Below are 111,293 nucleotides of genomic sequence, written 5' to 3'. Positions count from 1 at the left end.
CGCTGACGTCGAGGGCCGAGACGGGCTCGTCGCAGATCAGCAGCTTCGGCCGCATGACGAGGGCGCGGGCGATGCCGATGCGCTGGCACTGGCCGCCCGAGAATTCGTGCGGGTAGCGGTTCACGAGATTGGGCAGCAGGCCCACGCGCTCCATGATCTCGCCGACCCGGCGCTTGACCTCGGCGCGCTCGACCTCGGGATGGTGGGTGACCAGCGGCTCGGCCACGATGTCGCCTACGGTCATGCGGGGGTTGAGCGCGGCGAGCGGATCCTGGAAGACCATCTGCACGTCCTTGCGGTGACGGCGGCGCGCGCTCTCGGACATGGCGCCGATCTCCTTGCCGTCGAAGACGATGCGCCCGCCGGAATGGGGCACGGTGCCGATGATGGCGCGGGCGACGGTGGACTTGCCCGACCCGCTCTCGCCGACGAGGCCCAGGGTCTCCCCGGGCTCGATGTCGAAGGACAGCCCGCCCACCGCCTGCAGCTTCAGCGGCGGGGTCCAGGGCCAGGCGCCGGGGGGGCGGACGTCGAAGGTGACGGAAAGATCGGTGACGGAGAGAATCGGGGACATCAGGCGGCGACCTCCGGGACGGGGGCGTGGCAGCTGCGCCAGCGGCCGGGTTCGGCCTCGACAAGGCCCGGCTTGATCTGGCTGCAATGATCGCGGACGAAGCCGCAGCGCGGGCTGAACGGGCAGCCGGGCGGCAGGCGCGACATGTCGGGCGGCTCTCCGGCGATGGTCCGGAGAACGTCGTCGTCGCGGTCGAGGCGGGGCACGGCCTCGAGGAGGCCCTTGGTGTAGGGATGGGTGGGCCGGGCGAAGAGCGCCTCGGTCGAGGCCTGCTCCATGATCTGCCCGCCGTACATCACCAGCGTCCGCTCGCAGGCATCCGCGACGATGCCGAGGTCGTGGGTGATCAGGATGATCGCGGTGCCGAACTCGGCCCGGATCTCCGCCAGGAGCGCCATGATCTGCGCCTGGACGGTCACGTCGAGCGCGGTCGTGGGCTCGTCCGCGATCAGGAGGCGCGGGCGGCACAGGAGCGCCATGGCGATCATGATGCGCTGGCGCATGCCGCCCGAGAATTCGTGGGGATACATGGTGATGCGCGCCCGTGCGTCGGGGATGCGCACGGCGTCGAGCATTCGCGCGGCCTCGGCCACCGCCTCCCGGCGGCTCATGCCCCGGTGCAGCTCCAGCACCTCGGCCATCTGTTCGCTGACCCGCATGTAGGGATTGAGCGAGGTCATCGGGTCCTGGAAGATCATCGCGATCTGGTTCGACCGCACGCGGTTCAGCTCCCGCTCGGAGAGCTTCAGCAGGTCCGTGCCCTCGAAGCGCACGGCGCCCGAGGCGCGGCCGTTGCGCGCGAGAAGGCCCATGATGGCGAAGGCGGTCTGGGACTTGCCCGAGCCGCTTTCGCCGACGATGGCGAGCGTGTCGCGTTCTGCGAGGGTGAAGGAGACGTCGTTGACGGCGTTCACCTCGCCGTCGCCGGTGGTGAAGCTCACCGACAGGTCGTCGACTTCGAGAAGGGTCATCAGCGGTCCTTGGGATCGAGCGCGTCGCGCAGGCCGTCTCCGACGAAGAAGAAGGCGAAGAGCGTTATGAGAAAGAAGAAGAGCGGAAAGCCCATCATCCAGAGCGTGCCGTTGTTCATCTGGCTGGCCCCCTGGTTGATGAGCGCGCCGAGCGAGGTCATGGGTTCCTGCACCCCGAGGCCGAGATAGGAGATGAAGCTCTCGAAGATGATCATCTGCGGCACCAGGAGCGTGGAGTAGACGATCACGATGCCCGCAAGGTTCGGCACGACATGGCGCAGGATGATGGTGAAGGGCCTTACGCCGGTGGCGACGGCGGCCTCGACGAATTCCTTGTTCTTGATCGAGAGCGTCTGGCCGCGGGCGATCCGGCTCATGTCGAGCCAGGAGATGAGGCCGATCCCGAGAAACAGCATGAAGATCGACCGGCCGAAGATGACCAGCATCAGGATCAGCACGAACATGAAGGGAATCGACATCAGGATGTCCACGGTGCGCATCATCACCTGGTCGGTGCGCCCGCCGACATAGCCTGCCACCGCCCCGTAGAGCGTGCCGACGACCACCGCCACCAGCGCGCCCACGATGCCCACGAGGAGCGAGATGCGCGTGCCCTGCACCGTGCGCGCGAAGAGATCGCGCCCGTCGCTGTCGACGCCGAAATAGTGCCCGGTCTCGAGGCTCGGCACCCCGCGCCAGGCATTGGCCCCCATCAGCGAGAAATCGACGTGCTGCGGCTCGTATTGCGCGAGGACCTGGCCGAAGAAGGCGAAGAGCGCGACGAGGACCAGCACGACGAGGCCCGCCACCGCGGCCTTGTTGCGGATGAAGCGACCGCGGGCGTCGGCCCAGAGCGACCGGCCGCGGATCTCGGCCAGTCCCATGGTCTCCTCGAGCAGGACGGCGTCTCTTTGGGCGAGTTTCATGGCCCTGTCCCCTCAGTACCGGATCTTCGGGTCGATCCAGGCGTAGAGGATGTCGACCAGAAGGTTGAAGCCGATGGTCAGCATTCCCACGAGGATCGTGATGCCCATGATCACCGAATAGTCCCGGTTGAACGCCGAGTTGACGAAGAACTGCCCGATCCCGCCCGTGGAGAAGGCGATGTCCACCACGACCGAGCCGGTGATCATGCCCACGAAGGCCGGGCCGAGGTAGGAGATCACGGGCAGCAGCGTCGGCTTCAGCGCATGGCGCCAGATCACCCGGCGCATGGGCAGGCCCTTGGCGCGGGCGGTGCGGATGAAATTCGAGTTCATCACCTCGAGCATCGAGGACCGGGTGATCCGGGCGATGGATGCCATGTAGGAGGTGGAGAGCGCGATCACCGGCATGATGACGTAATCGAGCCGGATCGCCCCGCCGAAGGCGCTCCAGCAGAGCGAATCGCGCGGATCGCAGGCGTTCACGACGATGCCCCCGGCCCAGCCGCCGCCCGGCAGCCAGCCCAGCCAGAGCGTGAAGAGGAGCACGAGGATCGGCGCCATGACGAAGTTCGGGAGCGCCTGCGCGCCGATGGTCACGCCCACGGCGAGGTAGTCGAGCCAGGAATTGTGGCGCAAGGCCGCGGCGATGCCGAGGGAGACGCCGACGATCACCGCGACGACGGCGGACCAGAACCCGTAGGTCAGCGTCACGGGGAAACCCTGGGCGATGACGTCGTTCACCGTCCGGTCGGTGTACTGGAAGGACGGGCCGAAATCGAACCGGGTGACCACGCCCCAGACGTAATCTGCCATCTGCACCATCACCGGCCGGTCGAGCCCGTACTTCGCCTCGATATTGGCCATGACCTGCGCGGGCAACGGGCGCTCGGAATTGAAGGGACCGCCGGGGGCGGAATACATCAGCGCGAAGCTGAAGATCACCAGAAGCAGGATGGTGGGTATGGCGACCGCGAGGCGGCGCAGGATGTAGACATACATCGGGGTCTCCCGGCGGGCACTCTGAAAAGACGTGCCCGCGCCCCCCGGATCGCAGGGGGCGCGGGCGAGCGGGCGAAAGGGCCGTTATTCGCCTTCGGCGACGAAATAGAGGTCCTTCGAGTACCAGTTCTGCTGCACGTTCTCCACCGGCCAGGACGGGATCAGCTGATCGTCCATCATGTAGTTCCCGGCGTAGAAGTAGATCGGGATCACCGGCATGTCCTCGGCGATGATCTCCTCGATCCGCGTGTAGAGCGGATTCGGGTCCTCGGCGGTCTTGGCCTGCTGGAGCAGGTCGTCGACCTCGGGGTTGGAGTATTTCGCGTCGTTGTAGCCCGAGCCCGTGTCGAGAAGGTCGAGGAAGGTGGAGGCCTCGTTGTAGTCGCCGCACCAAGCGCCGCGCGCCAGCTCGAAATCGCCGCTGTTGCGGGCGTCGAGGAAGGTCTGCCACTCCTGGTTCGCCAGCGTCGCCTCGACGCCCAGCGTCTGGGCCCACATCTGGCTCATCGCCACGGCGATGGAGCGGTGCGCGTCGGAGGTGTTGTAGACCATCTCGAACTGCAGCGGGTTGTCGGGGCCGTAACCGGCCTCTGCCATCAGCTCCTGCGCGCGGGCGTTGCGCTCTTCCTGGGTCATCGAGGCCATCTCGACCTCGGGGACCTCGAAATTCGCGGTCGCGGCGGGGGTGAAGGTATAGGCTTCGGGCTGGCCGCCCGCGAGCACGTTCTCGGTGATCACCTGGCGGTCGACGGCGAGAGCGAGGGCCTGGCGGACGCGGACGTCCTTGAAGGCCTCGGGACCGTCCTCGCGCAGGTTGAACGTGTAGTAGTAGTTGCAGAGCCGCGGGAAGCTGATCGTCTGCTCGGGGTATTCCTCGGAAAGGCGCGGGAACTGGCCTGCCGGCACCTCGGTCCGGTCCAGCTCGCCGGCGAGGAACCGGGTCAGCGCCTGGTTCTCGTCGTTGATGACGAGGGCGGTGACGCGCTCGACGATGGTGTTTTCGGCATCCCAGTACATGTCGTTCTTCACGCGCACGCTGCGCTCCTGCGGGATATGCTCCTCGAGGATGTAGGCGCCGTTCGAGACGATGTTCCCGGGCCGGGTCCAGGCGTCGCCGTGCTCCTCGACCACCGCCTGGGGCACCGGGAAGGTGGTGGCGTGGGTCAGCATCTGCGGGAAGTAGGGCAGCGGCTCGGTCAGGCGCACCTCGAGAGTGCGGTCGTCGACGGCGGTCACGCCGAGCGCGTCGAGCGGCATGTCGCCCGCGATCACCTCGGCCACGTTCTCGAGCGCCATCAGCTCCATGTACCAGGCGTAGGGCGAGGCGAGTTCGGGCGAGGCGGCGCGGCGCCAGGCGAAGACGAAATCGCCGGCGGTGACCGGCGTGCCGTCGGACCACATGGCGTCCTCGCGCAGGGTGAAGGTGTAGACGAGGCCGTCGTCGGAAACGGTGTGGCTGAGCGCGACGCCCGGCTCCAGCGTCTCGCCGGTCTTCGAATCGTTGTAGAGGCCCTCGAAGAGGTCGCGCACGATCTCGGAGCCCGAGACGTCTTCCACGATTCCCGGATCGACCGAGGAATGCTCGTCGAGGACGCGGTAGACGAAGACCTGTTCCTCGGCCAGCGCCTCTCCGTTCGGGCCGGTCATCGCGTCCTGCGCGAGGGCGGCGCCGCCGGCGGTGACGAGGAGCGCGGCCGTGGAGGCCTTGAGCAGCGTCGTCATCTTCATGATGTGTTCTCCCTGTATCGGTGGCCGCGCCCGGCGGGGCGGCCCGGCAAGCCGGGGACGCTGGCGCGGGGCGCGCGCCGTGAATGCGCGAAAGTGTCTGGAAGGCGTCTGCAAAGTGCAAGCCCGACGATGCCGTGACCCGGCGACACTGCGTCAGGAGGCCGATTCGCGACTGTTTGCTGCGCGCACGGCAGGGTCCGCGCAAGGAGATGTCGCACGCGCAGAACCTGCGCGGGCGCGCGCCGAAGCCCTGCACCGGCGCGCTGGCGAAGGGCCGCGCGGCAGGCTAGATGCGCGGCATGGCGACATTCGACACCCTTCCGGCCGACTGGCCTCTCGAGACCCGCGACGGCCTGCCCGAACCCTTGCGCGTGCTCCTCGCGGACTACCCGCGCGAGGGCTGGGCGGCGCACGCCAACTTCCAGGGCATGGTGCAGTTCTGGCTCGAGCGGCACATGATGTTCCGCAAGCTTACCGAGATGCTGCGCGAGGATGCCGAGGCGCTGATCGACGGCAGGATGGCGCCCCAGGCCTGGGGCCAGCGGCTGGGCCGGTTCGGCGGCATGTTCGTGAACGAGCTGCACGGCCATCACACCATCGAGGACACGCATTATTTTCCGGTCCTGCAGCGGCAGGACTCCCGTGTGGCGCGGGGCTTCGACATTCTGGACCTCGACCACCACGCGATCGACGGGCATCTCAACGCCTTCGTGGAGGATGCCAACGGCGCGCTGAAGGCGCTCGCTGCGGGCAAGCCCGTGCGCGACGCGGCGGGGGCGTTCCATGGTCGGGTCGGCCGGCTCTCGGGCTTTCTCGAGCGGCACCTGACCGACGAGGAGGAGCTCGTGGTGCCGGTCATCCTGAAGTACGGCGCGGATGCCCTGCCCCATTGAGGGCGCGCGACCAGTCGCGGAGATTCGGGCACCCGATGGCCGACGACATTCCCCTGACCGACCGGATCGCGGCCTGCCGGCTCTGCGCGGACCGCTTTGCGGCGACCGCAACGCGCCATGCGCCGCGCCCGGTGCCTTGGTTCCGTCCCGGCGCGCGGGTGCTGATCGCTGGCCAGGCGCCGGGCCTGCGGGTGCACCGTTCGGGCCGGCCCTTCGACGACGCCTCGGGCGCGCGCCTGCGGGACTGGCTGGGGATGGACGAGGCGACCTTCTGGGACACGGGCCGGGTGGCCGTGGTGCCCATGGCCTTCTGTTTCCCGGGCTATGACGCCAGAGGCTCCGACCTGCCGCCGCCGCGGATCTGCGCCGAGACCTGGCATGGCGCGGTCATGGCGGCGCTGTCCTCCGTGCGCCTGAAGGTGCTGGTGGGCGGGCATGCCCACCGCTGGCACCTGGCGACCCGGGCGGGGGTCACGCAGACCGTGGCCGGCTGGCGCGACCATGCGCCCGGGGTCTTTCCCTTGCCCCATCCCTCGTGGCGCAATACCGCCTGGCTCAGACGCAATCCCTGGTTCGAGGCGGAGCTGGTGCCCGCGCTCCGGACGAGGGTCCGGGAGGTTCTGGAATGACCGCGCTCGACGAGGCCCACGCCGCCATGGAGGCCACCCCCGGGGACGATGCCGCGCGCCTGCGCTTCTACGAGCGGGTGGCCGATGCCGAACTGACCGTGCTGCTCGAACGCGAGGCGGAGGGGGATCGCGTGGCGCCCCGCGTCTTCGAGGTGGAGGGGGCGGGCTATGTGCTCGCCTTCGACCTGCCCGAACGGCTGACGGATTTCACCGGGGAGATCAGCGCCTCTGCCACGCTTTCGGGCCGGGCGCTGGCGGGTCTGCTGGCGGGCGAGGGGCTGGGCCTCGGGCTCAACCTCGAGGTCGCGCCCTCGTCCATGCTGCTGCCGCCCGAGGCCGTGGCCTGGCTCGCCGCGACCCTGGGCGAGGGTCCCGCCGAGGCCGAGGCGCGGATCGGGGAGGTGCGCCCGCCCGGGCCGCTGCCGCCCGCGCTCCTCGAGGGGCTCGACGCCAAGCTGCGCGGCGCGGCGGGTCTTGCCCGGACCGCCTGGCTGGTGACCGCGCATTATGCGGACGGCAGCCGTGGCTCGCTTCTCGCCTTCGTCGATGCCCGGCCGGGGGCCGAGGCGGCGCTGGCCGGGGCGGTGCGGGAGGCGCTCGTGTTCTCGGGGATCGAGGCAGGTGCCCTCGACGTGGCCTTCTTCGCGGCGGCCTCGCCGGTGGCCGCCGCCCTCGCCCGCCACGGGCTCCGGATCGACCTGCCCGAGCGCGAGGAGGGGCTGATCCCGCTCGCCCCCGGCAGCGACCCCGACCGTCCGCCGCGCCTGCGCTGAACGCGGAGGGGGCGCTGCCCCCGCCGGCCTGCGGCCGGCCCCCCGGGATATTTCAGGCCAGAAAATGCGGGGGCGGGGCCTGCGGGGAGAGGGTCGGTCTTGCCTTTCGGACGGCCTGAGACTTCCATGGCGTGATGGTGAAACTCGTTCTTCTGCACAAGACGGACTCGATCTACGAGGACGAACCTGATGTGGTCTACGACTTTCCCCGCACCTACCTGAAGGCCATCGAGGAAGGGATCGGGGACTGGATCGTCTACTACGAGCCGGTCAAGGCCGGTCCACGCGGTTACTTCGCCGTGGCGCGGATCGCTGAGGTCACGCCCAAGCCCGGTGTCGAGGGACGCTACCTTGCCAGGATCGCACACGGCAGCTTCCTGCGCTTCGATCGCGATGTCCCTCGGCTCATCGACGGCAGACCGCTCGAGACCGCCTTGGCCGGGGCGGACGGGTCCCCGAGGTCGGGCGGCGCTGTCCAACTCGCCGTGCGCCGGCTGCCGGAGGCGGATTTTGCGCGCATAGTGAACCTCGGCCTGCCGGCGGACCTAGAGGCCCAGGAGGCCAGCCGCTATGATCGCGCAGCGCCCGATCTCTCTGAGCGGGTCGAAGTCTTCGACCGGCCTGTCCTCGAGCGTCTGACCCGCAGAGCGTACCGGGACGTCGCATTCCGGAGGCGGGTCCGTGAGGCCTATGGCTACCGCTGCGCCATGTCCGGCCTGCAGTTGCGGAACGGCGGAGGTCGCCCGGAGGTGCAGGCCGCGCATATAAGACCTGTGGCACATGGCGGCAGCGACTCGGTCCGGAATGGCCTCGCGCTCTCCGGTACCCTGCACTGGATGTTCGACCGCGGCCTTGTCTCGATCGCGGAGGACCATCAAACGATTCTTGTTTCGCGCAACAAGGTCCTTGGCGATGTCGTGGACCGGCTCCTTCCGCCGGACGGCAGGCTCCTGATGCCAAGGGACGCCCGGGACAGACCCCATCCGGACAACCTCAGATGGCACCGAGAGAATGTCTTCGGTCAGGACCTGCCGGGCGGCGCCGCTCCCTGGGGCTGAAGCCCGGGCGCGGTCTCAGTACCCCCGCTCGGGGTCCACGAGGTGGAGGAGCGGCTGGCCGGCCTCGGCGCGGGCGATGTTCTCGGCGATGGCGCGGGAGGCGGTGGCGGGGCGGGTCTCCGAGGCGATGTGCGGCGTCACGGTGACCTTCGGATGGGACCAGAAGGGATGCTCCCGCGGCAGGGGTTCCGTCCGGAAGGTGTCGAGGGTGGCGTGGCCGAGCGCTCCGCTGTCGAGCGCCGCGAGCAGGGCGGTGTCGTCCACGAGGGGTCCGCGGCCCGGGTTCAGGAGCACCGCGCCGGGGGCGAGCCGGGCCAGACGGCGCGCGTCCATCACGTTCTCCGTTCCGGGTGTCAGCGGCAGCAGCAGCACGGCGATGCGGGCGCCGCCAAGGGCCGCCTCCAGCCCCTCGGGACCGTGGTGGCAGGCCACGCCCGGCACGTCGCGCAGGGTGCGGCTCCAGCCCCGGACGGGAAAGCCGAGCGAGACCAGCGCCGTGGCGCAGGCCGCGCCCAGCGCGCCGAGGCCCAGCACCGCCACCGGGCGCTCGGAGGCGAGCGGCGGCGCGCGGTTGGCCCAGTGGTGCTCGGGATTCACGATATGGGCGTCCATCCCGAGGTGGTGGCGCAGGACGTGGCCGGTGACGTATTCCACCATGCCCGCGGTCAGGCCCGGATCGACCATGCGCGTCAGCGGCACGGTGAGGCTCGGGTTCGCGACGATGGTCTCCACGCCGGCCCAGAGGCTGAGCACCGCGCGAAGGCGCGGGAAGACCGAGAAATCGCTCGCGGCGGGGTCTCCGGCCGGGCCGTAGACGATGTAGTCCACCGCGTCCGGCGCGAGGTCGGGGGAGACCTCGGCCGCGACGCCGGCCTCCTCGAGGGCGCGGGGCAGGACGGTCGCGTAGTCGGGCCAGCGGTGGCCCGCCATGAAGAGGATGCGGGGCATGGGCTTACCTCGGGCGGTGGACATGGGCGGACTGCACCAGCCCGAAGGCCATGAGCAGAACGAGCATCGCGGAGCCGCCGTAGCTCACGAGCGGCAGCGGCACGCCGACGACGGGCGCAAGGCCCATCACCATCGCCATGTTGATGGCGAAGTAGAGGAAGAAGGTCATCGCCACGCCGAGGATCATCAGCTGCGCGAAGCGCGCCGATTGCCGCAGCGCCGTGACGATGCAGAAGAAGATGATGAGCCCGTAGAGGATCAGCAGGGTGATGCCGCCAAGAAAGCCGAATTCCTCGGCGAGCGTGTTGAAGATGAAATCGGTGTGCTTTTCCGGCAGGAAGTTCAGCCGCGACTGGGTGCCCTGCATGAAGCCCTTGCCGGTCACCCCGCCCGAGCCCAGGGCGATCTTGGCCTGGGTGATGTGATAGCCCGCGCCGAGCGGATCGTTCTCGGGGTTCAGGAAGGTGTCGATGCGGCGGTACTGGTAGTCCTGCAGCAGCTGCCAGGGCGTGCCGCGGCTCTCGAAGACGGCGACGACCGCGGCCACGCCGCCGCCGATCAGCGTGGCGAAATAGGCCCAGTGCACGCCGGCGAGGAACATCATCGCGCCGCCGCCCGTCAGCAGCAGCAGCGCGGTGCCGAGGTCGGGCTGGCGCAGCACCAGCGCCACCGGCACGAGGATCAGCACCAGCGGCGGGATGAGCCAGAGCGGGCGCGAGGTCCGGTCGAGCGGCAACCAGTCGTAATAGGCGGCGAGCACCATCACGATGGCGATCTTCATCAGCTCGGAGGGTTGCAGCTGCATGAAGCCGATGTCGATCCAGCGCACCGCGCCCTTGCCCGCGACGCCGAAGAACTCGACGAGGATCAGCAGGACCAGCGCGACGGCATAGGCGACGCCGGCCATGTTGCGCCAGAACCAGAGCGGGATCATCGCCGCGGCGATCATCAGCGTGAAGCCGAGGCCGAAGCGGACCATCTGCGGCTCCGCCCAGCGGGACATGTCGCCGCCGGCCACGGAGGTCAGCATCAGCACGCCGATGGCGGCCACCGCCGTCACGAGGAGGATCAGCGGCCAGTGCAGGTAGAGCACCTTGCGCAGGCCCGAGGGGACGTACTTGACCTGATACTCGAGATAGGACATCAGGCGCGGTCCCGCATGCTGGCGGCCCTTGCGGCGGCGCGCTGCTCCATCTCCTGCTGCTGGGTCTGGATGCGGCCCCGGTGGGCCGAGGGGTAGGCGTCGAGCGGCGGGGTGCCGCCGTAGAGCGCCTGCAGCAGGATGTCGCGCGCGATCGGCGCGGCCGCGGCCGATCCTCCGCCGCCGTGCTGGACGACCACCGAGATCGCGTAGCGCGGGTTGTCGTAGGGGGCATAGCCCACGAAGAGCGCGTGATCGCGCCGTTCCCAGGGCAGGTCCTCGTTGCTGACGACGCCGGCGCGGCGCTCCTCGGGGGTGATCCGGCGCACCTGGGAGGTACCGGTCTTGCCGGACATGCGCATTTCGGGGGCGTCGATGCGGCTGCCGTAGGCCGTGCCGCGGCTGTGGTTGGACACGGCGAACATCGAGTCGCGGATGCGTCGCAGGTGGTTCTCGTTGAGCCCGAGGCTCTCGCCGCGGCCCGAGGGCTGCGGGATCCCGTCGATGGAGCGCACGAGCCGGGGCTTGATCTCGAGCCCGGTGGCGATCCGTGCCGTCATCACCGCCAGCTGCAGCGGCGAGGCGAGGACATAGCCCTGCCCGATGGAGGCATTGACCGTGTCGCCGATGCGCCAGTCCTCGCCCCGGGTCCGACGCTTCCATTCGCGGTCGGGCGCGATGCCGTCGGACACGGCCGAGAGCGGCACGTCATGCTGCACGCCGAGGCCCAGCCTGCGCGCCATGGCGCCGATCGCATCGATGCCGACGCGCTGGCCGATGTCGTAATAGTAGATGTCGCAGGACTGAGTCATGCTGTCGTGCAGGTTCATGTTGCCGTGCCCGCCCCGGCGCCAGCAGTGGAACCGCAGGTCCGCAACGTCGAGATGGCCCGGGCAGTAGACCGTCTCCTCGCTGTCGATCTCGCCCGCCTCGAGCGCGGCGAGCGCGGTGATCATCTTGAAGGTCGATCCCGGCGGATAGGCGTCCTGAACCGCCTTCGAGGCGAGCGGGCGGTACTTGTCGTCGGCCAGCATCCGCCAGTCCGCCACCGAGATGCCGCGCACGAAGAGGTTGGGATCGAAGCTCGGCGCCGAGCCGATGGCCCGGATGTCGCCGTCCTCGAGGTCCATCACCACGCAGCTGGCGCTTTCGCCCTCGAGGCGGATCTGGAGGTAGCGCTGCAGGTCGCTGTCGACGGTCAGCTGCAGGTCGCGGCCCGGCACGCCCTCGTCCCGGCCCAGCTCGCGCATGACGCGCCCGGCGGCGTTGATCTCGATGCGGGCGGTGCCGGCCGAGCCGCGGAGCGTGTGCTCGAGCCGGGCCTCGACGCCGGTCTTGCCGACCTGGAACCGGGGGATCTCGCGCAGGAGCGGATCGTCATCCTCGGCGAGATAGCCGCGGGTCATGTCGAAATCCGACACCGGGCCGACATAGCCCACCACATGGGCCATGTCCTGACCGCGCGGATAGAGCCGGGAAAGCCCCACCTCGGCATGGATGCCGGGCAGCGACGGCGTGTTCACGGTGACCCGCGCCACATGCTCCCACGGCACCCGCTCCATGATCGGCACCGGGGCAAAGGCCGAGCGGCGCGCCATCTCCTCCTTGGCGCGCTCGATCGCCGCGGGATCGACGGGGATCAGCCGGGCGAGGGCGGCCAGGGTCTCGTCCACGTCGCCCGCGTCCTCGCGGATGATGACGATGCGGTAGTTCTGCGCGTTCTCGGCGAGCTTCACGCCGTTGCGGTCGAAGATCAGGCCGCGGTCGGGCGGCAGCAGCCGCAGGTTGATGCGGTTCTCTTCCGCGAGCAGTCGGAATTCCTCCGCCTGGCCCACCTGCATCGACTGCATCCGCCAGCCCAGTACGCCGACGAGGCCCAGCTGCAGCCCACCCATCACCAGCCCGCGGCGGGTGACGATGCGGCTGGCGCGCTCGAGTTCCTTCTCGGGACGCCTCATAGCCGGTGCCCCAGGCTGTCGACCTCGCCCGGTGCGGGGCGGCGGACGCCGAAGACGATCCAGGACACGAAGGCGGCGACGGGATAGACGAGCACGGTCAGCACCATTTCGATCATCGACAGGGACAGGGGTGGCGCCGGCACGAAGGCCACCGCGAGCATGGCCCGGTAGCCAAGGCAGATCGCCACGATTGCGAGCGCCGCGGTGGCCCATTCCACGCTGAACGGCACCGCGCGCAGGTCGCCGGAGCGACGACGCAGGATCTCGGTCACCACCACGACAATCCCGGCCCAGAGCCCCGGCGGGCGCTGGTAGAGAAGGTCCAGCATCAGGAAGACCGCCGCGATCAGCGCCACGGGCACGAAATCCGGCCGCCGTGCCACCCAGGCGAGGGTGAAGGCGAGGATCAGGTCCGGCGGCGCCCAGCCGCGCGGCTGGCTGCCCAGCGGCAGGAGCGAGACAAACACCGTCAGCGCCACGGCCGCGACGAAGACCGCCCGCCCGATCAGGATTTCCGCGGCGGGAGAGCGCTCAGCCATCGGCGCCCTCCGTCCGGGCCAGCTCCTCCGGCCGGGTCAGGGGGGCGGGGCGCAGGGTGTCTGGGTCGACGTAGACCGGCGGCTCGACCGGCGCGATCAGCGCGCCCGGATCGGTGATCCGCTCGGCGGGCTGGCTGCGCATCACGCGCAGGAACTCCAGCCGCTCGTAATCCGCGGCAAGCCGCACCCGCAGGCGCCGGTCGGTCCCCAGCGCCACCTGCCCGACCAGCAGATCGGCGGGAAAGACGCCGCCGTCCCCCGAGGAGACGACGCGGTCGCCGGGCCGCACGAGGTCGTCGTTCTCCAGGAACAGGATCGGCGGGTTCATCGAATTGTCCCCCGCGAGGATGGCGCGCTGGCCCGAGGGCTGAATCGTCACGGGGATGCGGCTCGACGTGTCGGTGAGGAGGATCACCCGGCTCGATTCGCGTCCCACGCCCGAGATGCGCCCCACAAGGCCGATCCCGTCCATCACCGGCCAGCCGTCGAGCACCCCGTCGCTCGCGCCCACGTTCAGCAGCACCGACTGCCGGAAGGGCGATCCCGAGTCGGCCAGCACCACGCCGGTGACCCAGGTCAGCTGAGGGTCCACCCGCAGGTTGTTGAGATCGCGCAGCTTGGCGTTCTCCTGCTCGAGCTGGAGAGCGGCCTCGCGCCAGGCCTTCATGGTCTGCAGTTCGCGGCGCAGGTCGTCGTTCTGCTCGGCCAGCCGCTGGTAGGAGCGGAAATCCTTGGCGAGGTTCACGAGCCCCGTCACCGGCGCCATCGCCCAGTCCATGGGCGGCACCACGGTGTCGATCACCGCCGCGCGGAACCTCTCGACCCGCGGGCTGTCGATCCGCCAGACGAGGAACACGGCGAAGAGCGCAAGGACCAGAACCGCCACCAGCAGCCGGCGGAGCGGGCCCGCGTAGTCGGTCTGTTGTCGGTCCCTGGCCAAGGCGCCATCTCCACCGGTTGAGGCCCTCTATAGCGCGGGCGGGCGGAAAGATCAGCTGTCGTAGTCGATCACGTGCCGGAGCTGACGCTCGAATTCCAGCGCCTTGCCGGTGCCCAGCGCCACACAATTCAGTGACTCGTCGGCCACCGAGATCGCGAGGCCGGTCTGTTCCCGAAGCGCGAGATCGAGCTCGCCCAGAAGCGCGCCGCCGCCCGTGAGCATCACGCCCCGGTCGACGATGTCGGCGGCGAGATCGGGCGGCGTCGCCTCGAGCGCGGTCATCACCGCCTCGCAGATCTGCTGGACCGGCTCGGCCAGGGCCTCGGCGACCTGCGCCTGGGAGATTTCCGTCTCCTTCGGCACGCCGTTCAGAAGGTCGCGCCCGCGGATGTGCATGGACTGCCCGCGCCCGTCGTCTGGCATCCGGGCGGTGCCGATGGAGGTCTTGATCCGCTCTGCGGTCGACTCGCCGATCAGCAGGTTGTGCTGGCGTCTGAGGTAGCTGACGATCGCCTCGTCCATCCGGTCGCCGCCGACCCGGACCGAGCGGGCATAGACGATGTCGCCCAGGGACAGCACCGCCACCTCGGTGGTGCCGCCGCCGATGTCGACGACCATGTTGCCCGTGGGATCGGTGATCGGCATGCCCGCGCCGATGGCCGCGGCGATCGGCTCCGCGATCAGCCCCGCGCGGCGCGCGCCCGCGCTCAGCACCGAGGTCCGGATCGCCCGCTTCTCCACGGGGGTGGCGCCATGGGGCACGCAGACGATGATCTTCGGCTTCGAGAAGGTGGAGCGCTTGTGCACCTTGCGGATGAAGTGCTTGATCATTTCCTCGGCGACGTCGAAATCGGCGATCACGCCCTCGCGCATGGGCCGGATCGCCTCGATGCTGCCCGGCGTGCGGCCCAGCATCAGCTTGGCGTCCTCGCCCACGGCCAGAACCTTCTTCTGGCCGTCCTTGATGTGATAGGCCACGACCGAGGGTTCGGACAGGACGATGCCCTTGCCCTTGACGTAGACGAGCGTGTTGGCCGTGCCGAGGTCGATCGCCATGTCCGAGGAGAAGAGCCCCGACAGAAAACCCCACATGTGCATCCGCTCCATTGCCCGGGTGCCGCCGCAAGGCGCGGCACCAATGCCCCCGCGCCGCGATTCTGCCCGGAGGGCAGGCGGCCCGGTGGCTTATAGGGAAGGGGCGGTGCGGGTGAAAGGGGGCCACGGCAAAGGCTCAGCGCATATCCGCCGCCGGCGTCCGGCGGCGCCGCGGATTGCATCGGCGCGGGCCGTCCCTATGTTCGGGGCGCGAAAGGTAAGGGGCAGGCAGTTGGTCATCACGGCGATCGCGGACGGCATCACCCGCGGGGTGGAACGCGCCGCAAGCCTTGCGTCGGCGCCCTTTTCCGACCCGGTGATCCGGCTCGGCGTCACCGGTCTCAGCCGGGCGGGCAAGACCGTGTTCATCACCTCGCTGGTGGCGAACCTGATGGACCGGGGGCGGATGCCGCAGTTCCGCGCGGCGGCCCAGGGCGCGATCCGCACCGCCTATCTGCAGCCCCAGCCCGACGACACCATCCCGCGCTTCGACTACGAGGACCATATCGCGCGGCTGACCGCCCCCGAGCCCAGCTGGCCGGAGGGCACGCGCCACATCTCCGAACTGCGCCTGTCGCTCCGGGTGCAGCCCACGGGCCTTCTCGCCGGCCTCACCGGGCCGCGGACGGTGCATCTCGATATCGTCGACTACCCGGGCGAATGGCTTCTCGACCTCGCCCTGCTGGACAAGGACTATGCCACCTGGTCGGCCGACACGCTCGGCCGGATCGAGGCCCGGGGCGCGGCGGACCGGGTGGCGCAGCTCGCCGCCGCCGACGGCACCGCCGATCTCGACGAGGTGGAGGCAAAGGCGCTGGCGCAGACCTATACCGCCTATCTGGCCGAGGCCCGCGCGGAAGGCTGGTCCGACTGCACGCCCGGCCGGTTCCTGTTGCCCGGCGATCTGGCGGGCTCGCCCGTGCTGACCTTCGCGCCCCTGACGAAGCCCGCAAATCCCGGCCGCCGGTCCCTCTGGCGCGAGTTCGAGCGCCGCTACGAGAGTTACAAGCGCAACGTGGTGCGGCCCTTCTTCCGCTCCCATTTCGCGCGGATCGACCGGCAGGTGGTGCTGGTCGACGTGCTCGGCGCGATCCACGGCGGGCCGCGCGCGGTCGAGGACATGCGCCAGGCGCTCGCCGATATCCTCGGCGCCTTCCAGCCGGGACGGAATTCCTTTCTCAACCGCGTCTTCGGCGGCCGCAGGGTGGAGCGCATCCTCTTCGCCGCCACCAAGGCCGACCACCTGCACCATTCCCAGCACGGCGAACTCACGGCCATCGCCGAGGCGCTCCTGCGCGACGCCCGCGACCGTGCGGATTTCGCGGGCGCGAAGACGAAGGCCATGTCCATCGCCTCCCTCCGCACCACGACCGAGACGGAGATGCAGCACGAGGGCCGCACCCTGGGCGTGGTCCGCGGCCGCCTCCTTGCGACCGGGCGCGAGGCCGCCTTCCATCCCGGGGACCTGCCCGGCGACCCGTCCCACCTGCTTTCGCCCGCCCGTCAGGGGGCGGAGCGCTGGCTCGACGCCGATTACGGCGCCATGATCTTCGCCCCCGCGCGCCTGACGCTGCAGCCCGGCGAGGGACCGCCGCACATCCGCCTCGACCGCGCTGCGGACTTCCTGATCGGGGACCGGCTGTGACCGCCGCCCGTGCCCTGCGCGCCGCCATCCCCGCCGACGCCCCCGCCATCGCGGCGATCCTCTCGGACTGGATCGACGGGACACCCTGGATGCCGCGCCTCCATACCCGCGAGGAGGACCTCGGCTTCATCGGCGGCGAGGTCGCGACGGGCGGCGCCACCGTCGCGCTTCTGAACGCCACCGTCGCGGGATTCTCCATCCTGCGCGACCGGTGGCTCTCCTGCCTCTACGTCGCCGCCCCCGCGCGCGGCTGCGGACTGGGCTCTTCGCTGCTTCAGCAGGCTCAGGCCCGGGGGCCGCTCTCGCTCTGGTGCTTTCAGGCCAACGAGCCTGCACTGGCCTTCTACCGCCGCCACGGCCTCACCGAGACCGCGCGCACCGATGGCGCGGACAACGCGGAACGGCTTCCCGACATCCGCCTCGAAAGCCCGGGCCTCCCCGGACCCGGCCACGCGTCCCCGAAGGTGCCCGGTCCGCTCATCGCCCCACCCCCCCATTTTTCTGGCCGGAGATATTCCGGGGGGTCCGGGGGGCAGCGCCCCCCGGCGGGGGGGGCCGCCGGGGGGGGGGGCGCCCCGCGGGGCCCCCCCCGGGGGCCCCCCCCCCACCCCCCGTGGCTGCGGGGGGCCTGGGGGGCGCCGCGGGCCCCGCCCCGCCCCCCCGCCGGGGGACGTCCCGTCCCCCGGACCCCCTGGGGGATATTTCAGGCCAGAAAAGTGGGGGGCGAGGCGCGACCGGTCAGCCGAGAAGCGCAAGACCGAGGGCGATGAACCCGGCGAGAAAGAGCGTTTCCGCCAGAAGCATTCCCATGGCCGCCGGGCCGATCCGCAGGACGTCGCGCAGGCTCGTCGTGGCCCCCACCGCCGCGATCGCCATGAGCAGGCAGCCGCGGGACAGCGCGCCGGCGAGATCGGAGACCCGGGCCGGCACCAGACCCGAGGAGTTGAGCGCCGCGAGCGCAACGAAGGCCAGGACGAAGCCCGGCAGGATCGGCGGGCGTTCGGCCCCCGTCGCCGCCATGCGGCGGGTCATGGAAGCGACCGCCAGCACCACCGGCGCCAGCATCGCCACCCGGATCAGCTTCACCAGCGTCGCCGTCTCTCCCGCCTCGGGCGAGACGGAGAACCCGGCGCCCACCACCTGCGCCACGTCATGGATGGTGGCCCCGAGATAGACCCCCGCCGTGTGATCGTCGAAGGCCAGTGCCTGCGCCAGCACCGGATAGAGCACCATCGCCACGGTCGACAGCAGCGTGACCCCCACCACGGTGAAGGCAAGCTCCTGCCGGTGCCGGCCCTCCTGCGGCAGCGCCGCGGCGATGGCCATGGCCGCCGAGGCCCCGCAGATCGCCACCGCCCCCGCCGAGAGCACCGCGAACCGCTGACGCATCCCGGTGATCCGCGCGAGAAGCATCCCGAATCCGAGGGTCGCCAGAACGCCACCCACCACCAGCACCAGGGTCCCCGCGCCCAGGGCAGCCACCATGTCCGTCGTGATCCGGAGGCCCAGTAGGGCCACGCCCAGCCGCAGCACATGACGTCCCGCGAAGGCCAGACCCGGCGCCGTCCGCGACCTCCCCTCGCCGAGGAAGTTCAGGGCCAGCCCGAACAGCAGTGCCAGAAGCATGGCCGGCGCGCCGTAATGCGCCGCGACGAACCAGGCGGCCAAGGCGATAAGGCCCGCCAGCAGGACCCCGGACCCGAGCGGCGTCATGCGCGCGAAGAGAGGTGGCAGGGACATCCGCTCCGACTATCCCGGGCCTCCGCCCAAGGCGAGAGCCGCCGCGGGGTCAGGACCTCGGTGTCGTCTGCAGGATCTGGTTCATCGACAGCGACGGCTGGGTGCAGCCCGCCTCGCCCACGATCTTCGCGGGAACCCCCGCCACGGTCTTGCAGGGGGGCACGTCCGACAGCACGACCGAGCCCGCGGCGATGCGGCTGCAGGCGCCGACCCTGATGTTGCCTAGCACCTTCGCCCCCGCGCCGATCAGGACGTGATCGCCGATCTTGGGATGGCGGTCGTCGTCCTCCTTGCCGGTGCCGCCCAGCGTCACCGAATGCAGCATGGAGACGTTGTCGCCCACCACCGCCGTCTCGCCGATCACGATGGAATGGGCGTGGTCGATCATGATGCCCCGCCCGATCCGCGCGCCGGGGTGGATGTCCACGCCGAAGATCTCGCTCACCCGCATCTGGACGAAATAGGCCAGGTCCGTGCGCCCCTCGGTATAGAGCCAGTGGCCGAGGCGATAGGCCTGCACCGCCTGAAAGCCCTTGAAATAGAGAAGCGGCTGCATGAACCGGTGGCAGGCGGGATCGCGTTCGTAGACCGCGACGAGGTCGGCGCGCGCCGCCGCCGTCAGATCGGGCTTGGCGTCATAGGCCTCGTCCGCGATCTCGCGCAGGATCTGCTCGGACATCTCGGGGCTGGCGAGCTTCATCGCCAGCCGGTACGCGAGGGCGCAGTCGAAACTGCCGTGGTGCAGGATCGTCGCATGGATCAGCCCGCCCATCAGCGGTTCGTCCGCGACGGCGCGGGTGGCTTCCTCGGTGATCCGGTCCCAGACCGGGTCGAGCGGGCTGACTTTCGGTTTGGGGTCGAACATCGCGGGGCCCTCCTTCAGCGCTCCTTACCGAAGCTAGGCGCGCCTTGGGAAGAAAAAAGGGCCCTGGAGGGTCATCCGACCGTGACGGCCCGCGCCGGCCCCGGGCCATAGACGACAGAGACCTGTGCCACCCGAAGCGTCACCGGGCCTGTTGCGCCTCCGTCCGCCGACCTCTGGGCCGCGGTATAGAGACAGGACGGCCCGTCCAGATCGAGCGTCCGCAGCAGCGTGCCGCCCTGTGACAGCTCGATGCGGTAAAGCTCGCGCTCCTCGCCGAGCGGCACCTCCGGTCCGTCCCAGCCGTCGCCGCCGATCCGCGTGCGCCGCGTCCAGCGCGCGGCAAGATCGCCGCCCTCGACCGAGGCCCGGAGGTGGGCGACCGCCCAGGGCCGCAACCCGTTTCCGCGGAACGCGTGGACCGCACCGCGGTAGCTGCGGTGATCATGGGCCCGTTCCGCAGGCCCCCAGCGCAGGTGCCGCGCCAGACCCCGCGCGGCGGCGGGCAGGGCCATCTGCCCGATCCGCCCGTCGAGCCGGATGAAGATCGACCCCGCGGGCCAGACCGGGGGCATCCCCCCGTCGCTGCCCGCCTGGCCCCGAAGCCGCAGGCTCAGGTCATAGATTCCGGGCGCGACCAGTTCGGCGCGGGCGAACTGGATCACTTCCCATCCGTCGGGCGTGCCATCCCCGACCGCCGCGAGGTTCGCCCCCGCCAGCAGGTCCGCCTCCGTCACCGAAGCCAGGACGCCGCCAAGCATCCGCACCCTGAGCGGCCGTCCCCTGTCCCAGCGCCCCGGCGGGGCGGCGACGAGCGGCGTCTCGGTGAGCCCCGCCACTGCCCCCCTCGCCTGCACGAGGTTCAGCGCGAACCCGTGATCGGCCGTCGACTCGTAGAGCGCCACCGGCCCGCCCCAGGGCTTCGCCACCGCGGCGAACCACGGCGCGTGAGGCACCTCATCGCCGGTCAGGACCGGCAGGTCGAGGAACAGCCCCTCCGTCGGCAACCCGCCCGATCCGGCGGAAGCGCGCACGTCCAGCCTGCCGTCATCGAACGCGACCGCGCGCGCCGCACCATCCACCCGCGTCGCCTCCACATGGCGCTCGAGCCCGGTCTCCGCCCGGTCGATCCGGTAGAGCCCCCGCCCCTCGCCATCGTCGAGCGCCACGACGTCTCCGGCCCCCAGCCCGCTCGCCGATGGCGGCAGTGCGAAAGAAACGCTGTCCCGCGCCGCACGCGACTCGGAAAGCCAGCGCCGCGCGATGGCCTCCGCCTCTCCGCGGGTCAGCGCCATGGGCAGGTCGCTTCGACTGACGGCGCGGCTGGCATCTCCCGGATGGCCCACCTCCACCGAGGCGGCCTCAAAGTCGCCCCCCTCCGACACGAAGCCCAGCCGGACCCGTCCCGCGACCTCCGCCTCCGCGGCGCGGGTGCGGCGGACATCCTCCTCCTGCCGGTCCGACAGCGCCAGCGCGTCAGGACCCACCTCTCCCGCGACAGTCCCGTTGCGGCTCCGGAACACCAGACGCCCGTCCCGCTCGATCGCATCGACGCCATGGGCCAGCATCAGCGGCTGCAGCGCCGCCCGTCCCGTCGTCACATCGGGCAAGGCATAGCCACGCACCAGCCCATGGGCGTCCGCGGTGTCGAGCGGCCCGACAAGCCCGCTCCGCCGCGCCACCTCCCGCAGCACGTCCGACAGCGGCCGAAGGCCCGTGCGCCCGGTGATCCAGTGCCCCCGCTCCCAATTGGCGCCATCGGACCAGACATCCGCCCGTCCCGGAAAGGCCGGCCAGGGCCGCGCGTCCCAGGCCCAGTAATGGGCCCGTCCCATGTCGAGCATCCTGAGACCGGAGAAGGGCGAGACCGGGTTGTTCGCCGGGTTCTCCCAGTAGGACATCATCGCGCGGACATATTGCAGCTGGATCAGCTCGTCCCGGCGACCGTCGGAGAAATGGGGAATGGTCGATTCCGACGACTTCGGATCGAGAAACTTGTTGGGCTGGTTGGTGCCCTTGTCGATGGCGGCGCAGCCGAACTCGGTGAACCAGATCGGCTTCATGCCCGGCGTCCAGGCCGTGGGCACCGCCGCCCTCTGCCCGTTCACCCGGTCGTGGTGGTAATGGCTCCACCAGCCCGGCAGGTCCTTGTAGCGCCAAAGCCAGGGCTCGCCCAGGTGATCGGAAATCGGTGTGCGCAGCTGCGCCGCCCGGTCGGCGTCCGAGGCATAATACCAGTCGTAGCCCTCGCCCCCCGCCACGTTGGCGCGCAGGTAGGCAAGGTTGTGGATCGAGCCCCAGACCGCATCCGCATGGTCCTCGCCATCGCGCCAGTCCGACAGCGGCATGTAGTTGTCGATGCCGATGAAATCGATCGCCGGATCGGCCCAGAGCGGATCGAGGTGGAAATGCTTGTCGCCCGTCCCCTCGGGCTGGTGGCCGTGATATTCCGACCAGTCCGCGGCATAGCCGATCTTCGCGCCGGTCAGGATCGCCCGCACCTCGGCGGCGAGCTGGCGCAGCGCCGCCACGGCAGGATAGCCGCCGCCCTGCCCCCGGATCGTGGTGAGCTCCCGCATCTCCGAGCCGATGCAGAAGGCATCGACGCCCCCCGCCACCGCGCAGAGATGGGCGTAATGCAGGATGAACCGCCGGTAGGACCATTCCTCCGGCCCGGCATAGCCCACGGTCCCCTCGCCCTGCACGAAATGCCCGGGCGCGCAGGTCCCCATGAAGGCCGCTACCTCCGCATCCGCCGCCGCGGTCTCCTGGGGCGAGCCTGCCCGCCCCCAGGCCAACGAGGTCGTGATCCGCCCGCGCCAGGGCAGATGCGGCTGGCCCGCCTGCCCGGTATAGGGATCGGGCAGCGTGTTGCCCGGCATCTGGTCCATCAGGATGAACGGGTAGAAGGTTACATGCTGCCCCCGCGCCTTCAGCTCGCGCAGCATCTGCACCACCGACTGGTCCGTGGGCGTGCCCCCGTAGACCGGCCCGCCCTCCGCGTGCGGCACGGGCGCGGCATCGCCCCGGCTGAGCCCCGAACAGGTCCAGGCCAGATCCCCGTCCGCATCGTGATGCTCCACCTTGGGGCGCAGCGTGCAGACATCGGCCCTCAGATCGTCCCCGAACCACGACACGATGAGCGAGACCGCCTCACTCCGCGGCAGCTCCGCCCGAAGCTGGTCGAGCGCCACCATCGCATCCGCCCGCCCGTCCGGCGTGTTGACGTTGATCAGCCGCGTCTCGCCCCAGCCCGCCTCCTGCGTGACGGGCTCTGTCGCAAGCGCGTATTCCCCCGATCCCGGCATCAGCGCGACCGCCCGCACGGCCCGGGCCACGTCGGGCCGGGTATAGCCGTCCGCGCCCAGTGCCAGCGGCGCTCCGGGGCGGATCACCTCGAAGGAGAACGACGGCACCCGGTTGCCGAACGGCGCGAGCGCCAGGTCCTCGAAGAGCACATAGGCCACCCCGCGATAGGCCGGGGCCAGCCCTGCGCCCTCCACCGCCTCGATCTTCGGATCGGGCAGCTGATGCTCGGAACCGGGGTAAAGCCGCATGTTCAGCGTATGGGCCGGAACCTCCCGCCCGTCCGCCCAGATGCGGCCCACCGCCGTCACCTCGCCCTCACAGAGCGCCACCGCAAGGCTCACCGAATAGCTGAACTCGACCACCTCGGGGCTTGCGGGCCGCGCCGCGCGCCCCTTGCCGCCGCCCCCGCCCGAGCGCGTCTCCTCCTCGCGAAAGGCCGAGGCCCAGATCACCTGTCCCGGCACGCGCATCCGCCCGTGGACGCGCCCCACCGGCGCGCCCTCCGAGGCGCCCGTCAGGCGAAAGCGGTCCACTCGCCCGGTCTCCACGGGCTCGGAGCCCTGCCCCATCAGCCGCGCGTCGATCACCCGCCCCAGAGTGGCCCCCGCCGCCCGGCCGATGACACTCGCATGCAGGCCGAGAAAGCTGCCGCCCACCGCATTGCCCAGCGCCATGCCGGCGGCTCCCAGAACGATCGTCGCCATGGCTCAGCTCCCGGTAAGGTCGGCAGGCGCCCGGAACGCGAAGCGCGCCACGATCCGGCGCGCCCAGGGTTCGGACAGGGTGCTCTCGACGACGCCATGGCCGTCATAGGCATGGATGAAGCGGGGCACCGGCGCGACCTCGGATTGCAGGCCGAGGTGCTTGGCGACCGCGCCCTCCCGCATCCGGAACAGGATCACGTCGCCCGCCGCCGCCACCTCGAGCGGTCGCGGCTCCAGATGCCGGAGCGCCGCGCGCCACAGCACCTCGTCCCGCGCGGGCTCCGCCCAGTCGGCGCTGTAGGCCGGCACGGCCTCCGCCTCCGCGCCGTAAAGCGCGCGCCACACGCCCCGGATCAGCCCGAGGCAATCGCAGCCCGCGCCCCGGACGCTGCCCTGGTGCCGGTAGGGCGTCCCCAGCCACTCCCGCGCGATCGCGACCGGATCAGCCATCGCGGCGCCCCCCGTCGTTCACCTCGCCCGAGCGCGGCACGGCGGCCAGCCAGTCCTCCCCCGGAACATGCGGAAATCCCCGGAAGTTTAGGAAATTGCCGAACTTCCCCCGGCAGGTCGCGGCCTGCCCGTCGCATCCCGCGGTCAGCCGCACGCGGTCGCCCGGCTTCAGGTCGGCCCGCAGCGCCTGCCACAGCGTCAGATGTCGCAGCCCGCCCCGCGCACCATCCTCGCGCACCATCTCCGACAGCCCCGCCGCGGCTCCGCCCAGAACCTCGAGCCGCCCGTGGCGAAAGAAGCCCCGCACCCGGTCCATGTCGGGCACGCTCACGACCGCGCCCTCGACCTTGGCCACATCCGCCTCCAGCCGGAACCCCGGCGCGGTCAGGTCGAACCGGCAGGCCGCGTCCCCCAGCACCGCATCGCAGACCGGCTGATAGGCCCGCCCCACCGGCTGGTTCAGCGCCTCGGCCAGACCCCGCAGCTCCGCATGAAAGGCCCCACCGCCGCGCACGATCTCGCCCAGCGTGCCGCGAAAGCGCAGCTCCCGCTCCCCGGGCCGCGCCCAGTTCACCAGCCAGGACCGAACCTCGGCCCCGTCATAGCGCCCCGCGGCGATATCGGCCTCGGTCACCGCAGCATCCGACAGGATGCCCAGCGCCTCGGTATTGTCGACCGAAAGCCCGGTGGACTGGCTCAGACTCCGCGCGGTCATGCCGGTATCCGCGCGAAACACCACGTCCTCGAAGATCAGATCCCGGTCATGATCGGTGAACCCCAGCCGCACCCCGTCCGCGCGGTCGATCCGCCAGCACCGACAGACCGTGGTCGCACCCGTCGCCAGATGAACCGCCAGAGGCCCGCTCATATCCGCACCTCGATGACCGGTAGATCGGGTGCCTCCCCGGCGCGGAAACTCTCCACCGAGGTTGCGATCCGGTCGGTATCGAACCGCACCGGCACGTCGAACTCGAACCCCGCCGTGACCCTGACCCCCGCATCCGGCGGATGCACGAAACTCACCTCTCCCGTGGTCTCGTCGAGGCTGTAATGCTCCCCCGGCAGGCGCAGCAGCCCGTCTAGCGCCACGATCAGCGTCCCCGCCACGGGCTTCGCGATGGGCCGGTCATAGGCCCCCGCGCCCTGACCGTAGCGCTTCACCAGCTGGAACACCCGCCGCTCCTCGTCCCCCTCGCCCAGGAACTGGTCCAAGACCGTCAGCTCCCCCGACGGGCGACAGGACTTGTAGTCCCCCCAGTCCTTCCAGCGAAACCCATGGAGCTGCCCCCGCCGCGCCTCGAAGAAGGCCACCACCTCCTCCAGATCGTCGAGCGAGCGCAGCCCGAGCCCCGCATCATAGCGCCTGCGGGAATGGGCCCAAGGGCTGTTCCGCTCCTCGGCGCCGTTGGCCAGCGTGACGATCTCCGTCCGCCGCTCCGGACCGCCAAGGGCGCCAAAGGACAGTGCCGCCGGAAAGCGGACCTCGTGAAACGACATCGCTTGCTCCTCTCAGCGGTTGCGCTGGCCCCGGGCGATGGCCCGTCCGAGCTGCGCCGCGATCTGCCCGCGGCTCTTCTCGAACCCCCGCGCGTCGGGGGTCGTCACATGCATGGTCACCTGCACCGGCTGCCCGCCGCCGCCCGCGGCCACGCCCAGCCGCCCGTCCGCGCCGCGCCGGAGCGGCAGGATCGCCTCCGGTCCCGCCTCGCCCATGAGCCCGGTGCCGCCCCGCATCGGAAAGGCAGTGGCCCGGCTCACGACGCCCCCCTGCGCGAACGGCATGACGCGCCCCCCGGCAAAGCCGCCCCCCCTCGCAAAGGGCATCAGCGAGGACACCACCGACTGCATTCCCTGAGTCAGCAGCCCGCCCAGATGATCCGTCACCGGGGTGAGCGCCGCCGAATAGGCGGTATCCGCCATGCTCCGCCCGAGACCCCTCAGCGCGTCCTTCAACGTCACCCCGTCGAAGACGAGATCGTCGAACGCGCGCCTCAGCCCGCCGGAAAAGCCGCGCTCCACCCGGCCCAGGTCCCGCGCGACGCCCTGAAGGGAGCCCTGCGCGCGCCCCAGTTCCTGGGTAAAGGCCTCCGTCAGCCGCCCTGTCGCGCCCATCGCGCGGCCCAGCGCCTCCATGTCGTCCTCGAACGCCTCGATCTCGCTCATCTTTGTGGCTCCCCCGGCTTGTCCGGATAGCGCGCCGCCAGCTCCTCCAGCCGCGCCCGCATCATCGGCGCAGGCGCTCCCGCCTCCGCCCCCAGCATCAGCGCGAGCTCGACCGGCGTCAGCGCCCAGAACTCGGCCGGCCGCAGGCCGAGCCCCCGGAGCCCCGCGCGCATCAGCCCCGCCCAGTCGAGCCGCGCCACCCCTCAGCCCTCCGGCAGGGCGAAGGCCCGGGCCAGCGCCTGACCCGCCGCCTGCGCCGCAGCCACCGGCCCGCCCGCGATCTCGGCCGCCAGCAGATCGGCCGCCGTCACCCGCCAGCCGCCGCCCCGCAGACCGGCCACGATCAGCGCCATGACGTCGCGCGTGGAAAAGCGCCCCGCCTCGAACCGCTCCACCAGTTCCACCAGCGTCTCCGCCTTCAACGCCGCCTCGAGCTCGGCCAGCGCGCCCAGCGTCAGCTTCAGCACCCTAGCCTCGCCGTCGACGACCAGCGTCACCTCGCCCGCCCAGGGGTTCACGGCTGATCCGGCGAGAAGCTCAGCACCCCCGCCGAGGCGAGCGCCATCTCGAAGGTCGCCTCGCCGTCATGGGTGCCCGCATATTCGATCGAGGTGATCAGGAACGGGCCTTCGACGATGCCGAAATCCGGGATCACCACCTGGAATGCCGGCGTCTCCCCGTCCCAGAAGATCTGCCGCACCCGCTCGTCGGTGGCCGCGTCCTTGAAAACGCCCGAGCCCGAGATGCTCGCCGATTTCACCCCCGCCCCGGTCAGCAGCTCGCGCCAGCCCCCCGACTCGAGCGAGGTCACGTCCAGCGTCTCCGCGTTGAAGGCGAGGCGACTGGCACGCAGCCCCGCCGCGGTCTCGAAATTGCCGGTGCCGGTCATGTCGACCTTCACCAGGAGGTCCTTGCCGTTCTGGGCCACCATGGCGTCGTCTCCCGAAAGGAATGTCAGTCGTCCTCGATCCGCGCGGCAAAGCGCAGGTCGATCCGGCGCAAGGCAGCGCCATCGGTGCGCCGCGCGCGCACCCGTTCCAGCCGCAGCGCCACGAGATGCCCGCGCGAGAGGGTCAGATCCGCCCCGTCGAGCGCATCGGACACCGCCGCCGCCGCCCGCTTCGCGCCCGCGAATCCGGGCTGGCCGGAGATCACCGAGACGGTGAACCGGTGGAGCGCGCCGCGCCCTGTTGCGTCGCCGCGGCCCTCCGCCTCCTCGGGTCCCAGCGCCACATAGAGATCGGGCGCGGGTCCCGGGGGCACGGCGTCATGCACCGCTCCGCCCACCTCCGCCGCCAGCGCCGCATCGCCCGCCAGCGCCGCGAAGACCGCCTCCTGCAGGGCGGCCGCACAGCCATAGCTCATCGCACCCGCTCCTCTTCGGCATGGAGGTCGAGATAAAGCGCGCCCGCATGGCTCTCGCCCACGGCATGAACGGCAAAGACCCGCCCGCCGTCGCGCAGCCGCTGCCCCGGAACGGGCCGCGCCGGAGACCCCTCCGCAGCCGCTCGCACCGTGATCCTCAGCCCCAGCCGGGCCTGCGCCCCCGCGGGCCCCGCCACGCCACGGCCAGAGCGCGCGTCCACCGCCGCCCAGAGCGTGCCCAGCGGAACCCACGCTTCGACATAGCCGCCCGCCCCGTCCGGCACGCGCTGCCGGTCCTCGAGCGTCAGCCACCGCGTCAGGCGCGGCGCGCTCATGCCGCCCCCCCGAAGCCTGCGCGCACGATCCGGTGCCGCTCCACCAGGGCGTTCACGCTGTAGGGCAAGGCGCCCCCGGCCAGCCCCGCCTCATGGCGGTACTCGTAGTAATGCGCGGCCAGCAGCATCACTGCATGGGCAAGATCGGCGGGCAGATCGTTCCACTCCGGGCCGAAGCCCGCCAGAAACGTCACCTGCGCCAGCCCCCCCGCCGGGATCCCCGGCAGGGACCGCCCCCCGCCGCCGGTCAGCCGCGGTCGCTGGGCATCGGGATGGAGCTGCACGTCGCCCACACCTCCGCTCCGATCGGTGCCGTCGCGATCCATGAGCGCGAAATCCTCGACCGCGCTCACCGGCGCCACCGGAAGATCCTGTCCGGAGGTATCGCGCCAGTAGGTCACGCTCCACGAGAAACTGCGTTCCAGCAGGATCTTGCCCGTGCGCGCCTCGATCGCCGCCATCGCCGCGCGCAGGTAGCTTTCCAGCACCGTGTCCTGCAACCCGTCCTCGCCGAAGCACGTGCCCAGCCGCAGGTGGTCCCGGAACTCCGCGACCGGAAGCGCCTCGCGCGGCACGGTGGTCTCTTCGATCAGCATCATGACAGCGTCCTCGTCATCCTGTCCCGGTCCTCCGTCCGCCCGTCCGGACGCACCTCCCCCTGCCGCCCGGACGGGGCGGAACGCGGCGTGCCGCAAGGGGTCGAACGGTGCGCCCGGCCGGACCCGCCCCCGCCGTCAGGCAGAAGGGCCGGACCCCTGCACGGCCCGTCAGGCCGAGAAGTCGAGCAGCTTGATCGCCTGGAAATCCGACACGCCGCCGCCCACGCGCTTCGTCGCGTAGAAGAGGACATGCGGCTTCGCCGAGAACGGATCGCGCAGGATGCGCAGGTCCGGCCTCTCCGCGATGGTGTAGCCTTGGGCGAAATCGCCGAAGGCCACCGCGGTCGCACCCGGCGCGATGTCGGGCATGTCCTCGGCGATCAGCACCGCATGACCCAGCAGCCGCGAGGGCTCGCCCTCGGCATAGCTGTCCGACCACAGGAATCGGCCTTCGCCGTCCTTGATCTTGCGGATGGCGCTCGCCGTGCGCGAATTCATCACGAAATGCGCATTGGCCCGGTATTCCGCCGGCAGCGCGTAGACGAGGTCGATCAGTGCCGACGCCGGCGCCGAGGGGTGGAATCCCCCGTCGGAACCGGTCCTCACTGTGCCCAGCGCGTCCCAGGCCCAGGCGGCATTGTCGACAGTCGGATAGTCGAGGATACCCCGAGGCTTGTCGCTGCCGTCCCCGTTGATGAAGGCCTCCGCCTCCGCCCGGGCGAACTTCGCGGCGATCCGCCCCGCGAGCCAGCCCTCGATGTCGAAGGCGCTGTCGTCGAGCAGCCGCTGGCTGGCCTTCGGCATGGCGCTCAGTTCGAAGAGCGGAATCGAGATGCGGTCGATCAGAGGCGTGCCGCTCTCGGTGACGGCGCCCGTCTCCGTGGCCCAGGCCGCGCCCGCCTCGGAATGGTCGATCAGCACGTCATAGGCCGTGGCATTGACCTGCACCACCTGAGCGATCTTCCGCAGGCTCGCCGTGGCAAGAAGCGTGGAGCGCACTGCAGCCGCCGTCTCCGGATCGACGAGATAGCCGCCGTCGGAATTGACCTGCATCGACAGCGCCTTACCCTCGAGCGCGAGACCGCGCAGGCCGTCGTCGTCGCCCGACCGCACATATGCCTCGAAGGCCTTCTGGTGCGGCGTCTCGGTCTCGGCGGCCGCCGCCAGGGCGGGACGCTGGATCATCTTCGCGGAAAGCTTGCTCATGCGCGTGTCCTGCTCTTGAAGCTTCGTGTGAATATCGGTCGAAAACGTCCTGAAATCCTGAGCGAACCCCGCCAGCGCGGCCTTCAGCTCCTCGCCCGGAGAGCGACCCGTGCCCGCCCCGGTCCCGGTCATGTCCTGCATCCCGTGTCCTTTCGCTTGAGGCTCACGCCCCGGTCAGTGCCCCGCGGGCACCCTCGAAGGCCGCGGCCAGGTCGCGCATCAGCGCGTCCCCGTCCGTGTCCCGCTCGGCCTTCCGGCCCACCCGGGCCTCGGGCAGCATCGGAAAGGTGACCAGCGACACCTCCCAGAGCTCCAGTTCCGACAGCAGCCGCCCGCCCTTGCCGCCTTGCGCCTTCTTCGTGCGGTAGCCGATCGACAGCCCGTCGATGGCCCCCGCCCCGATCAGCGCCGCGGCCTCCCGCGCCCGCGCCACCTCCGGCAGAAGCCGCCCCTTGACCCAGAGGCCCCGCCCGTCCTCGCGCACCTCGTCCCAGACGCCGATGGGCTGGGCGGGGTCATGCTGCCAGAGCATCTTGACCTTGCCGCCCTTCGCCGAGAGCGCCCTCAGAGAGGCGCCGTAGGCCCCCGCCAGCACCGTGTCCCCGCCTTGGTCCGGCAGGCCGAAGAGCGAGGCATAACCCTCGATCACATGACCCTCGCGCAGCGCGACTTCCCCGCCGATCCGGACGAACTTGTGCTCGAGCTCCATCACCTGCCCCCCGATCCCCACCCGATCAGCGCCGCCAGCGCCACGAGCGCCAGCAGTGTCCCCGCGCCGTAGCCCGCCAGCCACAGCGTCTTCTCCAGCCGCGCCACCATGGTCTCGATGCGCGTCAGCCTCAGATCGACCTGCGCGAACCAGAAATCATGCCCCGGTCCCCGTGCGCGCCGTTCTCCCAGTTCCACCACCCGATCGCTCATGAGTCCCCCTCCACCGGCAGGCCCAGAAGGCGCCGCTTCTCGTCGTCCGACAGGAAATCCGCCTGCCCGATGCGACGCCATTGCGCCTCGCGCTCGGCCGACAGCGCCGGGATCTGGTCGAGGTCCGGAGACAGCCGCACCGACGCGCCGGAGTGATCCGCCAGCCAGGCCCCCAGCGCGGCCGTCACCTTCTGCAGCACCGGCAGCACCGTAAGACGATAGAAGGCGCGGTTCGCCTCCTGATAATTCGCGTAGGTCGCATCGCCCGGGATCCCCAGCAGCATCGGCGGAATGCCGAAGGCCATGGCGATCTCCCGCGCCGCGGCATCCTTGGTCTTCTGGAACTCCATGTCCGACGGCGAGAAGCCCATGGGTTTCCAGTCGAGCCCGCCCTCGAGCAGCATCGGCCGTCCCGCGTTGCGCGCGCCCTGGTGCTGGCTCTCCATCTCGTCGCGCAGCCGTTCGAACTGCTCGGGCGCCAGATGCCCGTAGCCGTCCGCGCCCTTGTAGACGATGGCACCCGAAGGCCGCGCCGCATTGTCGAGCAGCGCCTTCGACCAGCGCGACGCGGCGTTGTGCACATCGAGCGCCGTCGCTGCCGCCTGCAGCGCCGAAAGACCGTAATGGTCGTCCTGCGGATGAAAGCTCTTGATATGGCACACCGGGCTCGCGCCCTCGCCCATCGCAAAGCGATGCGTCCGCCCGCCGACCGTGTAGTCATAGGCCACCGGCCAGCCGTCGCCCCCCGGCACGAGGCTCATCCGGTCCGAGCGCAGCACATGAAGCTCCGCCGGCAAACCCTCGCCCGCGCCCGCCGCCTCCACATAGCCGTTCCCGGTCAGCAGCAACTGACCGATCAGCGCCTCGAGGAACTCCGCCCGGCCCTGCCCGCCATTCGGCCGCTCGATCAGCGCCAGCAGCGGATGCTCGGCATAGCGCGCGCCCGCATCCTGCACGACGACGGGCACCGCCGCCGCGGCTTCGGCGATCATCCGCACCGAACGGAACCCCACCGGGTTCCCTGCGAAACCCGATTTCGTCAGCGAAGCGGTGTCGCGCGGCGACCAGGCCACCCGGCCCGAGGTCGTCATCGCGATGACCGGACCCGTGGCAGACGCCTTGGCCTCGGGGGCCTCGCCCTGCGCCCGCTTCAGAAAGTCGAACATGCTTCACTCCTCGGTCGTGGGCCTTGCCGCGTCGTGGAGAGCGTTATGGCGCCCAAGCCTTAAGGCCTCGCGCACCCACCGCGCGCGCCCCGTTGCGCGGGTCCGCCAGGGCGCAGGTCCGATGCGAAACGGCCCCGCCCTGGGGGGGCGAGGCCGTCAGAAATGACGAATCGAGATGAATTCAGAGCATCCTCGCCCGCGGCGGCCCCGACCCCGGCCCCAGCATCAGCTCCGTCAGCGCCCAGACAAGCGCGTCGACCCGGTCCGGCGATCCGCGCCCGCGAAAGCCCGTGGCGCTCATCTCCGCCATCTGGTCCTCCAGCTTCGGAAATCCGCCCACGTGGAACACCCGTCCCTGCTCGTAGAGCACGGCCACGGGCTCGGCCCTCACGCTCTTGTCCCTCACCGCATGGAGCGGCTTGAACGCCACCCCCGGATCGATCTGCGCCAGAACCTCCCGCACCAGCTCGCCGCCCTGGTTCACCTCCGCCACGAGCCGGTTCGCGCCGTGGCGCCGGTAGGCGTCCACCGCCCGCTCCATCCACACCGCCGGGCTGCATCCCGAGACCGTGGCATCCTCGATCACCCAGCCGCGCCAGTCCTGCCGCGGCCCCCTCGCCTCGACCCCCGCCACGATGATCCCGACCTCGTCCGCGCCCCGGCCCGCCGAAACCGACGGGTCCACCGCCACCACCACCCGGTCGAGCGGCGGCGCCGCCCCCCTCAGGCAGTCCGCCAGCACCCCCTGCGGCCAGAGCGCTCCCTCGATATCGTCGAGGAAAAGCCCATCGAGCTCCTGCCGCGCCAGCCGTCCCCGCCCGTGCCGCGCACGCATCTCCGCGATGAACCCGGGCGCGAGGTTCGCGGCATTGGCCTCGGTCGGCGCATGGGTGCAGACCGTACTCTCCCGCTCGAGCAGCTCCTGCAGCACGCGCGAGGCCCTCGGCGTCGTGGTCACGCAGACCTTGGGATCGCGCCCCAGCCGCAGGGCAAAGCCCAGCATGTCCCAGGTCTCCGCCGCCTTCGGCCATTTCGCCAGCTCGTCCGCCCAGGCCGCATCGAACTGCGGCCCCCTCAGGGTCTCGGGCGAGTGGGCTGAAAAGAGCTGCGCCTCCGCACCGTTCGACCAACGCACGACGTTCCGCCCTGCGATCCAGTCGGGCTTGCGGTCGGGCGGACAGCAGGCCAGCAGGCCGCTGTCTCCCATCACCATGACTTCCCGCGCCTGGTCGATGGTCTCGCCCACCAGCGCGATCCGCCGCGCCCGCCCGGGATCGAGGGTGCGCGAGCCCTCCGCCATGCTGCGCACCCATTCCGCGCCGGCCCGCGTCTTGCCCGCGCCCCTGCCCCCAAGGACCACCCATGCCCGCCAGTCCCCCGGCGGCGGGCGCTGGTGCTCCATCGCCCAGAACTCCCACAGCCAGGGGAGCGCGCAGGTGTCGTGAACGCTCAGATCCTCAAGCAGCAGGTCCTGAATCAACGAGGGCTCGGAGCTGATCCAGGCGGCGTCGGATTTCGGCAAGGGCCGCGTCGAAGTCGTAATCCCCGGCCTGAAGGGTCTTCCGCCGATGGGCGATCCATGCATGGTACTTCTCCTCGATCTCCACCGCGCGGCGCAGGGCGATCGCCAGCTCCGCCGCCTGCGCCGGCAGTTTCGCCGCCTGCTTCCCGCGATCCTTCGTCGTCTCGTCGACAAGATCGGTGAGAACATTCGTCAGCGCATGCAAAGACACCTCGGCCTTGCGCACGTCGCTTGCATAGTCCTTCCAGGGAGTGTCCGAATCCGGGTCATCTGTCTGAGCCATGCGATCCAAGCCAATGCCAGTTGGTTCATCCGATGATGGATCGGCCGTCACGGCGCAGGCGTCACGCGCGCTCGCCGAGAGAGCTGTCCAGCAAGATGGACACCATAGCCCAGAGCAGCTGAAAAATACATGATTTCAGATTATTGGCGTTGCATCTTCATGTGGATTTGGGCCGGTCCCACGGACAAGCCCCTGAAATACCGGCCAGTCCCGGACCCGGGCGAAAACCGCTCCGTCGCTCCCGAAGCGAGGCAACGACTGTCCTTTGGGACAGGTCCCGAATGCTTCGCCGGGCTCAGCCGCCGTTTGCGGCCTCCTGCTGCGCCTCGATCTCGCGCCAGCGCGCGACGTTGCGGTTGTGCTCCTCGAGCGTCTGCGAGAACGCATGGCCGCCCGTCCCGTCCGCCACGAAGAAGAAGTACTCCGTGGTGTCCGGATTGAGCGCCGCCCGGATCGCGGCCCGGCCCGGATTGGCGATGGGCGTGGGCGGCAGCCCGTCGATCCGGTAGGTGTTCCACGGCGTCTCTGCGTCAAGCTCGCTCTGCCGCAGCCCGCGCCCCAGCACACCCCGCCCCTCTGTCACCCCATAGATGACCGTCGGGTCGGTCTGCAGCCGCCAGCCCTGCCGCAGCCGGTTGACGAAAACGCTCGCCACCTGCGGCCGCTCCTCCGCCTCGCCGGTTTCCTTCTCCACGATGGAGGCCATGATCAGCGCCTCCTCCGGGGTCTCGTAGGGCAGGTCGTCCGCACGCGCGGCCCATTCCTCGGCGAGGATGCGCTCCTGCCGTGCGCGCATCTGCCCCAGCATCCCCGCGACCGAATCCCCCGGCGCAAAGGCATAGCTGTCGGGGGCAAGCCACCCCTCCTCGGGGATCTCCTCCACCGCGCCCTCCAGCGTGTCGATCGCGTTCAGAGCCTGAACGATGGACCAGCTCGTGACCCCTTCGGCCAGCGCCACGCGATACTGCGTATCCGCTTCCTGCTTGACCGCGATATAGGCGTCGGGCGCGGCCTCCTCCACCGGATCGAACCGGACAAGCTCGACATATTCCCCCGTCGCCGGATCGAGTTCCCGCACCTCCACCCGGGCCGAATTGACGCCCACGCGGTAGATCACCTCCGTGCCGCAGGTCGACACCCCGTCGCCCGTCACCAGCGCCGCGATCTGGGCCATCGAGGCCCGCTCCGGGATCAGGAAGCTCCCTGCCTTCAGGTCGTCTCCGAGGTCGGCATACTGCACCCCCATCCGGAACAGCGTCGGCGACACCACGGCCCCCTTCTGGCCGAGGTTCTCGCTCACGCTCCACATCGAGGCGCCGCGCGGCACCTGCAGGCAGACGGCCTGCTCCAGAGGTCCCTCCGCCTCGTAGCTCTCCGTCCCCCAGATCACGACGCCCGCAAGCAGGAACAGCCCGACAACGAAGACCGTCAGCGCATTGGAGGCGATGGAGCGCCACATCGGCTCAAACCCTCCCGAAGAGCACGCTCGCGTTGGTCCCGCCGAACCCGAAGCTGTTCGAGAGCGCGAATTCGATCTCCCGCTCGCGCTTGCCGTTCGCCGCAAGGTCCACCGACGTTTCGACAGCCGGGTTGTCGAGGTTGATCGTGGGCGGCGCCACCTGGTCGCGGACGGCGAGGATAGAGAAGATCGCCTCGATCGCGCCTGCGGCCCCCAGCAGATGCCCCGTCATCGACTTGGTCGACGACATGGTGACCTTGCCCGCATGGTCGCCCATCAGTCGCTCCACGGCCGCCAGTTCGATCACGTCCGCCATGGTCGAGGTGCCATGCGCGTTGATGTAGTCGATATCCTCGGGCTGCAACCCGGCTTCCTCCAGCGCCATCCGCATGGACCGCTCGCCGCCCTCGCCGTCCTCGCTGGGCGCGGTGATGTGATAGGCGTCGCCCGAAAGGCCATAGCCCTTCACCTCGGCGTAGATCTTCGCGCCGCGGGCCTTGGCGTGCTCGTAGTCCTCGAGCACGACCATGCCCGCACCCTCACCCATGACGAACCCGTCGCGGTCGACATCATAGGGCCGGCTCGCGGTCTCAGGCGCATTGGCACGCTTCGTGGAGAGCGCCTTGCAGGCGTTGAAACCGGCGATTCCGATTTCGCAGATCGCGGCCTCGGCGCCGCCCGCGATCATCACGTCGGCCTTGCCGAGCTTGATCAGCTGCGCCGCGTCCCCGATGGCATGGGCGCCGGTGGAACAGGCGGTCACGACCGCGTGGTTCGGCCCCCTGAAGCCATAGCGGATCGCGATCTGCCCGGAGATCAGGTTGATCAGCGCCCCCGGCACGAAGAACGGAGAGACGCGCCGCGGCCCCTTCTCCTTCATCATCAGGGCCGTCTCCGCGATCGACTGCAGCCCGCCGATGCCCGACCCCGTGAGCACGCCCGTGCGCAACCGCCCCCTGTCGTCCTCTGGCAACCAGCCCGCATCCTGAACCGCCTGCTGCGCCGCGGCCATGGCGAAGACGATGAAGGTATCCACCTTCCGCCGCTCCTTCGGCTCCATGTAGGCATCGGGGTCGAACGTCCCGTTCGTTCCGTCGCCATAGGGCACTTCGCAGGCATAGGTGGTGACGACGCCCGACGTGTCGAACCGCGTGATCGGCCCGGCACCCGATTTGCCCTCGAGGATCGCCGCCCAGGACGGCTCCACGCCATCGGCCAGCGGGGTCACCAGACCCAGACCCGTCACGACCACTCGCCTCATGCTCCGCCCCCGCATATCCGCCGGTTGTTCAGGTCCTGATAGCCTCACCACCGAAGCGGGGGCAAGAGCGGGGCTCCGGGAGCGGCAAGCGACCGCCTTAACCGGATCTTGAGAGCGGCCCCGATAGGCCGGACCGAGACTTCCTGCCAAGGGGGCGCCCATGCGACAGCTGATTCCCTCGAGCCTCCTGGTCCTCGTCCTCTCGGCGCCGGCCCCCGCCGCCGCGCCGGCCTGCGATCTGGCGGAGGGTCTGACCCGCCTCGCCCGCGCGCAGACCGCGGTGATCGAGGCAGGCGCCGCCGGCGACCTGCGCCCCCGCGGGGTCGAAATGGCTGTGCTGCGCAACGAACGGGCGGCACTGGCGCGCATGGATCTGCCGCGGATGCTCGCCGGCACGCACCTCGAGGGACGCCAGGACCTCGTGCGCGACCATCTTGAGGCTGCGGCCCGGCTCGACCGGGTGGTCTCCGACGGGTCCGCCGACCAGCTGCGCGACCTGCTCCGGGATCCCGCCACCGCTACGCTGCCCGCCGACCTCGCCCGGCTGATGGAGGGTTTCGACTGCGCCACCGGGCGGCTTGACGACGGCCTCCTCAGGGGCGGCCCCGCGCCCGTCATGGCCGACGGCGCGCGCGGCGCAGTCTGGGCGGTCGGTGCCGTGCTCTCGGTCGCCTCCCTGCTCTGGACGCTTCAGGCCCTGCGCACACGCCACGACGAGGACCGCCGCCGTTACATCGTCGCGCTCGACGCGCGTCTCTGGGCGGCGGACGGTACGGCCTGCGCCGTCCGCGTCACCAACCTCAGCCGCCTCGGTGCCCAGGTCAGCCTGACGGAGACCTCCGCCGCGGCCGGCGACACCGTGACCCTCGCTCTCGGCGCAGCGTCCCGCCCGGCCCGCATCGTCTGGCGCAAGGCCGATACCGCGGGCCTCGTCTTCGACCGGCGCCTCCCGCCCGGGGACGTCGTCGCCCTCACCCGTCGCGCGACCGGCCCGCGACCCGACGGCAGACGGGCAAGCGCCTGAGGGAAAACGACAACGGCGCCCAACGGGCGCCGTCCGTGGCCTGACCGGCCCTATGCCCGCGGGGCGTTACTGTGCGTCCTTGATGAACTTCACCGCGTCGCCGAAGGTCTGGATCGTCTCCGCCGCATCATCGGGGATCTCGATGCCGAACTCTTCCTCGAAGGCCATCACGAGCTCGACCGTATCGAGCGAATCCGCCCCAAGATCGTCGATGAAGGAGGCGTTGTCCGTCACCTTCTCCTCGTCCACACCAAGGTGCTCCACAACGATCTTGCGCACGCGATCAGCGACGTCGCTCATGTCTATCCCTCACTTCTTCGCGGGCGATGGGGCCCGTTTTCATCTCTGCCCTTTGCGGGCAAAAAGGGACGACTGGCATCGTCCCCCGGCTCGATTGGGCCGCCTATAGCAGAGATTCCGGGGCAGGCAAACGCTTTCACAAGCACGCGATCCGGCACCCTGCGGCAGCCCTAGAGCATCGCCATCCCGCCGTTCACATGCAGCACCGTCCCGGTCACATAGCCCGCTTCCGGGGAGGCCAGATAGACCGCCGCGGCCCCGATTTCCTTCGGATCGCCCATGCGGCCCACGGGGATCTGCCCCAGCATCCCCTGCTTCTGGTCGTCGGTCAGCTTCTCCGTCATCGCCGTGCCGATGTAGCCCGGCGCGATGACGTTCACCGTGATCCCGCGGCTCGCCACCTCGTAGGCAAGCGCCTTCGACATGCCGACGAGGCCGGCCTTGGCGGCCGCGTAATTCGCCTGCCCCGGGTTGCCCGTGGACCCCACGATCGAGCCGATGCTGACGATCCGCCCCCAGCGGGCCTTCATCATGCCGCGCATCGCACCCCGGCTCAGCCGCATCGCCGCGGTCAGGTTCACGCGCAGAACGTCGTCCCAGTCGGCATCCGACATGCGCATGAAAAGCCCGTCGCGCGTGATGCCCGCATTGTTCACGAGGATGTCGAGAGACCCCATCGCTTCCGCCGCACGCTTTGGCAGAGCGTCCACCGCCTCCGCGTCGCCCAGATCGCAGGGCAGCACATGGGCCCGGTCTCCGAGTTCCGCCGCCAGCGCCTCGAGCGGCGCCTCCCGCGTGCCCGAAAGGCCCACGACCGCCCCCGCGCCATGAAGCGCCCGCGCGATCTCGCCACCGATGCCGCCCGACGCGCCCGTGACCAGCGCCGCCTTCCCCGTCAGATCGAACATCGCCCTCTCCTTCAGCCTCGCGCGGCCTCGGCCGCCGCCTTCACCTCGTCGGCAGAGCCGAGGGCGCGGCACGCCGCGTCCCGGTCGATCCGCCGCACCATGCCCGACAGCGCCTTGCCCGCGCCGATCTCCCAGAAGTCCGTGACACCCTCGGCTCTCATGAACAGGACGCTCTCGCGCCAGCGCACCGAGCCCGTGACCTGCTCCACCAGCCGCGCGCGGATCTCGTCGGGGTCGGTCACCGCGCCCGCCGTCACGTTGGCCACCAGCGGCACCTTCGGCGTCCGCACGTCGGCCTCCGCCAGCGCCGTGCGCATGGCCTCCGCCGCGGGCGCCATCAGCGCCGAATGGAACGGCGCGGAGACCGGCAGCATCACCGCCCGCTTCGCGCCTCTCGCCTTGGCGATCTCCACCGCCCGCGCCACGGCCCCGGCATGGCCCGAGACCACCACCTGGCCCGGATCGTTGTCGTTCGCAGCCTGGCAGACCTCGCCCTCGGCCGCCTCAGCGGCCACTTCGGCGACGGTCGCGAAATCGAGTCCCAGCAGCGCGGCCATCGCCCCTTCGCCCACCGGAACCGCCTCCTGCATCGCACGGCCACGGATACGCAGCAGCCGCGCCGTGTCGGTCAGCGTCAGCGCGCCCGCCGCACAGAGCGCGGAATACTCGCCCAGCGAATGCCCGGCCACGAAGCCGGCCGCCGTCACCTCGACACCCTCCGCCTCCAGCGCCGCCATCGCCGCCATGGACGTGGCCATCAGCGCGGGCTGGGCATTGGCGGTCAGCGTCAGCGTCTCTGTGTCGCCCTCCCAGATCAACGCGGAGAGTTTCTCACCCAGCGCCGCGTCGACCTCCTCGAACACCGCTCTCGCAGCCGGATAGGCCTCCGCGAGATCCCGCCCCATGCCGATGGTCTGGGCCCCCTGGCCCGGAAAGACGAATGCGCGCATCCTGCCCCCTCTGCCTTCTTGCGCGCCGGTCTAGCGCGCCCCGTGGCCGGGCACAACAAAGCGGCTCAGACGTTGCCCTGCAGCAGGTCCCGCCCGATCCTGTCGCGCAACGCCGCCAGCACGGTTTCGGACCCTGCGGCGACGGTCATCTTCCGGCCGGTATTGCGCCAGCGCAGCACCAGCCGTCCCTGTCCCGCGGGCTGACCGAAGCGATCGATGTGCACGCCGCCGATATCGGCGAAAGCCGTGCGTCCCACGAGCCGCGTCCGCCCGTCGATGTCGCGCAGCACCTCGCGCACCTCCTTCAGCCGCAGGTCGACATGGGTCTCGGGCGCGAAGCCCCGCCCCGCAAGCCAGAGGGCCAGACCGGCAAAGCCCGTCAGAAGGCCCGTCGCCCCCACCTTTCCGAGCGGCGAGCCCGCGCCCGGCAGGAGCCACATGTAGCCGATCAGAACCACCGCCGCCGACGCCACCAGGAACGCCAGCCGCCGCGCAAGCCAGGCCGCGCCCGCATGCCGCGCCTCCGCGCGCACGACATAGCCCCACAGCGTCTCGTCGATGGTCACCCGGTCTCCCCGCACCGCCGGAGCGGCCCGCACCAGGCCGCTGGGGCCGTCGAGAAATGCCATCGTCATGGGTCGGTCGCCTTTGTGTGAAAGGTCCATCCAATTCCTGTCGAATGGGATGATTCCCGTCCAAGAGGGCGAAAGCGGGGCGCATGCGGGGCCATCCACGGGCCATGCCCGGGCCATGATCGGGCGGCTCCCGGCCCTTGCACGGCCCGCCGCTCTCTGTATAAGGCCCCATTCCTTCCGCGGTCACGTTCATCCGCGCAGTCTCTCGTGGGCAGGTGCGGAAGGTTCATCGCCTGTCCTATGAAATGCGCGCCGTACAACAAGGACGAGCCATGCCGCTCTACGAGCATGTCTTCATCGCGCGTCAGGACCTGTCCAACGCGCAGGCCGAGGGCCTCATCGAACATTTCTCCCAGGTGCTGACCGACAACGGCGGCAAGGTGGTCGACACCGAATACTGGGGCGTCAAGACGATGGCCTACAAGATCAACAAGAACCGCAAGGGCCACTACGCCTTCCTGCGCACCGACGCCCCCTCCGAGGCGGTGCAGGAGATGGAGCGCCTGATGCGCCTGCATGACGACGTCATGCGGACCCTGACCATCAAGGTCGACGCGCACGAGGAAGGCCCGTCCATCCAGATGCAGAAGCGCGACGAGCGCCCCGACCGCCGCCGCGAACGCGCCTGATCGAAAGGGAGTAAGGACACATGGCCGCAAAACCGTTTTTCCGCCGCCGCAAGAGCGATCCCTTCGACGGCGACGGCGCCCCGAAGATCGACTACAAGGACACCCGCACCCTGCAGCGCTACATCTCCGAGCGCGGCAAGATCGTTCCCAGCCGCATCACCGCGGTCGGCGCCAAGAACCAGCGCAAGCTCGCCCAGGCGATCAAGCGCGCCCGGTTCCTCGCGCTGCTGCCCTATGCGGTGAAGTGAGGGCCTGACAGATGGACGTCATTCTACTGGAACGCGTGGCCAAGCTCGGCCAGATGGGCGAGATCGTCAGCGTGAAGCCGGGCTACGCCCGCAACTACCTTCTGCCGCTCGGCAAGGCGCTGCGCGCCACCGAGGCCAACAAGGCGAAGTTCGAGGATCAGAAGGCCCAGCTCGAGGCCCAGAACCTCGAGACCCGCAAGGAGGCCGAGGCCTTTGCCGCGAAGCTCGACGGCCAGACCTTCGTCGTGATTCGCTCCGCCTCCGACGGCGGTGCGCTCTACGGCTCGGTCTCCACCCGTGACGCGGCCGAAGCCGCGACCGCTGGCGGCTTCACGGTGGACCGCAAGCAGGTCGCCCTCGCCGCACCGATCAAGGAACTGGGGATGCACGAGGTCATCGTGAACCTGCATCCCGAGGTCGATGCCCGCATCACCCTCAACGTCGCCCGCTCCCCCGAGGAGGCGGAGCTTCAGGCCCAGGGCCGGACGATCCAGGACCTCGCCGCCGAAGAGGAAGCCGCGGCCGAGTTCGAGATCCAGGAACTCTTCGACGACATCGGCAGCGCCGGGTACGACGACGAGGATCCCCGCGGCCCCGCACCCTCCCGCGACGACGACAGCAACCCGATCACCGACGAGCGCTGAGGCGCTCCCGGTTCTCCGGACACGAACGGGGCCGCGCTTCGCAAGCGCGGCCCTTTTTTCTGGCGCGGCCCCACCGGACCCGCCTCGCGCACGGCCTCAGCGGGGGAAGGTCTCCATCCGCAGCTGCGCGTCGCAATACTGCCCGTCGAAGGTCCCGACCCAGATATCCATGCGCCCGTCGGAGGGGCGTGTCAGGCTGATCCGCGGGTCGAGGTTCCCGTTGTCGTCATCGTCAAAGTACCAGTTGACCGCACCTGTGTTGATCAGCAGTGCGGCGTCGCACTGGCTGACGACCGACACCACGAGCCGCACGTTCCCCATTCCCGAAAGATAGAAGCTGAAATCGGGCTGGGTGGTAAAGTAGCTCTGACCATAATCCAGCTGGTCAGAGCCAAGGTTGTTGTAGATCTGCGGGCAGCGGCCGAGGTTGTTCTCGCCCCCCGCGACCACATTGAAAACGGACGGGCTGCGCAGCCCCGCCCCTGTGGCCTGATACTGCGCCACGCCGGGATTGGCGAAGCTCGGACAGGCATGGGCAGCACCTGCTGCCAGACCCAGCACAACGGCAAACCCTGCAAGAATACGTTTCATTCGGTCGTCCTCTCGTTTCCGTGAGGACAGATTACTGCCGCGAATTCTCCTTCGATAGGAGAAAACTGCGCGTTCGATAGGCGATTTTCTTTCGCTCACGCGCAAACGAGAACGGCCGCGCTCCGGTTGGAAGCGCGGCCGCGACAGGCCCTTCGAAACCGTCCGCGATCAGGTGGCGGGCGCCTCGTCTTCGTCCAGCTTCTCGACCTCGGCCTGGAGTTCCTCCTTCGTGACCTCGGTCTCGGTCACGTCGGCCTTGTCGAAGATCATGTCCACGACCTTGTCCTCGAAAATCGGCGCCTGCAGTTGCTGGCGCATCCCGGCGTTCTGCTGGACAAACTCGAAGAACTGCCGCTCCTGCCCCGGATACTGCCGGGCCTGCTGCATCACCGCCTGGGTCATCTCCGCATCGGTCACCTGCACCTCGGCGCGGGTGCCCACCTCGGCAAGGAACAGGCCCAGCTTCACGCGCCGCTCTGCCAGTTTCACATGTTCCTCGGTGGGCTCGATCGTCGGGTGGTCATGGCCCTTCACGTCGGGGTTTTCCTCGTGCCACAGCTGGTGCGCAATCTGCCGCGCCTCGGCATCGACCAGCCCCTGCGGCAACTCGAAGGACACCGTCTCGTCCAGCACGTCGAGGAGCCGCCGCTTGGCCACCGCCCGGGCCGCGCCCTTGTACTCCTGCGCCAGCCGGTCGCGGATCTGGCCCTTGAGGGCCTCGAGGTCCTCGGCGCCGAACTGCTTGGCCAGGTCATCGTCGATCTCGGCCTCGGCCGGCGCCTTCACCTCCTTCACGGTCACATCGAACGTGACCTCCGCCCCCGCGAGGTGCTGCGCACCGTAATCCTCGGGGAAAGTGATGGTCAGGACCTTCTCGTCACCCGCGGCGACACCCTTCAACTGATCCTCGAAGCCCGGGATGAACGAGTTCGACCCCAGCACCAGCGGGTAATCGTCGGCGGCGCCGCCTTCGAAGGGCTCGCCGTCCTTCTTGCCGACGAAATCGATCACGACCTGGTCACCCTCCTCGGCCGCGCCCTCCTTGTTCTCGAACCGCTGGGCGGAGGAGGCGAGGTTCTTCAGCGCCTCGTCGACCGATGCCTCGTCGGGCGTCACGGTGAGCCGCGTCAGCTTCAGCTCCGAGAAATCGAGCTCGGGCACATCGGGCAGCGCCTCGTACTCCACCTCCACGGTGACGTCGTCGCCCTCCTTCCAGTCCTCGTTCGCCATCTTCATCGACGGCTGCTGGGCAGGCCGATGCCCGCTCTCCTTGAGATGGGCCGACATCGCGCCGTCGATCTCTTCCTGCATGGCCTCGCCGAGCAGCCGCTGGCCATACTGCTTCTTCAGGAGCGGCAGCGGCACCTTGCCCTTTCGGAAGCCCTTCATCGCGATGTCCGGCTGCGCTTCCTTGAGCTTCTCGGTGACCTTGGCATCGAGCTCGCTTGCGGTCACCGTGATCTGGTAGCCGCGCTTGAGACCGTCATTGATCGTTTCGGTGACCTGCATTCTCGTCCTCGCATGGGAAAGGGGCCGCGGCGCGAGCCAGTCGGCGCGGAATTCGCGGCGTTCTAGAAGCGCGGCGTAGGCGGCGCAACCCCCCAGCCGGCCTCCAGGCCTCTCGGACGGGTCCGTGCCGCCAAGATCCTGCCACAAAACCGCCCGAAGACGGCCATGCATACCCTGTCAGATGATGGTGCGGGTGAAGGGACTCGAACCCCCACGCCTCGCGGCGCCAGAACCTAAATCTGGTGCGTCTACCAGTTCCGCCACACCCGCACGCCGCCGACCTTTCACCCGAAGATGCCATCCACGCAAGAGGGCCTTGATCCAACCCAAGTCTCCAGATGCCAAACTTGGTGACACACGGCACGCTTTGACCTACGATCAAGGCAAGACCGGCACCAGTCGGCGACCAGACAGGCACCACATCATGACCAGCACGCTTCACCTGGGCGGCCTCCGTGCCGATACGATTATCGCTTCCGACGATCCCTCCGGCCTTTCGGCAGACACCCCTGTCCTGACCCTCGCAGGCCTCTGTGCGGCAGGCGACCTCGCCCCGGGCGCCCGCGTCGTGACGCGCGAACATGGCGCGGTGCGCCTTTCCGGAATGCGGATGGAAACGGTGCTCTGCCGTCCGGTCCGGCTCTCCCCCGGCGCCCTCGGCCATGACCAGCCCGACGCGCCCCTCCTTCTCGGACCCGGCACTCTGGTGCGGCTGACGGGCTGGCGCGCCGAGACCTTGTACGGCGCGGCATCGGCCTTCGTTCCCGCGGCGCGGCTCGCGGGCTGCGACAACCTCGCGCGCGATCTGCCGCGCCGGATCACGCTCCACATTCCCGTGTTCGAGGCGCCCTCCACGATCTACGCGGGCAACCTGATGCTCCGCATCCCGTCCTGACCCAAGATTACAGGGCATCCGCACGCAGGACGCACGGCAGGGCCTCGGGCAGGTCCTCGGCGATCAACCCCGGTCCGAAACGCCGCGCCGCCTCCACATGGAGCCAGGCCGCCGTCTCCGCCGCCAGATGCGCGGCAAGCCGCCCCGAGGCCATGAGCCCGCCGATCATCCCCGCCAGCACGTCTCCCGCCCCCGCCGTACCAAGCCAGGGCGCCGCGCGCTCGTAGAGGGCGGCGTTCAGCGACACCGCCCCTGAGGGGCTCGCGATCACCGTATCGGGACCCTTGAGCAGAATCACCGCCCCGGACCGTGCCGCCGCCTCCGCCGCCGCATCGACTTTCGACCCATCGCGCGCCGCCGCGCCGAGATCGGGAAACAGCCGCGCGAACTCTCCCTCGTGGGGTGTCAGCACGCAGCGCCCATGCAGCGCCGCGAAAAGGGCCCCGGGCTCCTCCGCGAAACTCGTCAGCGCATCCGCATCCAGCACCGTGCCCCGCTCCGCCGCCAGCGCCGCCCGCACCAGCGCCCGCGTCCCCGCTCCGACGCCCAGACCCGGCCCCAGGACCAGCGCCGAAAGCCGCTCGTCCTGCAGCATCTCCGACAGCGCCGCCCCGTCGCGCAGCGGGCGCAGCATGATCGCGTCCAGACGCGCCGCATTCTCCTGGAGCGCCGCAGGCGGCACCGCCACCGTCACCAGCCCCGCCCCGATCCGCAGCGCGCTCCGGGCCGCCAGACGCGCCGCGCCGCCCTTCCCCGGCCCACCGCCGAGGACCAGCACATGCCCACGGTCGTACTTGTGGCGGCCGGGCGCGATGGGCAGCCGCGCGGCCAGCCAGCCCGGCCTCCCGTCAGGCCCGACCAGCCGCAGCAGTCCGGGCTCCGGCAGCGCCGCGCCCTCCCCCGCCGTCCGCCCGAGCCCGATGTCCACCACCCGCACCGCCCGCGTCACGGGCGCGCCGAGGTAATGCCCTCTCTTGGCGGCATGGAAGGTGACCGTCAGATCGGCCTCGATGTCCTCCCGCGCGACCCCCTCGGGCAGCAGGAGCCGCCCGCTGTCGCAATCGAGTCCCGACACGCAATCGAGCGCCAGCACCCGCAGCGCTCCGGCGCCGGTCCGCGCCCTCACGGCCGCCGAGGCCTCCGCCGCGGGCCGGGGGATCGCCCGTGTCAGCCCCGTGCCGAAGAGCGCGTCCACGAGAAGATCGGGCCGCTCCCCCTGCCCCGCCGCTTCGAGCCCGCCGACCGGCCCGCCCCACAGCTCCCGCAACCGCCGCGCATCGGCCGAGGCCGCGGCAGGATCGCCCGTGCCGAAGACCTCGACCCGCCAGCCCCGGTCCCTGAGCCTCCGCGCCACGACATACCCGTCGCCGCCGTTGTTGCCCGGTCCGCACAACACCACAGCGTGCCGCGTTCCGTCCGCCAGATCGGGCCATTCCCCGAACATGACCGCCACGGCTCCCCGCCCCGCGCGCTCCATCAGCTGCAACCCGGTCACAGCGCCCGCCGCCATCGCGGAGGCCTCGAGCGCCCGCATCTGCCCGGCCGTCAGCAGGTCCGTCATGTCACCACGCTCCCCATCTTTTCAAACTGCACATCCCGACGCCGATCTGCACAAAAAGCAGGCGACTGCCGTCGAAAGCCCCACGTCACCCCCTACCGTGCAGGTCGGTCAATTGTGGCCCCCCGCCGGTCATGGTCTCACCGGCACCAACGCCGGGACAAGGGAGAGTCGGGGCCGATGAAAAAGATCGAGGCGATCATCAAGCCGTTCAAACTCGACGAGGTGAAGGAAGCCCTGCAGGACGCCGGCATCCAGGGCCTCTCCGTGATCGAGGTAAAGGGCTTCGGTCGTCAGAAGGGCCATACCGAACTCTACCGCGGCGCCGAGTATGTCGTCGACTTCTTGCCCAAGATAAAGATCGAGCTCGTTCTCCCGGACGAGCAGGCCGACACGGCCGTGGAGACCATCCTCGCCGCCGCCCGCACCGACAAGATCGGCGACGGCAAGATCTTCGTGTCCGACGTCGCCCAGGCGATCCGGATCCGCACCGGCGAGACCGGCGACGACGCGCTCTGATCCGCGGGCGCGTCCGACGAGAACCACAAGACACCACAAAGCCAAGGGGACCCCATAGCGATGAGCAAGGCTGACGTTCTGAAACTGATCAAGGACGAGGAGTGCGAATACGTCGACATTCGCTTCACCGATCCTCGCGGGAAACTGCAGCATGTGACCGTGATGGCCGATCAGGTCGACGAGGACTTCCTCGACGAGGGCTTCATGTTCGACGGGTCCTCCATCGCGGGCTGGAAATCGATCGACCAGTCCGACATGAAACTCATGCCCGACGTGACCTCGGCCTACATCGACCCGTTCTATGCCGAGAAGACCGCCTGCATCCACTGCACCGTCGTCGAGCCCGACACCGGCGAGCCCTACGACCGCGACCCGCGCGGGACCGCCGAGAAGGCCGAAGCCTATCTGAAATCCACCGGGATCGGCGACAGCGCCTATTTCGGCCCGGAGGCGGAATTCTTCCTCTTCGACGACGTGCGGTTCTCGGTCGCCATGAACAAGGTGGCCTACGAGGTCGACGCCCTCGACGCCGCCTGGAACACCGACACCCAGTACGAGGTCGGCAACACCGGTCACCGTCCGGGCATCAAGGGCGGCTACTTCCCCGTCCCGCCCGTGGACGACGGCCAGGACATCCGCTCCGAGATGCTCTCGACGATGAAGCGGATGGGCATGTCGGTGGACAAGCACCACCACGAGGTGGCGTCCTGCCAGCACGAACTCGGCCTCATCTTCGGCACGCTCACCAAGCAGGCCGACGAGCTGCAGAAGTACAAGTACGTCATCCACAACGTGGCGCAGGCCTACGGCAAGACGGCGACCTTCATGCCGAAGCCGATCGCCGGCGACAACGGCACCGGCATGCACGTCAACATGTCGATCTGGAAGGACGGCAAGCCGCTCTTCGCGGGCGACAAGTACGCCGATCTCTCGGACGAGGCGCTCTTCTTCATCGGCGGCATCCTGAAGCACGCCAAGACGCTGAACGCCTTCACCAACCCGTCGACGAACTCCTACAAGCGTCTGATTCCGGGCTTCGAGGCCCCGGTTCTGCGCGCCTATTCCGCGCGCAACCGCTCGGGCTGCGTCCGGATCCCGTGGGCGGAAAGCCCGAAGGCCAAGCGCGTCGAGGCCCGCTTCCCCGACCCGTCCGCGAACCCCTACCTCGCCTTCGCGGCGCTGCTGATGGCAGGCATCGACGGGATCAGGAACAAGATCAATCCCGGCGACGCGATGGACAAGGACCTCTACGATCTGCCCCCCGAAGAGCTCGAGGGCATCCCCACCGTCTGCGCCTCCCTGCGCGAAGCGATGGAGAGCCTCGCCGCCGACCACGAGTTCCTGCTCGCCGGCGACGTCTTCACCAAGGACCAGATCCAGGGCTACATGGATCTCAAGTGGGAAGAGATCTACGCCTACGAGCACACGCCCCACCCGATCGAGTTCAAGCTTTACTACAGCTGCTGATCCCGAGCGGCAGTTGCACCGGGAAAGGGCGCCTCAGGGCGCCCTTTTTCGCGCCCGGTCCCACCCCCTTTCTGTTTCCGCCAGGTCATACGCCGCAGGGATTACGCAAGGACAATCCCCGGACCCGCGCCCTACCGTTTCGTCATCCGGGGCAAAACTGTGGTAAACCGTTTCCAAAAAGGCCCCAGTCCGACCCTTCGAGCGCCGAACTTGCCTGTCACACCGACAACATCGGAAATCGGTTGCTGCCATGGGACCCTCGAAATGCAGATGACGACCCGGACCACGCTCATCACCCTCGCTCTCGACCGGGACGCGCGCCCGGTCTTCCCGCAGATCTGCTCCGACCTCGAGGAGACGCTCTCGCAATCCAGCGCGGGTAGCTTCCGCCGGAGCCGCGTGTTCGACGATTTCGTCCGCTTCAGCCTGGACCGGCTCACCGTCTCGGTGGGTTTCTGCGACATGGAGCGGCCGGGCTGGCCCGCGCCGGGCCATCCTGACGGCGCGGTCGCCCTGATCCTCGCCCTGACCACGACCCATCCGCTCGACCTCGATCAGGAGGCGACCCGCAACCGGCAGAAGCTCGGCCAGTTCCTCGTTCGGCGCATCGAGGAAGGGCAGACCTGTCTCGACGTGCAGCGGACCGAGCGCTCCGGCGGGTTCGACGAGGACATCTACGATGCCGTACTCGATTCCCTCCACCCGCCCCACACCGACTTCGGGGACGATTTCGCGCGGCAGGGTCTCCTGGCCGCCAATTCGGCGCCGGCGTTCCTGCAAGCCATGGGGGCCGGCTCCGAGAACGCCATCATCCTCGACGCAGAGGTGCTCCCCGCCGCGGAGGCCGTTCCGCTGCCCCGCCGCCCCCGGATCACGTCGGGCGCCCCGCCCCGCAAACCCCGGATCGAGCTGACCCGCAGCCGCGGCACGAAGCGCGCGCGGCCCGCCGCCGCTCAGCCCGTCACGCCGCTCCGTCCGAAGCTGAACGACACCCAGGGCCGCCGCTACGGCGTCGCCGCCAATTCCATCTTCGAGGCGCCCGAGACGCTGGCCGACCGCCTCTGCGCTCCGGACGGACAGTTCATCCGGCAGCGCCCACCCGATCCCGAGGCCCAGCTCCGCGCCGGGATCCGCGAGGCCCTCGCCATGCCCGAGACTCCCTCGATCCCGATTCGCCTCGCGGCCCAGACCCTCAACGGCGCGGCCATGGTCCTGATGCCCCCGATCGGCGGCGCGATGATCGTCTACGCCAGCCTCGGGCGCGCCAACCTGATCCACTCGGCCCGGGCGCTCGCCCTGTCGGGGACGGCGGTCGGTCTCGGTCACGCCCTGATGAAGGCCGGTCCCCTGCTGAGCCTGATCTGATCTGGCCCGCCGTCACGCCCGCACCACGGTGGTGTGGATCGCGAAGAGAACCGCCTGCGCCGTCAGCCGCAGGACCGTCTGCCGCTCCGCCCGAAGGAACCGGGGCGCCTGCCTGAGCTTGTGCTTCGGCTCCTCCTCCCGCCTCGGCAGGAACAGGTCGGCACGGTCGTAGCCATGCAGATTCGCACGCCAGATCGGTCTCTCCGACCGCACGGCGTCAAACAAGCGTTGCACCCGCCGCCCGACCTCCGTGTCATAGGGTGGCACCGGCCGGTGAATCCGCATCAGCGGTCGCCCGATCTTCTCCGCCAGGGTCCAGCCCGCCGGAAAGCACAGGCCCGCGGCGATCAGGACATGCTCCTCCCCCCGCCGTTCCAGCACGCAGAGGTCCTCGGCCATGATCGCGCCCAGGCTCTCCAGCACCCGCGCCGGATCGAGAACGACCTGCCGACCGTCCGGGCAGGTCACCGCGTCCCCCTCCACCGCAAAGACCGGATGCGCGGCAAGCCCCGCTCGCGCCGCCTCCAGCAGCGCCGCCAGTGCCTCCTCCGCGCCGGGCTCCACCGCCAGGACCTGCTCGGGCCGCTCCGCCATCAGCCTCCGCCGCTCCGCCACCTGCGCGGCCCAGGCGTCGTCCACGGTCACCCACGGGCCCTCCACCGGCGCCATCTTCGGCAGGGGCCGGGCCGCCGCGGCGATCAGCTCCTCGGGCATGTGCGACTGCAGGATTTCCATGCCCTCAGCTTGCCGTCTCTCTCTCCCGGCCACCAGCCATCCATGTGACAACGCGTCACGATCCGCGGCGCAGCGCCCTCCGCCCTTGCCCGGCGCCGCCACGCCGCACCACATCCGAAGGGCCACCCGACGCCAGCAACGGACGGACCGCGCCATGCACACAGACCGCTTCACCTTCCCCGGCCATGCCGGTCATCTTCTCGCCGCCCGGCTCGACCTGCCCGAGGGCCCGCATCTGGCGACCGCACTCTTCGCGCACTGCTTCACCTGCGGCAAGGACATCCCCGCCGCCCGCCGAATCTCCGCCCGCCTCGCCGCCATGGGCATCGCGGTGCTGCGCTTCGATTTCACCGGTCTCGGCCATTCCGGCGGCGAGTTCGAGAACACCACGCTCAGCTCCAACGTGGCGGACCTGCGCGCCGCCTGCGCGGCCCTCGCGGAGCGCGGCATGGCGCCGAGCCTGCTCATCGGCCATTCCCTCGGTGGCGCGGCCGTGCTCGAGGCCGCGGCCGACATGCGCCAAGTCCGCGCCGTGGTCACCCTGGGCGCTCCCTACGATCCCGCCCATGTCACCCACCATTTTTCCGGCGAGATCGACCGCATCCTCGCAACCGGCGCCGCCGAGGTCAGCCTCGCCGGCCGGCCCTTCACCATCGGCCGCGAGTTCGTCGAGGACATCCGCCGCGGCGGCGTGGCGAGGGCGGTGCCCCGCCTGAAGGCCGCGCTTCTGGTGATGCACGCCCCCCGCGACGACACGGTGGGGATCGAGAACGCCTCCGACATCTTCCTCGCCGCGAAGCACCCCAAGAGCTTCGTGACCCTCGACGACGCCGACCACCTGATCTCGCGGCCCGAGGATGCGGAATATGCCGCCGGCATCATCGCCGCCTGGGCCGCGCGCTACCTCGACCTCGCCGCCCCCGCCCCGCCGCCCGGCGTGCCCGAGGGCGTCCTGCGCGTCTCCGAGGCCGACCCGGACGGCTTTCTCCAGGACATCCAGTCCGGCACCCACCACATCCTCGCCGACGAGCCCGAAAGCTACGGCGGCACTGACCGCGGCCTCACGCCCTACGGCCTCGTCTCGGCGGGACTCGGTGCCTGCACCTCCATGACGATTCGCATGTATGCCCGCCGCAAGGGCTGGTCGCTGGCCCATGTCTCGGTCGACGTCACCCATTCCAAGGTCCACGGCCAGGACGCGGGCGACGGGGCGACGGCAAGGATCGACAGCTTCCGGCGCACGATCCGCCTCGAGGGCGACCTCGACGCAGCCCAGCGCGCCCGCCTTCTCGAGATCGCCGACAAGTGCCCCGTCCACCGCACGCTGGAGGCCGAGGCCGAGATCGTCACAACCCTCGCCGACTGACCCGCGCGCCAGGGCGCTCCGCGCTTCAGAGGCCCCGCGCCCCCTCCTCATCTGGCCAGAAATACTCGAAAGGAACCTCCGGCCCACGCCGGACGGCCGCACCGAACGAGAAAGGGCGCCCGGTCTCCCGCGCGCCCGCTTCAGCCCTCGGAGACCATTCAGTCCCGGGCGGCTCCCATGAGGCGCCACAGCCCCGGCACCAGCAGCGCCGCCAGCACCAGCTTCAGCGCATCGCCGGGCAGGAAGTTGACCATGCCCCACTGCATCACCCAGTCCCAGCCGCGCTCAGCGGCGAAGAGCCAGGCCATCCAGGGCAGGCCGAAGGCATAGATCACCGCGTTGCCGATCAGCAGCGCGCCCACCATGCCCATGACCGACCGGTCCCAGCCGCGGCGCGCCAGCGCGCCCACGACACCCGCGGCGACGGCGAAGCCCACGAGATAGCCGCCCGTCGGCCCGACCATGTAGGCCAGACCCGCCGTCTCCCCGGTGAACACCTGCAGCCCCAGCGCGCCCAGCACGAGGTAACCCAGAAGCGTCACGACGCCCAGCCGCGCGCCGTAGACCGCACCGATGGTCAGGACGGCGAAGGTCTGCATCGTCACCGGAACCGGCCACATCGGCACGCGGATATTCGCCGCCACGACCATCGCCGCGATGCCCAGCGCGACGAGCGCCGCGTCCTTGGCCAGCCTGCCCGTGCCCTCGGTCGGGCCGAAGGCCTCGCTCAGAACCCTGTCCGTCATTCGCCTGTCCCTCTTTCGGTCACCGGAATTCGCTCCGTTCTCGCTCAAGCGATGAGACGACACAAGACCGGCAGCGCTAACCGCGACCATAGCGGCTGATCATGACGTAATCCTTGAACGGCCCTGTGACCCGCCAGACCGCCTCCCAGTCCGCCTCTCCAAAGCGGTAGCGCACCGCATAGCGGTCCGCACCGCACAGATGCACCGCGTCCGCCTCCCCGCCCGGCTCGAAGTCGTGAAACGGCCGCCCGTCGCCGAACAGGACCGCGATCCGCCCGTCCCCCCCGTCCCGCCACAGCGACCGCCGCGTCCCAGCCATGCCGTCCTGCGCGCCGCCGATCCAGCGCCCGCTCTCCTCGCAGCACAGCCCCGCCCCGTCCCGCAGGAACCGGGCCGTGCCCTCGAAACGCAGCACCGCGCCGGCGCGCGCGTCATCCACGCGCCGCGCCAGACGCCATTCTCCCGCCAGGAACCCGAGATCGACCATGCCCCCCGCCTACCACGCCCGCAGGGAGGGTTTCCAACCCGCCCGGCCGTCGTCCCGTCCTGCCGCGCCCGTCGCCCCTTGCCGCACCGTTCCCCGCCTTCTACTGACCGCCCGACACGAAAGGAGCGCCCATGATCCCCCGCTATTCCCGCCCCGAGATGACCGCGATCTGGTCGCCCGAATCGAAGTTCCGCATCTGGTTCGAGATCGAGGCCCACGCGGGCGACGCCATGGCCGATCTCGGCCTGATCCCGCGCGAGAACGCAGAGGCCGTCTGGCGCGCGAAGGATGCCGAGTTCGACATCGCCCGCATCGACGAGATCGAGCGCGAGACGAAGCACGACGTCATCGCCTTCCTGACCCACCTCGCAGAGATCGTCGGCAGCGCCGAGGCCCGCTTCGTCCATCAGGGTCTCACCTCCTCGGACGTGCTCGACACCACGCTCAACGTCCAGCTCACCCGCGCCGCCGACATCCTGATCGCCGACATGGACGCATTGCTCGCGGCCCTGAAACGCCGCGCACTCGAGCACAAGGACACGCTCCGCATCGGCCGCAGCCACGGCATCCATGCCGAGCCCACGACCCTCGGCCTCACCTTCGCGCGATTCTACGCCGAGATGGACCGCAACCGGAACCGTCTGGAAAAGGCCCGCTGGGAGGTGGCCACCGGCGCCGTCTCGGGCGCCGTGGGCACCTTCGCCAATGTGGACCCCCGGGTGGAAGAGCATGTCTGCGAAAAGCTGGGCCTGCGCCCCGAACCCATCTCCACCCAGGTGATTCCCCGCGACCGCCACGCCATGTTCTTCGCCACGCTCGGCGTCGTCGCCTCCTCGATCGAGAACGTCGCGACCGAGATCCGCCACATGCAGCGCACCGAGGTGCTCGAGGCCGAGGAATTCTTCTCCGCGGGCCAGAAGGGCTCCAGCGCCATGCCGCACAAGCGCAACCCGGTGCTGACCGAGAACCTCACCGGCCTCGCCCGGCTGATCCGCTCCGCAGTCACGCCCGCGCTCGAGAACGTGGCGCTCTGGCACGAGCGCGACATCTCGCACAGTTCGGTGGAGCGCGGCATCGCGCCCGATGCCACCATCCACCTCGATTTCGCCCTCGCCCGGCTGACGAACGTGATCGACCGCCTCGTGGTCTATCCCGACCGGATGCTTGAGAACATGAACCGCTACCGCGGCCTCGTGATGTCCCAGCGCGTGCTTCTGGCCCTGACCCAGAAGGGCGTCAGCCGCGAGGACGCCTACCGCCTCGTCCAGCGCAACGCGATGAAGGTCTGGGAGGAAGGCCGCGACTTCCAGACCGAGCTTCTGGCCGATGCGGACGTGCGCGCCGCCCTGTCGGAGGAGGAGATCGCCGAGAAGTTCGACACCGCCTATCACACCGCCCATGTCGACACGATCTTCGCCCGGGTCTTCGATGCGCCCGAGGCGAACTGACCGCCCCCCGGGGGCGGCCCTCGCCGCCCCCGGACCGGCCGCGCCCGGCGCCCCGGGCCGCTACCTCGCCGGAGCGTGCAGCACCGTCGGCTGCATCTGCCGAGACGGCCCCGCGGTGCCGGCCATTCGCCGGACGGTCGCCATGGACTGATCCACATACATGGCCGACATCTTCATCACCGCGTATTTGTGCCCGTCGTCGCAATTGACATAGGGATCGCACATCAGCTCGGCGTCATAGCCCAGCGACTTCAGCGCCCGCAGGAGCCACAGGTTCGACAGCGACATCAGTTCCGTCGCCCCGTCGTCCATCGCGAGATCCACAAGTCCGCGGCAGATCAGCCCCAGACAGGCGACCCGCGCCTGCATCCCCCTCAATTCCGGCGAGATGACGAGTCGCGTGCACTCGTACATCGTGTCGGGCAGGACGCGCTCGCCCAGCAGGTCCGACGGAATGCCGCCGATCCGGCCGTCCTGGGCATCGCGCAGCATGTAGGAGAAGTCGCCCCAGCGCGCGCTGGTCGGCAGGGCCCTCGCCCCGGCGAGGACCTGCCCCTCGTCCCCGATGACGAGCGCATAGCGCGCCTTGGGATTGTCGTACTGGTCCATCTCGACCCACTCGTCGTGCGGGATCGACCAGCCGAGCGTATCGACGAAAAAGCGTTTCCGCAGGGCGAGATAGTCATAATACTCCGCCGCGTGATCATGGAGGGTGCGAAAGCCGAAAGTGACATAGTGCATCTTGATCCCCTCACCGGCGGGTGGCTGGGCCGCCGGCCTGTCTGACTGTTTCCGGTTGTTTTGCAATCGCCCCAGCAACCTGCGATTGTCTACGCCACGCTGCGGGCAAACCCCTAATTTTGGGTTAACGCGCGCCGCCTCGCGCGATTTTCCTTCGCTATCGGGCAGCGGGCCGGAAACGTCAGATCAGGCCGAACTCCGTCGCAAGCGTCACGGCCTGCGGCCCTGTCTGGGCCCCGAGCTTGCGCTTGGCATTGCGCAGGCGCTGCTTCACCGCCCCTTCCGAGACGCCCAGGGAATGGGCGATCTGCTTGAGCCGCATCCCGTCCTTGACCATCCGCAGCGCCTCGAGCTCCGCGTCGGTGATATTGCGCGGCGGCGCCTTCTCGATGTGCCGGCGGGAGACCCAGGCCGTCAGCACCGCCGCCTCGTCATCGCTGAACTCACGGTCCCCCCGCACGAAGGTGCCGAAGGACCGCTGTCCCTCGGGATTGTTGTCGAACACGCTCACCGCGAGCCCGTAACGCAGCCCAAAGGTGCGCGCCTGCGCCAGGATCCGCTTGGGATCGTCCAGCTGGATGTCCGACCACCGGATCGCGCCGGTATTGGCGTAGATCCAGCGGATGACCGGGTCGTTCAGCATGTAGCGCTGCGTCGTGTAGTGCTCGACCCAGTCCTGCGGGAGATGATTGATCTCCTCCATGGGAAAGGCGAAACCCAGCCGGAGCGCAACATAATGTCCTCCGGGCGACAGCATCCGCAGATCGTCGGGGGTAAGCTGGCGCGCCAAGGACACCTCTTTAGGACAGGCAGGGGCGGCTGCAAGCTACCCCTCACGGTTGAACGCCGATACGCTATGGCAACTGTTGGCCGATTTCCTAGTGTGTCCTTTGCGAGTATGGCAACCGGATAGAACGGCAGGGGGCGAAAAATGAGCTCTAGATCGGAAATCGACCGATATCTCACCCAGCTCGGCGCGCTCAGCCCCTCCGGTTTCGCGATGGCCTTCCATATCCGCTACACGACGCCCGCATTCCTGTTCCAGACCTACGACCGACGCTGGCTCGATCTCTACTCGCAGAAGGGGCTCGTGATGCAGGACCCGATCGTCAGCTTCGGCTTCACGCAAACCGGCTGGCGGCGATGGTCCGACCTCGACGACCCTGCCGGTGTCCTCGCGCAGAGCGCCGACTTCGGCCTCGCCTACGGGCTCGCCGTGGCCATCGACGAGGGCGGGAGCCGCTCGGTCGCAGGCCTCGCCCGCCCCGACCGTGAGTTCGATGATCGCGAGATCGCCGAGCTCGTGCGCACGGTGACCGATCTTCACCTGATCACTTTGCAGGCAGGACAGCTCTCTGCCGAGGCACATGACGAGCTCAAGCGCATGTCCGTGGCTCTGACCCATCCCGCGGCACGTCCGACTTGACGAAAGGGCCTCCGGCCTTACCGTCAAATCACGTCAACACCGGAGGAGACGACCATAAAGACCGCGCTTTCCGTCCTCGCTCTCGTGCTCTTGCCCGGCCTCGCCGCGGCCCAGTGCTGGGGCGACCACGGTCAACAGCAGGCAATGTCCTGCGCCGATGGCAGCATCTACGACACCGAAGCCGGCACCTGCGTGCCTGTGACGACCTCCTGATCCGACCCGAGCTTCGGACGTCCGCGGCGCGACACCTCTCGGGGTCGCGCCGCGGGTCCGTCCGGCGTCGTGCCGGACCATCTCCTTCGTGCCGCCCGCGCGGTCGGCCCTAACCTCATATTCACGATGTCGCCGCTAGACCTTCCCCCGACATTCGGGGGCATTCGGCTATGGTGACAGGACTGGTCCAGGGCGGCGGGCCGGCCGGATCGCGGCGGCGAAAGGCGGCGATGGTGGTGCAGCTCGCGCTGTCGGGCGGTCGGCCCCTGCCGCTCGACCGCCTGTCCGAAGAGGCGCAGATCGCACTCGCACGCGAACTCGCCACGCTGAACCTCGTCGATCAGGCAACCCTCGATGACGTCGCCGCGGAATTCGCCGCCGAACTCGCCGGTGTCGCCCTCTCCGCCCCCTCCTCCCTCGACGCCGCCCTGAAACTGCTCGAAGGGCATATCAGCCCCGCCGCCGCCGCCGCGCTGCGCGACGAACACGACCGCGCCACCGGCGCCGATCCCTGGCCTCGCGTCCTCGCGCTGGACCCGGAGGACCTGCGCCCGATCATGGACAGCGAAAGCGTCGAGGTCTGCGCCGTCGTCCTCTCGAAACTCCCCGTCGCCAAGGCCGCCCAGCTTCTGGGCCTTCTCCCCGGCGAACGCGCACGCCGGATCACATATGCCATCTCCCGCACGCAGGCGGTCTCTCCCGCTGCCGTGCACCGCATCGGCGCGGCCCTCGCCGAAACCTACGGTCGCGCGCCGGCGCCCGCTTTCGCGGACAAGGCGGGCCGCCGCCTCGGCGCCATCCTCAATTCCAGCCCCGCCGCCACGCGGGAAGAGCTGCTCGCCTACCTCCGGGACGAGGACCCCGCCTTCGCCGAGGAGGTGCGCCGCGCCATCTTCACCTTCCGCGATCTGCCCCAGCGTGTCGCCGTGCAGGACATCGCCAAGGTCATCCGCCTCGTCGATCCCGCCGATCTCGCCACCGCCCTCGGTGCCGCGATCGCCTCCGGAGGCGCGCTCGAGGCCGCTGCCGAGTTCATCCTCGCCGGCATCTCGCAACGCATGGCCACCGCCCTGCGCGAAGAGATGGCGGAGCGGGGGACCGTCCCCGCCGAGGCCGCGGAAACCGCGCAAGGCCGCGTGATCGCCGCGATCCGCGCCGCCGCCGACGCCGGAGAGATCGAGCTCCGCACCGCTCCCGAGACCCCGCCTTGACGCCGGGGTCCGCACCGGCTCGGCGGCCGCCTCCCGCCGAGACCCGCGCCTTGGTCCGCCCCCCACTGGCCAAGGCCGCCCTCCCCGGCTAGGGATCGGCCATGCCAGCCAAGCCCCGCTCCCGCTCCGGCCGCCTCGCCGCCGCGCTCACCTACGGGCTCTTCCGCGCCACGCTGGCGGTCTTCTCCCTCTTGCCCTTCCGCCGCCGCGTCGCGGCCTTCGGCTGGCTCATGGCCCATGGCCTCGGACGCCTCGCCGGATACCGCGCCCGGATCATGGCGAATCTCGCCCTCGTCCACCCGGACATGCCCTTGGCGGACCGCCGAGCCCTCGCGACACAAGCCCTCGACACCATGGGCCGCATGGTCATGGAAAACTTCTGCCCCGCCGAGTTCGGCCGCAGCCTCGAGGGCACTCCGCTCGAGGGTCCCGGCCTCGCCGACCTCGCGGAGGCCAGCGCGCAAGGCCGCCCCGTCCTCTTCGTCTCCGCCCATTTCGGCAATCACGAGGCGCCGCGGCATCTGCTGTCGCAACGGGGCCACCGTATAGGCGGCATCTACCGCCCCTTCACCAACCCGCGCTTCGACGCCGACTACCGCCGCACCATCGCCAGCCTCGGCGGCGCGGTCTTCCCCCAGGGCCGAGAGGGCACCGTGGGCTTTTCCCGCTACCTGCGCGAGGGCGGGCTCGGCATCCTCTTCTACGACGTCCGCGACCCCCGGGGCGAGGACATCCCCTTCATGGGCCGCCCGGCGCTGACCGCAACCTCCGCGGCGAAACTGGCGCTGAAATACGACGCCGCCCTGATCCCCTGGTTCGGCATCCGCAAGCCCGACGGCCACGGCTTCCGCTGCGTGCTCGAGGCAGAGATCCCCCACACCGACCCGACCACGATGACGAGGGACCTCCACCGCCGCCTCGAAGCCCGCATCGCCGAGACGCCGGAACAATGGTTCTGGGTCCACCGCCGCTGGAAACCCCGCAAGGCGCAGGCTCGCCAACTCCGGTAATTCCCTGACCGGACTGCCCGAAATGCCCGCCCGCACCAAGGCCGGAGACCCCCGGCCTCGACACCGCTCATCCCCCGACCGGAGACCTGGCCAAGAACCTCTCTGCGGCTTGATTCAAGACCAACCGGGCCCCGGCCTCAGCGCAGCGCGGCGGCTCCCAGCACCGGGCCGTGCCCCTGCCGCTGCACGATGACCGCAAGCGCATGCTCGCCGCGCGGCACCTCGGCCTCGAACGTGCCCGTCCCGTCCCAGTCGCCCACGACCTGCCAGTCCCGCACGATGTTCGAATAGGTCAGCGTGTGGCCCGCATTCTCGCCCCGCTCGATGGCAACGGTCTGCTCGGGCAGGTAGCGCACCACCTGCACCACGCATGGATCTACCGTCCCGTCGCCGCGCGCCGTGATCCGCAGCCGGTCGCCCTCGACGGTCAGGTCGATCCGGACGGGCTGCGGCGTCTCCGAATGGGTGTCGATGAGCTCCGCAAGCTCCATCGCCCGGGCGCCCACCACATGATCCCTGCCCCCCACGATCATCTGCGGCGTGTAGACCATCCGCTCCCCCGCGGCGCGGGCATAGGCCTTCTGTCGCTCGGTGAAGGCAGGTTCGGCAAAGACGTCGGACCAGCCGATGTAATCCCAGTAATCCACATGCAGCGCGAGCGCGATGACGTCGTCACGGTCGCTCAGCTGCCGCAGGATCTCGTCGGCCGGCGGACAGGACGAACAGCCCTGGGAGGTGAAGAGCTCGACCACGACGGGCGACTCCTGGGCGACGGTTCCGCCAGCGGCGAACGCGGTCGTGGTGACCACCAGTGCGGCTTGCAGCATCCGTCCCATCGTCATCACCTCGTCTGTGTCCCGCCCGGATCAGCCCGCCGCGGCGCCCGATGCAGGTAATACGCCCCGACAGCCGTCGCCAATCAACCCTGCGGGAGACTCTGTGACAGCGACCGATCCGCCACGCTCCGACCCGCCCCACGCGGCACTTCGCCGCTTCTGTGCACAATCGTATACAATAGACTTGAACGACTCTCCCGCCTTTGGCACATGGGCCTCAATCACCCATGATCCGCGCATCCGGAGGACGCCCCCATGCCCATCAAAGTCGGCCATGACAGCGCAGGCACGCGCAAGACCCTCACCGCGGGCGGCGCATCCGTCGCCTACTACTCGATCCCCGCCGCCGAGGCCGCGGGGCTCGGCACCTTCTCCCGCCTCCCCGCCGCGCTCAAGGTGGTGCTCGAGAACATGCTGCGCTTCGAGGACGGCAAGACCGTCACCACGGACGACATCCGCGCCTTCTCCGACTGGGCCGACCAGGGCGGCCAGAACCCGCGCGAGATCGCCTACCGCCCCGCCCGCGTCCTGATGCAGGATTTCACCGGCGTGCCCGCCGTGGTGGACCTCGCCGCCATGCGCGACGGCATCGTGGCCTTGGGCGGCAATGCCCAGCAGATCAACCCGCTGAACCCCGTGGACCTCGTGATCGACCACTCGGTGATGATCGACGAGTTCGGCAATCCCCGCGCCTTCCAGATGAACGTCGACCGCGAGTACGAGCGCAACATGGAGCGCTACACCTTCCTCAAGTGGGGCCAGAAGGCGTTCGACAACTTCCGCGTCGTGCCCCCGGGCACCGGCATCTGCCATCAGGTGAACCTCGAGTATCTCGCCCAGACCGTCTGGACCGACACCGACCAGACCGGCGAGACGGTGGCCTATCCCGACACCCTCGTCGGCACCGACAGCCACACCACCATGGTCAACGGTCTCGCCGTCCTCGGCTGGGGCGTGGGCGGGATCGAGGCCGAGGCCGCCATGCTGGGCCAGCCCGTCTCCATGCTGATCCCCGAGGTGATCGGCTTCAAGCTCACCGGCGCCATGCGCGAGGGCACCACCGCCACCGATCTGGTGCTGAAGGTCGTGCAGATGCTCCGCCAGAAGGGCGTCGTGGGCAAGTTCGTCGAGTTCTACGGCCCCGGCCTCGACACGGTCCCGCTCGCCGACCGTGCCACCATCGGCAACATGGCCCCCGAATACGGCGCCACCTGCGGCTTCTTCCCCATCGACGACGAGACCTTGCGCTACCTGCGCCTGACGGGCCGCGACGAGGACCGCATCGCGCTCGTGGAGGCCTATGCCAAGGAAAACGGCATGTGGCGCGGCCCGGACTACGATCCGGTCTACACCGACACGCTGGAGCTCGACATGGGCGACGTGGTGCCCGCCATCTCCGGCCCGAAGCGGCCCCAGGACCACATCGCGCTCGACCGCGCGGCGGCCAATTTCGCCGAGTACGTCAGGGGCCAGCGCGAGGGCAAGGATGCCGGTCCCACCGCAGAGATCCGCTGGGAAGGCGAAGGCGGATCGCCGGAGCCGCGCGACATCCCCGGCGACGAGGGCCACCACAAGCGCGCCTTCGTCGATGACGGCAAGGGCGGCTACCAGCTCCACGACGGCTCCGTGGTGATCGCCTCGATCACTTCCTGCACCAACACCTCGAACCCCTACGTCATGATCGGCGCTGGTCTCGTGGCCCGCAAGGCGCGCGAACTCGGCCTCGACCGCAAGCCCTGGGTCAAGACCTCCCTCGCCCCCGGAAGCCAGGTCGTCTCCGCCTATCTCGAGGCGGCAGGCCTCCAGGAGGATCTCGACGCCATCGGCTTCAACCTCGTGGGCTACGGCTGCACCACCTGCATCGGCAACTCGGGGCCGCTCGACCCCGCGATCTCGAAGACGATCAACGAGGCGGATCTGATCGCCACCTCGGTCCTGTCGGGCAACCGCAACTTCGAGGGCCGCATTCATGCCGACGTGCGCGCCAACTACCTGGCCTCGCCGCCCCTCGTGGTGATCTACGCCCTCGCCGGCGACATGAACATCGACGTGACCAAAGACCCGATCGCGCAGACGCCGGACGGCAAGGATGTCTTCCTCGCCGACCTCTGGCCCAGCCAGGCCGAGATCGCCGACCTCGTGGAGCGCACCGTGACCCGCGAGAGCTTCCAGTCGAAATACGCCGACGTCTTCAAGGGCGACGAGAAATGGCAGCAGGTCGAGACGACCGACAGCGAGACCTATGACTGGCCGCCCTCGTCCACCTACGTCCAGAACCCGCCCTATTTCCGGGACATGGGCGCCGAGCCGGGCGAGATCACCAACATCGAGGGCGCGCGCATCCTCGCGATCCTGGGCGACATGGTCACCACCGACCACATCTCCCCCGCGGGATCCTTCAAGGAGACGACGCCCGCCGGCCGCTACCTCGTCGACCGCCAGGTCCCGGTGCGGGAGTTCAACTCCTACGGCTCCCGCCGCGGCAACCACGAGGTGATGATGCGCGGCACCTTCGCCAACATCCGCATCCGCAACGAGATGCTCGACGGGGTGGAGGGCGGCTACACCCTCGGCCCGGACGGCGCGCAGACCTCGATCTTCGACGCGGCCATGGCCTACCAGGCCGAGGGCACGCCGCTCGTGATCTTCGGCGGCGAGCAGTATGGCGCGGGGAGTTCCCGCGACTGGGCGGCCAAGGGCACCAATCTTCTGGGCGTGAAGGCCGTGATTGCCGAGAACTTCGAGCGCATCCACCGCTCGAACCTCGTGGGCATGGGCGTGATCCCCTTCGAGTTCACCGGCGGCGACACCCGCAAGTCGCTGGGCCTCAAGGGCGACGAGACCGTCAGCATCGCGGGCCTCGACAGCGTGACGCCCCAGGCCGAGGTGCCCTGCACCATCGCCTTCGCCGACGGCTCGACGAAGACGATCACCCTGCGCTGCCGGATCGATACCGCCATCGAGAAGGAATACATCGAGCACGGCGGCGTCCTGCACTACGTGCTGCGCGACCTCGCCTCCCGCTCCGCCATCGCGGCGGAGTGACACCGCCCTCCTCCGCAGGCCGGGCTTCAGCCCGGCCTGCCCCATACCACGTTCCCCACAGCCGCTGGCCGGGGTTCAGCCCGGCACCGCGCAGGCCTGCAACGCCGCCCCCTACATCGGATCCGGCAACGCCGGCAGGCTCCGCAGGTAGGCCACGATCGCCGCGAGGTCCCCTGACGTCGCCCGCGCGTAATACCCGTACCCCATGGGCGGCAACATCGGCGCCCCCCCGGGCCGCACGCCCTGGGTGATCATCTGCACCAGCTCCGCGTCCGTCCACGACACGATGCCGTCCTCCGGATGCGGCGTCAGGTTCGCCGAGACCGAGACACCCCATGGCCCGTGAAACTCCCAGCCCCCCGCGCCCAGGTGGGTGTCGAGCATCGCCCCCATGGGCCCCGGCGTCGAATGGCACTCCATGCAATGAGCCACCGGCCCGGCAAGGTATTCGCCATAGGCCACGGGATCGCTTTCGTCGGGCTGCGCCACGCTCTCCACCGGCGGGCCCCAGGCGGGCGGCAGCGGAATGCGGTACTCGCTCTCCCCGGGATCGTTCGCCACTGCCGGCACGGTGCGCAGGTACATCACGATGGACGCCAGATCCTCGTCCGACAGCCCCCGGTAGAACCTGCTCGGCATCGGCGGCCCGATGACCGAGCCGTCCGGCCGGATGCCCTCCCGGATGGCCCGCGCCAGCTCGGCGTCGGACCAGCCCGCGACCCGTCCGCCCGGCGTGATGTTCGGCGCCACCGCCCGGAACGGCTCGATGTCCTCCACGAGTCGTCCCGCGAGGTTCATCTCCATGACCGGCCCCTCGGGTCCGATCGGCGTATGGCAATTGCCGCAGCCCGCAAGCCCCTCGGCGAGGTATTCCCCCCTCTCGACGCTCGGCTCGCAAAAGGCCGCCGTCGCCGTGACCAGACCGGCCACGACCGTTGCAGATGATCGTCTCATGATGTCTCTCCCACCCGGGGCGACTCCCCTCGCCCCCGCAGGATCATCTCACGAATCCGTGATCCGCGCTACGCCTGTCGCCTCAGCTTCCCCCGGCCGGCTGCGGAACCGGCCCGCCCAGCGCCGCCTCCAGCTCCGGCAGGAACCGCTGCTCGTAATCCGACCCGACGAGCGGCCCGGCGAAGCGGAACAGCACCGTCCCGTCGCCGTCGACAATGAAGGTCTCCGGCGGCGCCGAGACTCCCCAGTCCACCGCCGACCGGCCCCTCGGATCGAAAGGGACGGCGACGAACGGGTTGCCGTCATCGGTCAGGTAGGTGATCGCATTGTCCGCCTGGTCGCGGAAATTGACCCCCACGATGTCGATCCCCGCCTCGTTCAGCGCATGCAGCGTCGGATGCTCCGCCCGGCACGGCGGACACCAGGAGGCCCAGAAGTTGACCAGCGTCACCTCGCCGTTCGTGAAGAGCGCAGGGTCGAGCGCCGCATGGCCCGGCAGGGCCTCCGGCGTCACCTCCGGCGCCTGCCGCCCGATGAAGGCCGAGCGCAGCTCGTCGGGATTGTCCCGGAACATGCCCGCCGCGAACAGTCCCGCCAGCGCCGCGAACAGCACCGGGGGCAGGATCATCAGGGGAGATACCCTAGCCATCGCGCCGTTCCACTTCCTCGAGCTGCCGCTTCACCTTCCGCCACCGCGCCAGCGACAGCGCCACGAGCCCGCCCAGCAGCAGGAGCGAGACCGCATAGGCCGACACGACCTCCACAGCATAGGCGCCCAGGTCCGGCATCATGCCCGGGCCTCGCCCGCGCCCGCGCGCCGCGCCCGCGCCAGAAGCGCCTTCATCCGCCGCGCCCGGATCTCCGTCTGCGTGCGCACCAGCACCAGCGCGACGAAGAGCCCCACGAAGCCCGCCATGGAGATCACCGCAGGCCACCAGAAGACCGGGTCGATGTTGGTCTCGGCATCGAGCGAGAACGTCGCCCCCTGGTGCAGCCCCTGGTTCCAGAAGAGCACCGCGTAGCGCGACAGGACGGCAAAGACCGATCCCACGATGCACAGGACGCTCGTCAGGTCCGCCGCCGTGTCCGGGTCCTCGATCGCCTCCCAGAGCGCGACATAGCCGAGATAGAACAGGAACAGGATCAGGAACGAGGTCAGCCGCGGATCCCAGACCCACCAGGTCCCCCACATGGGCTGCCCCCAGACCGCCCCGGTGAAGAGCGCGATCAGCGTCATGACGATCCCCACCGGCGCGGCCGCCCGCGCCGCGAGCGCCGAGACGTGATGCCGCCGCACGAGCCAGATCAGCGAGGCCACCAGCATCATGATCCAGGCATTGATCGCCATCATCGCCGACGGAACGTGCAGGTAGATGATCTTGACGGTGGAGCCCTGCCGGAAATCGTCCGGGGTGAAGAAGAACCCCCAGACGAGCGCCGTGCCGATCAACGCGAGGGAAAGCCCCAGCACCCAGGGGATCAGGGGCGAGGTAGTCGCGATGAACCGCTTGGGGTTGGCATATTCCCAGATCGACATGGCTCGCACTTAGCCTCCCCTTGCGCCCCGCTCAATGGGCCTCACCGCAGATTGACGCGCAAGGCCGCAGCCGCGGCGAAAGGCAGCAGGGCGAGCGCGCCGAAGGTGATCCCCGCCATCAGCATCAGCGGCACCCCGGCCTCCAGCCCCTCGGCGCCCCGCCGCACCGCCTCCGCCCCGAAGATCAGCGTCGGCACGTAGAGCGGCAGCACCAGAAGCGACAGCAGGAGCCCGCCCCGCTTCAGCCCCACGGTCAGCGCGGCGCCGAAGGTGCCGATCATGCTCAGCGCGGGCGTGCCCAGTGCCAGCGAGGCCAGAAGCCAGCCATAGGCCCCGGGCTCGAGGTTCAGCAGAAAGCCCAGAGCGGGCGCGGCCAGCGTCAGCGGCAGCCCCGTGGTGATCCAGTGCGCGACGGCCTTGACCAGCGCGAGCGCCTCCAGCGGCAGGGGCGAGGTCGCCAGCAGCGGCAGCGCCCCGTCCTCCCAGTCGAGCGCGAAGATCCGGTCGAGCGACAGGAGCGCCGCCAGGAGCGCCGCGACCCACAGGATCCCCGGCGCGATCCGCGTCAGCACCGCCGCCTCGGGGCCCACCCCGAAGGGCACCAGCACCACCACGATCAGGAAGAACGCCAGGCCCAGACCGAAACCGCCCCCCGCCCTCACCGCCAGCCGGATGTCCCTCAGCAGAAGCGCCTTCACAGAAAGGCCTCGTCCGAGCCGCCACCCGCATCCGCCGCGGCGGCGAAGGGCGCCAGATCGAGCTCCGGGGCATCGAGGCCCAGATCGATATGCGTGGCGATCACCGCCGCCCCGCCCCGCGCCAGATGCCGGTCCCTCAGGAAGGCGGCGAAAAGCCCCACCGACACCCGGTCGAGCGACACGGTCGGTTCGTCGAGCAGCAGGAGCGCCTTGCCGGTGACCGCGAGCCGCGCCAGCCCGGTGCGCCGCTTCTGTCCCGCCGAGAGCGTCCCCGCCGGCCGGTCCCGCAGGTCCTCGAGGTCGAAGGCCGCGAACACCTCCTCGCCTCGCGCCTGCCCGTGCACCTCCGCCCAGAAGGCCAGGTTTTCCGCCACGGTCAGCTGCGCCTTGATCCCGTCGGCATGGCTGGCATAGGCGGCGATGCCCTCGGCCATCTCGATCCGGCCCGACACCGCCGGCTGCAGCCCCGCGATACAGCGCAGAAGCGTGGTCTTCCCGATCCCGTTCGGCCCGCGCAGAACCAGCGCCTCCCCCGCCGCCACCTCGAACGATACGCGCTCGAGCACGGGAACTCCGCCCCGGGCCACCGCCAGATCCCTGACCCTCAGCACCCGCGTGCCCTCCACTGGGCGCACAGCCTCGCCCCCCGCGCCCCGCCCCGGCATTTCTGGCCGGAAATATCCCGGGGGAGCTCGGCACCGCCGAGCGGGGGCGGAGCCCCCTCCGACGCCGCCCCCCGCACGCGCGGCCCGCTCACACGGGCAACAGCGCCACCGCCACCCGGCGCCCCTCGGCCAGAAGGATGTTGAAACTCCGCGCGGCCTGGGCGCTGGCCATGGTCTCGACGCCGACGCCCGCCGCCTCGAGCCGGTCGCGCAGACCGGCCGGCAGACGGGCAATCTCGGGACCGGTGCCCACGAGCAGCACGTCGATGCCCTCCGCCAGCGCCAGCAGGGCCTCCCCGTCGTCATAACCGCCCCAGGCCTCCACGCCCCGGTGCGAGACGATCAGCGGCGCGTCGACGGCCTCCCCGCCGATGCGGAAGAAGCCCGCGCCGTAACCGTCGATGGGCAGGGCGTCGGTGAACCGGATCTCGTTGAGACGCATCGCAATTTCCTTTGTCAGGCCCCGATTGTTCTGGAACAATCGGGGCGCGCCACGATCTTCTAGAAGATCGTGGCGCCCGGCGCCACCGGGCGGTCCCGCCGCCGCTCAGCTCCCGCCGGTGGAGAACTGCGTCCCCGACGGCCCGCCCGCATCGTCCTCGGGCTTCGACCAGTCGCGCTTCACGCCCAGCACCAGCAGCGTCGCCGAGGCCACGAAGATCGAGGAATAGGTGCCGACGATCACGCCCCAGATCATCGCGAAGACGAAGCCCCGGATCACGTCGCCCCCCAGCACGAAGAGGGCGATCAGCGCCAGCAGCGTGGTGAAGGAGGTCATGAAGGTCCGGCTCAGCGTCTCGTTGATCGACAGGTTCAGCACGTCCCGCAGCGGCCGGCTCTTGTAGCGCCGCAGGTTCTCGCGGACCCGGTCGAAGACCACCACCGTGTCGTTCAGCGAATAGCCCACGATCGTCAGGAGGGCGGCGATGATCGCCAGGTCGAACCGGATGCCGAACTCGGAGAAGATCCCGAGCGTCAGCACCACGTCATGCACCAGCGCCACCACGGCCCCCACGGCGAACTGCCATTCGAACCGGAGCCAGATGTAGATCAGCACCGCGCCGATGGCGAGCATCACCGCGATGATCGCGGTCACGATCAGCTCGCCCGAGACGGTCGGCCCGACCGATTCGACGGACGGAAAGGTGATGTCCGGCGCCACGCCGCGCAGGGCCTCCTGCACCGCGACGATGGTCTCGCCCGAGACCGATTCCTGCCCGTCCTGCACCTGGATCGCCACCATGGCCACGTTCCGGTCCGGTCCGAAGGTGGGGTCGAACACCTCGGTGATCGTGACATCCCCCAGATCGAGCGGTGCGATGGCCGCGCGATAGGCGCCCACGTCCACCGGCTGGGCGCTCTCGGTGCGGATCGTGGTGCCGCCCGCGAAATCGATGCCGTAGTTGAGCCCCCGCGTCCCGAACGACAGCAGCGCCACCACGATCAGCAGGGCGGAGATGCCCAGCCACAGCTTCGGGCGGCTGAAGAAGTCCCAGTTCGTGGTCTGGGGAACGAGTTTCAGGCGCATCTCAGACCTCGATCGTTTTCGGGCGGCGGGCGTCGAACCAGGTCGCGATCATCACGCGCGTGACGAAGAGCGCGGTAAAGACCGAGGTCAGGATGCCGATCCCCAGCGTGATGGCGAAGCCGCGCACCGGCCCCGATCCCATGGCAAAGAGGATCACCGCCGTCATGAAGGTGGTGATGTTGGCGTCGACGATGGCCGACAGGGCCTTCTCGTAGCCGAGGCTGATGGCGCGGGCCGGGCCCTTGGCGGTCTTCAGCTCCTCGCGGATCCGCTCGAAGACCAGCACGTTGGCATCCACCGCCATGCCGATGGTGAGCACGATTCCCGCGATGCCCGGCAGCGTCAGCGTGCCGCCGATCAGGCTCAGAAGGCCGAAGAGCAGCGCCACGTTGATCATCAGCGCGATGTCGGCGAACACCCCGAAGATACCGTAGCTCAGGACCATGAACACCATGACCGCGGCGAAGGCCACGATGCAGGCGATGGTGCCCGCGTCGATGCTGTCCTGCCCCAGCTCCGGCCCGATCGTGCGCTCCTCGAGGAAGGTCAGCTCCGCCGGCAGGGCGCCCGCGCGCAGAAGAACCGCGAGCTCGGTCGACTCCTCCACCGTGAAGTCGCCCGTGATGATGCCCGAGCCGCCCCGGATCGCCTCGTTGATCCTGGGCGCGCTGATCACCTCGTCGTCAAGCACGATGGCGAAGGGCGCGCCCACGTTGGCCGCCGTGTAATCGCCGAACTTCCGCGCCCCCGAGGGGTTGAACCGGAAGGTCACCGCGGGCCGGTTGTTCTGGTCGAAGCCGGGCTGGGCGTCCACAAGCTCCTCGCCCGTCACCACCGGCGCCCGCTCCACGAGGGCAAAGGCCCCCTCGCCCTGGCTCGGGAACGGCAGCAGCTCCTCGTCGGAGCCGGCCACGGTGTCGGCATCGGCAAAGGGCTGGATCACCGGCCGGAAGGTGAGCTGCGCCGTGGTGCCGATGATGTCCTTGAGCTCCTGCGCCGAGCCCACGCCCGGCACCTGGATCAGGATGCGATCCGCCCCCTGCCGCTGGATCGCGGGCTCCCGCGTGCCCACCTCGTCGATCCGGCGGCGGATGATCTCGAGGGCCTGCTGCACCGTGCGGTCGTCCGTGGCCTCCCGCTCGGCCTCGCTGAGCTGGATCACCAGCTCGGGTCCCTCGGCGGCCACCACGATGTCGCTCGCGCCCGCGCCGGTCAGCGTCACCACCGGTCGCGCGAGGTCGCGCACGATCTCGAGCGCCCGCGGCATTGCCTCGGCGTTGGAGATCCGCACCCGCAGCACGTCGGGCGCGCTGTCTTCCCGGGTGACGAAGCCCACCGTCTCCCGCTCGGCGGCCAGCGCGTCCCGCACCTCGGGCCAGAACGAGGTCATCCGGCTTTCGTAGACATCCTCCACCTGCACTTCCGCAAGGAGATGCGCGCCGCCCCGGAGGTCGAGCCCGAGGTTCACCAGCCCGTCGGGCAGGAAGGACGGCCAGAGCGCCGCCTCCGCCTCGACCTCCGGGCCGCCGATCCCCTGCTCCAGCAGTGCCTCGGCGTCGTTCGACCGCTCCACCCGGTCGTAGAACAGGTTCGGCATCGCCAGCAGCAGCCCCGCGGCCACCACCAGCCAGATCATGACCCGCCGCCCGAGCGAGATGTTCAGCATGTCCCGTCCCCTAGTTCTCGGTCGCGCCGGGCGCCGTGCAGCCCGTCCGCTCCACCGTCTCGATCACCAGCGGCCCGGGCAGCGGCGCCGCCATCATCACCGCCATCCGCTCCAGCTCCGCGCCGGTGAAGCCGCCCGAGATGACCAGCTCGCCCCCGGTGATCGGCTCCAGCACCCGCGGCGCCACCACCACCTCGCCGTCGAGCGCCATCGCCACCGTGCCGCCCAGCAGGTCCGCCGTGACCCGCGCGAGCCGTTCCGACGCCGCCTCGTCGAGCGCGAGATAGAGCTCCGTGCCCCCGGCGCCCGACCGCACCTCCGCGGCGCGCACGCCCGCGTCGCGGATCAGCGCGCCCTCAGGGTCGATCTCCCCGTTCCGCCCGATCATGGCGTGAAACGACAGATGTCCCGGCCGCGTCAGCAGCTCCGCTCCGGCGTCCCGCACCACGCCGTCCGGCACCACCGCGACCAGCCCCTCGGCATGGCCGCCCAGCGCCTCGGCCCGCGCCGCCAGCGCCGGAGCGGCGGCCTCGGCCCCGGCCAGCGCCACCCTCAGGCAGCCCTCCTCCGCCACGGCCCCGAGCGGGGCCAGCATCAGGACGACCGCGAGGCCTCTCACTTCGCGGGCTCGGTCTTCGAGACCACCTGCGCCACGGTGTTGCGCACCACGCGGACCACGACGCCCTGCGCCAGCTCCACCTCGATCTCGTCGTCGTCCTTGACCTTGGAGACCTTGCCGATCAGCCCGCCCTGGGTGATCACCTGGTCGCCCCGGCGGAGCGCCTTCACCATCTCCTGGTGCTGCTTCATCTTCCGCTGCTGCGGCCGGATCAGAAGGAAATACATGATCGCGAAGATCAGGATGAGCGGGATGAACTGGGCAAATGCGTCCATGGGGGTCTCCCTCGTAAGGCCTCCGGCGCCATATGGACGCCCGCGCCCCCGGACGCAACGCCCGCCCGCGCCCTCCCGGGCCGATTGTCGCAGACAAGCGCCGTCCCCAGCGGTCAACCACCGCCCCACCCCCAACGGGCGAAGCCGCGCATCGACGGGCCGCCGACCGGCGATCCGACATCCGGGCGGAAGCCCTTTACCCTGGCCACCCCGCAAACCGCCCGAGCGGCGCACCAGCGTCACCCAATCGCCAAACCCCGCCCCCAGACACTCGAAGCCGCGCGTCGACGGGCCGCGGACCGGCGATCCAACGCCCGAGCGGCAGTCCTTTATCTCAGCCACCCCGCAAACCGCCCAAGCGGCGCACCATCGTCACCCAATCGCCGGGCCGAGGGGGCGGCCCGGCGATGCGCGGCGGCCTGCGGCCTTGAGTCCGCGCGGGCAGAGGTCAACACGCCATCTCATTGATGACAAAGAAGTAGCGCGAACTGCAGGCTTGATCTCCGGCAAGGCGCAGGCAAGGCTCACCCAAGGGAACAGGGCCAGTGACGGACGAGTACCAGCGCGCCTTCTACATCTTCGTGATCGCCTGCGCCGCGATCCCCGTCCTGCTGGCCATCGCAGTGGGCGTGTTCTCCCTCGGAGACAGCACCACCCGCCGGGACATTGCCAGGAAAACGAAACTGGACCTTCTGCCAGCCCCGATCCGCCGCCTCGCCTATGCCGCAGGCGCGCTCGCGCTGTTCCTCTGGACGTCCCTCGTCGCCGTCGCCGTCTGCGGCCTGATCCTGACCCTCGTCGTCACCCTCTTCCGCCTCGTCCCCGACACGACGCCGCTGGGCCGGTTCTTCCCCGACACCGGCAACTGGCGACTCGAACTCTTCCTGATCGCCGCCCTCACCGGAACGCTCGGCGCGATGATCGCCTTCCCCTTCACCATCGCCCGCGTCCTCTTCACCCGCCGCCAGACCGTCGCGCAGGAAGAGGACCTGCTCACCAAGCGCATCAACGAGGCGGTCGAGGGGCTGGGCGCGGAGAAGGAGGTGAGCCGAATCGGACGCTCCCTCCGCGTCTACACCGGCACGAGCTATTCGAAGGCCATGCACGTCGCGCCGTTCCAGGAGCCAGACCTTCCGCACCTGTCTATCCTCAAGGCGCGCGAGGCGGTCGAGGTCGAGGAAGACGGCGTCACCGAGGAAAAGCGCCTCATCCGCTACACACAATGGACACGGGAGGAGACCCGCATCCACTGGCAGGACGCCGCCCTGCCGGTCAGCGCGGGCGAAGGCGTCGGCCATTACGGCGACTGGATGGCCCTCGCCCGCACCGAGCCCAACCTCGAAGTCCGCACCGGCGCCATCCTAGCCCTCGAGCGCCTCGCGCAGAAAAACCTCTCGGTCCACGTCCAGATCATGCAGATCCTCTGCGCCTACATCCGCGAGAACGCCGCCTTCTCCGGCCCCACCAGCCCGGGCGGCGCTCTGATGTCTCCTGACGACCTGCCGAAGAAGGAGAAGGTGGAGGATCGCGAGCTTCTCCCAATTAATGCTCAATGGGCGAAGGTTCGCGCCTACAATCACCAATTCGTCTCCTTCCGCACCGACATTCGCACCGCGCTAGATGTTCTCTCCCGGCGTTTTGCAAATTCCAGTCAGCCTACGCCGGAGACCGACTGGCAAGACAACCTTGCTGGCCGGACTTTCGGGGCGCTAATCCCACCCCTGAACGAGGTCTTAAACGGTACAAAACCTGCAGACTTCCTCCGAGCCGGTGATGTCCGTATCATTTACCCGTCCTTCAAGGGCTACCGCCCAAACCTTCGCGGCGCCGACCTCCGCTTCGCCGATCTAGGAGGTCTGGACCTGCGCGGGGCGGTCCTCGAAAAGGCGCGGATGCAGGGGGCAAATCTCTTCAAGGCAAAAATTCAGGAGGCAGTCCTTAGCGGAGCGCAGATGCAAGGGACGGACCTCGAAGGAGCGCTCATGCAGCACGCGAACTTATCCATGGCGCAGATGCAGGGCTCGAATCTCATCGAGGCGCAAATGCAGAACACGCTACTCTTTAGCGTGCGGATGCATGGGGCGACACTCCGCGAGGCGAAGTTGCAGAGCGCGAGTTTGTTTGGAGTGGAGATGCAGGGGGTGACGCTAGTCAAGGCGCAGTTGCAGAGGGCAGTCCTCATTGGTGCGACGATGCAGGAGGCAGACCTCGGCGGGGCACAGATGCAACGGGCGACCGTCATGGGAGCGCAGATGCAAGGGGCGGGTCTTCGCGGGGCGCAGATGCAGGGGGCGGTCCTCCTCGGGGCGCAGATGGACGACCACACCGACCTCAGTGCGGCTACCCTCCGAGGTGCCGCCCTGAGAGCGCTGGACGCAACCACGATGGCGAGCTTGCAGCCGTTTTGGCACGATGTTTTCTCCGACATGGCCCTGCCGGAAGGCGCCCAGCGTCCTGCCCACTGGCCCCCGACGCCGCCCGAGGACTTCGACACCGCCTGGCGCGCCTGGCAGGCGACCCTCCCCGAAGGCTGGGACCGGACCTGGCCCGAGGACGATGGCCGGCCCGATGAAGACTGGAGCGACGCCTACCGCGACTTCCGCGCCCGCTGGGACGCCGCCACCCGCGGCAAGGCCCCGCCGGAAAATGGTTAACGCCCCAGCCCGTCCACAGAGATTATAACTCTATTACAATCCCTTGCACGAGCGTCCACGTGTGGACGCCCCCCCAAACTCCCCTTCAGCCCCCCTTCCCCCCCCACCCGAAACCGGGCATATCCCGCCCCGAGACATCCCGACGGGAGAGCCCCATGCATGACATCCGCCTGATCCGCGAAGACCCGGCCGCCTTCGATGCCGCCCTCTCCCGCCGCGGCCTCGGCCCCGCCTCGCCCGAGATCCTCGCCCTCGACGAGGCCCGCCGCGCCGCGATCCAGGCCGCCGAGACCGCCAAGGCCGACGCCAACAAGGCCGCCAAGGACATCGGCGCCGCCAAGGCTAGAGGCGACGAGGCCGCCTTCGACTCCCTCCGCGCCGAGGTCGCCGCGAAAAAGGCCGACACCGCCCGCCTCCAGGAGGAAGCCAAGGCGAAGGACGCCGAACTTCACGACCTCCTCCTCGCCCTGCCGAACCTTCCCTATGCGGACGTCCCCGACGGCGCCTCCGAGGACGACAATGTCGAGCTGAAAAGCTGGGGCACCCCCCGCGCGCTCCCTTTCGAACCGAAGGAGCACTACGACATCCCCGCCGCCAAACCCGGCATGGATTTCGAGACCGCCGCGAAACTCTCCGGCTCCCGCTTCGTCCTGCTCTCGGGCGCCATGGCGCGCCTCCACCGCGCGCTCGCCCAGTTCATGCTCGACCTGCACACGACCCAGCACGGGCTCGCCGAGACGATGACCCCCGTCCTCGTCCGCGACGAGGCGATGCTCGGCACCGGCCAGCTGCCGAAGTTCGGCGAGGACAGCTACCAGACCCGCGAAGGCTGGTGGCTCATCCCCACCTCCGAGGTGACGCTCACGAACATCGTCGCCGGCGTCACCCTCGACGCCGCCCGCCTGCCGCTCCGCTTCGTCAGCCACACCCAATGCTTCCGCTCCGAGGCGGGCAGCGCCGGCCGCGACACCACGGGCATGCTCCGCCAGCACCAGTTCGAGAAGGTGGAGATGGTCTCGATCACCCACCCGGACGAGAGCGAGGCCGAACACGCCCGCATGACCGCCTGTGCCGAGGCGGTGCTGGAGAAGCTGGAGCTGCCCTACCGCACCATGCTCCTCTGCGCAGGCGACATGGGCGCGGGCGCGCGGCGGACCCACGACATCGAGGTCTGGCTGCCGGGTCAGAACCGCTACCGCGAGATCAGCTCCGTCTCCACCTGCGGCGACTGGCAGGCCCGCCGCATGAACGCCCGCTTCAAGGAGGACGGCGGCAAGCCGCAGTTCCTCCACACGCTGAACGGCTCGGGCCTCGCCGTGGGCCGCACCCTGATCGCGGTGCTGGAGAACGGCCAGCAGGAGGACGGCTCGGTCACCCTCCCCGCCGCCCTGCGCCCCTGGATCGGCGGGGCGGAGCGAATCTCGTCCGCGGGCGTTCTGGAGTAAAGCCGGACGGAGCAAGAGCCATGCGCACCACCTTCCTGCCCTGGATCACGTTGATCCTGTCGCTGACCTTCGCGGGCGCACCCCTGGTGACGCCCCCCTTCCAGGGCTTCGACGGCGACCAGCTCCCCGTGCCGCAGGACAGCCCGCCCATCGAGCCGGCGGGCTATGCCTTCGCGATCTGGGGGCTGATCTACGCCTGGCTGATCCTGTCGTCCCTCTACGGCCTGCGCGTGCGCCGCGACGACCCGGCCTGGACGGCACCCCGTATCTGGCTCTCCGCCTCCCTCTTGATCGGCACGCCCTGGCTCTGGGTCGCGCAGCATTCCGCCATCTGGGCGAGCATCCTGATCGTCCTCATGGCCGCCACCGCCGTGATGGCGGCGAAACAGGCACCGGTCTGGGACCGCTGGGTGCTTCTCGCGCCGGTCTCGGTCTACGCGGGCTGGCTGACCGCCGCGTCCTTCGTGTCGGTGGCGAGCACGCTGGCAGGGTACGGTATCCTCCTCGACGCCGCGGGCTGGGCCTGGGTCGGCATCCCCGCGGCGCTGGCGACGGCGGTGGCGCTGCAGACCTGGCTCGGCAAGGCGCCGGAATACGGCCTCACCGTCTGCTGGGCACTGGTGGCGGTGGCAGTGCAGAACTGGGACGCGCGGACAGCCCTCGCGCTTCTGGCAGCCGCGGGGGTGGTACTGGTCGGCGCGACGGCCTTGCGCAGCGCGCGGCTGGCCTGAGCCGGATCCGCTGAGCAAGATCCGCACGGGAGTCCGTTCGACACCTGGGTCAGGGTCCGACCGTCACCCCTTGTGCGGCGGCTTTCCGAGGTGCTTTCTCAGCCGCGAGGGCGTCGACTTCGTCCGTCCCTTGTAGGGGTTCCGGTCGCCCTGCCCCCGCAGCGTCAGCCGGATCGGCGTGCCCGGCATGTCGAAATCGAGCCGCAGCCCGTTCACGAGGTAGCGCTTGTAGGCCTCGGGCATCCTGTCGGGATGAGAACACATGACGACAAATCCAGGCGGACGGGTCTTGGCCTGGGTCGCGTAGCGCAGCTTGATCCGGCGTCCGCCCGGCGCGGGCGGCGGATGCGCCGTGACCATCTCCCCAAGCCAGCGATTGAGCGCCGCAGTGGGCACCCGCCGGTTCCAGACCGCATGGGCCGAGACGACCGCCTCTCGCAGCCGGTCGAGGCCGCGCCCCGTCCTGGCCGACACCGCCACCAGCGGAGCCCCCTTCAGTTGCGGCAGCAGCCGCTCGAATTCCTCGCGCAGCTGCGTCAGTCGACCCTGCTTGTCCGCCTCGAGATCCCACTTGTTGACCGCCACCACGACCGCGCGGCCTTCGCGCTCAGCCAGGTCCGCAATGCGCAGATCCTGGGTCTCGAAGGGGATCGCCGCATCGAGGAGAACCACCACGACCTCGGCGAACTTGACCGCCCTGAGCCCGTCCGCCACCGACATCTTCTCGAGCCTGTCCTGGACCTTGGCCTTCTTGCGCATGCCCGCGGTATCGAAAAGCCGCACCGGCACGCCGTCCCAGTCGAGCGAGAGCGAGATCGAATCCCGGGTGATCCCGGCCTCGGGCCCCGTCAGCAGCCGTTCCTCGCCCAGGATCCGGTTGATCAGCGTGGACTTGCCCGCATTGGGCCGTCCCACCACCGCGACCTGCAGCGGACGCCCAGGTCGCGGAGCCCAGTCGGGGGCGTCCTCTCCATCAATCACATCGACATCCGTGACCGGCGCCTCGTCGGCGATCACCGCCCGCCGCTCGGCCATGGCATCGGCGATCGGCATCAGCGCGGCATGGAGCTCCGCCATCCCCTCGCCATGCTCCGCCGAGAGCGGCACGGGCTCTCCCAGGCCCAGCCCGTAGGCCTCGAACACCCCCGCCTGCCCCGCGCGGCCCTCGCTCTTGTTGGCGGCAAGGATCACCCGCGCATTGGCCCGGCGCAGGATGTCGGCGAACACCTCGTCCGTCGGCGTCACCCCCATCCGCGCATCGATCACGAAGAGACAGGCGTCCGCCTCGGCCACCGCCCGCTCCGTCAGGCGGCGCATCCGGCCTTGGAGGCTGTCGTCGGTGACCTCCTCCAGACCCGCCGTGTCGATGACGGTGAACCGCAGGTCCCCCAGCCGCGCCTCGCCCTCGCGCAGGTCGCGCGTCACACCGGGCTGGTCGTCGACCAGCGCGAGCCGCTTTCCGACAAGCCGGTTGAAGAGGGTGGACTTGCCCACGTTGGGCCGGCCCACGATGGCGAGGGTGAAGGTCATGACCGCTCTCTGTCGCAGAAGCGCGACCGATACACCGCCCGGCGTTCAGCGGAAAGCGAGAAGTTGCCCCTCGCCCGACACGACATAGAGCGTCCCGCCCGCAACCACCGGGTTGCTCGTCGCGCCGCCCGGCAGCGCCGTTTCCGCGATCAGCCCGCCGGAGCGCGGATCGAAAGCCCTGAGCGCACCGTCCGAACCCGCCACATAGAGCCGTCCGCTCGCCAGAACCGGGCCGTAATGGGCAAAGATGCGGTCCCGCGTCGGCCCGAACAGGCCCCGCGTCTCGGGCCGCCAGGGCAGCTGGGTCCGCCACACGAGCCCGCCGGACGCCGCATCCCGGCGAACCAGCTGGTTCACGTCGTTCACGTAGAAGATCGACCCGCCCGCGGCCCAGACCGGGCTCACCGCGCCGTCGCGCACCGCCCAGATCTCGTCACCCGTGGCGAGATCGAGCGCCGCGAGCCGACCGGAGACATTGCCGGCATAAACCCGCCCGTCCGCGATCACCGGATCGCCGCCGATGTCCGAGATCGTGGCCGCGGCGAACCCCGTCCGCTCGCCGACCACGTAAGCCGACCAGCGCTGCTGGCCGCCGATGGCGAAATGCGCCGCAACCTCCCCCGAGGACAGCGGAAAGAGCACCAGTCCGTCCGCCACGGCGGGTCCCGCCCCGCCCCCGGACCCTGCGGGCGAGGGCACGCCCGCCCGGGTCCAGGCGATACGGCCCGTCGCGCTGTCCACCGCCCAGGCGCGGCTGTCCCGGGAGGACACATAGACCAGATCGCCCGCCACGGTCGGCGCGGCTCCGCCGGCGGCGTCGAGGTCCTGCACCCAGAGCCGCGCGCCGGTCGCGGGATCGAGCGCCACCAGCTGGCCGAATCCCGTCGTGGCATAGAGCCGCCCGTTGCCATAGGCCAGCCCGCCGCCGGAGGCGTCCTGCAGCCGGTTCAGGTCGCGCCGCAGTTCGGACCGCCACAGAAGCTGGCCCGAGGCGCTGACCGCGCTGACCGAGCCGCGCGCATCCATGGCATAGATCGTCGAGCCCACCACCACCGGATCCCCGGTGATCCGCGCGCGGCGGCTGTCGCCCTCGCCGATCGGCGCCGCGAAGGCGAGCGTGAGCCCCCCGCCCGGCAACGCCAGATGGCCGATGGCATGGCGCGCATTGCCGCCGCGATGGGTCCAGCTCTGGTTCAGCTGCGCGGCAGGCAGGGCCAGCGGCCGCTGCACGGCCACCTCCGCCCCATCGCTTCGCATCGCACCGAAACTCACCGCACGGGGATCCTCGCGCACGCCCGGCAGGATCACCTCGCGCTCACCGCAGGACGCCAGACCGACAAGCGCCAGCAGAAGAAACCCGATCCGCCTGCCCGTGCCCGTCATGCCCGCTCCCATCGCCCGGCCCGTCATTCGGGGCTTTCGTTCGTCCCGGCGGCCCCGCTGCCCGGAGTGCCGCCGAGCGCCACAATCAGGGCCGAGGCGCGATCGCGCAAGCCCCCGCTGACCTCGGCGTCCTCGACCAGCAGGGACAGGGTGGCGAGCGCGTCCTCCGTCTGCCCCGCCGCCACCTGCGCCAGGGCCTGCGCCTCCAGCGCCACGAGCCGGAACGGCGCGCCGGGCTGAGCCAGGGGCTCCAGCGCCGAGGCACGATCCGCGGGAGAGAGACCCTCGTCGAGCAGCAACGCCTTGAGTTGCGCGAGTTCGCGGTAGATCGGCTGCGCGTTCATGTTGGTGGCCACGCCCTCGAGGGTCGCCACGGCGGCGGCCGTCTCTCCCGCCTCTTCCTGCGCCGCGGCCGTCAGCAACCCCGCCACCGCCGACGCGGGGCCGTCGACCTCGACCGCGGCGAGCGCCTCGGCACGCGCCGCCGGGTCCGACACCTCGAGCGCCGCCAGCAGAGCGTCGCCCCGGGCCTGCGCCGCCTGCATCTCCCGTGCGTTGGACACCTGCTGCCAGGCCGTGCCGCCGACCACGAGGATCACCAGCAGGATCGCCACCCAGCCCCATCGCCGCAGGGTCGCATAGAGACGGTCGCGGCGAACCTCTTCGGTCACCTCGTCGATAAAGCTGTCGGGATTGCTCACCTGACCTCCTTCGGCACGCGGCCTTTGGCGGACCTCTTACCCTCAAGCCCCGCGGCGGGACAAGTCCTGCGCCGATCGCCTCCGTCCCGGCGGCATCGGCCCCGAACCGGGCAGCGCGCGCCGCGATGCAGAATTTTTTGGCAGACCGCTTCGCCGAAACATCTGAACCGCTTCGTTCAGCGTAAGATGTGCACGAGGGGCTTGCGGCAGGCGCAGAAGTCGCTAAGTCACCTCGCAGAAACTGAACCAATCGGTTCAGATTTGCCGCACCACACACGGCTCCGCACGACAGGGAAGAAGGCCACCGACCCGATGCGCATCATGCCCCTTCTGCTGGCCCTGCTGGTGTCCGCTGCGCTTTATTTCGTCGTGATCGACCGAGACGCGCTGCTGGCCTTCGCCCAGGTGGAGCGCGACACGAGCGCCGAAGCCGAGGACGTGGCCGCAGAGCCGGCCCAGCCTGCGATCCGCGTCGTCGCGACGACGAGCACCGCCCAGACGATCGACAGCGGCGTCGTGCTGCGCGGCCGGACCGAAGCGGCGCGCAGCGTCGAGGTGCGGGCGGAAACCTCCGGTCTCGTGATCTCCGAGCCGAAACGCGCAGGCGCGCTTGTCGAGGCCGGCGACCTTCTGTGCGAACTCGACCCCGGCACGCGCGAAGCCCAGCTCGAAGAGGCGCGCGGCCGGCTCCTCGAGGCACGCTCCCGCCTTCCCGAGGCCGAGGCGCGGGTTCCCGCCGCCCGCGCGACCCTCGCCGAAGCAGAGGCGCGCGTGGCGGAATCGGAATCGCGCCTGACCGAGGCCCGCGCCCGTCTCAACGAGGCGCAGATCAACGCCAATGCCGCGACCCAGCTCAGCGAGGGCGGCTTCGCCTCCGAGACCCGCGTCGCAAATGCCGAGGCCGCTCTCGAAAGCGCCCGCGCCGCCGTGTCCTCCGCCGAGGCCACGCTGAAATCCGTCGAGGCACAGATCATCTCCGCCGAAGCCGGTATCGAGGGCGCCGAGGCCGCGGTCGAGAGCGCCCGCGCCGGCATCCGGTCCGCCGAGGCCAACGTGGCCTCCGCCGAAGAGGCGATTTCGCAGCTGACCATCGCCGCGCCCTTCGGCGGCCTTCTCGAGACCGACACCGCGGAGCTCGGCTCGCTCCTTCAGCCCGGCGGTCTCTGCGCCACCGTGATCCAGCTCGACCCGATCAAGCTCGTGGGCTTCGTCCCCGAGGCCGAGGTCGACAAGCTCGAGACCGGCGCCATGGCCGGCGCGCGGCTGTCCTCGGGCCGCGAGGTGACCGGTGAGGTGACCTTCCTGTCCCGCTCCGCCGACGAGACCACCCGCACCTTCCGGGTGGAGATCACCGCCGACAACAGCGACCTGTCGATCCGCGACGGCCAGACCGCGAACATCGTGATCCGCGCCGAGGGCGAGTCGGCCCACCTGCTGCCGCAATCGGCCCTCACCCTCGACGATAACGGCCAGCTCGGGGTGCGCACCGTCGCCGAGGGCTCCGTCGCGCAGTTCCGAGCCGTCACGATCCTGCGGGACACCCTCGAGGGGGTCTGGGCCACCGGCCTGCCCGAGACGGTGGACGTGATCGTCACCGGCCAGGAGTATGTGACCGACGGCGTGCCGGTCGACCCGACCTATCGCGACGCGACGACGCCGGAGGATGCCGCGGTGCCCGCCCTGGCCCCCGCGACTGACGAAGAGGCTGACGGATGACCGGACTCGTCGACTGGGCCGCCTCCCGGGCCCGCATGATCATCGCCTTCATCGCGGTCTCGCTGCTTGCGGGCGGCTTTGCCTATGTGAGCCTGCCCAAGGAGGGCGAGCCCGACATCGAGATTCCCGCGCTCTTCATCTCGGTGCCCTTCCCCGGCATTTCCGCCGAAGACAGCGAGAAGCTCCTCGTCAAGCCGATGGAGACCGAGCTCGCCGATATCGACGGGCTGAAGGAGATGAGCGCCACCGCGGCCGAAGGCTTCGCCGGGATCGCCATGGAATTCGAGTTCGGCTGGGACAAGCAGGCCGTGATCGCCGAGGTCCGCCAGGCGATGAACGACGCCGAGGCGCAGTTTCCCGAAGGCGCCGACGCCTACCAGATCGAGGAGATCAACTTCTCCGAGTTCCCGATCGTCATCGTGAACCTGACCGGCACCCTGCCCGAGCGGACGCTGCTTCGGGTGGCCAAGGACCTGCAGGACCGGATCGAGGCGCTCGACGCGGTGCAGGAGGCGGGCCTCGCCGGGCAGCGTGACGAGATGATCGAGGTGGTGATCGACCCGCTTCGGCTCGAGGCCTACAACGTCACCGCGGACGAACTGATCCGGGTGGTGACGAACAACAACCTCCTCGTCGCCGCCGGCGAGGTGGAGACCGAACAGGGCGCCTTCTCGGTCAAGATACCCTCATCCTTCAGCGGCCCCCGCGACATCTACGACCTGCCAGTGAAGACCAACGGCGACCGGGTCGTGACGCTGGGCAACCTCGCCACGATCCAGCTTACCTTCGAGGACCGCGCCGGAACCGCCAGGTTCAACGGCGAGAACACGGTCGCGCTGCAGGTGGTGAAGCGGAAGGGCTTCAACCTCATCGACACCGTCGAACTGGTGAAGGCCACCGTCGCCGAAGCCGAGGCGTCCTGGTCCGAGGACTTGCGCACGGCGATCACCGTGGGCACGTCCAACGACCAGTCCCGCCAGGTGGCCTCCATGGTCAGCCAGCTTGAAGGCTCGGTGCTGACCGCCATCGCGCTCGTGATGATCGTGGTCCTCGCCGCGCTCGGCCCGCGCCCGGCCCTGCTCGTGGGTTTCGCCATCCCCACGTCGTTCCTGCTATGCTTCGTGCTCTTCGGCGTCATGGGCATCACCATCTCGAACATCGTGATGTTCGGCCTCATTCTCGCCGTGGGCATGCTGGTCGACGGCGCCATCGTGGTGGTCGAATACGCCGACAAGCGCATCCAGGAGGGCTCCGGCCCGATGACGGCCTATGTGGAGGCCGCCAAGCGCATGTTCTGGCCCATCGTGTCGTCCACCGCGACGACGCTCTGCGCGTTTCTTCCGATGCTGTTCTGGCCCGGCGTGGCGGGCGAGTTCATGGGGATGCTGCCTGTGACGCTGATCTTCGTGCTGGCGGCCTCGCTGATCGTGGCGCTGATCTTCCTGCCGGTCATGGGCGGGGTCACGGGCCGCATGTCTCGCAGCTTCAGCCGGGCCTCCGAGGGACTCCGCTCGACCCTGCCCTGGGTCCTCCGCGCAGCCCTCGTGCCCGTGGCGATGATGATGGTCTTCGCCGGGGCCATGCTGACCCTGAACCCGGGCTATTTCAGCGGGTCCGCGGTGCAGACCTCGGGCCTCTCCGACAGCCTGCCCGGCATCGTGCTCTTCCTCGCGGGCGCCGTGCTGACCTCGATCACCCTTTCCGCTGCGCGGATCGAGCGCCCGCCGCGCCGGGTCCGCGCCGGCTATCGCCGCAGCCCCTTCGGCCGGTTCATGTCCCTGATCGTGGCCAACCCCGTGATGCCCCTGGTGACCATCGCGGCCGTGCTCGGCTTCGTTGTCTTCACCTTCAGCTACTACGGCACGAACCAGAACGGCGTCGAGTTCTTCGTCGAGAGCGAGCCCGAACAGGGCACCGTCTACGTCCGCGCCCGCGGCAATCTCAGCCTCGCCGAGAAGGACGCCCTCGTCCGGCAGGCGGAGGAGATCGTCATGGCGCATCCCGGCGTGCGCAACGTCTTTTCCTTCGCCGGCGACGGCGGGCTGAACACCAATACCTCCGGCGGCGCCGTTCCGGGCGATACCGTGGGCCAGGTGCAGTTCGAGACCATCCCCTGGGAGGAGCGCTCCGACCGTCCCGATCTCGACGGCGACCTGATCATCGACGAACTCAACGCCGAGCTCGCCCGGATCCCCGGCATCGAGGCCGAGATCCTCGCCCTCGCCCAGGGTCCCGCCTCGGGAAAGCCCGTGCACCTGCGTCTGTCGGGCGACGACTGGGAGGCGCTGCGGGAGGCCACGCACGCGGCCCGCGCCCATTTCGAGGGGACGCCCGGTCTCGTCCAGATCGAGGACAGCCTGCCGCTCCCGGGCATCGACTGGCAGATCAACGTGGATGTGGAGGCCGCGGGCCGCTTCGGCGCCGACGTGGCCACGGTGGGCGCCATGGTGCAGCTGGTGACGAACGGGCTCGTCCTCGACACGATGCGCGTCCCCACCTCTGACGAAGAGATCGACATTCGCGTCCGCCTGCCCGAGGAGGACCGGGTCCTGTCGACCCTCGACACCCTGCGCGTCCGCACCGAACAGGGCCTGGTCCCGCTTTCGAACTTCGTCAGCCGCGAACCCGTGGCGAAGCTGGCCCAGATCGACCGGGCGAACCAGACCCGCTATTTCGACGTGAAGGCCGACGTGGAGCCCGGCATGGTGCGCATCGTCGGCGCCGCCTCGCAGGGATCCGAGGACGACCTCGATGCCGGCGCCGTCCTGACCGACGCTCCCGCATCGGAGGCGCCCACCCTCGGCTACGGCCGCATACTCGGCAGCGATGTGATGGAGCGTCCCGGCGCGGGGCCCGTCCTGACCCTGCCCAACGGCGACCGGATGCAGCTCTTGGAGATATCCGACGGCGTCGACTCCGCCGGGATCGAGCGCCGGCTCGCGGAGAACACCGCCCGAACCGTGACCGTCAACCCCAACGAGCGCATCGCCGAACTGACCCGCTGGCTGGAGACCGACCCCCTGCCCGCCTCCGTCAGCTGGCAGTGGACCGGCGACCAGGAGGACCAGGCCGAGAGCCAGGAATTCCTGATGACGGCCTTCGCCCTGGCGCTGGCTCTCATGTTCATCATCCTGCTCGCGCAGTTCAATTCCTTCTACAACGCGGTGCTGGTGCTGCTGGCCGTTGTGCTGTCCACCGCCGGGGTGCTCTGGGGCATGCTGATCATGGACCAGACCTTCTCGATCATCATGACCGGGACGGGGATCGTGGCGCTCGCGGGGATCGTGGTGAACAACAACATCGTGCTGATCGACACATACCAGGAGTATTCCTCCTACATGCCGCGCAACGAGGCGATCATCCGCACCGCCGAGGCGCGGATCCGCCCGGTGCTCCTGACCACGATCACCACCATGGCCGGTCTCACGCCGATGATGTTCGGCCTCAGCCTCGACTTCGTCGGCGGCGGCTACTCGATCAACAGCCCGACCGCGCTCTGGTGGAAACAGCTCGCCACCGCCGTCGTCTTCGGTCTCGGCACCGCGACCGTGTTGACGCTCGTCTTCACGCCCTCGCTTCTGGCCCTTCGGGTGTGGGTGACGACCTACGCGCAGTGGCTCGCCCGGGCGCTGGCGCGGCTGTCCTTCGGCCGCGGCAGCCGTGCCGCGCGCGACTGGGCCCTGGCCCGCGAAGCGCGCCGCATCCGCCATCCGGAAATCGTCTGGGCCGACGAAGACGACCTGCTGCCGCCTCGCGACGGCGACCTTGTCCCGGTCACCCCCCTCCGCGCCGCGGAATGACGGCCCCTCGGGAGACACCGTAGGCCGGGCCAAGGCCCGGCCAGTCGGACCAGTCCGGCCCCGCCTCCCCCTGGACCCGCCCGCAAGGGCGGGACGAGGCCGCCCCTCTCACACCGCCATCGCCCGCGCCCGCGCGATCCGCGGCAGCACCGTCAGCGCCAGCACCAGCGCAAGCAGCCCGCAGGCAGCGATCGCCGCCACCATCGGCAGCGCCGTGCCATCGAAGAACGGGCCCGCCAGCGTCAGGATCACCCCGCCCGTCACCATCTGCAGCGTGCCCCCGAGGGACGAGGCCAGCCCCGCGATCTCGCCATGGGGATCGAGCGCCGCGACCATGGTCGTGGGCACCACGAGCCCCAGAAAGGCGTTCCCGCAGAAGAGCATCGCCATGATCACCGGCAGCGTCCCCGCCCCCGCAACTACGAGCGCCGTCAGGGCACAGCCGAAGGCCGCGAAGCCGATCACCGCCGCCCGGATCACGGGCACCAGCCCGAACCGCTCGGTGATCGGCGCGGCGAGCTGGCTCATGCCGAAGAACCCCAGCGCGTTGACCGCGAAGGCCAGGCTGAACCCCACGGGGCTCAGGCCGAACTGCTCGGTATAGACATAGCTGGCCGAGGCGATGAACACGAAGAACGAGGCGAACCCGAACGCACCGATGAAGGTCAGACCCATGAAGGTCGCGTCGGACATCAGGATGCGCGCCCCCGCCACCATGGTGCGCAGCCGGATCGGCACGCGCCGTTCCGCGGGCAGCGTCTCGGGTAGCGCCAGCGCGGTCAGCGTGAGGCTGAGCGCCACCGCGCCGGCGAGCGCCCAGAACATGACCCGCCAGCCGCCCAGTGCCATCAGCCCCGCCCCCGCCAGAGGCGCCAGCATCGGCGAGACGGAGATCACAAGCATCACCAGCGCCATCAGCCGCGTGGCCTCCGGGCCCGTATGCAGGTCGCGGATGATCGCCCGCGGCGTGACCATCACCACCGCCGCACCGATCCCCTGCAGCGCCCGGAACGCCGTCAGGGTGCCCACGTCCGGCGCCATCGCGCAACCCGCCGAGGCAAGCGCGAAGATGCCGAGACCCACATAGATCGGCGGCTTGCGTCCGAAGCGGTCGCTCAGCGGCCCCCAGAAGAGCTGAGAGAGACCGAATGCCACGAAATAGAAGGTGAGCGTCATCTGCACCTCGGCCACGCTCGCCCCGAGGTCGGCGCCGATGACCGGCAGGCCGGGCAGGTACATGTCGATGGCGAAGGGGCCGACGGCGGCAAGAAAGCCCAGCACGAGGGCCGCGCGCAAAGTGGTCATGGGATGCTCCGATGTCGGGGTTCCCCGAAGGGCTAAACCGACCGGTTCAGATGGGCAAGCCCGACCGCCCCGGCCAGACGGCAAAAGGGCGGGGACCGCACGGTCCCCGCCCCTTCCACGACGCCGCCCGGCAGGCGGCGGACCACCGGTCAGTCGAAGCTGTAGACCAGCGACAGGCCGAAGGTATTGTCGGTATCCTCGCGACCCGGCACCGGGTCCGTGTGATACTCGGTCTGCACCGAGGTCCGCAGCGCCAGCCCGTCCGTGCCGATGGCGTAGTTGATCCCGAGATCGTTGAAGACCACCGTGTCGCTGTCCGATGCGATCACGTCCGTGTCGTTGCTGAAGACCACGCCCTCGGTGATCCGGGCGGAATAGTTCGACGACACCGACAGCGCGCTTTCCTCGAAATCCCGGTCGATCACGTCATCGAGCTCGGCGACCCGGTAGCCCGGCCCCGCCTGCACCGACCACTGCACGTCCGGCGTCGAGATCACGCGATAGCCGAGGCCGACGCCCACGAAGGTGTCCGTCTCGTAGCTCGAGAATTCGTCCACCGATCCCTGCAGCTTGGCGAAGGCGAAGAAGCGCGGGTTGAAGTCGCGCGTGTACTCGAGGTCGTAGAGCAGGCTCTCCTCGACCGTCACGCCCTCGTCCTCACCGTATCTGTAGCTCAGTTGAAGGCCGAACCCGTTGGTCCCGTCGAACCAGCTGTAGTTCGCGCCGATCCCGATATCGGTGCTCTCGGTATTGCCGTTCGAGGCCGAGGCCCGCAGAGCCAGCGAGCCGGAGAAACCCAGCTGGCGACCCTCGTTGCCGATCTGCGTATCGCGCTCGAAATCCTCGGCGATATCCTCGCGCAGCGCCTCGTTGCGCTCTTCCACGACGTCCGTTCCGGTGAAGACGGTCTCCTGCGCGGTCGCGGCGCTGGTGCCGGCGATCACCGCCGCGGCGGCGATAAGGCTGATCCTGTTCATGTCTCGGTCCCTTTCCTGTCTGGTCTGGTGGCAGGCCGATCTGCCTGCAAACCCCGAAGCCCCGGCCTCGAAGCATCCGGACAACCAACAGGAGCCAAGGTTCCCGGGGTCCTCTTCCCGCGCGCCCGCCGGCGCGGGCGTTGCCCCCGCGCGACAGCATCACCTCGAAATTTATTTGTAGTCAGTTACTTGGCTTGAAGTTGCGCGGCAGAGAGGTTGCCTCGCATCCTCGTGATGGAACAAATTGCAGCCTGCCCGACCTCGGGCGCCACTGCTCAGGCCGCCTCGTCCTCCTCGGCCGCCTGCCGAGCCCAGAGTTGCGCATAGCGCCCGTGGGCGGCCAGCAGGGCCTCATGGCTGCCCTCCTCCACGATTTCGCCCTGTTCCAGCACGACAATCCGGTCCGCATCGGCCACGGTCGATAGCCGGTGGGCGATGGTGATGACCGTCCGCCCGTGGCTCATCGCCTTCAGCTCGGCCTGGATCTCCCGTTCCGTGTCGGTGTCGAGCGCGCTCGTCGCCTCGTCCAGCACCAGAATCGGCGGGTCCTTCAGCAGCGTGCGCGCGATGCCCACGCGCTGCTTCTCGCCGCCCGACAGCTTCAGCCCCCGCTCTCCCACCTCGGTGTCGTAGCCTTTCGGCAGCGAGACGATGAAGTCATGCACCCGCGCCGCCCTGGCGGCGGCCTCCACCTCCTCGCGGGTGGCGCCGTCGCGGCCATAGGCGATGTTGTAATAGATCGTGTCGTTGAACAGCACCGTGTCCTGCGGCACCACCCCGATGTTGTCGTGCAGGCTCGCCAGCGTCACGTCCCGCACGTCCTGCCCGTCGATGGTCAACGCGCCGCCGGTCACATCGTAGAACCGGAACAGGAGCCGCCCGACCGTCGACTTGCCCGACCCGGTCTGCCCCACCAGAGCCACCGTCTGCCCTGCGGGCACGTCGATGGTGACGCCCTTCAGGATCTCCCTGTCCGGATCGTAACCGAACCTCACATCTTCCAGCCGCACATGCCCGCCCGCGACCTCGAGCGGCTTAGCCCCGGGCCTGTCCTGCACCTCGGCGGGCTGTTCGAGCAGGTCGAACATGTCGCCCATGTCGATCAGCGCCTGCCGGATTTCCCGGTAGACCGTCCCGAGAAAATTCAGCGGCATGGTGATCTGGATCATGTAGGCGTTGACCATCACGAAATCGCCCACCGTCAGCGCGCCGTTGGCCACGCCCACCGCCGCCATCACCATCACCGCCACGAGGCCGCCCGTGATGATGACGCTCTGCCCGAAGTTCAGGAACGCGAGCGAATAGTTCGTGCGCAGCGCCGCGTCCACGTATTGCTTCAGCGCCCCGTCATAGCGCCGCGTCTCCCGCTCCTCGGCGCCGAAATACTTCACCGTCTCGAAGTTCAGCAGGCTGTCGATCGCCTTCTGGTTCGCGTCGGTGTCCTGGTCGTTCATCACCTTGCGGATACGGACGCGCCATTCGGTCACCGCGAAGGTGAACCAGATGTAGAGGCCGATCACCACTGCGACGACGACGAGATACCAGATGTCGAAGAGGAAGAAGAGCACCACCCCGATCATCAGGAGTTCCAGCAGGAGCGGCCCGATGGAGAACAGCAGGAACCGCAGCAGGAACTCCACGCCCTTCACGCCGCGCTCTATGATCCGGCTGAGCCCGCCGGTCTTCCGCGTCAGGTGGAACCGCATCGAGAGCCGGTGGATGTGGGCGAAGGTCTCCAGCGCCAGCTGCCGGAGCGCCCTCTGTCCCACGCGGGCGAAGATCACGTCGCGCAGCTGCTGGAACCCGACGTTCAGGAGCCGCGCCCCGCCGTAGGCCACGGTCAGCCCCACCGCGCCCAGGGCAAGGAACCACGCGTCCCCCTCGCCCGCAAGCGCATCGACGGCGCCCTTGTAGAGGATGGGCGTCCCGACGGCGATCAGCTTCGCCACGAAGAGCACGGCCAGCGCCAGGATCACCCGGCGCTTCACCCAGCCCTCCCCCTCCGGCCAGAGATAGGGGGCAACCTTGCGGATCACTCTCAGCCCGCTGACCCGGTAATCCGGATCGAGATTCCTCGAGGTCTTTGACAGACGTCTGGCCATGACAGCTAGCTACTCCCTTGTCCCGCCCTGCGAAAGGCACAGCGGACCTCGCGCCGCCCGATGCCCCTTTCGCGGGACCGTCCCCGGCCCTAACCTGCCCGCCGCGGGGAGAGGCGCGCCAGGCGCCGCGCAGGGAGGAACCATGATCTACGCCGATGCCGGTCAACTGACCGAGGAACAGCGCATGATGCGCGACAGCTGCCGGGCCTTCGTCGACGATGTCGTCACGCCCTTCATCCGCCGGAACTGGCGCCAGGAATGGGACATGTCCCCAGGCGATCGCCTGCCGCCCTCGATCCTCGAAGGCGCCGAGGAAATCGGCATCCGCACTCTCGGCATTCCCGAGGAATACGGCGGCTTCGACCTCGACCAGGGCACCGAGGTCCGCACCTTCGCCCTGATCGCCGAGGAGGTCGCCCGCGGCGACAGCGGTCTCGCCGACAAGCTGGTGCAGAACTGGAAGGTCGCGATCCTCCTGCGCGAGCTCGCCGCACCCGAGACGCTGGCCGAGGTGTTCCCCAAGCTGCGCGCCGATCCGCAGTACCTCATGGCCCACGCCCTGACCGAGCCGCGTGGCGCCTCGGACCGCTGGCTACCCTACAACGTTCCCGAGGCGGCGATGCAGACCACCGCCCGTCAGGACGGGGACGGCTGGGTCCTCAATGGCACAAAACACTACATTTCCAACGGCTTCGACGCCAGTCTTTACGTCATCTACGCCAATACCGACCGCACGAAGGGCATGCTTCAGGGCACCTCCAGCTTCGTCGTGCCGCGGGACACGCCCGGCCTGCGGGTGACAAAGTGCAACGAGACCATCGGCTGCCGCTACATGAACAACGGCGAGATCGTGCTCGAGGAGTGCCGCCTGCCCGCCAGCGCGCTTCTGGTGCGCGACACCGCCCTCGGCGGGGCCGGCAAGTATTTCCGCGCCGGCAAGATCATCCAGGCCGCCAAGAACCTCGGTGTCGGCGTCGCCTGCTTCGAGCGCACCGCCGATTTCGTGCAGACCCATGTCCAGGGCGGCCGCATCCTCATCAAGCACCAGGCTGTCGCGGTGCGCCTCGCCGACATGGCCACGCGGATCGCCGCCGTTCGCGCCCTCGTCGAGAAGGCCTCCCTCGCGGTGGACGAGAACCGTCCCGAGATGGACGTCCTGTGCAACATGGCGAAGGTCTATGCTTCCGAGGAGATCATGAAGGTCGCCCAGCACATGCTCGAACTGCACGGCGGCCATGGCGCGATGCTGGAGAACGGGATCGAGAAGCTGTTCCGGGACGCGGCGATCTTCCTGCACATGGATGCCACCGTGGACATCAGCCACATGAAGATCGTCAAGGCGATGTATCCCGACACCGCCGGCGCCTACGCGGGTCCTGAAGGCTGATCCGCTCGCGGCCCGGCGCGCGCCCTGCGCTCCGGGCCGGCCCCGTTCAGCGGCCGCGCCGCTCCTGCGCCAGCCCATGCAGGGCCGACAGCATCTCGCTCAGGTTGACCGGCTTCTGGAGCACCGGCCCCGGCGGCAGCGAGGAGCCGACGAAATCCACGGTCCCACCGGTAACATAGAGATAGGGCACGCCGCGCACCTCGAGCGCGCGCGCCACTTCCCCGCTGGTTTCGCCGCCCAGGTTTGCATCGAGGATGGCCACGCCCGGCGTCCTGCTCTCCAGCGCCTCGAGCGCCTGGTCCGGCGACCGGAAGGGACCCAGCACCGCGTGGCCCTCGCCCTCGAGGAACGTCTCGAAGTCGAGGGCGATCAACGACTCGTCCTCCAGAATGAGGATCGGTCCGAGACAGGCCCGGTCTGCGGTCAGTTCTTCGAACGACATGGCGTCATCCTCCGTCATGCGGAAAGATAACGCGGTCGGGCACAAATCCGGTTCCCGAAGGTCCGTTAGGTCAGGCAAGGCGGGCGAAATCCTGCCTTCAGCCATCCTCGCCCGAGGGCAGGCGAAAGACCTGGCCGGGGTAAATCAGATCCGGATCGCGGATCAGGTCGCGGTTGGCTTCGAAGACCCGGACATAGAGGATGCCTTCGCCATAGCGCTCCTCCGCGATGGCCCAGAGCGTGTTCCCCGGCTGGACGGTCCGCACCGCGACGGAGAACCCGGCGCGGCTCGTCTCCTCCGCCATGACCCGCGCGATGGTCTCGGGCGCCTCCCGGCGGAACGGCGTCTCGATCCGGCTCAGGACCTCGCCGCCCGCATCCACCTCGTCGACCCGCAGCGTGTAGACGCCGGTGTCGATCTCGGGCAGTTCCAGCCGCCACTGTCCGTCCTCGGCGATCCGGGACGAACTGACGGGCGCATTGTCGATATAGACCTGGACGAACCCTCCAGAGGCCGCGCGCCCGCCCAACAGCACCTCGCCCTCGGGGTCATAGGTGATGGTATCGAGCGCCACGTTCGACATCACGTCCGGCGCGGCCTCGCCGCCCGTCGCCGGCTGCAGGATCCGCACGCCTTCGCTGTCCGCGACCATGACCGAAGGCGCCGCGGCGGGCGCCTCCGGGGCCGGGGCCTCTGCGGGCACGGTCACCTCCTCGGGCGGGACGATCCCGCTGCCATCGGGCGCGGGCGCGGTCGTCCGGTCGGGTTCCGGCTGAACGCCGGGCTCCGCGGCCTCGGGCAGATCCGCGGCCGCCACCCGCTCGGGCGCGGCTCCCTCCGCCGGCCCCTCGACCTGCGCGGTCGCGGGCTCGGGAGCGGAAAGTGCGGGGGCCTCGTCCAGCAGGTCCACTTCCGCCACCGCCGGAGCCCCCCGCCCCGCCGAAGCCTCCGACGGATCAGTCGCCCCGTCCGCCTCCGACACGTCACCGACCCCCGCAACCCGATCCGCAGCGGTCGGGGCGGATGGGTCTTCCGTCGTGATGCCGGAAATCGTAGCGGTCTCCTCCGGGTTGACCGGCGCCTCGCCCATCTGTTCCGCGGAGGTCAGGCGGTCGAGCACCCGCTCCGGCGCGCCGTCCTCGTCAATGAGCGCAGACGTCGCGCCGTCCTGCACCGGGCCCGGCTCCGGTCCGTCAGGAGCCACGGCGAGCGCCTCGGGCTCCTCCGGCAGGTCCGCGGCGGCCATCTCCGCCGATGCAGTGCTGTCCGCCTCCCCGGCCTGCACCGGCGCGACAGGCGCATCACCGGGCGTCGCCGATCCCACAGGCGAACCGGGCGCTACGGGCGCGGTCCCCTCGGCCTCGGGCTCCGCCAGGGCGAGATCCTCCCAGCCCGCCCCCGGCGCATCTGGCGGCGCCGCGACCAGGTCCCGGGCCTCCGGCGCAGAACTCCCCGCGAGCGAGGCCACCGCATCGCCCCCGGCCTCCGGCGCATCGGGCGCCACCGACGCCACATCTCCACCCCCGGGCGCGGCACTTCCCGCGAGCGAGGCGACCGCATCGCCGCCGGCCTCCGACGCACCAGGCGCCACCGACGCCACATCTCCGCCCCCGGGCGCGGCGCTTCCCGCGAGCGAGGCCACCGCATCGCCCCCGGCCTCCGGCACATCGGGCGCCACCGACGCCACATCTCCACCCTCCGGCGCGGCGCTCCCCGCGAGCGAGGCGACCGCATCGCCCCCGGCCTCCGACGCACCAGGCGCCACCGACGCCACATCTCCACCCTCCGGCGCGGCGCTTCCCGCGAGCGAGGCGACCGCAGCGCCCCCGGCATCCGGCGTATCGGGCGTCACCGACGCCACATCTCCACCCCCGGACGCAGAACTCCCCGTGAGCGAGGCCACCGCATCGTCTTCGGCTTCCGGCACATCGGGCGCCACCGACGCCACATCTCCACCCTCTGGCGCAGAACTCCCCGCGAGCGAGGCGACCGCATCGCCTCCGACCTCCGGCGCGCCGAACGGCGAAACGATCACGGTCTCGTCCGACCGCCGCGCCGCGCCGTCGGGATCAGCGAGCAGGGCCAGGGTGCGCGGCGCCGTGGACGGCTCGAGGTCCAGAAACGCCACGAACCGCCCCTGCGCATCGCTGTCCACCCGCAGCGTCTCCATTCCGTCGAGGACGAGCGCCACGGTCTCTCCCGGCTCCGCCTGCCCCGCCACGAGACCGCCGCCATCGGGCTCGATCCGCACGACGTCGAAGGACGGGAAACCGGCGGACCCGCCCTGTCCCGGTTCGTCCGTCCCCGTGGAGGCGGGCTCTTCGCTCCCTGCGACGGAGGCGGCCGCATCGGTGGGCACCGTGTCGGCCGGCGTTGCGGCCTCCTGCTCCCCCGGCGGTGCAGCGACCACCGCAGGCTCTCCCCGGAGCCGCGCAAGAATATCGGGATCCACTGCGATCACCACTCCGGCGACCGCGACCGCGCCTCCTGTTCCGAGCGCGACTATCTTCCAGATCGGCAAGGCCATGGCAGCAGCCACCCTGTATCCCGGGTCCCCCGGGGATGCCGTAGCGTTCCCGACGTTGAGCGACAATAGCAAGCGGGCTATGTGCGGTCAAAGCACCCGAACAGAGCCATTTCCGCACGGAGGCCCGATGACCAGCCCCACCCGTTCCGTCTGCGTCTACTGCGGCTCCCGAGAGGGCAGCCGGCCCGCCTACAGGGAAGCTGCCCTTGAGACCGGCCGGATGCTCGCCCGCAACGGCTGGCGGCTGGTCTACGGCGCGGGGGACGTGGGTCTCATGGGCGCCGTGGCCTCCGCGGCCATCGAGTCGGGCGGGCAGACGTTCGGCGTGATCCCCACCCACCTGATCCCGCGCGAGCGCGTGGCCACCGAAACCGGGCGCTACGTCGTCACCGAAACGATGCACGAGCGCAAGAAGGTGATGTTCATGAACGCCGAGGCCATCGTGCTGCTGCCCGGCGGCGCGGGGTCGCTCGACGAACTCTTCGAGGTGCTGACCTGGCGCCAGCTCGGGCTCCACGGCAAGCCGATCCTCCTCGTGGATATCGAAGGCTATTTCGGCCCGGTCACGGCCCTGATCGACCATGTGATCGCCGAAGGCTTCGCCGGGGCGGAGTTGCGCGACTACGTGATCGCCGTCCGGGACGTGGCCTCGCTCGAGGCCGCCCTCCGCGCCGACCTGTCCTGAGCCACCGCCGACACGGAATAGAGCGCCAGCGCCACCCAGATCGCCGGAAAGGCGATACCGTGCCAGAGCGTGAACGGCTCGGAGAATATCAGGACCGCGACGAAGAACTGCAGAGTGGGATTCAGATACTGCACCAGCCCCACGGTCGAGAGCTTGGCGCGCTTCGCGGCATAGGAGAAGAGGATCAGCGGCGTCGCCGTCAGCGGCCCCGACAGGGCCAGCAGCCCGTGCTCCCACAGTTCCGGCCCGGTCCCCCGCGCCCAGATCCAGACCACCGCGATCGGCGACAGCAGGACCACCTCCGCAGTGACCGACACCACCGGCCCGGCGGGCAGCCGCTTCTTCAGGAGCCCGTAGACCGAAAAGGTGACCGCGAGCAGCAGCGAGATCCACGGCGGCACGCCCAAGCCCAGCGTCAGCACGCTCACCGCCGCCGCGGCGAGGCCCACCGCCAGCCACTGCAGCCACGCCAGCCGCTCGCCGAAGACGACCCGCCCCAGCAGCACCGCCATCAGCGGAAAGACATAGTAGCCCAGCGAGGCCTCCAGCGCCCGGTCGTTGTGGACGGCGAAGATGAAGCCGAACCAGTTCGACCCGATGAAGAGGCCGGACAGCAGGATCAGCCCGGCCCGCTTCGGCGCGCCGAGCGCCTCGCGCAGCTTGCCGAGCCGCCCCTGTAGAGCCAGCACTCCCGCGAAGAAGGCGAAGGACCAGAGCGTGCGATAGGCCAGCACCTCGCCCGGGGTCACCCCCGTCAGGAGATCATAGTAGAGCGGCGACAACCCCCAGATGAGGCAGGCGCCGACCATCGCTCCGATTCCGCGCAGGTTGTCCGACATGCGCCCCCTTGGACACGCCCCGCGCCGATTGGCAAGCCGCTCAGGCCCCGGCGAGCTCCCGCTTCACGATCGTCTCGATCTCCCGCACCGGATGGTTCGTCAGCGTCTTCGGCACCTCGCCCACGACGCGGTCCGCCACCTCCTTGTGCATCTTGTCGCGGATCTCTCCCAGGACGCGCGGCGAGGCGACGAGCACGATCCGCTCGAACCTGTGCCGGTGCGCCATCTCGTAGAGCAGCTCCGCGAGATCGTCGGCAAAACGGTCCTTCGCCAGCTGGTGCCAGTCGGTCTCCTCCATGGCCGAGCGCTGCTGCACGCCCGTGTCCTGCATCCGCCCGGGCCGGTCGGTGCCCTGGTCGGTGTCCTTGGGGTTCTCCTGCTCCTCCTTGCCCACGACCTCCAGATTGGGGTCCTCGGCATCGGTAAGGTTCTTGAGAAAGAGCGCCTTCTCGCCGTCGGCGACCAGCACCCAGGTGTCCTGTGTCAGTCCCGCCATGTCAGCTCTTCCCTCCGTCGGTGCCGTGATGCCCGCCGAGGTTGCCCTCGCCTTCCTCGTCCTCCTTCGTGACGCGGGTCGCGCCGCCGCCCTTCACGGCCTGCTTCTCCTCGTCCCGCGTACCCACGTCGCGTTCTTCCCGGCCCTGCGCCCGGCCCGATTGCCCGGGCATGTCCTCGCGGTCGGTGAACGCTTCGGTTTCCTTGCGGCCGTCCTTGGACCTGTGCCGTTCCGCCATCGGAACCTCCTTTCGTCAGTCGAGAGGACAACCTTCCCGCCCCGCGCCCTGTTCCCCGACCGCGAAGGCCCGCACCCCGTTCCCGCTGGCGGGGCTTCAGCCCGGCCCGCGCCCCACGAAAAAGCCCCGGACATTCGCCCGGGGCCCTCCTGTCGCTGTCGTGCCCGCAGCCTCACATCCGGCTGGCGACATTCTCCCAGTTCACGAGGTGCTCAAGGAAATTGTCGAGATAGGCCGGCCGCTTGTTGCGGAAGTCGATGTAGTAGGAATGCTCCCACACGTCGCAGCCCAGAAGCGCGGTCTGGCCGAAGCAGAGCGGGTTCACGCCGTTCTCGGTCTTGGTCACCTTCAGCGACCCGTCGGTGTCCTTCACCAGCCAGCACCAGCCGGAGCCGAACTGCCCTGCGCCCGCCGCCTTGAACGCGTCCTTGAATGCATCGACCGAGCCGAAGCTCTCGGTAAGCGCGCTTTCCAGCTCGCTGGGCATGCCGACGGTGTCGGGCGTCATCATTTCCCAGAACTGGTTGTGGTTCCAGAACTGCGAGGCGTTGTTGAAAATGCCGTTCTGGGCGACCGCATTCGGATCGTAGGTGCCCTTGATGATCTCTTCGACCGACTTGCCCTCCCACTCGGTGCCGGCCACGGCCTTGTTGCCGTTGTCGACATAGGCCTTGTGGTGGATGTCGTGATGGTACTCGAGCGTCTCCTTGCTCATGCCCTTCCCGGCAAGCGCGTCATGGGCATAGGGAAGGTCGGGAAGTTCGAAAGCCATGGGGGTCTCCCTCGGTTTTATTGAATGGTGTCTCGCGTAGGGGACACAAAGCACGCCCTGCGTCAGGGTCAAGACGCAACCGCCCCGGCCCCGCCGAGGCGGACCGTCTGACAAACGTCACAGACGGCCCGCCGTTCCCCTCCGAAAGGCCCGTATCCGTAGACTTTTTACCTTGCGTCCGTATGCTCCGGCCGAACCGCACCGGCTTTCTTGCGGAATGCGCGGAACCGGTCACCGGAACAAGAAGGTCCAGAAGGGCCGTGAGAGCAGTTTCAGCATGAGGGCCGCCGGCCCGGGGAGCGGGGGATGAGCCCCAGACATACCTACACGATCCTGTCGATGATGAAGGACGAGGGCCATTCCCTGGTGGAATGGGTCGCCTATCACCGGCATCTCGGCTTCGACAACATCTGCGTCTACACCAACGACTGCTCGGACGGCACCGACGACATGCTGATCCGGCTGGAGGAAATGGGCTGGGTCCGGCACTTCCGCAATGACGTGCCCCCGGACAAGAAACCCCAACCGAACGCTTTGGCGCTGGCCACGGCCAATCCCGCCGTCATGGACAGCGACTGGGTGCTGGTGATGGATGCGGACGAGTTCCTCTCGATCAAGTGTGGCCGCGGCAGGATCGGTGACCTCGTCGAACGCATCCCGCCCGAGGCGCAGGCCATGGCGATCACCTGGCGCTTCTTCGGCTCGTCCGGGATCACCGCCTGGAACCCGGGTCTCGTCACCGAAAGCTACACCCGCGCCGCGCCCGACAAGTTCAAGAAGGGCTGGGGTGTGAAGACGCTCTTCAAGCCCTTCCGCGACATCAAGCTCGGCATCCACCGGCCCACGATCAAGAAGGCCCGCCAGGACGCGGAGAACGCGAAGTTCCTCTTCGACCAGCTCTGGGTCAACGGCTCCGGAGATCCGATGCCCGACGAGTTCTCCCTCTCCGGCTGGCGCTCGACGAAACCAACGCTGGGCTACAAGCTCGCCGAGATGAACCACTACGCCGTGAAGAGCTACGAGGCCTATCTGCTCCGGCGCGTGCGGGGCAACGTCAACAACAAGGAAGACAAGTACAACGCCGCCTATTTCGCCCTCTTCGACCGCAACGAGATCGAGGCGACGAACGTCCAGCGCCATGTCAACGGCACGAAGAAGAAGATGGCCGAGATCCTGTCCGACCCGGTGATGCGCAAACTGCAGGACGAGGCGACGGCGTTCCACGAGGCCCGCGTGGCGAAGCTGCGTGCGACGGGCGAATACGATCACTGGCTCGAAGAGCTCAGGCAGGCCTCCGAGGTGACGCTCGACCAGCTCGACGAGGTGCTCTTCATCCAGCACCTGCCGAAGAAATGGCAGGAGAAGGTCAAGGAGCTCCAGGCCCGGGGCGTGCCCGACAAGACCATCGCCCGGATGATCGCCGACACCCAGACCGCCAAGAAGGGCGAGACCCGGAGCGCCCTGCTCGAGGCCGCGGGTATCCGCCCCAACGATGTCCCGCCCGAGGCCACCGCGGAGGCCCGCGACGCCGCCACCAAACGCGCCATGACCTTCGACAACCCCTTCGCCGACACCCCCGAGGCCCGTGCCCTCGGTGTGCCGCAGCTTCAGCCCGGGACCCCGAAACCGCCCAAGACCGCCCGCGTCAGCCTCGACACGCCCGCCCCGCCCCTCGAGCGCATCGTCGCGGAGGCGACGGTCTCCGCCTCCGAGGGCATCTCCAGCGATCCGGACACCGTCGCGCCGGTCCCTGCTCCACCCGCCGCGACGGACGAGGGTCCGGGCCGGAAGGACGAGCCATGAGAAGGATCGTCGTCTCCACCATGAAGAACGAGGGCCCCTATCTGCTCGAATGGCTGGCCTACTACCGCTCGATCGGCTTCGACGGCTTCGTGATCTTCTCCAACGACTGTACCGACGGCTCGAACCTCATGCTCAACCGGCTCGAGGCGATGGGCGTCCTGAATCACTACGACAACCCGCTCGGCCCCCGCATGGACCCCCAGCGCGCCGCCTATTCCCGCGCCGCACGGATGAAGGACGTGCGCGCGGCCGAATGGATCCTCGTGGCCGATGCCGACGAATTCCTCAACATCCACGTCGGAGAGCGCAAGCTCGACGACCTGATCGCCGCCACCCCCGACGCCGACGCGATCTCCCTGAACTGGCGCCTGATGGGATCGGGCGGCGCCGCCCATGCCGATTTCGACGCCCTCGTGACAGAGCGCTTCACCCGCGGCTCCAGCTTCGAACAGCCCGAGAACGGCCTCGTCTGGGGCTTCAAGACCCTGTTCCGGCCGCAGAAATTCGACTTCTTCGGCGTCCACCGCCCGAAATGGCGCAAGGAAAAGGAACTGACCCCCGGCATGGTCAAATGGGTGAACGGGTCCGGCCGCGAACTCGGGGAGCATATCCTCGCCAAGGGCTGGCGTTCCCGCCCCGAGACCGTGGGCTACAGCCACGCCCAGATGAACCACTACGCCATCAAGAGCCGCGAGGATTTCCTGCTCAAGCGCCTGCGCGGCACCGCCAATTCCAAGAACAAGGACAGAATCGACATAGACTACTGGGACAAATACGACATCAACACCGTGCCGGACGCCTCGATCCCCACCGCCGGCATCCGCCCGATCATGGAGCAGTGGCTCGCGGATCCCGATCTGGCCGCCCTCACACGCGCCTGCAAGGACTGCGCCCGACGCGTGCTCGACTACCAGCTTCAGGTCGCGGACTACCGCACCTTCATCGACACCGGCATCTTCCCCAAGGCCCAGCAGGAGCCCGCGGCATGAACGATCCCGCCCGCTTCATCTGCATCGGCACCCACCACAAGACCGGCACGATCTGGATGCGCAAGGTCTGGCACGTCATCGCCGCCGAACAGAACATCCCGCTCATGCAGTGCTACCGCTGGCAGAAGCTGGCCCAGGCGGCCGAGACCGGGCCGCAGATCATCGTCAACTGGGCGTCGACCTTCCCTCCGAAGCTCATGGAGATGGCCCACGCGCGCTTCATCCACATCATCCGGGATCCGCGCGACGTGCTGCTGTCGGGGATGCGCTATCACCGCAAGGCCCCGGTCGCGAACGAGAAATTCCTCCGCACACCGCGCGAGGAATGGGGCGGCCTCAACTACAAGAGCTACCTCAACAGCCTTCCCGACGACACCGCGCGACTGATCTTCGAGATGGAGAACAAGCACGCCACGACGCTCTCGGAAATGCTGAAATGGCCCTGGGGCAATCCCCGCGCCCGCGAACTGCGCTACGAGGACCTGATCGAGGACGAGGACTGCTCCCTCTTCCGCTCCGTGCTCGAGGAGTTTGCCATCGAGGGCCTCGACATCGACCATGCGGTGAAGACCTACTGGGACAATTCCCTTTTCGGCGGGCTCGCCACGCCCGAGAACCGTACCTGGCGCCAGCAGCGGCACGTCACCGCCAGCCGCGTCACCGACTGGCGCAGCCAGCTCCCCCGCGAGATCGCCGAGATCTACGCCGAGCGCCACGGCGCGGCGCTCGTCAAGCTCGGCTACGAGGATCACCCCACCGAGTGGGTCGACCTCTGCCCCGCCGGCGAGGCTCTCGCCCGCGCCACTGGCTGAACGCGGGGAGACGGGCGATCCGTCGGCGTCCTTTCCGGCGCTTCCTCCTTGCGGCGGGCTGCGGAATGCCCTGCCCCGACGACGCGCCGCGTCGCTTCCGGGACCGCCTCCGGCGGGGATTTAGTCAAGGCAGCAAAACCTTTTAGTTACAAGTAACTAGTCTTCCAGCAACGGTGGCAACCTTTGGACAGAGCCGGATAAACCGGAACCTGCTGCTGCTGCCGCGAGAAACCGTCCGCGAGGCGCGGGAGGATCCGTCATGACCGGGTCCTCCTCGACGTCGGTGCTGCTAGGATGATCGGCGTCGACAACATCGGCGTCGCTGCCCACGAGCCATCCGATCAGACCACATCGGCAAACATAGAGCCACGCCCCCCGCAGAAGCGGGAAGCGTCAAGGTGGACCGACCGTATCAATAAAGGCGGGCGAGCGCCATCGGTGCCGAAGTCCCGGCTGAATGGCAGCTCGAGGCTTCGGCGCTGATGGACGGCGGCCTCGAAGTCTGCGGAGCCCCATAGTCGAAAGCTTGCGGACGGCGTCGTCTCGAGGCATGCCGTTTCGGCATCGATCCAATAGGGTATTGATGTTGGCGGAGGTGCTGACGCCTCCGTAGGCTCCTCCGTGTGGCCATGCTGTGTTGAGATTGTGGCCTCAGCTCGCATCGCATCGCAGTGCGAGACCACTAGGGAGGAAAAAATGGCTTACCACATAAAGATGCTTGCAGCGGCCGCGGCAGCGGCAGCGGCGACTGCTCTTGGCGCTTCGGCTGGTTTCGCTCAAGAGGCCGAGCCGATGGAGCCGCTGGAAAGCGGGTTCCCGAACCAGGCCCTTACCATCGTCGTCGTCGACGAGCCCGGATCGGCCGACAGTATCTATACCAACCAGCTGGTCGAGGCTGCCGAAGCGCTCTCGCCGGTGCCGATCCGCGTCGAGCACCGCCAGGACTTCTCCAACTTCGGAACCTGGGAGGCTCTCGTCTGGCTCATGGGTCTGGGTGAGCGCGGCGACGAGGGCTACACCTCGATCGTCTACACGGTGCCCGGTTCCGTGGTCGACCTGCTGGTCGTCGACATGGAAACGGTGCTCGGTGTCGGTCTCGACGATCTTAACTTCGTCGTCTCCACCGAGGTGCTTCCGTACTTCATTCATCAGCGCGCGGATGCGCCGTGGGGCGATACGATTCAGGACTTCATCGCCCATGCGGAGGCGAACCCTGGTGAAATCCGCTATATCTCCGGCGGAATTGGCGGAGCCCAGGATGCGGCGATGCAGTGGTACCTGCGCAGGCTCGGCCTTGAGGTCAACACGATCATCGGCGGCGGCGGCTCGGAAAGGGCCCTGACCGTGGCTTCGGGCGAAGGCGACGTGACGGTCTCTCCGCCCGACCTGATCATCCCGCATTACGACGGGGGACGTGTCGACGTCCTGATGATGAGTGGCGACCAGGCGCCGCCCGAGCCCTGGGCCGACATACCCAACGCGCAGGACCTTGGCATGGAAGGCGATCCATGGGGACAGGTCCGTGGCATCGCCGTCTCGCCTGACGTTCCCGAGGAGAACCGGGCTTGGCTCGAAGAGCTCTTCACGCGCGCGTCGCAGAACGAGGAGTTCCGCGAGCAGCGCAACCAGGTTCCGGGACTTCAGCTGCGGATCCTCGGTCCGGCGGAAACGCGTGCCGTGGCGGAGACTGCGTATAACGAGACCCTGCCGATCATGCGCGACCTCGGAGCCTACTGGGGCGACTGACGGAGAAGCTCGGGAGGAACGACATCATGGATACTCGGCGGGATCTTGGCGTCTCCCTTGGCGTCGTGCTTCTCGGGCTCTTCATCCTCTACGGGGCGTTCAGGATCGAGCAGGCCATCTACAAGGATGCGATTGGCTCGAGCAGCTTTCCCTACGCCCTCGGTGCCATGATCACTCTGGGCGGCGGAGTTCTCGCACTCCGCCGCCTGCGTGATCTGCGGCGGGACGAAAGATATCTCGCCCCGGCAGAGGGGACGCCCGATGAAGCCGGGCATCCGGCCTCTGCGCTGCGGGCGGCCTCGGTCATGGGCGCGACCCTCGCCTACATCCTGCTGATCGTGCCGCTCGGCTATCTTCTGGCCACACCTCTCTTCGTCGCGACGGCCCTCGTCGTCATGCAGGAGCGCCGCCCGGGCGTCGTTGTCAGTTGCGCGGTGCTGTGGACGATCGGAAGCTATCTGATCTTCGCACAGTTCCTCAGCGTACGGCTTCCGCTCGGACCGCTCGAGGAGTGGTTCCGGACACTCGGACTCTATTGAGCCGCGAAAGGACCTGACGTGGATTTTCTGGGCCCCCTCATAGGCGGAGTGTCACAGCTCAGCGACATCTGGCTGTGGTTCTTCGTGATCGGCGGCACGATCATCGGCGTGATCGGCGGCGGCATGCCCGGCATGGGAACGACCCTGCTCTACGGCATGGTCCTGCCTTTCACCTTTGCGCTGGACCCGGTGCATGCTGTCGCCTTCCTGCTCTCGATCAGCGTCGGTGTCGGCTACGGTAACTCGATCCCGGCGATCCTCATGGGCATACCAGGAACTCCCGCCGCAGTGCTGACCGTCCTCGACGGCCATCAGATGCACAAGCGCGGCGAAGGCGGACTCGCGCTGGCCACGGCCTTCATGGCCTCGGTGAGCGGGCAGGTCATCAGCATCCTGCTCTTCATTCTGCTCGTCGTGCCGCTGATGGACCTCGCCTACAGCTTCCTGTTTCCCGAGCTTTTCGCGCTCTATGTCCTCGGTATCCTGGCGATCATCAGCCTGACCGGCGCGAACATGCTCAAGGGTCTCGTCGCCGCCGCCTTCGGACTGCTGATCGCGCTGGTGGGCCTCGATTCGGTCAATCTGACCACCCGCTACACCTTCGACATCATGATCCTGCGGAATGGCTTCGACACGATGGCCGTGCTGATCGGTCTTCTCGCCGTCAGCGAGCTCTTCCGGTCCTCCCGGCAGGTCTTCAACTGGGGCGGCGCCGAGGACGACAAGCGGAGCCGCGCGTTTCCACCGCTGTCGAAGCTCAAGCCCGCGATCCCCGCGACGCTCGGAGGCACCGTCTTGGGAACCTTCGTAGGGGCGGTGCCCGGCGCCGGGGCGACGCCAGCGGCCCTGCTGGCCTACCAGCAGGCCCGGATGATGTCGAAGGAACCGGAGAAATTCGGCAAGGGGTCGGTCGAAGCCCTCGCCGCAACCGATTCCGCGCAGAACGCCTCGAATTCCGGTGAACTCATCCCGACCCTCGGGCTCGGCGTGCCCGGCAGCACGTCGATGGTCATGCTCCTGAGCGCCCTGACGGTGCAGGGCTTCGTGCCGGGGCCGATGATGATCCGGCAGACCCCCGACCTCTTCTATGCCGCGATCGGGGGGATGCTCGCGGCCTCCATCGTGCTGCTGCTGCTCGGCTGGTACATGGCCTCCCTGATGCTGAAGGCCGTGCACATGTCGCGGACCGTGGTGCTGATCCTGTCCCTGGCGACGGTCGTGCTGGGCGTCTACTCCCTGAACGGCCGCGTCTTCGACCTTGTGGTGATGTTCACGGCGGGGGTCATCGGCTATTTCATGCTCCGCTACGGCTATTCGACCGCCGCGGCTGCCCTCGCCTTCGTTCTCGGCGGCGAATTGGAGCGCAGCCTGCGTCTCGGCCTGAATCTCGTGGACGGCAGCTTCGTCGCCTTTTTCACCCGTCCCATCACCGCGACCATCCTGCTGATAACCCTCGGCATCGTGATCATCGGCGTGGTCCGGAGCCTCCGTTTTCGCAAACGGGAGCTGAACCGGGCCCGGCAAGGTATGACGCTGGGAGATCAGTCATGACGCAACCCGAAGCCGCAAACGCCCTTGTGCCGGTCATCGACATGCACGCCCATTTCGTGCCGCCGGCCATTGTCGAAGCCGCCGAGCTTGGCGAAGACTGGTACGGTATCACTTTCGGCAAGACCCAGGCCGGTCGGATGTTCTCCGCGGCAGGAGGGCGCCAGATGGCGCTGCCCTGGCAACTGCCCCTGGAGACGGCCGAGGAAAGGACGGGCGTCATGTCCGGGCTGAACGTCGACGTGCAGATGGTCTCTCTCAGTCCGACGATGCACTGGTATTCGGCCGACCCGCAAAGCGCCCCCGGTTTCGCCGCCGCGGCGAACGACGCCTTGGCGGAGATGGTCGAACTCCGGCCCGACAGGTACCTGGGCCTCGGCTACCTGCCACTCCAGGACGTGTCCGCAAGCCTTGCTGAACTGGAGCGCTGCGTCGGCGAACTCGGATTTCCCGGTGTTATGGTCGGCACCAACATCGCTGGGCGCGACTGGGACGATCCCGAACTCTTTCCCGTCCTCGAACGGGCCGCCGACCTTGGCTCTTTCGTCTTCTTCCATCCCGCGCGCGGGCGGGCGGAGGACTGGCTGACACGATACCACCTGCGCAACCTCATCGGAAACCCACTGGAGACGACAGCCGCCGCCGCGGCCCTCATCTTCGGCGGTGTCGTGGAGCGGTTGCCGGGGCTGCGCGCCTGTCTCGCCCATGGAGGCGGATATTGCTGCGGCAACGTGGGCCGCTGGGATCACGGCTGGCGGGTCCGCAAGGAATGCCAGGCCCAGATATCCCGACTGCCATCCGATTACCTCCGCCAGTTCCACTTCGACAGCCTGACCCACAGCGATCTCGCACTGCGAGCGCTCATCGATCTGGTGGGCGAGCGGCAGGTCCTGCTGGGCAGCGACTACCCGGCCGACATGGCCTCGCCGGACCCGGTGGGCGCCGTCCTCGGCAACCCGCATCTCTCGGTACGCGAGAAACGCGCCATCCTCGGCGAAAACATGAGCCGCCTGATCTCGCCGCATGCTCTGCGGGGGCTGTCGACGAGGGCTGCAGGGACACTCAAGGAGAAGATCGCATGAAGAGCAACAGTGGCGGCCCGCTCGGCGTGGCGGTGGTAGGCTCGGGCCGCATCGGCGCGCTGCGGGCAGAGATGGCCTCCCGTCATCCCGGGGTCGGGTTTCTCGGCGTCTCCGACAAGGACCCCGAGAGGGCGGAGGCGCTGCGGGCGCGCGTGAATGGCGATTTCGCCACCGGATCAAACGACGACCTGATCGCCCGGGAGGACGTCCACGCGGTCATCGTGTCGACGCCCGAGGACGATCACGTCGCACCGGTGCTGAAGGCGCTGGAACTGGGAAAGCCCGTTCTCGTCGAGAAGCCCATCGCGATGTCGCTGGAAGACGCAGATAGGATACTCGCGGCGCTTGCCGAGACCGGTGGCGATCTGCGTGTCGGCTACAGCCGCCGCTTCAAGGAATGCTTCCTGCGGAGCAAGGAGCAGCTGAACCACGGCCGGCTGGGCGTGATCACCGGTGGGATGGCGCGAGTCTACAACTCACGAGCGCAGGCCTTCTCGATCCTCAAGCGCGACCCCCATGCCACGCCCGTGGTGGACGTGCTGACCTACTACGTCGACCTGATGTGCTGGTTCACGGAGGGCAATCCCCCGGTCGAGGTTGTCGCACGAGGAAAGAAGGGGGTCTTCGCAGATGCAGGTTTCGGCGCCGATGACCTGACCTGGGTCATCGTCACGCTGCGGGACGGGGCGATCTTCTCCTTGGGTATCAGCTACGCCCTTCCCGAGCGGTATCCGACCCTCGGGCAATCCGACAGGGTCGAGATCCTGGGACGTGAGGGGGCAATGATGGTCGATGACGACCACCTCGATCACATGATCTTCTCCGACGTCGGCGTGCCCCATGCCTACGTTCCGGACCACGCCGTGAACATGGCATTCCTCGGGAGCAACACAGCAGGCGACTGGGCGGTCGGGGATTTCTGGGGGCCCTTGGCCAACGAGACCCGTGCCTGGCTCGACGGTCTGGCGAGCGGCCGGCGGTCCCCGGTTCACACGTCTGCCGAACAAGCCCGGACCAATCTTGCCGTGACCTTGGCGATCGAGGAGTCGGTACGGACGGGCCAGCCGGTCGCGATCGCGACCTGAAGTGCATTCCATGCCCGACAGACCCGACGCATTCATTTGCGGCTATCTTCGAACGCCGATCGGCCGCTACGGCGGAGCTCTGGCTTCCGTCAGGCCCGATGATCTCGCGGCCCATTTGATCGCGAGCCTTCTGCGCCAGACGCCGGACCTTGATCCTGCCCAGATCGACGATGTTGTCCTCGGGAACGCCAACCAGGCAGGCGAGGACAATCGAAACGTGGCGCGGATGAGCCTTCTCCTCGCCGGATTGCCCGAGAGCGTACCGGGTACGACCGTCAATCGCCTTTGTGCGTCCGGCCTCGACGCGGTACTCATCGCGGCCCACGCAATCTGGGCCGGCGAAGCGGAGCTGATGCTTGCCGGCGGTGTCGAGTCGATGAGCCGAGCGCCCTTCGTGGTGCCGAAGGCACCGTCGGCCTACTCGAGGCAGGCCGAAATACATGACACGACCATCGGCTGGCGCCTGATGAATCCAGCCATCAAGGCAGCCCATGGTACGGACTCCATGCCGGAGACAGCGGAAAACGTTGCAGAGACCTACGCAATTTCCCGGGCCGATCAGGACGCGTTCGCCCTGCGAAGCCAGGAGAAGACCGCGGCGGCGATGAAATCCGGCCGGTTGAGACAGGAAATCGTTCCGGTCGAGGTCCCGCAGCGGAAAGGCGATCCGCTAAAGGTGGACCGGGACGAACATCCGCGCGAGACCAGCCTGTCGGCCCTCTCCGCACTTCCCACCCCGTTCCGGAAGAATGGCACCGTGACTGCGGGCAATTCCTCCGGGGTGAACGATGGTGCAGCGGTTCTGATCGTCGCCTCCGAAGAGGCTGCACGACGCCACGGGCTGACGCCCATCGCGCGGATCGCAGGAGGAGCCGCGGCGGGGGTCGCGCCGCGGCTCATGGGCATCGGACCCGTTCCCGCCAGCCGCAAGCTCTGTCATCGCCTCGGTCGCACGCCTCAGGACTTCGACCTTGTGGAGTTGAACGAAGCCTTTGCGAGCCAGGCTCTCGCCGTGCTGCGCGATCTGGACATTCCCGCTGACGGCGAAGCGGTGAACCCGAACGGAGGCGCTATTTCCCTGGGGCATCCTCTCGGCATGTCTGGCGCCCGCCTGGCCGGTACTGCGGCGCTGGAGCTTCATCATGGACGCCGCCGACGGGCGCTTGTGACCATGTGCATCGGCGTGGGTCAGGGCCTCGCCATGGCCCTCGACGCGGTCTGAGACGACCCATGTCTCGGGCAATGCCGATGAGGCATCGCGACCATAGAAACACGGTGTTTGTCTCATGGCATCGACTGCACCAATCTGGCTTGGAAAACATGGAGGACCACCGTGACCGTCGAGATCAGTCCAGGCGTCGCCGCCGCCCGTGCGGATAAATTCCGCGATATCACCTACGAAGTTCAGGATGGCGTGGCCTGGGTCACGATCAACCGGCCCCAGGTGCGCAATGCATTCCGCGAGCAGACGCTCGACGAAATGATTTCTGCCCTGTCGGCAACACGCATGGACCCGACCATCGCATGCGCGGTCGTCACGGGCGCTGGCGACCATGCCTTCTCAGCCGGCGGCGATTTCGGGGCGATGATGAAGCTCAACCGGGCCAACGCCCATATGTGGAACGACCGGATGCTCGGTCTCGCGATGACGATCCGCGGGCTTCCGATCCCCGTGATCGCCATGGTGAACGGCTGGTGCATGGGGGGAGGGCACGAGCTGGCGCTGTGGTGCGACCTCGTGATCGCGTCCGAGGATGCCGTATTCGGCCAGACCGGCGCAAAGGTCGGCGCCTGTCCGACGGTTGGTGCGACCCAGTACATTCCCCGGATCATCGGAGAGCGGCTCGCTCGCGAGATGATCTTTCTGGCCCGCACGTTCCCCGCAGAGGAGGCCGTCAGCGTGGGCCTCATCAACAAGTGCGTCCCGAAGGCCAAGCTGCGCGAGGAAACGCTGGCATGGTGTGAGCGGATCAAGGGTCACAGCAGCCAGACGATCCGGGCGACCAAGAAGTCGCTCAACAGCGAGTCCGACGAACTCTACGCCTCCTGGCAGCAGGGCATGGAGCTACTGGCGAACGTCTGGGGGACCGAGGAATGCCTCGAAGGCATGAACGCCTTCCTCGAGAAGCGCAAACCGGACTTCCAGCAGTTCCGACGGCGCAACAAGGAGGCGCTCGATACCTACCTCGACGACTTCTACAACGATCGCAACCAGACGAAGTCGGCCTGACGCGTGTCTTCGGACGGATCCTCAAAGCTTGTCGGACTGCCGGAGGCGGTCCGGCAGAACGTGCGCGATGGAGATCTCGTCTTCGTCGGCGGGTTCGGCCAGGGAGTACCATTCGCGATTGCCCGCGAGATCGCCCGGCAGGGGCTGAGCGATCTCGTCCTCTGCCGGACCGGTGCCGACATCCTGTTCGACGTCCTTCATGCGAGCGGTTGCGTGAAGGGAGCGATCTTCGGCTGGCTCGGCAATCCTGGCATCGGCATCAGCCATGTTCTTCGTCGGGCCGTGGCCGATGGCTCCGTCGAGATCGAGGAGACGAGTAATTTCGGGCTTCTCCTGCGCCTTCATGCGGGCGCTCTCGGGATCCCCTTCTTGCCCACCCGGTCGCTGGGTCTCGGAGAGATCGCCAATCAGGCTCCAGGATCCCACAAGCCGGTGCTCTGTCCCTTCACCGGGGAGCAGATGACCGCGGTCTCCGCACTGACGCCGGACGTGGCGATCGTTCACGCCCACCGCGCGGACAAGGCCGGCAACGTGCAGCTCTTCGGGATTGCTGGCGACACCCTAGAGGGTGCCAATGCCGCCAGGCGGATCGTCTGCACGGTCGAGGAGATCGTCGATCCGGCCGAAATACGCCGTACGGCTGACCGAACCATCTTGCCGGCGGCCCGCGTGGCCGCGGTGTGCCATACACCGCTCGGTGCGCACCCCTCCTACATGACCGGCCTCTACGATCGGGACGACGACGCCTACATGGCCTTCGACGAACTCTCCCGCGACGTTGCACAGCTTCGGACCTTCCTCGAAGAGACGATCCATGCATGCCCCGATCATGCGAGCTACGTCTCACGCTTCGTGCCGACGGCCCTGCGGTCCGGCGCGCGCGGAGCCGGAGTTCCGGCATGAGCCCCTCGGCCACCGACCGGACGCTGCGTCTCGCCTGGATGGCAGCGAGGCTCATTCCCGACGAGTGCCGTGTCTTCGTCGGCATCGGTGCCCCGTGCAGTGCGGCAATGCTCGCCCGTCGCAGTCACGCGGCGAACATCGACATGATCTTCGAATCCGGTGTCATGGGCGCCGACCCGCCCAGGCTCCCGCTCTCGACAGGTTCACCCTCCGTGGCAGCCGGTGCTCTGATGGTCGGCTCCATGCTCGACGTCTTCGCAACCCTCCAGCGGGGCGAGATCGACATCGGACTTCTATCGGGTGCCCAGGTCGACCGGCTGGGCAACCTTAACAGCACGGTGATCGGGGATCCTTCGGCCCCGAAGCTGCGGTTGCCCGGCTCTGGCGGTGCACACGACATTGCCGCACTGGCGCGGGACGTCCTGATCCTGATGCCCCATGAACCAAGGAGGTTCGTGAACCAGGTGGATTTCGTCACCAGCCCGGGACACGTCGCAGGACGGAGCGAAGCGACTGGTCTTGGAAATGGCCCCAAGGCCGTCGCAACGGACCGAGCGCTATTCGGTTTTCCGGACGGCGAGATGACCCTCGTCGGCCACTACGCCGATATCGAGGAGGATGCCGCGGTCGAACATGTGGGCTGGCCGGTTCGGAAGGCGGACCGCGTCGACCTGATCGACCCGCCCTCTGCAGCAATCGCCACAGCCTTCAGGAGCTTTTCAGGAGACACGACATGAGCGCGCTCGAGGGAGTGAAGGTGCTGGATCTGACGCGGGTTCTCGCCGGACCGCTGTGCACGATGATCCTCGGCGACATGGGAGCCGAGGTCTTGAAGGTTGAGCCGCCGTCCGGCGACGAGACCCGAGGCTGGGGGCCACCCCACGCCGGCGACGAGGCCGCCTACTTCCTCGGAGTGAACCGCAACAAGCGCAGTATCGTGCTCGATCTCTCGACGGATCACGACCGGATCGAGCTCGAAGCGCTGATCCGTGACTGCGATGTTCTTGTGGAGAACTACAAGTTGGGCACCCTCTCGAAGTGGGGGTTCGACGACAGCTGGTTCGAACGGGAGGTCCCGCACGTCGTCCACTGCTCCATCACGGGCTACGGCCCGACCGGCCCGAAATCGCACCTACCGGGATATGACTTCGTCCTGCAGGCCGAAACCGGGCTCATGAGCATCACGGGCGACCCCGAGGGCGCCCCGACCAAGCATGGCATTGCGATGGTCGACATCACCACCGGTCTCTATGCCGCTATCGCGGTGCTCGGAGCGCTCCACGAGCGAAGCGTGTCCGGGCAAGGCCAGAAGGCGACCGTGTCGCTGTACCAGTCCGGCCTGTCCCTTCTGGCGAATGTGGCCTCGAACTATCTGGTCTCCGGCAAGCCGCCCGGCCGATACGGCAATGGTCATCCCAACATCGTCCCGTATCGAACCTACGCTGCCAGCGACGGCCAGCTTGCCCTTGCGATCGGCAACGACAAGCAGTTCGCGCGGTTTGCTGACATCGCGGGGCACCCCGACTGGAGCCGGGAGCCGACCATGGCCACCAACGCGCAGCGCGTCGAGAACCGGGAGACCGTCGATCGCCTGGTTGCGGATGTGATCGTATCACGCCGCGTCGAGGACTGGATCGACATTCTCCGGGAGGCGTCAATTCCCTGTGGAGCCGTGCGAGACGTGGGCGCGGCCCTGGCCGACCCGCAGAGCGCCGCGTTGGACATGGTCCGGTCCATCCTCCACCCGAGCGCTGGAGAGCTCTCGCTTCTCGGCCCAGCGTTCTCGATGTCGCGTACGCCGCCAGGCATCCGACGCCCGCCGCCCACCTTCGGTGAGCATACGGACGAGGTGCTGCGCAAGTCGCCTCAGATTGCTTCCGGGAGCGGGAGATCGCGCTGATGTCCATCGTGGGCCTGTCTCATGTCGGCATCGCGGTTCCGGATCTGGAAGCCGCGATGACGCTCTTTCAGAACCGCCTTGCGGTGTCACCCGGCCCGGTTCTCGAAAAACCGGATCAGGGCGTGAGGCTGGTGCAGTTCGACCTTGGCAACGCTCGGCTCGAGCTCCTGTCACCGCTGTCCCCCGACAGTAACCGGCCGGTTAGGACCGCAGCTCAGGCGACGGCCTTGTCCTCCTGAGTGAGCGGCACCCAGTTCCACGGCAGCAGGTCGTCGAGGCGGTTGATCTTGTGGTCGCCGATCCGGGCGAGGATGTC

Annotated in this window: 109 protein-coding genes and 1 tRNA gene (1 of these 110 running past the window's edge); 41 read left to right on the top strand and 69 right to left on the bottom strand. The window is 69.1% G+C overall.

The window, feature by feature from the left end; all coding sequences use genetic code 11:
• From EAT49_RS08765 to EAT49_RS08745, 5 genes are all read right to left on the bottom strand, one after another.
• On the bottom strand, nt 1–574 hold the 5' portion of the coding sequence (locus EAT49_RS08765) for an oligopeptide/dipeptide ABC transporter ATP-binding protein (protein WP_123641944.1). It extends 428 nt beyond the left edge of the window; the window shows 574 of its 1,002 coding nt (coding positions 1–574); its start codon is at nt 572–574; the stop codon falls past the left edge of the window.
• A complete protein-coding gene (locus tag EAT49_RS08760) occupies nt 574–1,545 on the bottom strand; it encodes an oligopeptide/dipeptide ABC transporter ATP-binding protein (protein WP_123641943.1) in 972 nt (323 codons plus the stop codon). Before EAT49_RS08760 ends, EAT49_RS08765 begins: the two co-directional genes overlap by 1 nt.
• Nucleotides 1,545–2,471, bottom strand: coding sequence for an ABC transporter permease subunit (locus EAT49_RS08755; RefSeq protein WP_123641942.1), 927 nt, complete (start codon nt 2,469–2,471; stop codon nt 1,545–1,547). Before EAT49_RS08755 ends, EAT49_RS08760 begins: the two co-directional genes overlap by 1 nt.
• Before the next feature lie 12 nt (nt 2,472–2,483).
• On the bottom strand, nt 2,484–3,470 hold the full coding sequence (locus EAT49_RS08750) for an ABC transporter permease subunit (protein WP_123641941.1): 987 nt from the start codon (nt 3,468–3,470) through the stop codon (nt 2,484–2,486).
• 84 nt (nt 3,471–3,554) lie between these two features.
• Nucleotides 3,555–5,198, bottom strand: a complete 1,644-nt coding sequence (locus tag EAT49_RS08745; protein ID WP_123641940.1) for a peptide ABC transporter substrate-binding protein — start codon at nt 5,196–5,198, stop codon at nt 3,555–3,557.
• A gap of 299 nt (nt 5,199–5,497) precedes the next feature.
• On the opposite strand from EAT49_RS08745, the gene EAT49_RS08740 reads away from it, so the two are divergent.
• The 4 genes from EAT49_RS08740 (at nt 5,498) to EAT49_RS08725 (ending at nt 8,551) form a co-directional block, all read left to right on the top strand.
• Nucleotides 5,498–6,091: a hemerythrin domain-containing protein gene (locus tag EAT49_RS08740; protein ID WP_123641939.1), complete on the top strand. Its 594-nt coding sequence runs from the start codon at nt 5,498–5,500 to the stop codon at nt 6,089–6,091.
• 35 nt (nt 6,092–6,126) lie between these two features.
• Nucleotides 6,127–6,720, top strand: coding sequence for a uracil-DNA glycosylase family protein (locus EAT49_RS08735; RefSeq protein ID WP_123641938.1), 594 nt, complete (start codon nt 6,127–6,129; stop codon nt 6,718–6,720).
• Nucleotides 6,717–7,493: an SseB family protein gene (locus EAT49_RS08730; RefSeq protein WP_123641937.1), complete on the top strand. Its 777-nt coding sequence runs from the start codon at nt 6,717–6,719 to the stop codon at nt 7,491–7,493. The genes EAT49_RS08735 and EAT49_RS08730 overlap by 4 nt, the downstream gene beginning before the upstream one ends.
• Before the next feature lie 134 nt (nt 7,494–7,627).
• Nucleotides 7,628–8,551 (top strand): HNH endonuclease, encoded by a 924-nt coding sequence (locus EAT49_RS08725; RefSeq protein ID WP_123641936.1) that lies wholly within the window; start codon nt 7,628–7,630, stop codon nt 8,549–8,551.
• A gap of 15 nt (nt 8,552–8,566) precedes the next feature.
• Here EAT49_RS08725 and EAT49_RS08720 read toward each other — a convergent pair whose 3' ends face one another.
• The 6 genes from EAT49_RS08720 to EAT49_RS08695 are packed head-to-tail and all read right to left on the bottom strand — an operon-like array spanning nt 8,567 to nt 15,169.
• Nucleotides 8,567–9,499 (bottom strand): 2-hydroxyacid dehydrogenase, encoded by a 933-nt coding sequence (locus EAT49_RS08720; RefSeq protein WP_123641935.1) that lies wholly within the window; start codon nt 9,497–9,499, stop codon nt 8,567–8,569.
• Nucleotides 9,500–9,503: 4 nt separating this feature from the next.
• Nucleotides 9,504–10,643 carry a rod shape-determining protein RodA gene (rodA, locus tag EAT49_RS08715; protein WP_123641934.1) on the bottom strand — a complete coding sequence of 380 codons (1,140 nt, stop codon included), beginning with the start codon at nt 10,641–10,643 and terminating at the stop codon, nt 9,504–9,506.
• Nucleotides 10,643–12,598 (bottom strand): penicillin-binding protein 2, encoded by a 1,956-nt coding sequence (gene mrdA / locus EAT49_RS08710; protein WP_123641933.1) that lies wholly within the window; start codon nt 12,596–12,598, stop codon nt 10,643–10,645. The genes rodA and mrdA overlap by 1 nt, the downstream gene beginning before the upstream one ends.
• A complete protein-coding gene (locus EAT49_RS08705; RefSeq protein ID WP_123641932.1) occupies nt 12,595–13,137 on the bottom strand; it encodes a rod shape-determining protein MreD in 543 nt (180 codons plus the stop codon). The genes mrdA and EAT49_RS08705 overlap by 4 nt, the downstream gene beginning before the upstream one ends.
• The gene (gene mreC / locus EAT49_RS08700) at nt 13,130–14,077 is read right to left on the bottom strand and encodes a rod shape-determining protein MreC (protein WP_123641931.1); all 948 of its coding nucleotides are present in this window, start codon (nt 14,075–14,077) and stop codon (nt 13,130–13,132) included. Before mreC ends, EAT49_RS08705 begins: the two co-directional genes overlap by 8 nt.
• A gap of 51 nt (nt 14,078–14,128) precedes the next feature.
• Nucleotides 14,129–15,169, bottom strand: a complete 1,041-nt coding sequence (locus EAT49_RS08695) for a rod shape-determining protein (protein ID WP_123641930.1) — start codon at nt 15,167–15,169, stop codon at nt 14,129–14,131.
• 235 nt (nt 15,170–15,404) lie between these two features.
• Between EAT49_RS08695 and EAT49_RS08690 the strand changes: the two genes are divergently transcribed.
• Together EAT49_RS08690 and EAT49_RS21815 are read left to right on the top strand one after the other, a co-directional pair.
• Nucleotides 15,405–16,817 (top strand): YcjX family GTP-binding protein, encoded by a 1,413-nt coding sequence (locus tag EAT49_RS08690; RefSeq protein ID WP_123641929.1) that lies wholly within the window; start codon nt 15,405–15,407, stop codon nt 16,815–16,817.
• An 89-nt stretch (nt 16,818–16,906) separates the two neighbouring features.
• Complete coding sequence (locus EAT49_RS21815) at nt 16,907–17,587, top strand: GNAT family N-acetyltransferase (RefSeq protein WP_425459521.1); 681 nt, start codon at nt 16,907–16,909, stop codon at nt 17,585–17,587.
• Here the strand turns inward: EAT49_RS21815 and EAT49_RS08680 are convergent.
• From EAT49_RS08680 to fabF, 21 genes are all read right to left on the bottom strand, one after another.
• The gene (locus EAT49_RS08680; protein ID WP_123641927.1) at nt 17,556–18,557 is read right to left on the bottom strand and encodes a YeiH family protein; all 1,002 of its coding nucleotides are present in this window, start codon (nt 18,555–18,557) and stop codon (nt 17,556–17,558) included. The genes EAT49_RS21815 and EAT49_RS08680 overlap by 32 nt on opposite strands.
• A gap of 49 nt (nt 18,558–18,606) precedes the next feature.
• On the bottom strand, nt 18,607–19,422 hold the full coding sequence (gene cysE, locus EAT49_RS08675) for a serine O-acetyltransferase (RefSeq protein ID WP_123641926.1): 816 nt from the start codon (nt 19,420–19,422) through the stop codon (nt 18,607–18,609).
• Between the two features lie 71 nt (nt 19,423–19,493).
• Nucleotides 19,494–23,432, bottom strand: coding sequence for a baseplate multidomain protein megatron (locus EAT49_RS08670; RefSeq protein WP_123641925.1), 3,939 nt, complete (start codon nt 23,430–23,432; stop codon nt 19,494–19,496).
• Between the two features lie 3 nt (nt 23,433–23,435).
• Nucleotides 23,436–23,882 (bottom strand): NlpC/P60 family protein, encoded by a 447-nt coding sequence (locus EAT49_RS08665; protein ID WP_123641924.1) that lies wholly within the window; start codon nt 23,880–23,882, stop codon nt 23,436–23,438.
• The gene (locus EAT49_RS08660; RefSeq protein ID WP_123641923.1) at nt 23,875–24,750 is read right to left on the bottom strand and encodes a DUF2163 domain-containing protein; all 876 of its coding nucleotides are present in this window, start codon (nt 24,748–24,750) and stop codon (nt 23,875–23,877) included. Before EAT49_RS08660 ends, EAT49_RS08665 begins: the two co-directional genes overlap by 8 nt.
• Nucleotides 24,747–25,379 (bottom strand): DUF2460 domain-containing protein, encoded by a 633-nt coding sequence (locus tag EAT49_RS08655; protein WP_123641922.1) that lies wholly within the window; start codon nt 25,377–25,379, stop codon nt 24,747–24,749. The genes EAT49_RS08660 and EAT49_RS08655 overlap by 4 nt, the downstream gene beginning before the upstream one ends.
• Before the next feature lie 12 nt (nt 25,380–25,391).
• Nucleotides 25,392–26,045, bottom strand: coding sequence for a phage tail tape measure protein (locus tag EAT49_RS08650; RefSeq protein ID WP_123641921.1), 654 nt, complete (start codon nt 26,043–26,045; stop codon nt 25,392–25,394).
• Complete coding sequence (locus EAT49_RS08645) at nt 26,042–26,245, bottom strand: rcc01693 family protein (protein ID WP_123641920.1); 204 nt, start codon at nt 26,243–26,245, stop codon at nt 26,042–26,044. Before EAT49_RS08645 ends, EAT49_RS08650 begins: the two co-directional genes overlap by 4 nt.
• A 3-nt stretch (nt 26,246–26,248) precedes the next feature.
• Entirely contained in the window at nt 26,249–26,563 is a 315-nt protein-coding gene (locus EAT49_RS08640) for a gene transfer agent family protein (protein ID WP_123641919.1), read from the bottom strand.
• On the bottom strand, nt 26,560–26,976 hold the full coding sequence (locus EAT49_RS08635) for a phage major tail protein, TP901-1 family (RefSeq protein ID WP_123641918.1): 417 nt from the start codon (nt 26,974–26,976) through the stop codon (nt 26,560–26,562). The genes EAT49_RS08640 and EAT49_RS08635 overlap by 4 nt, the downstream gene beginning before the upstream one ends.
• A 23-nt stretch (nt 26,977–26,999) precedes the next feature.
• A complete protein-coding gene (locus EAT49_RS08630; protein ID WP_123641917.1) occupies nt 27,000–27,410 on the bottom strand; it encodes a DUF3168 domain-containing protein in 411 nt (136 codons plus the stop codon).
• Nucleotides 27,407–27,745 (bottom strand): head-tail adaptor protein, encoded by a 339-nt coding sequence (locus EAT49_RS08625; protein ID WP_123641916.1) that lies wholly within the window; start codon nt 27,743–27,745, stop codon nt 27,407–27,409. The genes EAT49_RS08630 and EAT49_RS08625 overlap by 4 nt, the downstream gene beginning before the upstream one ends.
• Nucleotides 27,742–28,344, bottom strand: coding sequence for a head-tail connector protein (locus EAT49_RS08620; RefSeq protein ID WP_123641915.1), 603 nt, complete (start codon nt 28,342–28,344; stop codon nt 27,742–27,744). The genes EAT49_RS08625 and EAT49_RS08620 overlap by 4 nt, the downstream gene beginning before the upstream one ends.
• A 168-nt stretch (nt 28,345–28,512) precedes the next feature.
• Entirely contained in the window at nt 28,513–29,691 is a 1,179-nt protein-coding gene (locus tag EAT49_RS08615; RefSeq protein WP_123641914.1) for a phage major capsid protein, read from the bottom strand.
• Nucleotides 29,692–29,713: 22 nt separating this feature from the next.
• On the bottom strand, nt 29,714–30,259 hold the full coding sequence (locus EAT49_RS08610) for an HK97 family phage prohead protease (protein WP_123641913.1): 546 nt from the start codon (nt 30,257–30,259) through the stop codon (nt 29,714–29,716).
• Nucleotides 30,259–30,471, bottom strand: coding sequence for a hypothetical protein (locus EAT49_RS08605; protein WP_123641912.1), 213 nt, complete (start codon nt 30,469–30,471; stop codon nt 30,259–30,261). The genes EAT49_RS08610 and EAT49_RS08605 overlap by 1 nt, the downstream gene beginning before the upstream one ends.
• Nucleotides 30,468–31,637 carry a phage portal protein gene (locus EAT49_RS08600; protein WP_123641911.1) on the bottom strand — a complete coding sequence of 390 codons (1,170 nt, stop codon included), beginning with the start codon at nt 31,635–31,637 and terminating at the stop codon, nt 30,468–30,470. The genes EAT49_RS08605 and EAT49_RS08600 overlap by 4 nt, the downstream gene beginning before the upstream one ends.
• Nucleotides 31,638–31,818: 181 nt before the next feature.
• Nucleotides 31,819–33,105 (bottom strand): DNA-packaging protein, encoded by a 1,287-nt coding sequence (locus tag EAT49_RS08595; protein ID WP_246003821.1) that lies wholly within the window; start codon nt 33,103–33,105, stop codon nt 31,819–31,821.
• On the bottom strand, nt 33,095–33,493 hold the full coding sequence (locus EAT49_RS21525) for a hypothetical protein (RefSeq protein ID WP_246003804.1): 399 nt from the start codon (nt 33,491–33,493) through the stop codon (nt 33,095–33,097). Before EAT49_RS21525 ends, EAT49_RS08595 begins: the two co-directional genes overlap by 11 nt.
• 244 nt (nt 33,494–33,737) lie before the next feature.
• Nucleotides 33,738–34,901 carry an endolytic transglycosylase MltG gene (gene mltG / locus EAT49_RS08590; RefSeq protein ID WP_123641909.1) on the bottom strand — a complete coding sequence of 388 codons (1,164 nt, stop codon included), beginning with the start codon at nt 34,899–34,901 and terminating at the stop codon, nt 33,738–33,740.
• 4 nt (nt 34,902–34,905) lie between these two features.
• Nucleotides 34,906–36,162, bottom strand: coding sequence for a beta-ketoacyl-ACP synthase II (gene fabF / locus EAT49_RS08585; RefSeq protein ID WP_123641908.1), 1,257 nt, complete (start codon nt 36,160–36,162; stop codon nt 34,906–34,908).
• 160 nt (nt 36,163–36,322) lie between these two features.
• Here fabF and EAT49_RS08580 point away from each other — a divergent pair, with 160 nt between their 5' ends.
• Complete coding sequence (locus EAT49_RS08580; protein ID WP_123641907.1) at nt 36,323–37,186, top strand: hypothetical protein; 864 nt, start codon at nt 36,323–36,325, stop codon at nt 37,184–37,186.
• A gap of 66 nt (nt 37,187–37,252) precedes the next feature.
• On the opposite strand, the gene EAT49_RS08575 is transcribed toward EAT49_RS08580, so the two are convergent.
• The 4 genes from EAT49_RS08575 to EAT49_RS08560 all read right to left on the bottom strand — a co-directional run bounded on the left by EAT49_RS08575 (nt 37,253) and on the right by EAT49_RS08560 (nt 39,979).
• Complete coding sequence (locus tag EAT49_RS08575) at nt 37,253–37,486, bottom strand: acyl carrier protein (RefSeq protein ID WP_123641906.1); 234 nt, start codon at nt 37,484–37,486, stop codon at nt 37,253–37,255.
• A gap of 170 nt (nt 37,487–37,656) precedes the next feature.
• Nucleotides 37,657–38,394 carry a 3-oxoacyl-[acyl-carrier-protein] reductase gene (fabG, locus tag EAT49_RS08570; RefSeq protein WP_123641905.1) on the bottom strand — a complete coding sequence of 246 codons (738 nt, stop codon included), beginning with the start codon at nt 38,392–38,394 and terminating at the stop codon, nt 37,657–37,659.
• 11 nt (nt 38,395–38,405) lie between these two features.
• Nucleotides 38,406–39,344, bottom strand: coding sequence for an ACP S-malonyltransferase (gene fabD / locus EAT49_RS08565; RefSeq protein ID WP_123641904.1), 939 nt, complete (start codon nt 39,342–39,344; stop codon nt 38,406–38,408).
• 65 nt (nt 39,345–39,409) lie between these two features.
• Nucleotides 39,410–39,979: a hypothetical protein gene (locus EAT49_RS08560; RefSeq protein ID WP_123641903.1), complete on the bottom strand. Its 570-nt coding sequence runs from the start codon at nt 39,977–39,979 to the stop codon at nt 39,410–39,412.
• A gap of 272 nt (nt 39,980–40,251) precedes the next feature.
• Between EAT49_RS08560 and rpsF the strand changes: the two genes are divergently transcribed.
• Genes rpsF through rplI form a run of 3 tightly spaced genes read left to right on the top strand, consistent with a single transcriptional unit; the run spans nt 40,252 to nt 41,500 of the window.
• Nucleotides 40,252–40,608 (top strand): 30S ribosomal protein S6, encoded by a 357-nt coding sequence (rpsF, locus tag EAT49_RS08555; RefSeq protein WP_123641902.1) that lies wholly within the window; start codon nt 40,252–40,254, stop codon nt 40,606–40,608.
• Between the two features lie 20 nt (nt 40,609–40,628).
• The gene (gene rpsR, locus EAT49_RS08550; protein WP_123641901.1) at nt 40,629–40,856 is read left to right on the top strand and encodes a 30S ribosomal protein S18; all 228 of its coding nucleotides are present in this window, start codon (nt 40,629–40,631) and stop codon (nt 40,854–40,856) included.
• An 11-nt stretch (nt 40,857–40,867) separates the two neighbouring features.
• Nucleotides 40,868–41,500 (top strand): 50S ribosomal protein L9, encoded by a 633-nt coding sequence (rplI, locus tag EAT49_RS08545; protein ID WP_123641900.1) that lies wholly within the window; start codon nt 40,868–40,870, stop codon nt 41,498–41,500.
• Nucleotides 41,501–41,596: 96 nt separating this feature from the next.
• Here the strand turns inward: rplI and EAT49_RS08540 are convergent, their stop codons facing one another.
• The 3 genes from EAT49_RS08540 to EAT49_RS08530 all read right to left on the bottom strand — a co-directional run bounded on the left by EAT49_RS08540 (nt 41,597) and on the right by EAT49_RS08530 (nt 43,870).
• A complete protein-coding gene (locus EAT49_RS08540) occupies nt 41,597–42,091 on the bottom strand; it encodes a hypothetical protein (protein ID WP_123641899.1) in 495 nt (164 codons plus the stop codon).
• Nucleotides 42,092–42,259: 168 nt separating this feature from the next.
• Entirely contained in the window at nt 42,260–43,600 is a 1,341-nt protein-coding gene (gene tig, locus EAT49_RS08535) for a trigger factor (RefSeq protein WP_123641898.1), read from the bottom strand.
• Nucleotides 43,601–43,785: 185 nt separating this feature from the next.
• Nucleotides 43,786–43,870 (bottom strand) — tRNA-Leu (locus EAT49_RS08530).
• Between the two features lie 154 nt (nt 43,871–44,024).
• Here EAT49_RS08530 and EAT49_RS08525 point away from each other — a divergent pair.
• Nucleotides 44,025–44,495, top strand: a complete 471-nt coding sequence (locus tag EAT49_RS08525) for a Hint domain-containing protein (RefSeq protein WP_123641897.1) — start codon at nt 44,025–44,027, stop codon at nt 44,493–44,495.
• 7 nt (nt 44,496–44,502) lie between these two features.
• Here EAT49_RS08525 and EAT49_RS08520 read toward each other — a convergent pair whose 3' ends face one another.
• Entirely contained in the window at nt 44,503–46,056 is a 1,554-nt protein-coding gene (locus EAT49_RS08520; protein ID WP_123641896.1) for an NAD(P)H-hydrate dehydratase, read from the bottom strand.
• Between the two features lie 177 nt (nt 46,057–46,233).
• On the opposite strand from EAT49_RS08520, the gene EAT49_RS08515 reads away from it, so the two are divergent.
• The 3 genes from EAT49_RS08515 to EAT49_RS08505 all read left to right on the top strand — a co-directional run bounded on the left by EAT49_RS08515 (nt 46,234) and on the right by EAT49_RS08505 (nt 49,404).
• Nucleotides 46,234–46,572, top strand: a complete 339-nt coding sequence (locus tag EAT49_RS08515; protein WP_123641895.1) for a P-II family nitrogen regulator — start codon at nt 46,234–46,236, stop codon at nt 46,570–46,572.
• Nucleotides 46,573–46,632: 60 nt separating this feature from the next.
• The gene (glnA, locus tag EAT49_RS08510) at nt 46,633–48,039 is read left to right on the top strand and encodes a type I glutamate--ammonia ligase (RefSeq protein ID WP_123641894.1); all 1,407 of its coding nucleotides are present in this window, start codon (nt 46,633–46,635) and stop codon (nt 48,037–48,039) included.
• 264 nt (nt 48,040–48,303) lie between these two features.
• Nucleotides 48,304–49,404, top strand: coding sequence for a hypothetical protein (locus EAT49_RS08505; RefSeq protein WP_148078734.1), 1,101 nt, complete (start codon nt 48,304–48,306; stop codon nt 49,402–49,404).
• Between the two features lie 12 nt (nt 49,405–49,416).
• Here the strand turns inward: EAT49_RS08505 and EAT49_RS08500 are convergent, their stop codons facing one another.
• A complete protein-coding gene (locus tag EAT49_RS08500; RefSeq protein ID WP_123641892.1) occupies nt 49,417–50,139 on the bottom strand; it encodes a heme-dependent oxidative N-demethylase subunit alpha family protein in 723 nt (240 codons plus the stop codon).
• Between the two features lie 154 nt (nt 50,140–50,293).
• On the opposite strand from EAT49_RS08500, the gene EAT49_RS08495 reads away from it, so the two are divergent.
• Nucleotides 50,294–51,505 carry a bifunctional alpha/beta hydrolase/OsmC family protein gene (locus EAT49_RS08495; protein ID WP_123641891.1) on the top strand — a complete coding sequence of 404 codons (1,212 nt, stop codon included), beginning with the start codon at nt 50,294–50,296 and terminating at the stop codon, nt 51,503–51,505.
• A gap of 158 nt (nt 51,506–51,663) precedes the next feature.
• Here the strand turns inward: EAT49_RS08495 and EAT49_RS08490 are convergent, their stop codons facing one another.
• A complete protein-coding gene (locus tag EAT49_RS08490; protein WP_123641890.1) occupies nt 51,664–52,251 on the bottom strand; it encodes a biotin transporter BioY in 588 nt (195 codons plus the stop codon).
• Nucleotides 52,252–52,327: 76 nt separating this feature from the next.
• A complete protein-coding gene (locus EAT49_RS08485; protein WP_123641889.1) occupies nt 52,328–52,738 on the bottom strand; it encodes a DUF6314 family protein in 411 nt (136 codons plus the stop codon).
• Between the two features lie 131 nt (nt 52,739–52,869).
• Between EAT49_RS08485 and purB the strand changes: the two genes are divergently transcribed.
• Nucleotides 52,870–54,186, top strand: a complete 1,317-nt coding sequence (purB, locus tag EAT49_RS08480; RefSeq protein WP_123641888.1) for an adenylosuccinate lyase — start codon at nt 52,870–52,872, stop codon at nt 54,184–54,186.
• Nucleotides 54,187–54,246: 60 nt separating this feature from the next.
• On the opposite strand, the gene EAT49_RS08475 is transcribed toward purB, so the two are convergent.
• Nucleotides 54,247–54,927 carry an acyl-homoserine-lactone synthase gene (locus EAT49_RS08475; RefSeq protein WP_123641887.1) on the bottom strand — a complete coding sequence of 227 codons (681 nt, stop codon included), beginning with the start codon at nt 54,925–54,927 and terminating at the stop codon, nt 54,247–54,249.
• A gap of 181 nt (nt 54,928–55,108) precedes the next feature.
• Nucleotides 55,109–55,723, bottom strand: a complete 615-nt coding sequence (locus EAT49_RS08470) for a helix-turn-helix transcriptional regulator (protein WP_342773823.1) — start codon at nt 55,721–55,723, stop codon at nt 55,109–55,111.
• Nucleotides 55,724–55,858: 135 nt separating this feature from the next.
• Between EAT49_RS08470 and EAT49_RS08465 the strand changes: the two genes are divergently transcribed.
• The 3 genes from EAT49_RS08465 (at nt 55,859) to EAT49_RS08455 (ending at nt 58,787) form a co-directional block, all read left to right on the top strand.
• Entirely contained in the window at nt 55,859–56,353 is a 495-nt protein-coding gene (locus EAT49_RS08465; RefSeq protein WP_123641886.1) for an autoinducer binding domain-containing protein, read from the top strand.
• 383 nt (nt 56,354–56,736) lie between these two features.
• Nucleotides 56,737–57,777, top strand: a complete 1,041-nt coding sequence (locus EAT49_RS08460) for a FliG C-terminal domain-containing protein (protein ID WP_246003802.1) — start codon at nt 56,737–56,739, stop codon at nt 57,775–57,777.
• Nucleotides 57,778–57,878: 101 nt separating this feature from the next.
• The gene (locus EAT49_RS08455) at nt 57,879–58,787 is read left to right on the top strand and encodes a lysophospholipid acyltransferase family protein (protein ID WP_123641884.1); all 909 of its coding nucleotides are present in this window, start codon (nt 57,879–57,881) and stop codon (nt 58,785–58,787) included.
• Between the two features lie 137 nt (nt 58,788–58,924).
• On the opposite strand, the gene EAT49_RS08450 is transcribed toward EAT49_RS08455, so the two are convergent.
• Entirely contained in the window at nt 58,925–59,623 is a 699-nt protein-coding gene (locus EAT49_RS08450; protein ID WP_123641883.1) for a DUF1223 domain-containing protein, read from the bottom strand.
• A 255-nt stretch (nt 59,624–59,878) separates the two neighbouring features.
• Here EAT49_RS08450 and acnA point away from each other — a divergent pair, with 255 nt between their 5' ends.
• On the top strand, nt 59,879–62,668 hold the full coding sequence (gene acnA / locus EAT49_RS08445; protein ID WP_123641882.1) for an aconitate hydratase AcnA: 2,790 nt from the start codon (nt 59,879–59,881) through the stop codon (nt 62,666–62,668).
• Between the two features lie 111 nt (nt 62,669–62,779).
• Here acnA and EAT49_RS08440 read toward each other — a convergent pair whose 3' ends face one another.
• From EAT49_RS08440 to yajC, 11 genes are all read right to left on the bottom strand, one after another.
• Complete coding sequence (locus EAT49_RS08440; RefSeq protein WP_123641881.1) at nt 62,780–63,622, bottom strand: c-type cytochrome; 843 nt, start codon at nt 63,620–63,622, stop codon at nt 62,780–62,782.
• Nucleotides 63,623–63,704: 82 nt separating this feature from the next.
• Nucleotides 63,705–64,271, bottom strand: coding sequence for a DsbE family thiol:disulfide interchange protein (locus EAT49_RS08435; RefSeq protein WP_123641880.1), 567 nt, complete (start codon nt 64,269–64,271; stop codon nt 63,705–63,707).
• Nucleotides 64,264–64,413 (bottom strand): heme exporter protein CcmD, encoded by a 150-nt coding sequence (gene ccmD / locus EAT49_RS08430; protein ID WP_123641879.1) that lies wholly within the window; start codon nt 64,411–64,413, stop codon nt 64,264–64,266. Before ccmD ends, EAT49_RS08435 begins: the two co-directional genes overlap by 8 nt.
• Nucleotides 64,410–65,159, bottom strand: a complete 750-nt coding sequence (locus tag EAT49_RS08425; protein ID WP_123641878.1) for a heme ABC transporter permease — start codon at nt 65,157–65,159, stop codon at nt 64,410–64,412. Before EAT49_RS08425 ends, ccmD begins: the two co-directional genes overlap by 4 nt.
• A gap of 41 nt (nt 65,160–65,200) precedes the next feature.
• Nucleotides 65,201–65,857 (bottom strand): heme exporter protein CcmB, encoded by a 657-nt coding sequence (gene ccmB / locus EAT49_RS08420; RefSeq protein WP_123641877.1) that lies wholly within the window; start codon nt 65,855–65,857, stop codon nt 65,201–65,203.
• Nucleotides 65,854–66,468 carry a heme ABC exporter ATP-binding protein CcmA gene (gene ccmA / locus EAT49_RS08415; protein ID WP_123641876.1) on the bottom strand — a complete coding sequence of 205 codons (615 nt, stop codon included), beginning with the start codon at nt 66,466–66,468 and terminating at the stop codon, nt 65,854–65,856. Before ccmA ends, ccmB begins: the two co-directional genes overlap by 4 nt.
• A 142-nt stretch (nt 66,469–66,610) precedes the next feature.
• Nucleotides 66,611–66,964 carry an Mth938-like domain-containing protein gene (locus EAT49_RS08410; protein ID WP_123641875.1) on the bottom strand — a complete coding sequence of 118 codons (354 nt, stop codon included), beginning with the start codon at nt 66,962–66,964 and terminating at the stop codon, nt 66,611–66,613.
• A gap of 105 nt (nt 66,965–67,069) precedes the next feature.
• Complete coding sequence (gene secF / locus EAT49_RS08405) at nt 67,070–68,050, bottom strand: protein translocase subunit SecF (RefSeq protein WP_123641874.1); 981 nt, start codon at nt 68,048–68,050, stop codon at nt 67,070–67,072.
• A gap of 1 nt (nt 68,051) precedes the next feature.
• Nucleotides 68,052–69,716 (bottom strand): protein translocase subunit SecD, encoded by a 1,665-nt coding sequence (gene secD, locus EAT49_RS08400; RefSeq protein ID WP_123641873.1) that lies wholly within the window; start codon nt 69,714–69,716, stop codon nt 68,052–68,054.
• A 10-nt stretch (nt 69,717–69,726) separates the two neighbouring features.
• Nucleotides 69,727–70,311 carry a SecDF P1 head subdomain-containing protein gene (locus EAT49_RS08395; RefSeq protein ID WP_123641872.1) on the bottom strand — a complete coding sequence of 195 codons (585 nt, stop codon included), beginning with the start codon at nt 70,309–70,311 and terminating at the stop codon, nt 69,727–69,729.
• Nucleotides 70,312–70,331: 20 nt separating this feature from the next.
• A complete protein-coding gene (gene yajC / locus EAT49_RS08390; RefSeq protein ID WP_123641871.1) occupies nt 70,332–70,610 on the bottom strand; it encodes a preprotein translocase subunit YajC in 279 nt (92 codons plus the stop codon).
• A gap of 545 nt (nt 70,611–71,155) precedes the next feature.
• Here yajC and EAT49_RS08385 point away from each other — a divergent pair.
• The 3 genes from EAT49_RS08385 to EAT49_RS08375 all read left to right on the top strand — a co-directional run bounded on the left by EAT49_RS08385 (nt 71,156) and on the right by EAT49_RS08375 (nt 75,440).
• Nucleotides 71,156–73,264 (top strand): pentapeptide repeat-containing protein, encoded by a 2,109-nt coding sequence (locus EAT49_RS08385; RefSeq protein WP_123641870.1) that lies wholly within the window; start codon nt 71,156–71,158, stop codon nt 73,262–73,264.
• A gap of 155 nt (nt 73,265–73,419) precedes the next feature.
• Nucleotides 73,420–74,709 (top strand): serine--tRNA ligase, encoded by a 1,290-nt coding sequence (serS, locus tag EAT49_RS08380; RefSeq protein WP_123641869.1) that lies wholly within the window; start codon nt 73,420–73,422, stop codon nt 74,707–74,709.
• 20 nt (nt 74,710–74,729) lie between these two features.
• On the top strand, nt 74,730–75,440 hold the full coding sequence (locus tag EAT49_RS08375) for a hypothetical protein (protein ID WP_123641868.1): 711 nt from the start codon (nt 74,730–74,732) through the stop codon (nt 75,438–75,440).
• 63 nt (nt 75,441–75,503) lie between these two features.
• Here the strand turns inward: EAT49_RS08375 and der are convergent, their stop codons facing one another.
• Genes der through EAT49_RS08360 form a run of 3 tightly spaced genes read right to left on the bottom strand, consistent with a single transcriptional unit; the run spans nt 75,504 to nt 79,054 of the window.
• Entirely contained in the window at nt 75,504–76,970 is a 1,467-nt protein-coding gene (der, locus tag EAT49_RS08370; RefSeq protein ID WP_123641867.1) for a ribosome biogenesis GTPase Der, read from the bottom strand.
• Nucleotides 76,971–77,015: 45 nt separating this feature from the next.
• Entirely contained in the window at nt 77,016–78,353 is a 1,338-nt protein-coding gene (locus tag EAT49_RS08365; RefSeq protein ID WP_185020702.1) for a PQQ-binding-like beta-propeller repeat protein, read from the bottom strand.
• A 23-nt stretch (nt 78,354–78,376) separates the two neighbouring features.
• Entirely contained in the window at nt 78,377–79,054 is a 678-nt protein-coding gene (locus EAT49_RS08360) for a hypothetical protein (RefSeq protein ID WP_123641866.1), read from the bottom strand.
• 312 nt (nt 79,055–79,366) lie between these two features.
• On the opposite strand from EAT49_RS08360, the gene EAT49_RS08355 reads away from it, so the two are divergent.
• Nucleotides 79,367–80,770 carry an efflux RND transporter periplasmic adaptor subunit gene (locus EAT49_RS08355; protein ID WP_123641865.1) on the top strand — a complete coding sequence of 468 codons (1,404 nt, stop codon included), beginning with the start codon at nt 79,367–79,369 and terminating at the stop codon, nt 80,768–80,770.
• Nucleotides 80,767–84,570 carry an efflux RND transporter permease subunit gene (locus EAT49_RS08350; RefSeq protein WP_123641864.1) on the top strand — a complete coding sequence of 1,268 codons (3,804 nt, stop codon included), beginning with the start codon at nt 80,767–80,769 and terminating at the stop codon, nt 84,568–84,570. Before EAT49_RS08355 ends, EAT49_RS08350 begins: the two co-directional genes overlap by 4 nt.
• Before the next feature lie 108 nt (nt 84,571–84,678).
• On the opposite strand, the gene EAT49_RS08345 is transcribed toward EAT49_RS08350, so the two are convergent.
• From EAT49_RS08345 to EAT49_RS08335, 3 genes are all read right to left on the bottom strand, one after another.
• Entirely contained in the window at nt 84,679–85,875 is a 1,197-nt protein-coding gene (locus tag EAT49_RS08345; protein ID WP_123641863.1) for a multidrug effflux MFS transporter, read from the bottom strand.
• A gap of 149 nt (nt 85,876–86,024) precedes the next feature.
• Nucleotides 86,025–86,852: a DUF481 domain-containing protein gene (locus tag EAT49_RS08340; RefSeq protein ID WP_123641862.1), complete on the bottom strand. Its 828-nt coding sequence runs from the start codon at nt 86,850–86,852 to the stop codon at nt 86,025–86,027.
• Nucleotides 86,853–87,127: 275 nt separating this feature from the next.
• Nucleotides 87,128–88,954, bottom strand: a complete 1,827-nt coding sequence (locus tag EAT49_RS08335) for an ABCB family ABC transporter ATP-binding protein/permease (protein ID WP_123641861.1) — start codon at nt 88,952–88,954, stop codon at nt 87,128–87,130.
• Between the two features lie 142 nt (nt 88,955–89,096).
• Here EAT49_RS08335 and EAT49_RS08330 point away from each other — a divergent pair, with 142 nt between their 5' ends.
• Nucleotides 89,097–90,341, top strand: a complete 1,245-nt coding sequence (locus EAT49_RS08330; protein WP_185020701.1) for an acyl-CoA dehydrogenase family protein — start codon at nt 89,097–89,099, stop codon at nt 90,339–90,341.
• Between the two features lie 46 nt (nt 90,342–90,387).
• Here EAT49_RS08330 and EAT49_RS08325 read toward each other — a convergent pair whose 3' ends face one another.
• On the bottom strand, nt 90,388–90,783 hold the full coding sequence (locus EAT49_RS08325) for a response regulator (protein ID WP_185020700.1): 396 nt from the start codon (nt 90,781–90,783) through the stop codon (nt 90,388–90,390).
• 97 nt (nt 90,784–90,880) lie between these two features.
• Nucleotides 90,881–93,322: a LysM peptidoglycan-binding domain-containing protein gene (locus tag EAT49_RS21520; RefSeq protein ID WP_246003801.1), complete on the bottom strand. Its 2,442-nt coding sequence runs from the start codon at nt 93,320–93,322 to the stop codon at nt 90,881–90,883.
• A 115-nt stretch (nt 93,323–93,437) separates the two neighbouring features.
• Between EAT49_RS21520 and EAT49_RS08315 the strand changes: the two genes are divergently transcribed.
• Entirely contained in the window at nt 93,438–93,995 is a 558-nt protein-coding gene (locus EAT49_RS08315) for an LOG family protein (RefSeq protein WP_123641858.1), read from the top strand.
• Here EAT49_RS08315 and rarD read toward each other — a convergent pair.
• From rarD to EAT49_RS08295, 4 genes are all read right to left on the bottom strand, one after another.
• Complete coding sequence (gene rarD / locus EAT49_RS08310) at nt 93,932–94,834, bottom strand: EamA family transporter RarD (RefSeq protein ID WP_123641857.1); 903 nt, start codon at nt 94,832–94,834, stop codon at nt 93,932–93,934. The two genes, EAT49_RS08315 and rarD, sit on opposite strands and share 64 nt — an antisense overlap.
• 40 nt (nt 94,835–94,874) lie before the next feature.
• The gene (locus EAT49_RS08305; RefSeq protein WP_123641856.1) at nt 94,875–95,330 is read right to left on the bottom strand and encodes a host attachment family protein; all 456 of its coding nucleotides are present in this window, start codon (nt 95,328–95,330) and stop codon (nt 94,875–94,877) included.
• A gap of 1 nt (nt 95,331) precedes the next feature.
• Nucleotides 95,332–95,568, bottom strand: coding sequence for a hypothetical protein (locus EAT49_RS08300; protein ID WP_123641855.1), 237 nt, complete (start codon nt 95,566–95,568; stop codon nt 95,332–95,334).
• A 172-nt stretch (nt 95,569–95,740) separates the two neighbouring features.
• Complete coding sequence (locus tag EAT49_RS08295) at nt 95,741–96,340, bottom strand: superoxide dismutase (protein ID WP_123641854.1); 600 nt, start codon at nt 96,338–96,340, stop codon at nt 95,741–95,743.
• Nucleotides 96,341–96,646: 306 nt separating this feature from the next.
• Here EAT49_RS08295 and EAT49_RS08290 point away from each other — a divergent pair, with 306 nt between their 5' ends.
• The 14 genes from EAT49_RS08290 (at nt 96,647) to EAT49_RS08225 (ending at nt 111,216) form a co-directional block, all read left to right on the top strand.
• Complete coding sequence (locus EAT49_RS08290) at nt 96,647–98,143, top strand: glycosyltransferase family 2 protein (protein ID WP_123641853.1); 1,497 nt, start codon at nt 96,647–96,649, stop codon at nt 98,141–98,143.
• Nucleotides 98,140–99,132 (top strand): glycosyltransferase family 2 protein, encoded by a 993-nt coding sequence (locus tag EAT49_RS08285; RefSeq protein ID WP_123641852.1) that lies wholly within the window; start codon nt 98,140–98,142, stop codon nt 99,130–99,132. The genes EAT49_RS08290 and EAT49_RS08285 overlap by 4 nt, the downstream gene beginning before the upstream one ends.
• A complete protein-coding gene (locus EAT49_RS08280) occupies nt 99,129–99,944 on the top strand; it encodes a sulfotransferase domain-containing protein (protein ID WP_123641851.1) in 816 nt (271 codons plus the stop codon). Before EAT49_RS08285 ends, EAT49_RS08280 begins: the two co-directional genes overlap by 4 nt.
• Nucleotides 99,945–100,640: 696 nt before the next feature.
• Nucleotides 100,641–101,690: a tripartite tricarboxylate transporter substrate-binding protein gene (locus tag EAT49_RS08275; RefSeq protein ID WP_123641850.1), complete on the top strand. Its 1,050-nt coding sequence runs from the start codon at nt 100,641–100,643 to the stop codon at nt 101,688–101,690.
• A 26-nt stretch (nt 101,691–101,716) separates the two neighbouring features.
• A complete protein-coding gene (locus EAT49_RS08270; RefSeq protein ID WP_123641849.1) occupies nt 101,717–102,229 on the top strand; it encodes a tripartite tricarboxylate transporter TctB family protein in 513 nt (170 codons plus the stop codon).
• Nucleotides 102,230–102,277: 48 nt separating this feature from the next.
• Entirely contained in the window at nt 102,278–103,780 is a 1,503-nt protein-coding gene (locus EAT49_RS08265; RefSeq protein WP_123641848.1) for a tripartite tricarboxylate transporter permease, read from the top strand.
• Nucleotides 103,777–104,859: an amidohydrolase family protein gene (locus EAT49_RS08260; RefSeq protein ID WP_123641847.1), complete on the top strand. Its 1,083-nt coding sequence runs from the start codon at nt 103,777–103,779 to the stop codon at nt 104,857–104,859. The genes EAT49_RS08265 and EAT49_RS08260 overlap by 4 nt, the downstream gene beginning before the upstream one ends.
• The gene (locus EAT49_RS08255) at nt 104,856–105,944 is read left to right on the top strand and encodes a Gfo/Idh/MocA family protein (RefSeq protein ID WP_123641846.1); all 1,089 of its coding nucleotides are present in this window, start codon (nt 104,856–104,858) and stop codon (nt 105,942–105,944) included. The genes EAT49_RS08260 and EAT49_RS08255 overlap by 4 nt, the downstream gene beginning before the upstream one ends.
• A gap of 10 nt (nt 105,945–105,954) precedes the next feature.
• Nucleotides 105,955–107,166 (top strand): 3-oxoadipyl-CoA thiolase, encoded by a 1,212-nt coding sequence (gene pcaF, locus EAT49_RS08250; protein WP_123641845.1) that lies wholly within the window; start codon nt 105,955–105,957, stop codon nt 107,164–107,166.
• Nucleotides 107,167–107,277: 111 nt separating this feature from the next.
• Nucleotides 107,278–108,174, top strand: coding sequence for an enoyl-CoA hydratase-related protein (locus EAT49_RS08245; RefSeq protein ID WP_185020699.1), 897 nt, complete (start codon nt 107,278–107,280; stop codon nt 108,172–108,174).
• Nucleotides 108,175–108,177: 3 nt separating this feature from the next.
• Nucleotides 108,178–109,077: a CoA transferase subunit A gene (locus tag EAT49_RS08240; RefSeq protein WP_123641843.1), complete on the top strand. Its 900-nt coding sequence runs from the start codon at nt 108,178–108,180 to the stop codon at nt 109,075–109,077.
• Entirely contained in the window at nt 109,074–109,814 is a 741-nt protein-coding gene (locus EAT49_RS08235; RefSeq protein WP_221181449.1) for a CoA-transferase subunit beta, read from the top strand. The genes EAT49_RS08240 and EAT49_RS08235 overlap by 4 nt, the downstream gene beginning before the upstream one ends.
• Nucleotides 109,811–110,977 carry a CaiB/BaiF CoA transferase family protein gene (locus tag EAT49_RS08230; RefSeq protein ID WP_123641842.1) on the top strand — a complete coding sequence of 389 codons (1,167 nt, stop codon included), beginning with the start codon at nt 109,811–109,813 and terminating at the stop codon, nt 110,975–110,977. The genes EAT49_RS08235 and EAT49_RS08230 overlap by 4 nt, the downstream gene beginning before the upstream one ends.
• Complete coding sequence (locus EAT49_RS08225) at nt 110,977–111,216, top strand: VOC family protein (protein ID WP_123641841.1); 240 nt, start codon at nt 110,977–110,979, stop codon at nt 111,214–111,216. The genes EAT49_RS08230 and EAT49_RS08225 overlap by 1 nt, the downstream gene beginning before the upstream one ends.
• Nucleotides 111,217–111,293: the final 77 nt, after the last annotated feature.

Origin of the sequence: Histidinibacterium lentulum (assembly GCF_003789055.1) — a bacterium.
Taxonomy (GTDB): Bacteria; Pseudomonadota; Alphaproteobacteria; order Rhodobacterales; family Rhodobacteraceae; genus Oceanicola; species Oceanicola lentulus.
Note: the sequence above shows the minus strand (reverse complement) of the source record. Positions and strands in the feature narration are given on the sequence as shown.

Excerpts from the sequence above, each read along its gene's own strand:
- EAT49_RS08760 (WP_123641943.1), bottom strand. The coding sequence starts at position 1,545 with ATGACCCTTCTCGAAGTCGACGACCTGTCGGTGAGCTTCACCACCGGC.
- EAT49_RS08755 (WP_123641942.1), bottom strand. The coding sequence starts at position 2,471 with ATGAAACTCGCCCAAAGAGACGCCGTCCTGCTCGAGGAGACCATGGGA.
- EAT49_RS08750 (WP_123641941.1), bottom strand. The coding sequence starts at position 3,470 with ATGTATGTCTACATCCTGCGCCGCCTCGCGGTCGCCATACCCACCATC.
- EAT49_RS08745 (WP_123641940.1), bottom strand. The coding sequence starts at position 5,198 with ATGAAGATGACGACGCTGCTCAAGGCCTCCACGGCCGCGCTCCTCGTC.
- EAT49_RS08740 (WP_123641939.1), top strand. The coding sequence starts at position 5,498 with ATGGCGACATTCGACACCCTTCCGGCCGACTGGCCTCTCGAGACCCGC.
- EAT49_RS08735 (WP_123641938.1), top strand. The coding sequence starts at position 6,127 with ATGGCCGACGACATTCCCCTGACCGACCGGATCGCGGCCTGCCGGCTC.
- EAT49_RS08730 (WP_123641937.1), top strand. The coding sequence starts at position 6,717 with ATGACCGCGCTCGACGAGGCCCACGCCGCCATGGAGGCCACCCCCGGG.
- EAT49_RS08725 (WP_123641936.1), top strand. The coding sequence starts at position 7,628 with ATGGTGAAACTCGTTCTTCTGCACAAGACGGACTCGATCTACGAGGAC.
- EAT49_RS08720 (WP_123641935.1), bottom strand. The coding sequence starts at position 9,499 with ATGCCCCGCATCCTCTTCATGGCGGGCCACCGCTGGCCCGACTACGCG.
- rodA (WP_123641934.1), bottom strand. The coding sequence starts at position 10,643 with ATGTCCTATCTCGAGTATCAGGTCAAGTACGTCCCCTCGGGCCTGCGC.
- mrdA (WP_123641933.1), bottom strand. The coding sequence starts at position 12,598 with ATGAGGCGTCCCGAGAAGGAACTCGAGCGCGCCAGCCGCATCGTCACC.
- EAT49_RS08705 (WP_123641932.1), bottom strand. The coding sequence starts at position 13,137 with ATGGCTGAGCGCTCTCCCGCCGCGGAAATCCTGATCGGGCGGGCGGTC.
- EAT49_RS08695 (WP_123641930.1), bottom strand. The coding sequence starts at position 15,169 with ATGTGGGGTTTTCTGTCGGGGCTCTTCTCCTCGGACATGGCGATCGAC.
- EAT49_RS21815 (WP_425459521.1), top strand. The coding sequence starts at position 16,907 with ATGCCGCGCCTCCATACCCGCGAGGAGGACCTCGGCTTCATCGGCGGC.
- EAT49_RS08680 (WP_123641927.1), bottom strand. The coding sequence starts at position 18,557 with ATGTCCCTGCCACCTCTCTTCGCGCGCATGACGCCGCTCGGGTCCGGG.
- cysE (WP_123641926.1), bottom strand. The coding sequence starts at position 19,422 with ATGTTCGACCCCAAACCGAAAGTCAGCCCGCTCGACCCGGTCTGGGAC.
- EAT49_RS08670 (WP_123641925.1), bottom strand. The coding sequence starts at position 23,432 with ATGGCGACGATCGTTCTGGGAGCCGCCGGCATGGCGCTGGGCAATGCG.
- EAT49_RS08665 (WP_123641924.1), bottom strand. The coding sequence starts at position 23,882 with ATGGCTGATCCGGTCGCGATCGCGCGGGAGTGGCTGGGGACGCCCTAC.
- EAT49_RS08660 (WP_123641923.1), bottom strand. The coding sequence starts at position 24,750 with ATGAGCGGGCCTCTGGCGGTTCATCTGGCGACGGGTGCGACCACGGTC.
- EAT49_RS08655 (WP_123641922.1), bottom strand. The coding sequence starts at position 25,379 with ATGTCGTTTCACGAGGTCCGCTTTCCGGCGGCACTGTCCTTTGGCGCC.
- EAT49_RS08650 (WP_123641921.1), bottom strand. The coding sequence starts at position 26,045 with ATGAGCGAGATCGAGGCGTTCGAGGACGACATGGAGGCGCTGGGCCGC.
- EAT49_RS08635 (WP_123641918.1), bottom strand. The coding sequence starts at position 26,976 with ATGGTGGCCCAGAACGGCAAGGACCTCCTGGTGAAGGTCGACATGACC.
- EAT49_RS08630 (WP_123641917.1), bottom strand. The coding sequence starts at position 27,410 with ATGAGCTATGGCTGTGCGGCCGCCCTGCAGGAGGCGGTCTTCGCGGCG.
- EAT49_RS08625 (WP_123641916.1), bottom strand. The coding sequence starts at position 27,745 with ATGAGCGCGCCGCGCCTGACGCGGTGGCTGACGCTCGAGGACCGGCAG.
- EAT49_RS08620 (WP_123641915.1), bottom strand. The coding sequence starts at position 28,344 with ATGATGCTGATCGAAGAGACCACCGTGCCGCGCGAGGCGCTTCCGGTC.
- EAT49_RS08615 (WP_123641914.1), bottom strand. The coding sequence starts at position 29,691 with ATGCAGGACATGACCGGGACCGGGGCGGGCACGGGTCGCTCTCCGGGC.
- EAT49_RS08610 (WP_123641913.1), bottom strand. The coding sequence starts at position 30,259 with ATGGAGCTCGAGCACAAGTTCGTCCGGATCGGCGGGGAAGTCGCGCTG.
- EAT49_RS08605 (WP_123641912.1), bottom strand. The coding sequence starts at position 30,471 with ATGAGCGATCGGGTGGTGGAACTGGGAGAACGGCGCGCACGGGGACCG.
- EAT49_RS08600 (WP_123641911.1), bottom strand. The coding sequence starts at position 31,637 with ATGTTCGACTTTCTGAAGCGGGCGCAGGGCGAGGCCCCCGAGGCCAAG.
- mltG (WP_123641909.1), bottom strand. The coding sequence starts at position 34,901 with ATGTGGCGCTCCATCGCCTCCAATGCGCTGACGGTCTTCGTTGTCGGG.
- fabF (WP_123641908.1), bottom strand. The coding sequence starts at position 36,162 with ATGAGGCGAGTGGTCGTGACGGGTCTGGGTCTGGTGACCCCGCTGGCC.
- EAT49_RS08580 (WP_123641907.1), top strand. The coding sequence starts at position 36,323 with ATGCGACAGCTGATTCCCTCGAGCCTCCTGGTCCTCGTCCTCTCGGCG.
- EAT49_RS08575 (WP_123641906.1), bottom strand. The coding sequence starts at position 37,486 with ATGAGCGACGTCGCTGATCGCGTGCGCAAGATCGTTGTGGAGCACCTT.
- fabG (WP_123641905.1), bottom strand. The coding sequence starts at position 38,394 with ATGTTCGATCTGACGGGGAAGGCGGCGCTGGTCACGGGCGCGTCGGGC.
- fabD (WP_123641904.1), bottom strand. The coding sequence starts at position 39,344 with ATGCGCGCATTCGTCTTTCCGGGCCAGGGGGCCCAGACCATCGGCATG.
- EAT49_RS08560 (WP_123641903.1), bottom strand. The coding sequence starts at position 39,979 with ATGACGATGGCATTTCTCGACGGCCCCAGCGGCCTGGTGCGGGCCGCT.
- rpsF (WP_123641902.1), top strand. The coding sequence starts at position 40,252 with ATGCCGCTCTACGAGCATGTCTTCATCGCGCGTCAGGACCTGTCCAAC.
- rpsR (WP_123641901.1), top strand. The coding sequence starts at position 40,629 with ATGGCCGCAAAACCGTTTTTCCGCCGCCGCAAGAGCGATCCCTTCGAC.
- rplI (WP_123641900.1), top strand. The coding sequence starts at position 40,868 with ATGGACGTCATTCTACTGGAACGCGTGGCCAAGCTCGGCCAGATGGGC.
- EAT49_RS08540 (WP_123641899.1), bottom strand. The coding sequence starts at position 42,091 with ATGAAACGTATTCTTGCAGGGTTTGCCGTTGTGCTGGGTCTGGCAGCA.
- tig (WP_123641898.1), bottom strand. The coding sequence starts at position 43,600 with ATGCAGGTCACCGAAACGATCAATGACGGTCTCAAGCGCGGCTACCAG.
- EAT49_RS08525 (WP_123641897.1), top strand. The coding sequence starts at position 44,025 with ATGACCAGCACGCTTCACCTGGGCGGCCTCCGTGCCGATACGATTATC.
- EAT49_RS08520 (WP_123641896.1), bottom strand. The coding sequence starts at position 46,056 with ATGACGGACCTGCTGACGGCCGGGCAGATGCGGGCGCTCGAGGCCTCC.
- EAT49_RS08515 (WP_123641895.1), top strand. The coding sequence starts at position 46,234 with ATGAAAAAGATCGAGGCGATCATCAAGCCGTTCAAACTCGACGAGGTG.
- glnA (WP_123641894.1), top strand. The coding sequence starts at position 46,633 with ATGAGCAAGGCTGACGTTCTGAAACTGATCAAGGACGAGGAGTGCGAA.
- EAT49_RS08505 (WP_148078734.1), top strand. The coding sequence starts at position 48,304 with ATGCAGATGACGACCCGGACCACGCTCATCACCCTCGCTCTCGACCGG.
- EAT49_RS08500 (WP_123641892.1), bottom strand. The coding sequence starts at position 50,139 with ATGGAAATCCTGCAGTCGCACATGCCCGAGGAGCTGATCGCCGCGGCG.
- EAT49_RS08495 (WP_123641891.1), top strand. The coding sequence starts at position 50,294 with ATGCACACAGACCGCTTCACCTTCCCCGGCCATGCCGGTCATCTTCTC.
- EAT49_RS08490 (WP_123641890.1), bottom strand. The coding sequence starts at position 52,251 with ATGACGGACAGGGTTCTGAGCGAGGCCTTCGGCCCGACCGAGGGCACG.
- EAT49_RS08485 (WP_123641889.1), bottom strand. The coding sequence starts at position 52,738 with ATGGTCGATCTCGGGTTCCTGGCGGGAGAATGGCGTCTGGCGCGGCGC.
- purB (WP_123641888.1), top strand. The coding sequence starts at position 52,870 with ATGATCCCCCGCTATTCCCGCCCCGAGATGACCGCGATCTGGTCGCCC.
- EAT49_RS08475 (WP_123641887.1), bottom strand. The coding sequence starts at position 54,927 with ATGCACTATGTCACTTTCGGCTTTCGCACCCTCCATGATCACGCGGCG.
- EAT49_RS08465 (WP_123641886.1), top strand. The coding sequence starts at position 55,859 with ATGAGCTCTAGATCGGAAATCGACCGATATCTCACCCAGCTCGGCGCG.
- EAT49_RS08460 (WP_246003802.1), top strand. The coding sequence starts at position 56,737 with ATGGTGACAGGACTGGTCCAGGGCGGCGGGCCGGCCGGATCGCGGCGG.
- EAT49_RS08455 (WP_123641884.1), top strand. The coding sequence starts at position 57,879 with ATGCCAGCCAAGCCCCGCTCCCGCTCCGGCCGCCTCGCCGCCGCGCTC.
- EAT49_RS08450 (WP_123641883.1), bottom strand. The coding sequence starts at position 59,623 with ATGGGACGGATGCTGCAAGCCGCACTGGTGGTCACCACGACCGCGTTC.
- acnA (WP_123641882.1), top strand. The coding sequence starts at position 59,879 with ATGCCCATCAAAGTCGGCCATGACAGCGCAGGCACGCGCAAGACCCTC.
- EAT49_RS08440 (WP_123641881.1), bottom strand. The coding sequence starts at position 63,622 with ATGAGACGATCATCTGCAACGGTCGTGGCCGGTCTGGTCACGGCGACG.
- EAT49_RS08435 (WP_123641880.1), bottom strand. The coding sequence starts at position 64,271 with ATGGCTAGGGTATCTCCCCTGATGATCCTGCCCCCGGTGCTGTTCGCG.
- ccmD (WP_123641879.1), bottom strand. The coding sequence starts at position 64,413 with ATGATGCCGGACCTGGGCGCCTATGCTGTGGAGGTCGTGTCGGCCTAT.
- EAT49_RS08425 (WP_123641878.1), bottom strand. The coding sequence starts at position 65,159 with ATGTCGATCTGGGAATATGCCAACCCCAAGCGGTTCATCGCGACTACC.
- EAT49_RS08410 (WP_123641875.1), bottom strand. The coding sequence starts at position 66,964 with ATGCGTCTCAACGAGATCCGGTTCACCGACGCCCTGCCCATCGACGGT.
- secF (WP_123641874.1), bottom strand. The coding sequence starts at position 68,050 with ATGCGCCTGAAACTCGTTCCCCAGACCACGAACTGGGACTTCTTCAGC.
- secD (WP_123641873.1), bottom strand. The coding sequence starts at position 69,716 with ATGCTGAACATCTCGCTCGGGCGGCGGGTCATGATCTGGCTGGTGGTG.
- EAT49_RS08395 (WP_123641872.1), bottom strand. The coding sequence starts at position 70,311 with ATGCTGGCCCCGCTCGGGGCCGTGGCGGAGGAGGGCTGCCTGAGGGTG.
- yajC (WP_123641871.1), bottom strand. The coding sequence starts at position 70,610 with ATGGACGCATTTGCCCAGTTCATCCCGCTCATCCTGATCTTCGCGATC.
- serS (WP_123641869.1), top strand. The coding sequence starts at position 73,420 with ATGCATGACATCCGCCTGATCCGCGAAGACCCGGCCGCCTTCGATGCC.
- EAT49_RS08375 (WP_123641868.1), top strand. The coding sequence starts at position 74,730 with ATGCGCACCACCTTCCTGCCCTGGATCACGTTGATCCTGTCGCTGACC.
- der (WP_123641867.1), bottom strand. The coding sequence starts at position 76,970 with ATGACCTTCACCCTCGCCATCGTGGGCCGGCCCAACGTGGGCAAGTCC.
- EAT49_RS08365 (WP_185020702.1), bottom strand. The coding sequence starts at position 78,353 with ATGACGGGCACGGGCAGGCGGATCGGGTTTCTTCTGCTGGCGCTTGTC.
- EAT49_RS08355 (WP_123641865.1), top strand. The coding sequence starts at position 79,367 with ATGCGCATCATGCCCCTTCTGCTGGCCCTGCTGGTGTCCGCTGCGCTT.
- EAT49_RS08350 (WP_123641864.1), top strand. The coding sequence starts at position 80,767 with ATGACCGGACTCGTCGACTGGGCCGCCTCCCGGGCCCGCATGATCATC.
- EAT49_RS08345 (WP_123641863.1), bottom strand. The coding sequence starts at position 85,875 with ATGACCACTTTGCGCGCGGCCCTCGTGCTGGGCTTTCTTGCCGCCGTC.
- EAT49_RS08340 (WP_123641862.1), bottom strand. The coding sequence starts at position 86,852 with ATGAACAGGATCAGCCTTATCGCCGCCGCGGCGGTGATCGCCGGCACC.
- EAT49_RS08335 (WP_123641861.1), bottom strand. The coding sequence starts at position 88,954 with ATGGCCAGACGTCTGTCAAAGACCTCGAGGAATCTCGATCCGGATTAC.
- EAT49_RS08330 (WP_185020701.1), top strand. The coding sequence starts at position 89,097 with ATGATCTACGCCGATGCCGGTCAACTGACCGAGGAACAGCGCATGATG.
- EAT49_RS08325 (WP_185020700.1), bottom strand. The coding sequence starts at position 90,783 with ATGTCGTTCGAAGAACTGACCGCAGACCGGGCCTGTCTCGGACCGATC.
- EAT49_RS08315 (WP_123641858.1), top strand. The coding sequence starts at position 93,438 with ATGACCAGCCCCACCCGTTCCGTCTGCGTCTACTGCGGCTCCCGAGAG.
- rarD (WP_123641857.1), bottom strand. The coding sequence starts at position 94,834 with ATGTCGGACAACCTGCGCGGAATCGGAGCGATGGTCGGCGCCTGCCTC.
- EAT49_RS08305 (WP_123641856.1), bottom strand. The coding sequence starts at position 95,330 with ATGGCGGGACTGACACAGGACACCTGGGTGCTGGTCGCCGACGGCGAG.
- EAT49_RS08300 (WP_123641855.1), bottom strand. The coding sequence starts at position 95,568 with ATGGCGGAACGGCACAGGTCCAAGGACGGCCGCAAGGAAACCGAAGCG.
- EAT49_RS08295 (WP_123641854.1), bottom strand. The coding sequence starts at position 96,340 with ATGGCTTTCGAACTTCCCGACCTTCCCTATGCCCATGACGCGCTTGCC.
- EAT49_RS08290 (WP_123641853.1), top strand. The coding sequence starts at position 96,647 with ATGAGCCCCAGACATACCTACACGATCCTGTCGATGATGAAGGACGAG.
- EAT49_RS08285 (WP_123641852.1), top strand. The coding sequence starts at position 98,140 with ATGAGAAGGATCGTCGTCTCCACCATGAAGAACGAGGGCCCCTATCTG.
- EAT49_RS08280 (WP_123641851.1), top strand. The coding sequence starts at position 99,129 with ATGAACGATCCCGCCCGCTTCATCTGCATCGGCACCCACCACAAGACC.
- EAT49_RS08275 (WP_123641850.1), top strand. The coding sequence starts at position 100,641 with ATGGCTTACCACATAAAGATGCTTGCAGCGGCCGCGGCAGCGGCAGCG.
- EAT49_RS08270 (WP_123641849.1), top strand. The coding sequence starts at position 101,717 with ATGGATACTCGGCGGGATCTTGGCGTCTCCCTTGGCGTCGTGCTTCTC.
- EAT49_RS08260 (WP_123641847.1), top strand. The coding sequence starts at position 103,777 with ATGACGCAACCCGAAGCCGCAAACGCCCTTGTGCCGGTCATCGACATG.
- EAT49_RS08255 (WP_123641846.1), top strand. The coding sequence starts at position 104,856 with ATGAAGAGCAACAGTGGCGGCCCGCTCGGCGTGGCGGTGGTAGGCTCG.
- pcaF (WP_123641845.1), top strand. The coding sequence starts at position 105,955 with ATGCCCGACAGACCCGACGCATTCATTTGCGGCTATCTTCGAACGCCG.
- EAT49_RS08235 (WP_221181449.1), top strand. The coding sequence starts at position 109,074 with ATGAGCCCCTCGGCCACCGACCGGACGCTGCGTCTCGCCTGGATGGCA.
- EAT49_RS08230 (WP_123641842.1), top strand. The coding sequence starts at position 109,811 with ATGAGCGCGCTCGAGGGAGTGAAGGTGCTGGATCTGACGCGGGTTCTC.
- EAT49_RS08225 (WP_123641841.1), top strand. The coding sequence starts at position 110,977 with ATGTCCATCGTGGGCCTGTCTCATGTCGGCATCGCGGTTCCGGATCTG.